Raw genomic sequence first — 105,902 nt, 5'->3', positions numbered from 1 at the left:
AGAAGGGTTAGAAGTTGCCCACGAGTTGTGAAAGGAAAACCGCAGAAATACCCAAGAAAATGCCAGTCAATTTCTTAACTGACTGGCATTACTCATTAGAGGGCTTTTTTCATTCTAGAACAATGACAGTTTATTCAACTTCCAGATTAAACGTCACCGGCCCATCATTGACCAGATGCACTTTCATGTCGGCGGCAAAAATACCGGTTTGCACATGTTCAAACTGGCTTTGGGCATATTCTACCAGCTGCTCATAAAGTGCTTTAGCCTCGGCAGGCGGCATAGCGGGGCCAAAGTCTGGACGTAAACCCTTGTGGGTCTGTGCCATCAAGGTAAATTGTGAAACCAGCAATAAACCACCGTCGGCCTGGGCAACGTTCCAGCCCATTTTACCCTGTTCATCATCAAAGAAGCGGTATTTCAATATCTTATCAATCAGCTTTTTGCCTTTTTCCAGATTGTCATCTTTACCTAAACCTAGAAAAACCAGAATTCCTTTTTCAATTTCCCCGGTGGTTTCACCCTCGACCACAACTTTAGCTTCTAAAACTCTTTGTAATAAGGCACGCATTTTACATATGGACTGATAACGATAGATGGAGGTGATTGTAGCAAGAATAAAATCTGGAGCAGTATTAGATGCCGTTTTTATGAGCTTTAAATATATGAAAATCAATTGATTAATTTTTATAAATTCATTAAAGCGATTGAATTAATAAAAATAATCTGTTTTATCTATTTATTGTGTTGGCGTATCTTAGCCCATGCAGGAAAGGTAATAAATTGAGAGATTTAGAAATGTTTAAGCGTTCATTACTGGTTGCAATGCTTGCAACGGTGACAGCTGCACAAGCTGCACCATTAACCAGAGATAACGGGGCACCAGTTGGCGACAACCAGAACTCGATCACTGCGGGTCCACAAGGTCCAGCTTTGCTGCAAGATGTGCAACTGGTTCAAAAACTGCAACGTTTTGGTCGTGAGCGTATTCCTGAACGTGTGGTTCACGCACGTGGTACAGGGGCTTATGGTGAATTCGTTACTACGAAAGATCTGTCTGATTTAACAATTGCTTCATTGTTCAAAGCGGGGACTAAAACTCCAGTTTTCCTACGTTTCTCTACCGTAATTCATGGTAAAGGTTCACCAGAAACTCTACGTGACCCACACGGTTTTGCATTGAAATTCTACACTCAAGAAGGTAACTGGGACTTGGTCGGTAACCAGACACCGGTATTCTTTATCCGTGATGCAATCAAGTTCCCGGACTTCATTCATGCCATGAAGCCAAGCCCAGTAACGAATGTCCAAGATGCTAACCGTGTGTTTGACTTCCTGTCGAGCCAGCCATGGGCAACCAACATGCTGACTTATGTTTACGGCAAGCAAGGTGTTCCAACCAGCTACCGCGAACAGGACGGTTTTGGGGTACATGCTTACAAACTGTATAACGACAAAGGCGAATACAAGTACGTGAAATTCAATTTCCGTTCTAAACAGGGCGTGAAGGGCTTAAACGTAAAAGAAGCGGCTGAACGGCAGGGTAAAGATTTCAACCACTTGACCAATGATCTGTATAACAACATCTATGCGGGTAATTTCCCGAAATGGGATCTATATATTCAGGTGATTGATCCTAAAGATCTAAACAGCTTTGATTTTGATCCGTTAGATCCAACCAAAATCTGGCCAACTGAGCTGGTACCAGAAACCAAAGTCGGTACTTTGACCCTGAACCGTATGCCGAAGAACTTCTTCAATGAGACTGAACAGTCTGCATTTGCGCCAGGTAACCTGGTTCCGGGCATCGAGCCATCAGAAGACCGTCTGCTACAAGGCCGTATCTTCTCTTACTCGGATACCCAAATGTACCGTTTAGGCGCGAATCACCAGCAAATTCCGGTGAACCGTCCAGTGGTGAATGTGAATAACAATAACCAAGATGGCTACATGAATATCTCTGAGCGTGAATCGGATGTGAACTATGAGCCAAGCCGTAAAGAGCCAAAAGCTGCCACTGAAAAAGCACGTGCGGTACAAACACCATTATCTGGTCATGTACAGCAAATTGGCGTGAAAGAGCAGAACTTCAAGCAGGCAGGTGAGCTGTACCGTTCATACACGGCCAAAGAGAAAGATGACCTGATCATGAACCTTGCTGCTGACTTAGGTGCAGTGAAAGATTCAGAAACCAAACACATCATGTTGTCTTATTTCTACAAGGCAGATACAGACTACGGTACACGTATGACCAAGGCGGTAAACGGTAATCTCGTGACTGTTAAAGCCAAAGCTGCAAAATTAAAAGACTAATCCCGATTGGTCTTGAGGAATTGGTGACTAGGGCATAGCGCATCACCTCCAAAAAGTCCTGTAATACTCCAAACCTTTCCTGCACCCTAGGGGGAGTTTTACAGGCACTCCGTTTTTCATCTCATCTCAGGATAATTCAGTTTTTCAGGACTTAAATTTCCCTTCGATTTCTGCTGGAGTTCATCATGAAAGTTATGTCATCTGTGTTTTTAGCCAGTATTCTCGCGATAGGTTCCGCATTCGCAAACGTGACTGTCGCGAAGGAGATCTCCCCCGCTAAAACTGTGAACCATGTTCAGATGAACTCACAACAGGAATTGGTCGACCTGTTCTTTGCTGCGGCTAAAATTGGCAATAGCGAAGTGATCAACGAATTTTTAAAACACGGCTTTCCGGTCGATGTACGCAATAAAGACGGTTATACGCCACTGATGATGGCAACGTATTATGGTCATCAGGAGATTGTCGCCAGCTTGCTTAAACATGGTGCCGACCGCTGTGCTCGAGACAATCGAGGCAATACGGCCTTGATGGGGGCTTTATTCAAGATGGAATTTGCCATTGCCAAGCAGTTGCGTCAGGTGGACTGTGATGTCCAGGCGCAAAAAACCGGACAAAAGACCACAGCCGAATTTGCCAAGGTCATTGGCCAGGAAAAACAGCTACAGAAACTGATTCAGGAACAGGAAAAAGCTCAGACCCACACCCAGAAATAAACCGGGTTATGCTTCTGATACTTTTGTCGCAAATACAGCCAGCTGTACGTAAATCCTGCATTATTGCATGACTTTTTATGCTTTAATGCAGAGATAAGCACAGCGATATTCCCTTAGTTATGGTTCCAATTATCCATTCTCTGTTAGATACTGACTTGTACAAATTCACCATGTTACAAGTGGTCTTACACAAGTTTCCGCAAACGCATAGTGTCTACCATTTCCGTTGTCGTAATCTGGAAGATACAGTCTATCCACTGACGGATATTCTGGATGATCTCAATCATCAACTGGACCTGCTATGTCAGCTCAAATTCAAAGAAGATGAACTGCAATATTTAAGAAGCTTACGTTTTATCAAAAGCGATTTTGTGGATTATCTGGAACTGTTCCAGCTCAAGCGCCGTTTCATCAAGGCCAGTATCGACAGTCAAGGCCGTCTGGATATTGTGGTGGAAGGCCCGATGGTTCAGGCGATGATGTTCGAGATCTTCGTACTGGCGATTGTCAATGAACTGTATTTCAGCCGCATTCGCACGCCTGAAGTATTGGCTGAAGGCGAACGCCGTTTAAAAGCCAAAATCGAGCTGTTAAAACAGTATGATGCTGCGCAAAATCCCAATGATCCACCATTCTTGGTGTCAGATTTTGGTACGCGTCGCCGTTACAGTTTCGATTGGCAAAAGCATGTGGTCGAAGAATTTCACACAGCCGCACCGCATGTGTTCCGTGGTACCAGTAATGTACTGTTAGCCAAAGAGTTGGGCATTACCCCGATTGGTACCATGGCGCATGAATTCCTGCAAGCTTTTCAGGCACTGGACGTACGTTTACGTAATTTCCAGAAATCTGCACTGGAAAGCTGGGTACAGGAATATCGTGGTGACCTGGGCATTGCCCTGACCGATGTGGTCGGTATGGATGCGTTCCTGCGCGACTTTGACCTGTACTTTGCCAAGCTGTTTGATGGCTTGCGTCATGACAGTGGCGATCCCTATGAATGGGGTGACAAGGCCTATGCACACTACAAAAAGCTGAAAATAGACAGCAAAACCAAGATGCTGACTTTTAGTGATGGCTTGAATCTGGAAAAAGCTTGGAAACTGCATCAATACTTTAAAGACCGCTTTCAGGTCAGTTTCGGGATTGGCACCAATTTGACCAATGATATGGGGCAAACCCCACTCAATATTGTGCTGAAACTGGTGGAATGTAACCGTCAGTCAGTGGCCAAAATCTCGGACAGCCCGGGCAAGACCATGACCGATAATGATACGTTCCTGGCCTATTTACGTCAGGTTTTTGAGATCCATGACCCTGCTTAAGTCAGTTTGAGCAATTCATGATTTTTAAGAACCGTGTCTATGCAGAGACGGTTTTTTTATGCAAGATTATTTAAGATCAGAGTTTAGCTAAATTCTTGCTAATCATCTGCAAAGAAAGCGCATAAGTCTAAAAACCAGCTGTGCTAAGATCAACAGGATTTGACCAATAATAGCCATGATAACGATGACCGCTGCAGCTTTTAATTTTGGCCTGCTGATTGAGGCAGAAGATTTAGTTCCCTATTTGGGCCATGAAAAACTTCGTATTGTCGACCTGAGCCGTGCCTCTGTGTATGAGCAGCTGCATATTCCGCATGCCTTGCATCTTCAGCCTAAACTTCTGGTGCGTCAGGATGAAACGGCAATGGGACTGTTGCCGGACGCGGAAGGCTTGCAGGCTCTCATTGATTATCTGAATATTTCTCCTGAACATCATGTGGTGGCTTATGATGATGAGGGCGGGGCATGGGCCGGACGTTTGCTCTGGAACCTGCATTGTCTGGGTTTTGAAAATACCAGCCTATTGAATGGCGGGATTCATGCTTGGCTCGGTGCCGGTTTGCCGACTTCTTCCAGTCAGGAGCAGTTTGCACCAGTGAAGGATGTATTGCAGGTCAATCTCCAGCATCAGGCGAATTTTCAGATTGGCTATGATGAACTGCGCCAACAGGTTGAAAATCAACAGGTTCAAATTTGGGATTGCCGTACGCAAGATGAATATACCGGTTTACGTCTAGCGGCTCGACGCGGCGGTCACATTCCGGGAGCACGTCATTTTGAATGGAGTACTGCCCTTAATCGCGAAAATCATTTAAAATTACAGCCTTTACCACGTACTCAGCAGCGTCTGGAACAACTGGGCTTTGATTTGAATCAACCCGTTGTGGTGTACTGCCAGTCCCATCACCGCTCAGGTTTGGCCTATATTCTGGGTCGTTTACTGGGCTGGAAAATTCGAGCCTATGATGGTGCGTGGAGTGAATGGGGCAACAGCCTCGATAGTCCAATCGCTACAGGGGAGCTGCCATCTTGAGCATCACGTCACGTTTAAAACAACAGTTTTTTATTAAAGCTCAACGATTAGTACCGCAACATCGCTTGTCTCGTGTGGTGGGTAAAATTGCCGCCAGCGAAAACCCGATTATCAAAACTGCTGCAATTACTGCCTTTAAGGCGCAGTATGGCATTGATATGTCGATTGCTGAGCAGGCCAATGCCCTGAAATTCAAGTCATTTAATGAATTTTTTACCCGCGCCCTAAAAGAAGGTATCCGTGCGGTTGATCCAGATGCTACGAGCATTGTTTCGCCTGCAGATGGTGCGATTTCCCAGCTGGGTAAAATTGAAAATGGCGATGTGTTTCAGGCCAAAAGCCAGAAATTTACCGTTGAAGCCCTGATTGCTGATCCACAACTGGCCGAGCCATTCAAAAATGGTGAATTCGCGACCGTATATTTGTCGCCACGTGATTATCATCGGGTGCATATGCCATTTGCTGGCACCCTGACTGAAACGCTATATGTTCCGGGCGAGCTGTTCTCGGTAAACCAGGTGACCGCAGAAAACATTCCGGGCCTGTTTGCACGCAATGAACGTATGGTTTGCCTGTTTGATACTGAAATTGGCCGTATGGCGGTGGTATTGGTCGGCGCGATGATTGTGGCGGGTATTGAAACCGTGGCAACCGGCAAAGTGAAGCCTTCAGGACGAATCGAACTTAATCAGCATGACCTGTTCCTGGAAAAAGGGGCAGAACTGGGTCGTTTCTACCTCGGTTCAACTGCAGTGATTTTATTTGAAGAAAATAAAATGCAGTGGGATGCTGCATTCAAGGCCAATTCTTTGGTGAATATGGGTGAAGCGCTGGGACATACTCTATAAGATACTTTTAACCTCTTGTTGCCTCCCCCTTTGAAAAAGGGGGATCGAGGGGGATTAAAATTTTTAATTTCCTTCTCTTGCACTTTAATTCAAAGCATTGCTTTGAATCTCGCTCAGGGAGGAGGCTAGGTGGAGGGGCTTTTAAAATAACCTCTGCCTTGCGAAGCCGTGCTTCTCATCTCCTAGAAGGTGAGGGAGCTTCCCCCTTTCTAAAGATGGATTTAATTTTTAGCTAATCCCCCCCAGCCTCCCTTTTAAAAGGGAGGAGCTAAAAAGCAATAAAAAAGCACCATCAGGCGCTTTTTTTTATTTCTAGAAATTTATCGTTTCACGACGATGGAATCGATACCGCTATTCTGCAAGGTTTGCTGCGCGATAATCGCGGCTTCTGCAGAATCGTAAGGGCCAGAAACCACGCGATACCAGACTTTACCATTTTCTATACTGCGTACCACATCGGCAGATAAACCATTGAGAATAATTTCGGCACGGCGGGCATCGGCCTGATCTGGATCATCAAAACTGCGGACTTGCAGAATATAACTGGCCGAAGCGGCAACAGGCGCTTCGCTGGCTTCTAAGCCAGGCTCAGTCGTCGTCGCTTCAGGTGTAGCCACTTCAGGTCGAGGTGCTTCTACAATCACTACCGTATCCTGATTTTTGTTTTCAGGGACGGCCTGTTCAGGAATTGGCGTCACTTGCTGTTGTGGTAACAGGTCATAAAAACGATAATCTTTGTTGGTGTCTTCTTCTTGGACAGATTCAGCACTTGTTTGAGTTTTCGGTTTAACCGGTTCCCATGGCTTCCAGAGCATCAGTGCCATCAAAAAACTTAACACGATTAAAATGATCACGAGTGTGCCGAGCCAGGTTGGAATAAGTGGCTTTTTAGGCTTATTCGGTCTTTCAGATACACCGCGTTGCGTTTTTCCAAACACTTGGGATTTTCCTCTTATTAATCGGGACATATAGAAAAGGCATAACAGCAGTTATGCCCCTACTATCACTTCATCCTATGTGATCAGGATACAAAAGTCATCCTCTAGATCACAAATCACACAGAATTTTAATTTATCTGTATCTTCAAGCACATAGCTAAAGTTACAAAATGTCTGCTCAGCAGATAAATGGCAATACGTGGCATGTTCTCAAGCTAAACTCTAAACATGCCAAGTTGTTTGCATGCTCACTTCGAGCATAGCTCTCGTCTTGCGAGCATGCAAAACAGTGTTTTGACTATTTACCTTCTTGCATCAATGTAAAAGCAGAGCTTTACATTTCTGCTTCGAGCCTAGCTCTCGCCTTGCGAGCATGCAAAACAGTGTTTTGCTTACATGCTCTCAGGAGCTGACACACCTAAAAGTTCTAAACCGTTACGCAGTACCTGACGCACGTTCACTGATAACAATAAGCGTGCTTGGGTCAATTCAGCATCATCACCGAGTACTTTATTGTCGTTGTACCAGCCGTGGAATAATGCTGCCAGCTCTTTCAGGTAGTTACCAATTTGATGCGGCTCATAGCTGTTTGCAGCACGGACCAGAATTTCTGGATAGGCCGCCAGCTTGGCCAGGATTTCAGTTTCAGCATCAAGCTCCAGCTTAGCCGCTAAATTACGTGCCGCTGTAGCATCAAAGTTAACATTGGTAGACGCTGCTTTTTCTAACATACGACAGATACGGGCGTGTGCATACTGGATGTAATACACGGCGTTGTCCTTGCTTTGTGACACAGCAAGATCCAGGTCAAAATCAATGTGCTGTTCAGACTTGCGCATCACGTAGTAAAAACGAGCGGCATCATTGCCGACTTCTTTACGCAAATCACGCAAGGTCACAAACTGGCCTGAACGGGATGACATTTGTACCATCTCGCCGCCACGCCAAAGACTTACGAACTGAACCAGAAGAACCGTTAATTTCTTCGAGTCATAGCCTAGCGCATCAATGGCCGCTTTTACACGTGCGATATAACCGTGGTGATCTGAACCCCAGATATCAATAATATCGGTATAGCCACGCTGTAACTTGTTCAGGTGGTAAGCGATGTCAGACGCGAAGTAAGTGGTCTGGCCATTACGGCGTTTCACCACACGGTCTTTTTCATCGCCGAATGCAGTGGATTTAAACCAGATGTTGCCATCCAGTTCATACAGGAAACCACGCTGATCTAAGGTCTGTAAGGCTTCTTCAATTTTGTCTGTCAATGATTCTTCGCTGAACCATTGATTGAAGGTTACACCAAACTCGCCCAGGTCATCTTTAATATCATCCAGAATCGCTTTAAGCGCGGCTTGCAAGAATACGCGGTAGCCTGTGCCAATTAACGCTTGTGAGTTAAAGATCAAACCATCGATGTGTTTTTCTTTATCGCCAGACAATACGACTTTATTACCATCTGCATCTAACTCAGCTGCAAACTGTACATCTTCAGGCACGTCTTTATACACGTCCGCCACAGGACGGACATAAGCATCGCCATCCTGGTCAATAATGCTTTGTGCGATTTCTTTTACGTAGTCGCCTTGGTAGGCATTTTTTGGGAATACCAGTTCCTGACCCGTTAACTCTAAGTAGCGCAGATAAGTCGAAGTCGCCAGAATGTCCATTTGACGGCCAGCATCATTGACATAGTATTCGCGGTCGACTTTGGCACCAGTCGCTTCAAGCAAGTTCGCAACCGTCATACCATAAGCGGCGCCACGACCATGACCTACGTGCAGGCTAGAGGTCGGGTTGGCAGACACGAATTCAACCTGAATGCGTTTATCCGCATTGACCTGGGTACGACCATAAGTCGCCTGTTGTGCCTGAATCTGATCGAGGACTGCAAAGCGCTGGTCGGCATTCAGGAAGAAGTTAATAAAACCAGGACCGGCAATTTCTGCCTTGCTGATATCCGCCACTTCAGGCAGGGCAGCAAGAATTTTTTCCGCTAAATCACGTGGCTTCATACCCGCAGCTTTCGACGCGATCATGGCAATATTCGACGCAAAGTCACCATGGCTTCGGTCTTTGGTACGCGTCAAATTACTTGTATTGTTCCAGTCAGATGGGAGTACGCCTTGTGCCTGTAAAGTGTGCACTGCATGATCGAGAGCTGCTTGTATTGCCGTATTCATAATCAGTCGAAAATAGAGATCGCAGAAAAACAGCAAATATAGCAAATTTCAGGCTGTTTAGGTAAAAGCATTTCTAGGGAATAAAAAGTAGAAGATCACTTCACCAGAAATTTTGGGCTAGAGAAAGGGGAAATAACCGGATTAATCGCATGAAAATAAAACCAGTTTAAGCTCAATGATTCAGATGAAAAAAAACAATGCTCCACCGTACAGAATTTGGCTTATATTAGTCATCTGAAAACAGTAAAAAGAGCATGTCGTGGCTGCATCACAACGTCCGACCATTATCGGTCATATTCCTAAACTTCCTGCAAAATGGGCATTGATTATTGTGCCTTTTATCCTGTCCTGCCTGATGAGTGGCATCATTTCCATGATCAATATGCTGCGCAATCTTGGCTGGATTGATGGATTTATGGCACTCTGGTTTCATAACTGGATGATTTCATGGGCGATTGCCTTTCCGATTGTGGTGACCTTATTGCCATTCGTACGCAAATTCACTGGGCTATTGGTAGATATGTCCGGACCTCAGCCACCCAAATGATCATTTTTTAAATCTTAAATTTGATCTGGCTGGAGTCAATTCTTGGATATTTTAAAAGTCGGGATGTATGGGACGAATAGCGTCATCTTTAAATTAAATGCTCTACCGCCGCCCGGATAATCCCAAGTACCAGACCGATACAGGCACCGACCACGACTCCATTGACCCGGATCATATGCAGGTCGCCGCCGACTTCATTTTCAATCTTGTCGATCATCTCGCTTGAATCCCATTCGTGAATGCGCTCGCTGATAAAACGAATCACTTTTTCACTATACTGGTCACTCAGGTCAACCGCGATTCCGCTGAGACGTTTATTCAGCAGCTCACGTACCGAGGCATTCGAGATAATATTTTCTCCGACCTGCTGGATGGCAATTCTAAGATTTTCCGCAATCCCCGAATCCGGTTTTTGCAAGTCAGCCTTGATCGCATCACATAAAATCACCACCGCACCGCTGATAAAATTCAGCACTTGTGGGCTATCCAGTAAGGCATCTTTGGTTTCATTCAGACGCTGGCTGGCTTCACTGTCATTATCCGCCAGCTGTAACATCCAGCTATGTCCCATGCTCTCAATTTTAAGTCGCCATGGATGATCTGGATCGGCCAGCATGGCTTCAACCCGCCCGATCACGGAATCAATACTGCGTTGCTGCACGTCAATCCCGATCCAGCTGGCGCCTTTGGCCAGTTTCCACACACCCATTTCCTTAAACAGGTTGCGGGTCAGCTCGCGGGTTTGTTCAGGATGTGAGGTCATCCAGGCATGTACCACATCCAGTCCGCGCTGTAGTACATCCTGATGGAAATCATTGTCCAGAACGGCATGCAGCATTTCGCTGGCCAGGGTATTGATCTGGGTATTTTTGACCCATTGCACGCTGTTGCTCTGGATAAATCCGGCAATCTGTTCCTGTCCCACAAATTCAAAGATTTTAGGCACCGTCTGTTGAATGACCTGAGTCACTTGGGCATTGTTTTGTGGATTGGCCAGCCAGCGTCCTGCAGCCAGACTCAGGTCGGTACTGTCCAGACTGCGCTGTACAATTTGCGGAGAAAGAAAATTTTCCTGCACAAAACGGCCCATCGACTCTGCAATACGGGCCTTGTTACGTGGAATGATTTCGGTATGGTCACGTAAAAACTTGGGAATAGGCAATCTGCCAAAAGGGTTACGAAACAGTACGGTAATCGCATACCAATCCGCCAGACCACCGACCACACCCGCTTCTGCCGAGAGCATCAGAATATGAATGAGCCAGACATATTCGGGTAGCAGTTTGGCTGCAACCATCAATGCCAACCAGATCAGTACGGCGACCACCAGGGCGATGGTCGCGAAACGTTTACTGCGTTGTAAGCTCGGGGAGATACGCTCTGTCTGCATAGATCATCCTGTCAGGAGGGATTGGCCGGTTGCGGTTGCAGCACTGCACCGGATGGACTTAAACCATATTTAGCCCCAAGTGACTGTAAAATCAAGCGGGCATCAAAGGCATCTTGAGGCGCCTGATTGGCCTTGAAGCATTCAATGGTATAAGCCACCTGGGCAGGATCCAGAGTCACGGTATAAGGACGGTCATAGAATGGGTCTGGCCAGAATCCCGGATATCGGCGGTAATACCCGTAAGGATAAAAGCTTGGCGCCGGATAGACGATGGCTTGCCGTGGAGGTTGCTGGGTGCGGTTACTTGGATCATTCAGTACCCTGAAGAATTGAAAACCATTTTGTACGGTAGTCTGTGCGGCTTTGAGCAGGGTAATTTCTTCAGCTGTGCCAAAGCTCATATTGGGACGGGCCTGAAAGCTGATACGGTAAGTGTTGCTATTGAGGGGAGTGGTACTGTAGCGACCTAACTGATCAAATGTTAAGGGCTTTGAGGGTGTGGTTGCACAGCCAGTCAGGCTGATGGCAGCAATCATACTCAATCCCAGTAGCATGTTTTTCATGTTCGATCTCCTGATGCAATGATCCAGTTCAGACAGCCGGTCTTAAAAAATCTTAAAAACTGCTATCGGGCTGGGTCAGGAAAGTAAGTTCTTCATTGGTCGATTCACGACCCAGAATCTGGTTTCGGTGCGGATAACGTCCAAAGCGGTCAATAATAACTTTATGCTTTTTCTCAAATTCCAGATTGGTCGGATTGCCCAGACGCTGAAACAGTTTTAAGGCGAATTCATGAATTAGTTTGGATTCGCTGTGCATAAATGGCATATACAGAAAGGCACGTTGTTCTGGACTGAGCTGTTGATCCAGGTTCAGGCTGATGGCTTCCTGAGCCAAGGCCAGTGCCAAACTGTCTTGGGCAAAAGCTTGGGGAGAATCACGGAATAAATTTCGTGAAAATTGATCTAGCACAATAATTTCGGCCAGCCGACCTTCTGCTGTTTTACGCCAGCCCCAAAGTTCAGCCCGGGCTGCCTGCTGATGGGTGCTCATGAACTGCTGTGCAATACTTTGGTCGAATTCATGACTTTGGCTAAACCATAATGGCTGGCTGTCCGCATGAAACCAGAAGTCTAAAATATCTTGATAATTCATAATATTTACAATTCATTAGCATCTATTTGTTAATAAAATCACAAATTTTCCATGTCTTATAGAGGAAGTTTGTGTTAAAAATTTGCCAAATTAAAAATCAATGGTTTGCCTGAAAACTAGGCAGCCTGTCATATGCCGGCACGAAATCACGTTATACTGATTAAACCGATGATTTTAATTTAATAATTTAGCCCCCTTAAGCGAGATTGTAATGAGTCAACCTGAATCGACTTCCCAAAATGTGTTACCGACCTGGGTCGAGTCGTCACTCATCAAAGGCATGTTGCGTGGTATCGAGCGTGAAAGCTTACGTATGCAAAGTGATGGTTTCCTGTCACAGGCAGCGCATCCTCGTGCCTTGGGTTCAGCCTTGACTCATCCACATATCACCACGGACTATTCTGAAGCATTGATGGAGTTTATTACTCCGCCACAGGACAGTATTAAAAAAGCGCTGGACTATCTCAGCGATATTCATGCGATTGTCCATCGTCATCTGGAAAATGATGAAAAGCTCTGGCCTTTGTCGATGCCGTGTATGCTGGACAGCCGCGATGACAGCATTCCGCTGGCACAGTATGGCAGCTCGAATATCGGCCTGTTTAAAACCTTGTATCGTCATGGTTTAGGCGTGCGTTATGGTCGCCGTATGCAGACGATTTCAGGCGTGCATTACAACCTGTCTTTCCCGGATCATCTGTTCGAGGCCTTACAACAGCAGGAACAGGACGAGGCGCTGCAAGCATTGAGCTTGCAGGATTATCGCAGTCATCGTTATATGGGCCTGATCCGCAACTTTATTCGTCTGACTCCACTGGTGATGTTCCTGGTGGGGGCCAGTCCGGCGGTTTGCCAGTGCTTTATGACTGGCCGTGATCATTTCTTGCTGCCATTGGTGAAAGGCACCTTGTATTCGCCTTATGCGACTGCGCTGCGTATGGGACGTTTTGGTTATCAAAACTCTGCGCAGAAACAGCTCGGTATTCACTACAATAATTTGCAGGACTATCTGGACGGGCTGCAAAAAGCCGTCAAAACGCCGTATAAACCGTTTAGTCGTCTGGGACTGGATGATGCCAATGGCCAGCCGATCCAGATCAATGATCATGTGCTGCAAATCGAAAATGAATATTACAGTCTGGTGCGTCCGAAACAGGTGCCGATCGCGGGTGAAACGCCGTCACAGGCACTGGAAAATCGTGGGATTGCCTATGTCGAGCTGCGCGCAGTCGATGTCAATCCATACAGCCCGATTGGCATTAATGAAGATACGGCCGGTTTCCTTGAAGTGGTAGCCTTGTACTGTTTATTGCAAGACAGTCCGGCGCTTCTTAGTGATGAACAGGATATTATTGAGCAGAATCAAGCCGAGGTCGTCAACCGTGGCCGTGCGCCAAATGCCGCAATTATGGAAAATGGCCAGTCTTATCCGATTGAAGACTGGTGTGCCATGCATTTGCAGCGTATGCATCCCTTGGCCAAGCTGTTAAATTCGGCCTATGACAGTACTCTATATACTGATGCTTTAAAAACCATGATGATCCGGGTCGATGAAGTCGATGCCACCTTGTCTGCTCTGGTGGTCGGGGATACACGTGAGCAGGGCGGTATGTGGCATTTTGGCCAACATCTGGCCCAACAGCACAGCAGTGTCTATGAAGAACATCAGCTCAGCCCGGAAACCCTGGCTTATTTTGAAGAAATGTCACAAAAGTCATTGCAGCAGCAACAGCAACTCGAGCAAGATAGCAGCGTCAGTTTTTCTGATTATTTAGCCCAATATCGATAAAAAAATAAGAGGATTCACCATGCAATGGGGTTATCGCTTCGTGAGTGGTATGTTGTTTCTGGCTGCTGTCATCGGCATGGCATTTGCCTTATATCTTGAGCATGTACAAGGTCTGGCGCCTTGTCCGCTCTGTGTGTTTCAGCGTGTCGGATTAATCGGACTCGGGATCATCTCACTAATCGCATGCCTGCATAATCCTGCATCCAATGTCATGAAGCGGCTGTATGCCTTGCTGGGTTCGCTCAGTATTTTGTGGTCTGTGGGCGTGGCTGCGCGTCATGTCTGGTTACAGAACCTGCCACCGGATCAGGTACCGAGCTGTGGTCCCGGTCTGGAATACTGGCTGGAAACCCTGCCAATGCAGTCCGTACTGCAGCAGGTCTTAAATGGTTCGGGGGAATGTGCTGCGATTGACTGGACTTTCTTGGGTCAGTCCTTGCCTGTCTGGTCTTTGATCTTCTTTAGTATTTTATTGCTGGTCAGTTTATGGCAATTGCTGCGTAAATATAAAACCGTAGCGGTTAAACGACTCAGAGATAAATATTAATTCCGCATTTAAAAAAAGTCCTCAATCGAGGGCTTTTTTATTTTGCTTAAGTTTAGGTCAGGGCAATGCCTTCCAGACTGTCCAGATCCATCACATATTCATGAATCTGATCAAAGGCTTCATCTTCTACACTTGGATAGAACCAGCGCGCCACCTGCTCGGCCACCAGCGGATGATACTGAATTTCAAAATGGTTCAGGCCATAGAAAATCGCCTTGTTTGCATCTGGGACTTTGAGCTGAAAGCGCGGATTGGGATGCTCGCCCAAAGCACTTTCAATACTGACCAGATAATCGCCAATCACATGCAAGGTCTTGTTCTTGCGGTTTTCAAACTCGATGGTGCCGGCGACCAGATAGGTATCGATATGAGATGGAATCGGGGCAGGTTTACGGTGATCGTCCATAAAGCCGATCCGAAGCGGATTATGCTCCCAGTCATCATCTCGGACGCTACCATGGCGTAAATCCAGAATACCGTTACTGCGAATATTGACCAGATGGCCAAGCAACCGGATCAATGGAAAATGTCCGAGTTTGTCCTGCAAGCTAAAACCAAAACGTTCCAGTACCGCACCATGATGCGGTGAACCCAGACAGACTAGATTTTCCACCATATTGACCCAGCTATAGACATTCTGCTTGCCATAAAACAGCGCACTACGAGAGACCAGACCACCCATGCTATGCCCGATCAGGTCAATACTGGTAATTCTCGGATTGCGAGCAATCAGATCCTGTAAGGTATTCGCCAGACTTCGACCATTGGCAGAAATCCGGCGTCCAGTATTGTAATTCAGATAGAGCATGGTATTGCGGTCACGCTGCGCCAGTAATTTTGCCCCAATGCCCTCATATTTGCGATTTGACCAGTCTAAATGGTTCATGCATAAGCCATGTACAAACAAAGTAATACGACCGCTTAGCTCACCTTTTTGCAGCGAGCCATAATGGTCATAGATCACCATCGGCAAGGCCAGAGGATTCTGATATTTCAGCAGATAATCCCCGATAATGCCATTTAAGACACTGACCAGGAAATGCAAGGAAGGTGTCAGCGGTTTATTATGCAGTTTAGGAAAGCGTTCAATAATCTGGCGCAAAGCAGGGGCAATCAGGGTATTGCCGTAATGAAACAGCATGTCATAAGACATTTGATAGAGCCGCACGATTGAAGGAATATTCTGAATTTTTTCTGAATTATTTTCACTTAAACCAAAAATACTCATTAAGATTTCGCGTTGAATACTCTTGATCAGCTCCTGAACCACATCGTTAAAGCGCATCGTCACCAGCTGCGCCAGACCTTCCAGTACATCGGCCTGACTCGGCGGGGTTCGGTCCCATCGACAATAGGTTTCATGTAACGGTGTCAAACTTGGCATCTGATCCTGTCCTTTCAATGAGCCGCATGTGGTGCCATCTTTCTTTTTAAAGAACTTCGCGGTATAAATTCTTTTTCTTGTTGAGTTTCCTGATTTTGAGGGTCTCAGCTTAAAATAACGAGAATGAGAGAAGATTTTGAGCTTTTTTGTCAGACAATTTAAGCAATTAACTGGTCTTATAACGTAGTGTACTTCACATTATTTAAATTAAATTTTGATGATTGATGGGTTTTTTGTTGGTAGTTCATGAATATCATTTATTTGCATGGTTTTAAGAGTAATTCGAACTCGATCAAGGGGAAATTGCTGCAACATTACTGTGCAAAGTATCCTGAAATTCAGGTACATTTACCCGATTTAAACATGTCACCGAACGCTGCCATTGCGTATGTTTCTGGCCTGATTGAATCGATGCATGATGTGGCGTTACTGGGCAGCAGTCTCGGCGGATTTTATGCGACACATCTGGTCGCACAGCATGCTGTGCCTGCTGTACTGATCAATCCGGCTATGCGACCATGGCAACTGTTTCGTGAACTATTTGATGAGCAACTGCCTTATCAGGTTCATCCGAAATGGTGTCTGGATGAAGCAGATCTGGTACAACTCCAGCAATTGGCCCTGCCTGTTGCACAAGATGCAGACAAAATACTGGTTCTGCTGCAACAAGGCGATGAAGTTTTGGATTATCGTGAAGCACATCGTTATTATAGTGTTGCGCATCCCCCTGCAATACTGATGACTGAAGCGCATGGCAGTCACGGGATGGATGATTTTGCGGAAAAAATTCCGTTCGTCTTACAGTTTTTATTGGACTGCATAAAAAAGGAAACCGAATAACGTGTCTCAATATACGGCTCAATCTCTTGAAGTTTTATCTGGTCTGGATCCGGTCCGTCGTCGTCCGGGCATGTATACCGATACTTCTCGTCCCAACCATTTGGCACAGGAAGTGATTGATAATGCTGTCGATGAGGCACTGGCAGGACATGCCAACAAGATTACCGTCACGGTCTATAAAGATGGTTCTTTATCAGTCGAAGACAATGGCCGTGGGATGCCGGTGGATATTCACCCTGAATACGGCCAGAGCGGTATTGAAATTATCATGACCAAACTGCATGCCGGCGGTAAGTTCAGCACCGATAACTACCAGTTTTCCGGTGGTTTGCATGGCGTCGGAATTTCAGTGGTCAATGCGCTTTCGACCCGGGTAGAGGTTGAAGTTCAGCGTCAGGGCAATCTGTATAAAATGGCCTTTGAAAATGGCGAACCGGTTGCACCGCTTGAAGTGCTGGCAGGTAAGGCACCGAAACGGGTATCAGGAACTACGGTACAATTCTGGCCTGAAGCCAAATATTTTGATTCGCCTAAATTTGCCTTAAAAGCGTTAAAACATAATCTCAAAGCCAAAGCTGTTTTGGCGGCGGGTTTACAGATCAATTATGTTGATCAGATCAATGATGAAAAGATTACCTGGCAGTTTGAAAATGGTCTGGTTGATTATTTGATGGACGAGCTGGAAGACCGTGAAATTATTCCGGCACCGGCGTTTGTTGCCACAGGCGATGCGGAACGTGCCAGCGCAGAATTTGCAATTTGCTGGAATGTCGAAGGGGGTGAAAGCGTCCAGGAATCTTATGTCAACCTGATTCCGACCGCACAAGGCGGAACGCATGTGAATGGTCTGCGTTCAGGCGTCACCGATGCGATGCGTGAATTCTGTGAACTGCGTAATTTGCTGCCGCGGAATATGAAACTCTCTGCCGAAGATGTCTGGGACGGCGTCAATTATATCCTGTCGCTGAAATTTCAGGAGCCGCAATTCTCAGGTCAGACTAAAGAACGTCTATCGAGCCGTGAAGCAGCTGGAATTGTGCAGAATATTGCCAAAGATGCCTTTGCATTATGGTTGAACCAGAATTCTGACATCGCCATGCAACTGGCAGAAATGGCCATTTCCAAAGCCGGTCGCCGTCTCAAAGCAGCGAAAAAAGTAGAACGTAAGAAAATTGTCGCGGGTCCAACCTTGCCGGGGAAACTGTCGGACTGTGTAGGCCATGATCTGGATCAGTCAGAACTGTTTATTGTGGAAGGGGATTCTGCGGGTGGTTCGGCCAAGCAGGCGCGTGATAAGAACTTCCAGGCGATTATGCCAATTCGTGGAAAAATCCTGAATACTTGGGAAGTCTCTTCTGACGAAGTTCTAGCATCGCAGGAAGTACACAATATTGCGATTGCCATTGGCGTTGATCCGGGTTCGGATGACTTGTCTGAACTGCGTTATGGCAAGGTCTGTATCCTGGCGGATGCCGACTCGGATGGTTTGCATATCGCGACTTTGCTGTGTGCCTTGTTTGTAAAGCATTTTCCTACACTGGTCGAGGAAGGGCATTTATTTGTAGCGATGCCGCCATTGTTCCGAATCGATGACAACAAAGATGTGCACTATGCTCTGGATGAAGACGAGCTGAATAGCATTCTGAAAAAATGTAAAACCAAGAATCCGCAAATTACCCGATTCAAGGGACTGGGTGAGATGAATGCCAGCCAGTTGCGTGAAACCACCCTTGATCCAAACACGCGGCGTCTGGTGCAACTAGATTTAGATGATGCTCATCATACTGCAAGTTTACTGGATAAATTGCTGGCAAAAAAACGTGCCAGTGACCGCAAAGACTGGTTAGAGCAAAAAGGTAATCTGGCAGATCTGGTGGTTTAAACTACCGATTTTAAGCAATCAAAAAATCCCGCCAGAGCGGGATTTTTTATGAATAAAGATTAGACATCGCATAAAGAACAGTTAACGCCGCGGCAATTATGTAAAACCGAGCTGCGTGCGCTATTTTTATTGGTACCGGGTCCTTCTACCAGAGGCCCTGCAAGTTTTTCTGCGCCTGAACCCGGACGCCATTTGCTTTTCATATTGATTTTTTGATGACCGGTGATCATCGGTTTAGCTAAAGTCTGCTGTTGGCAATAATTACATTCAATCGTATCGGTTGAGATACGGGCAATTGGAACCCGTTGTTCAAAAATTCCCTCGCAATGCTCACAGCGGAAATCATATAACGGCATTTCTGTACTCCTGTCGCATGAAGGCCTCAAATTAAAAAGACGGGTAGCCGAAGGCTTTAGGTTGGATGACTACCCGTTGTGAAGCTAAAACAACAATAAATTGTAAAACTAGCGTTTATGCCCCCAGAATTTGTCATCGTTCAGTGCACCCTGAGGAAGGATGTTCTGCTCGAAGATTGAAGTTGGCAGAGATACGGTACATGCACAATTTGGAATATCCACGATGCCACCGATACGGCCTTCAACTGGTGCGGCAGTCAGCAACATGTATGCCTGTGAGCCAGTAAAGCCAAAGTTTTCAAGGTATTTAATCGCTTTTAAACACGCCTGACGATACGCTACAGTGGCATCCAGATAATGGTTAACGCCATCTTCAACGCTGATGCCTTCAAAGGTCAGCCACTGGTCATAAGCCGGACGGACATTACTTGGCACAAAGATTGGAGAATCAATATTATATTTCTCCATACCACCTTTGATCAGGTCGAAGCCGACACGGGTAACACCGTCCATTTCGATCGCGCCACAGAAACCGATTTCACCGTCTCCTTGAGAGAAGTGCAGATCGCCCATCGAGAAACCGGCACCTTTTTGATAAACAGGGAAATAGATACGGCTACCTGCTGCCAGGTCTTTAATGTCCGTATTTCCGCCATGTTCACGTGGTGGAACAGTGCGCGCAGCTTCTGCTGCCATACGGTCGAATTCGGCACCTGTTACGCCACGCAAAACGGCAGTACGCGGATCAGGTGGGTTGGCTTGGCCTTTAGGCACCAGTAGTGCCTCACGACGGTTCCACTCTTTTAGCAGGTCATGTGAGGGTAAGGTTCCCATCAGGCCTGGGTGTTTGAGGCCGGCAATACGAACGCCCGGAATATGACGTGAAGTTGCAAATAAACCTTTTAAGTCCCAGATGGCTTTATCAGCTTCAGGGAAATAGTCAGCCAGGAAGCCACCACCATTTTCCTTGGCAAATACACCAGAGAAACCGACATCTGAAATTGGCTGGATGTCGAGCAGGTCAATTACCAGTAAGTCACCTGGTTCAGCACCTTCTACATAGAAAGGACCGGTTAATGGGTGGGCACGGGTCAGGTCGACATTTTTGACATCAGAAATGTCATCGGTATCTTTAATCTGCGCATCCAGGAAATCCAGACTTTCAATCAGGATTTCTTCACCCGGTTTTACCGAAGTCAGAAATGGCAAATCCGGATGCCAGCGGTTATGTCCAATTTCCGCCTGTTCTGCCAGCGGAACCCCCGGTTTAATTTTAATATGTTGCATGTTTTATCCCCTGTGTTGAGGTCGAATAAAGCTAGTTTTTGATGTTATTGCCCGTGTCATCCATGATGAACAGCGGATCTTCGATCACGCTTTCAACAGGAACTGACTGAACCTGGATCGTTTTGCCGTCATAATCAATGATGATCTGACTAGCTTCTGGATGCTGAATAAAAAATCTAGCGAGTTGTGGCTCAACCAAAACCCGAAAGCGGCGACTCAAGCCTCGTGCACCGAAGCGAACATCGTGTCCGGTAGACAGAAACTGGGTGGCAGCGGGTGTAAGTTCAACCGTACGGCTCTGCTTACGGAGTCGCTGATTCAGTTTCTCGATTTCCAGACTGACCAGTGTTGGCGCCAAATCAGCTTCAACCGCTTCATACTGCAGAATACGTTCAATACGATTCAAAAATTCAGGATCAAACTTCTTGTACAGAGCGCGTTCGGTAATCTGGCTGTCATCCAGTTTGGCCAGTCGGGCCAGTTTTTGAATAGGCTTTGGAAGCTTGGCCAGCTGTCTTAAGCGTGCCTGAGCATCTTTGGCGCCGACGTTACTGGTCATAAAGATCATGCAGTTTTTGAAATCCAATACTTTGGTACCCGCGGTCAGCTTTAAGGTTCCGGTTTCCAGAACGTTGAGCAGACCCCGAATGACTTCGGTACTGGCTTTTTCAATTTCATCAAACAGCACAATACCTGGCTTGGAAAAACTGCCCTGAATATGGGCTTCATCAAACAGGGTATTGCCTTCTTTAGAGCCGACATAGCCTGGAGGGGCACCTGTCAGTGCTGCAGCATAATGTTCCTGTGCCAGTGTGTTCATGTCGATCCGGCAGAATGCATCGGGCTTGCCATGGATTGCCTCAGCAATCAGCCGAACCGTTTCGGTTTTCCCCACACCCGTCGGTCCTAGCATCAATGTGACTGCCAGTGGCCGGGTAGGGGCATTAAAATCTGCCTTGACGGTTAAGAGCATGTTTTCAATTTCATCCAGTGCGGCACGCTGCCCAATGATATGACCACGGACATGCTGCATGACTTTTTCAGGATCAAAGCTAAAGCGAGAGGTACGTGCAATACGTTCTTTGCTCTGCATCTCATAACGCTGTTTGGCCAGGGTTTCCTGATTGGCACTGATGCGGTCGCTGGCAAATGTCATATCGAATACCTCCTCTCAGACCAAACTTAAGATGCTTCTTTTTCTAGGCCTTCATGTGGCAAATTGCCGATTGGGCATTCCGCAACACCGATGGTAGAGCGGGTAATTTTTTCCACGTTCTCTTGCGCTTTTTGAGCATCCAGAACCCAGGTTTTGTAGAAGTCGAATGGACAGTCCGCAACGCCTTTATCGCCGTCACCATTGTTATAGACACCGGTATAGCCGCGGTGCAGCAATTTAAATAAATGGTTTTGTGACTGGTCGTATTTACGTGCATCACGAATTTCATGCAGTGACAATTGTGCGTATTGGATGCCGTTTTCTTCCGTACCACATTCACCCAAGGTACGGCCGTCGAAGCCGACTACTGCTGAGTGACCGAAGTAAGTGTAAACGCCGTCAAAACCGGTACAGTTGGCAACAGCAACGTAAACGTTATTTGCCCATGCCATGCATTTCGCCATGTTGATCTGCTGATCTGCTGCCGGGTACATATAGCCTTGGCAACGCACCACCAGTTCAGCGCCTTTCATGGCACAGTCACGCCAGATTTCTGGATAGTTACCGTCATCACAGATGATCAGTGACATCTTGATGCCCTTCGGTCCTTCAGTCACATAGGTGGTATCACCTGGGCACCAGCCTTCAATCGGGCACCATGGGATAATCTTGCGGTATTTCTGAACGATTTCGCCCTTGTTATTAATCAGGATCAAAGTGTTATAAGGCACCTTGTTTGGATGTTCCTCATGTTGTTCACCGGTAATCGAGAACACGCCCCAGACGTTGGCTTCAATACAGGCTTGTGAGAAAATCGCGGTTTCATCGCCTGGAATGGTGGCAGCGGTTGCCATCATCTCGTCATGGTCGTACATAATGCCCATGGTGCTGTATTCGGGAAAAACAATCAGGTCCATACCCGGAATACCCTGTTTGATTCCTTTCAACATTTCAGCAATTTTTTTTGCGTTCTTAAGCACTTCCGCTTTAGTGTGCAAACGAGGAATTTTGTAGTTTACAACTGCCACACCTACTGTATCTGGGCTGCTTGAGATATCACCGTGACGCATTCAAATTTCTCCAACTCTTTTATCGATTCAACTTTATGATTCGAGTGTCGCGTGAAATGCGTTACAGCAAAATACGTTGAATTGCGTATATGGAGGGGGGAGACTGAAAAGAGTTTTTAAATGTGAATAATCAAATAAAATATTAAAATCAGCTGCCGATTAATTAAGTGAAATAGAAATTAAAAATCCCCCGACGAATCGGGGGAGGTGGAGAAAAATTACAGCCAGATTAAACAGACAGATATTTACTGATGGTGGTCTCATCAACATTTTCACGGACATTTTCATAAGCAAAGCGACCTTTGTCGATCACCAGGAAGCGATCGGCCATCGCCATGGTGAAACTCAGCACCTGTTCAGAGACCACAATGGTCAGGTCACGCTGGTCACGAATTTCTTTCAGAGTTCTGGCAATGTCCTTGATAATAGAGGGCTGAATCCCTTCCGTCGGTTCATCCAGCAGAAGTACTTTAGGATTAGTCGCTAAGGCACGGGCAATTGCTAATTGCTGTTGTTGCCCACCCGATAAGTTTCCACCTTTACGTTTGCGCATATCCCAAAGTACAGGAAACAGCTCATACAGGTCATCCGGTACTTTGCCGTGCGCAGAAGCCGGTAAACCGGTCTGGATATTTTCCAGTACGGACATGGTGGAGAAAATCATCCGGCCCTGCGGCACATAAGCCACACCATTTTCTACGCGCTGGTAAGGATCCAGTTTTTCCAGATTTTTGCCATCCAGCTTGATTTCACCTTTGGTATTTTTAATATCACCAATCAGGGTTTTGAACAGGGTGGTTTTACCCATGCCGTTACGGCCCATGATCGCTACAATTTCCTTCGGTTGGATCTTCAGTTCCAGGTCGTGAATCACCTGACTTTGTTTATATCCTGAACACAAAGCATTAATTTCTAATAATCCGCTCATGGTGGCCTCCTTAGTGTCCCAGATAAACTTCAATCACTTTTGGATCATTTTGCACATCGTCCATTTTGCCTGCTGCCAGAATTTTGCCCTGGTGCAGTACCGTGACTTTGTCAGCAATGGTTTTGACGAATTCCATGTCATGTTCAATCACCAGCACAGAACGTCCTTTGCTGATTTCCCGTAACAGTTGCGCCGTCTGCTCACGTTCCGAGACACTCATCCCTGCGACAGGTTCATCCAGCATGAGCAGCTCTGGGTCTTGCATCAATAACATGCCAATTTCCAGCCACTGCTTCTGGCCATGAGAGAGCAGACCAGCGGAGGTATCCAGCAGGTCAGTCAGGAAAATCTTGCCAGCAACTTCACGAATACGCTCATCGACATCTTTAGTGCGTCTGAAGAACAGCGCACCAAAGACATTACGGCCACGCGGGAAGGACATTTCCAGGTTGTCATAGACCGACAGATTTTCATAAATATTCGGGTTCTGGAATTTACGCCCAACCCCTTTACGGACAATGTCGAACTCTTTCAGTTTGGTCAGTTCAATATCATTGAACTTAATGGTGCCTGAAGTCGCTTTGGTCTTGCCGCAGATCAGATCCAGCACTGTGGTCTTGCCGGCTCCATTGGGGCCGATCACCACATGGACTTCGTTTTTATCCAGATAGAAGTTGAGATCACTGACTGCCTTGAAACCGTCGAAGGACACGGTGAGATCTTCAATGACCAGTACCGGTTTACTCATTTCTACGCCAACTTTGTTCATTTCACACCTCCTTCCACAATTGGATCGATCGTTTTATCCGGATCACTACTTGGCGGTGGCGAAGTGCTGTCGATCGGTTTCTTTTTCAGGAACAATGGACGGACATATTTTTCATACAGACCCGCTAAGCCATTAGGTAAGAACATGACCACACCGATGAACAATGCACCGAGGAAGTACAACCATACTTCAGGGAAGGCTTCAGAGAAGTAAGTTTTACCCAGATTCACCAGTACTGCACCATACACTGCACCAATCAGCGACAGACGACCACCGACTGCAGCCAGAATGACCATTTCAATCGAAGGTACGATGCCGATAATCGTTGGTGACATGAAGCCGACTTGCAGGGTAAACATCGCACCACCAATAGATGACACCACAGCTGCGAAACAGAAAATGAATACTTTGTACATGGCCACGTCATAGCCAGAGAAACGTACACGTTCTTCTTTGTCACGCATCGCAGAAAGTAGACGACCGAGTTTAGAACTAAGGACAAAACGGCTGATCATGATTACTGCAATGAGTAGCAGGGCATTGATGTAGTACAGGACATATTTGGCTTCATCGGTACGGATATCCCAGCCATGTAAGGTTTTCAGGTCTGTAATCCCGTTAATGCCGCCAGTGAAACCTTGTTGACCAATAATCAGAATGGTCAGGATCGCTACAATGGCTTGCATGATGATCGAGAAGTACACATCACCGACACGACGGGTAAACATCGCGAAACCGATGATGAAGGCAAGCAAGATTGGAATGATGATGATGGCAAACAAAGTAAACCCGAAGCTATGGAAAGGTTCCCAAAAGCCTGGCAAGCTGGTGATCTGGTTCCAGTCCATAAAGTCTGGAATTCCTGGCGTGGTTTGCGCTGCTGTAGATTGCATGTCTGAAGCTTCAAGTTTCAGGAACATGGCCATGCAGTAGCCACCAATGCCAAAGAAAATCCCTTGACCTAAACTTAAGATACCACCGTGTCCCCAGCACAGAACCAGGCCGATTGCGACAAAAGCAAAAGTCAGATATTTACCCATCAGATTCAGACGGAAAATATCCAGGAACATTGGCATGACCAGCAGGATCAGTACAGCAAGAATCACCAGACCAATCGCACCTTCTTTACCGCCTAAAAAGGCATTCATTAGATTTTTCATAATATCTCTCCTGAATCCCCTATTTACGTACTTTGATTGAGAAGAGACCCTGAGGACGCAGCATCAGGATAATAATGACTGTAGCCAGTGTCAGGACTTTAGCGACAGAACCAGAAAGGAAGAATTCCAGAATAGATTGTGCTTGCGCGATACTGAATGCGGAGGCAACGGTGCCAAGCAAGCTTGCAGCACCGCCGAAGACCACGACTAAGAAGGTATCAACGATATACAGCGAACCTGCTGTAGGACCAGTAGAACCGATGGTTGTGAAAGCTGCACCGGCAATACCTGCAAGCCCACAACCCAAGGCAAAGGTTAAGCTGTCAACACGTTTGGTATTGATCCCGACAGCACCACTCATAAAGCGGTTCTGGTTGGTTGCACGAAGTTGTAAACCCCAGCGTGAACGGTAAATCAGAAAGTAGACAAATGCAGTGACACAGAGGGTAACGCCCACCAGGAACAGACCATTGATAGGAATATCGATGGCTTCCGTCGGTTGATAAGAACCCATTAACCAGTCAGGTAAAGTCGGGCTGACTTCCTTAGGTCCGAAAATAGAACGGAACAACTGCTGCATGATGAGGCTCAAGCCCCATGTTGCAAGAAGTGTATCGAGTGGCCGTTGATAGAGCCGGCTGATCATGAGTCGTTCCACCATGTAACCGATAATGCCTGCTGTGAGGAAGGCTGCAATGATTGCAATCAGGAAATAGTAAGGTAGGAGTTGAGGGAAAAAACTTTCAGTCAGTGTGGAAATGAAAAATGTCGTATATGCACCAATGGTCAGAAACTCACCATGTGCCATGTTAATTACGCCCATTTGCCCAAAGATAATTGCAAGGCCGAGCGCCATCAATAACAGCACACAGAACACAGAGAGACCATTAAAGCCTTGCATGGCAAATATTGCACCGAATTCTGCAAATGATAGATCCATCGCATCATCCTCCAAGCTTTAAAAAATTGTGTGGAATAAAAAGATCAGGAGAATGGCTTCCCCTGATCATGTGGCTGTTAACTCAGTAACCTTTAGGGAATGGGTTTGGTTTGATTAGACCTTTAGACTCGTAAACAACCTTGAACTGACCATTTGGTTGCACTTGACCAATACGTGATTTGCTCCATAAATGGTGGTTCGGGTCAATTTTCACGTAGCCTTCAGGCGCAGTTTTCATTTCTAGGCCTTTAGATGCTGCAGTCACTTTCGCGACATCGAAGCTACCGGCTTTTTCAACTGCGGCTTTCCATAACCATGGACCTAGGTAAGCGGCTTGTGTTACGTCACCTACCACCGCTTTAGGGCCATATTTCGCTTTAAAGGCTTTTACGAATGCAGCATTATTGGGGTTATTTAGGCTTTGGAAATATTTCATTGAAGAGTAGAAGCCCTTCATGTTTTCGCCGCCAATCCCCAGCAATTCATCTTCAGTCACTGAAAGGGTAAGCAGTGTCTGTTTGTCGCCTGTTACGCCCGCAGCTTTCATTTGTTTGTAGAAGGATACGTTTGAGCCGCCCACGACTGCTGCAAAGATGGCATCTGGTTTACGCAGTTTGGTTTTGTTGATGAGAGAGCCGAATTGAGTGTGGCCCAGAGGATAGTATTCTTCACCAACCACTTTACCTTTCAGTACTTTTTCGATGTGGGTACGGGCAATTTTCATGGTGGTACGCGGCCAGATGTAGTCAGAACCAATCAGATAGAAGGTTTTGGCTTTTTTCTCTTTTGCCAGCCAGTTCAGTGCTTCAAGTACCTGTTGAGTTGCTTCCTGACCGGTGTAGATTACGTTTTTAGATTGTTCTAAGCCTTCATAGAAGGTTGGGTAATAAAGTAGAGAGTTGTTGCGTTCAATAATTGGCAATACGGCTTTACGAGAGGCTGAAGTCCAGCAGCCGAAAATTGCAGCAACACGGTCTTTTTCAGACAATTTACGTGCTTTTTCTGCAAAGGTTGGCCAGTCAGAAGCACCATCTTCCTGAATAATTTTGATTTGTCGACCGAGAACACCGCCCTGTTTATTGATCTGTTCAATGGCCAGACGTTCTGCCTGAATCGAACCGGTTTCAGAAATTGCCATGGTGCCGGTTGCTGAGTGCAACTGACCCACATACACAAACTTGTCATCGACTTTAAGTTTGGTGGTATTGACCTTTGCTGTTGCAGGAACGCTGGCATTGGTCAGTGCGGGCGCCAGCAGGAATGGAACAGCAAGTAAACCTGCCAGTAATCCAGATGTCTTTACTTTTGATTTCAAGCTCATGTCGGGTTCCCCTATAGAATTAGATATGCTGATGCGCTTAATCATTGGTTTGCGCTTGGTATGGAACTAAGCCTAAGGGGAGTTAAAAAATGAGCATATACGTCACTTTACGTATATAGCATTCAGTCGGATTATTTTTAGATACTGATAGGCTGGGCATAGTTATTGCTTTTAAGAGCAGATATTTAGCTTGATTTGATCTGTATGGACCCAACAGTGAATACCAGTCAGGCACCGCAGCGCGTCATTCATACCCGGCGTAAATACAATACCTGGGTGGTCGATGAAAGTATTGAGGATTATGCCCTGCGCTATGCGCCTAAATCCGTCCGGAAATGGTCACTATGGACAGTGACCAATACGGCGCTTGCGGCCGTCAGTTTCCTGGCAATGGAGGCACTTGGAGCCACCATGCTCTGGCAATACGGTTTCGGTAATGCTTTCTGGGCCCTGGTGGTTGTGGCGATTATCATTTTCCTGACCAGCTGGCCGATTGGTTATTATGCTGCCCGTTATAATGTCGATATTGATTTACTGACCCGTGGTGCCGGATTTGGCTATATTGGCTCCTCCATTACCTCGGTCATTTATGCCAGTTTCACCTTTATCTTTCTCGCCTTTGAAGCCGCCATCATGGCGCTGGCATTGGAGCTAGGCTTAGGGATACCCCTGAGTATTGGCTACCTGATTTCAGCACTGGTGATTTTGCCATTGGTGGTCAAAGGTATTGGCTTCATCAATAAGGTGCAGGCCATCACCCAACCACTCTGGTTATTTCTGCTTTTATTACCATGGTGCTTTGTGTTGGTGAAGCAACCTGATTTGATCAGCAATCTTGCATTGATTGAGGGCGCAAAAAGTCAGAGCGCTGCCTTTAATCTGTCTTTTTTTGGTGCATCCTGCACGGTGCTCTTTGCCTTGATCACCCAGATCGGAGAACAGGCGGATTATCTGCGGTTTTTACCCGATAAAAAACATATTCAGCGTAAATGGAATTGGGCTGTCTTTTTAGGTGGGCCGGCCTGGATTCTAGGTGGATTTATCAAGATATTCATGGGTATGCTGCTCATGGCACTGGCAATGCAGTATCTGGTTGCTGATTCTGAACTGAGTAACCCCAATTATCTGTACTGGATTGCTTACCAACAGGTGGTCAATCATCCCGGGATCGCTTTATTTCTGACGGTTTTATTTGTCTGCGTTGCCCAGATCAAGATTAATGTTACCAATGCCTATGCAGGGTCATTGGCCTGGTCGAACTTTTTTGCGCGTCTGACGCATAGCCATCCAGGGCGCGTAGTCTGGCTGGTATTCAATATCTTTATCGCTTTGCTGTTGATGGAACTTGGGGTAATTCATGCGGTGGAGCGTGTGCTTGGCTTATACAGTAATGTGGCCCTTGCTTGGATCGGTGCCATTGTTGCGGATCTGGTGATCTGTAAACCACTGGGATTGAGTCCAAAAGGAATTGAATTTCGACGGGCCTATCTATATGACATTAATCCGGTTGGAGTCGGTAGCCTGATCATTGCATCGGTCTTATCCATGTTGTGTTACTGGGGCGTTTTTGGAGAGATTGCCCGGTCCTTGGCCGGCTTTATCGCACTCGGTACGGCGATGTTATGTGTACCGCTAATTGCCTGGTTTACCAAAGGTAAATACTACTTGGCACGTCAAGAAAAGCCTGAACTGAATCTGGTCGAGACACAGACGTGCGTGGTGTGTGAGCATGATTATGAAACTGCAGACATGGCCAGTTGTCCAGCCTATAGCAGTCAGATCTGTTCTCTGTGCTGCACGCTTGAAGCACGTTGTCATGACCTGTGTAAGCCGCATGCACGCTGGTCTTCACAGCTCAGAGTTTTTGCGGCCTGGTTCCTGCCGAAATACTGGGTACAACATATTAATACCCGCTTGAGCCTGTATATCCTGCTGATTTTTGTCTTAGGTGTGGTGCTGGCAGTGAGCCTGAGCCTGATTTATTTACAGGAGTCTGCCAGCCTGGGCGCTTTGTCACAGCAGCAGGATGCGCTGACAATGCTGTTCGTCAAAATCTATGCCGTGCTGTTTTTACTACTTTGTGTGGCCGCCTGGTGGTTAGTGCTGAATGATGAAAGCCGACGTCAAGCACAGCTGGAAAGTAATACCCAGACTCAACTGCTGATGGATGAGATTGAAGCGCATAAGGTTACCGATCGCCAGTTGCAAGATGCCCGTATTCAGGCAGAAAAAGCCAATGAAGCCAAAAGCCGTTATGTGATTGGCATCAGCCATGAGTTACGAACACCGTTGAACAGTATTCTCGGTTATAGCCAGCTACTGCAGAAACAGGAAAAACTGTCTGAACAGGGCGAATCTGCCCTGGGCGTGATTAGCCGGAGCGGTCAGCATCTGACTTCTCTAATTGATGGTCTGCTGGATTTGGCACGGATTGAAACTGGCAAGATTTCTTTGGAAAATTCCAATATCGACCTGCCAAAATTTCTTAAACAGATCGTGCATATATTCGAGCCACAGTTTGCCCAAAAGCAGCTGAACTTTGATGTGGAGATCAGTAGCAAGATTCCACAGTATGTCCGTATTGATAAAAAACGTCTGGAACAGATACTGATTAATCTGTTGGGTAATGCTTTGAAATTTACCCTGGAGGGGGTAGTCAAATTTAAGGTCGATTACCGTTTTCAGACCGCTTATTTTGAAATTCAGGATACCGGTTGTGGGATTGCTGAGTCGGATGTTGAGCGGATCTTCCAGCCTTTTGAGCGTGGTCGTAATGTGGTACAGGGCAGCTTTGCTGGCACGGGTTTGGGGCTGCCAATCGTGAAGCTCTTAGTCGATATTCTCGGTGGCGAGCTGACCCTGAGCAGCCAGTTAAAACAGGGTTCAGTGTTTAAAATAAAACTGTATTTACCTTCTAAATCCCTGATCCATCCGATCGCGGATGTTGCCTCTAATACCGTGACCGGTTATACCGGAGAACGCCGTAAAATACTGGTGGTTGATAATGAAGCAACCGATCGTGGTCTAGTTTTAAATTTCCTGAAACCACTGGGTTTTATTTTAGAAGAGGCAGAATCAGGTTTAGCCTGTTTGCGCCAGGTACCAGAATTTAATCCTGATCTGATTCTGATGGATTTGAGCATGCCTTTACTGGGCGGCTGGGAAACGGCGAAATTGCTGCGCCAAAATAAAATGACCAATGTACCGATTATTATTATTTCTGCAGATGCCAATGAGCGGATGATCAATCCGGAAACCGATGTTCTCAACGAAGACTTTTTAGTAAAGCCGGTCGATCTCAATTTATTATTGAACAAAATTGGTGATAAATTGGGCTTAAGCTGGCTGCATCAGCATGAGCAGCAGCCAGAACAAGAACAGCCTTCTGACCAGAAAGGACAGATCTCCACGGTTGTGATTGAAAGCAGAAATGAGTTGAACCCATCCATTCCATTGTTGAACGTGGCAGAGGCGGTCCTTCAGCTGGAACAGCATTTAAGTATTGGTTTTATCCGGGGGGCAAAAGATGTCCTGCATGAATGTGGCCAGCACTTTGAACAATATAACGATATATGGCATCAGATTGAGCAGGATTTAAAACAATTTGATTTTAAAAGAGCAATTCAGCGACTTCATGAGCATGCAGATGTGCTGAAGTAGGGGTAAGGTGGACATGTTGGAAAGTATTTTGATTGTGGATGATATACCTGAAAATCTAAGTCTATTGCATGAGAGCCTGGATCAGGCTGGCTATCAGGTACTTGTAGCGACCAATGGATTTGATGCAATTGAAATTGCGCATCGCATTCAGCCTGACATGATCCTGCTTGATGGCAGTATGCCGGAGATGGATGGTTTTGAAACCTGCACTCAGCTTAAAGCCAGTCCAGTGACTGAACATATTCCAGTGATCTTTATGACCGGGCTGACAGAAACTGAACATATCCTCAAAGGCTTTCAGGTTGGTGGGGTAGACTATGTCACCAAGCCTTTAAATATTGATGAAGTTCGGGCACGAGTAAAAACCCATTTGTTACAGGCTCGTTTAATGCATCAGCAGCGACAAATGCTGGATGCAACCGGCAGTGCGATTCTATCGCTGAATCTGGAAGGTGAAATTATCTGGCAGACCCCAATCGTCAGTGAATTGCTGAAAAATCATCAGGTGGATGTACAGCATTTTCAGTCCAGTTTGAATCAGTGGCTACAGGACTTGCTCAAGCAGCCAGATCAAGCACACTTACTGCATGGTCAGTACGGTCATGGCCATCAGCAGTTACAGCTTAACCTGCTCACCAAACTGTATGCAGGGCATATCTCTAAACATGTATTGGTGCAGTTGAAAGAGCAGACCCAAATGCCGAGCGCAGAGGAAATCGCGCAGGCTTGTCCCAACCTGACACCGCGTGAAGCAGAAGTGATGCATTGGGTCACGATGGGGAAGACCAACCGGGATATTGCCGAGATCCTGCAACTCAGCCCACGGACGGTAAACAAGCATCTTGAGCATGTCTTTGAAAAGCTTTATGTAGAAACACGGACAGCTGCGGTGTTACATGTCATGTCGGCCTGTCAGAATCAGGCAGTGGCTTGATACTTTTGGCTATCAAGTTCCCTTTTCTGGAAAGAAAAGGAACTTAAAGTTTTTCTTTAAATCTCGATATTTTCATTCCAGAGAAAATAGCCGCCATACTGACTTGGTCTAAACTCACCATCAATTTCTTTCCCTTGCTCAGTTAGAAGATGTCTGCCATTTTCATTAAGTTTTAGAAAACCTTTTTCTGTCATCTTATCCAGGAAATCAGCTGTTTTGATTTTGTGCTTTGCAGCGAGTTTAGACGTGGTAAGTTTAGACAAAGTATTACTTTCTTCATCTATTTCAATTTCTTTAGAACTAGAGTCATTTTTAACTTCATCTAAGCTAATCCGGACTTCTTCGCTAATCCGAATAATACGCTGCGCTTCTTCATACGCATCTTTAAAAACTTCATCATCTTCATACTTACGAACTGAAATGCCCATTTCATTGTTATTGACCTGGCTAAATTCATATAAATTCAAACTCGAAATAATACATTCCGATTCATTGAGATAGCACTTTGCATGCAGGTTTTTGCAGAAACTCAAACGCACATAGTCCAGTTTTTGAATCCATTTGATTTCTTCAGGATGCAAATCACTTTTGCCATAGACAATGCGAACATCAATTTTTAGCCGGTCTTTGTCTTCTAATAATTCTTTGATGCGGTCATTGAGACGTAAATACGGACTGATTAAAATTAGACGTTCTTTGGCATTTTTAATGAGTTCTTCTAAGAAAAAATTAGTTGCACTGGTATTTAGAAATTTAGCCATATTTTCCCTGTAATATTTTGAATATTATGTTTGTTATAGGGCAATAAGATATCGCTGAATCAGCAATCACTCAACCTTTAAATACATGCCATCCGCCGAGACATTATGTCCAAAACCACAAGACATCGGATTGCTGCTATTCACCGCAATCTGTTGTCCAATTTGAGCGTTAAACTGAAATTTCAAATCAATTTTGCAATCTTCTACGCTGTAATTGGTCTGAGCTTTATTCAATGGCATCCGGGTTGAAAATTCTCCTATATTTGGTCCATAAATCAGACTGCGCAAACCCATATAGAGTCCATTAAACTCAATTTGGTAGGCATTCGAAGCCCGTTTAACTTCCATCGTATTCCACTGGCCAAAACCTGCATAGCGGACATATTTGCCTGCAAGATTCTTCGGTTTTTCTGGTGCAGGCAACTGTTTTAGATTGAACTGGCTGGCTTTAGCATTCGGAAAAACGGAAAACCAGGCGCGTGCCCATTGCGGCTTTCCAAGCTTGGCATAACTTAAGCCAACATTATTAAATGCCGTGGTGATATCACGCTCAGAAAAAGCTGTACCACCGTCTTCTACATTCATCGCACAAAAAGATGACCAGGCGGCTTGTTGTTTGAATTGCGCTATGGCCTTTTGATATTGTTTTTGGTCGTAGAATTTCTTGCCATTATTTGCATAGTTTTGGACTTGGCTACAGCCTGAATACAATTCTTTTTCAAACTCTGAATCAGCAAAAGTGAGCATACTTAAACTTAAAAGACCAATAGACAATAGAGATTGATACATAGCGTTATTCAGTATAATTTTGAACTGAATAAAACATAGCCACTCGTATAAGTAAATAGAACTTGTGCTTATTAAACTGGATAACAACAAAATATCGTGATGGCCAAATATTAAAAAGCTGAAGAGGAATATCCAGAAAGCAGTTCTGGAATAGCTTTAAACTAAGAATTAATCAAGCTTGATCCAGATTGAGTTGTAAGAGGACCAAATCACGCCAGTGCCCAAACTTCTGTCCGACTTGCGGCATATAGGCAGTTTGAACGAACCCCAGTTTTTCATGCAGATGAATCGATGAGGTGTTTTCAGAATCAATCGCCGCGACCATGATATGCAGTTTCTGTACTTGAGCCTGTTCAATTAAATACTGCAATAGTTTAGAACCCAAACCTTGCCCTGCATAATCCGGGTTTAAAAAAATAGAATGTTCTACCGTCTGTTGAAAGCCCTGAATACTACGAAACTGATCATAACAGGCATAGCCAGCGACGACTTGATTTTGAGTATCTTCAACCACAAAAACCGGGAAATTCTGATTTTTAAGCTGTTTAAACCAGATTTTGAAATAGTTCAAATCAAAGGCTGTTCTGTTCCAGGTCGCAGTACCATAGAGTACTTCCTGATTATAAATCTCGAGAATGGTTTCAAGATCATGTTCGGTCGCAGGTCGAATATCAAAATCAGGCATATTCTTGTTCTAGTAGAGGTGAGCTGAAATCACAGTTTAAAAAAAAGCAGAACCGGAGTTCTACTTTTGATCATACATCAATTAGAAATGATATTTCACAAGTGCGCTGACATTGTTTTCGTCTTGATTTTTAAGACCAAACTTGTTGTTCCACACTGAATGTTCAACACCGAGGTATAAACGGGTATCTGGAGAAATGTGTTTGCCCGCATTCCATTTCCACTGTGTAGTCCAGTTTAACTCGCTTGCTTGAGCGTCTTTTTCAGCAGTTGACCAATCAAGGAAGCCATCTACAAGAAAATCTTCAGCACCCAGTTTAAATGGCACACCATAGGTAAGCGTCATTTGATAATCGTCTTTATTGCCAAACACTTTTTCATTGTTTGCACGATAAAGATTTAAGCTTGCATATTGAAAGTATGGGATATCAAGGTCAAAGCCCACGCCATATAGGAAGTTATCAGCATTATCTGAACCTTCCCACGTTGTTGAAATAAGCACATCTTTCACTGGACCAAAGGCAAGTTTTTGGCCTGTAACTTCACTTAAGCTTAAACGTGGTGATAACTCAAAGTACGTACTTTTAACATCATCGCCACCGCGCAGACGATCCATAAAGAAGAATACATCTGCATATTTAACTTTTGCAGCATATTCAACAGTTAAAGTAGTTTGCTGATCGTCTACAACTTCATAGTTTTCACCATAAAGACCTGTAACGCTAAAGTCCTGCCAAGCTGGTTTTGCTTGAGCAAATGCTGCAGTTGAAGCCAATGCACAAAGTGCCGCAAGTTGTGTAAATTTCATTTAAATCTATCCCCCCGAGAAAGCAGAATAAGCATACAGATTAATAAGTAAAAATAAAGTTAAAAGTGATCGCTGACTTAAATATATTTCAGCCCCCATGAGTTGAATGAAGACGATCATCTTCCTCAGTTTTCATTGCCTTTCGCTGATACTTCTCTAAATTATTATTTTTTAAATAAAGTTGAATATGTAGTGCCTTAAAAGACTGAATGTATAACTAAAAATATAAAATCACTTCAATTTACGATGATTAACTTACAAAATCAGTAAAAAATAGGGGGGGATATACAGATTGTTTAGTAATTAATTTGGGCCTGAGGCTGAACAGCTTTGTTCTGTTTGTGTAATGAGGTTAGTTTGAAAATCTCAAATGACCGTCGTTTTATAAGCCTGTTCTCAGCCTCTTCAAGTGAGATTGAACGGTCTTATATTTCAATAAAAAATTATTTTGCAGGTTGTTATTTTAAAATGACGAAAGAGTATTTTTCCCGGTTATGCAAAAGCAACTAAATAATGATAAAGCAAATGATCTATTCAGGACTGTAAGGCTGACTAGGCGCTGATCTTATAAGATAAATTATTAGGTAAAAGTGAGCTAATTTCGATAAAAAATACTTTTAATTCCTCCTTTTTTAGGTTTCCTGGTCGAGTGTTATTTAAGCGATTTATCGGTCTGGCTAAAAAATTATTTCAAATTAAATCATGTGAAAGGTTGTGAAATTTCCGTTTGAAAAATCCTGTATTTTTGAGCTGAGTAAGCAGTTGTCACAATGGATTATTCTTTTGCTAAAAAACCAAAATATCACTTGCATATTTCCAAGATACAGCCGATATTCAAGATATAAGGACACGATTCTGCAGACTCAAAAATGTGTTCATTATTCAAAATGGAGGGTGTGATTCCAATCATTTGAAGAAGTGAAATGCGATGCGAAACAGCAAGCTACAAACGTGCCAAGATAAAAAATTTTGCACTCAAAAGTTACAAAGATTGAGGATGGTAATATATGAATATTGAACTTCGTACCGATAACCACATTCAGAATAGTGATCGTTTAATTACTTATGTACGGGAAGAATTAAATCAAGAATTCCAGCGCCACAGCGAACGTATTACCCATTTTTCAGTCCATCTCAGTGATGAAAATGGCGCCAAAGGCGGCGATGACGATATTCGTTGTATGATTGAAGCGCGTCCTGCAGGCTTGAAACCTGTCGTAGTCAATCATCGTGGCCATAATGTCGATACTGCGATCCATGGTGCAATTGACCGACTAAAACGTAGTCTGGAACATGTGATCGAGAAAAAAGACAATGTTCGTCCTGGTGCTCTCGAACTAGCAGACACAGATACTGCGGATATCGAAGACTAAGCCGAACCGATTTGAAAAAGCCCTGCGGGGCTTTTTTCGTATTAAACAAAAATATAGTTATGAGAAGCACAACAAATCCTGCTTTATTCGGCATAATAGTCGAAAACGAATCAAAGTGAGCTCCATCATGTTAACTGCGCAACAACAACTTTTTGTGCAAGCACTCGAAGAATTAAATCTGGACCAGGTCAAACAGCTGCTGGCAGATGGACTCAACCCGAATTTTATTGATCATGACAAAGGCCCGGTGATTTCGGTCTGGTCAGATGGCCTGTTTAAATGGTGGGAAGAAGTGTGTGAGCTGTATGAAGCCGGAACACCACTTTCAGAAGAGGAGAAACAGGCACGTTTGGCGGTACATTTACAGATTCTGGAAGAACTGATCCAGGCCAAAGTGAATCTGCATTTGTGGGATGCAGAAGAAATTTATGGTCCACTCTGGGATGCCGCAAGTGCCGCATGCGCGCCAGCTGTACAGCGTTTACTGGATGAAAAAGTCGATCCAAATAGCAAAGATGAAGATGGCATGACTATTTTATCTTCAATTAGTGATCTATTCTTTGATTGTGATTTTGATGAAATCAACTGGTCAGAAGCCTTGGATGAAGAAAAACAGACGCTAGAACTGCTTCGCAAGCATGGCGCAAAAATGACCAAAGAACTCAGTTAAATTTTAATAAAGAGCTCCAACATGACAACATTAAAAACCTTGGGTTTGATTGCACTGGCCGGTTGTAGTGCACAGCTTTTCGCAGCAGATTTTGAATTTGATCGACCAGGTGAGGGTCTCAGTACTGGAATTACTCCAGTCGGAAATGTCGCTTGGGAGCAAGGCTTGCCTACAGCGCGTTATAGCAAGTCGGGCGATCAGACCGCGACCACACTCAGTGCAGATATGTTGTTACGTACCGGACTCAGTGATGATCTGGAATTGCGTTTAGGTTGGGCTGGCCCGACCTGGACCCAAGTGAAATCCAATGGCCAGACCGAAGAAGATGATGGTCTGGGCGATGTTAGTATTGGTCTGAAAAAGGCCATTGATTTGGATGATGACAAACTCAGTATGGCTTTGCTGGCCGAAGCTATCATTGCAACAGGCAATGCCGGTTTCACTAATGAAGAAGATATTTACAGCTTGGGTTCTGTCGTGTCGTCTCAATATAATGACTTGGTCAGTACCGCATTGACCATGCGTTATGAATGGCAGGACAGCAACTGGGCAGTGTCTGCGATTCCTTCTCTAGGCTACCGTATTACTGATCGCTGGTCAGGTTATTCTGAACTGATTTACCGTAAAGCTGAAAGTGTCGATAATCAATACGCGCTCGGTACCGGGGTTATGTATGCCTTAAACGACCGTGTCCAATTGGATGCGAATGTCGGTGTAGATCTGGATGGTGCAGATCGAAGTTACTTCTCAGGCCTAGGTTTCTCTGTGCTGTTCTAAGTTATCCAACTCACAGATGATGAAATACTCGCAGTTCCCGACCTGGGGGAAAATGCTTGCCCTGGTTATTTTGGGAAGCACCTTGTTCAGCAGTCCTGCTCAGGCGGAAACTGCATTGTTGTCTGCCGAGCAGGCTTTTCCTGTGAGCGTGATCTCCACCAGTCAGCAGCAGGCTGAACTGAGTTGGCAGATTCCAGACAACTATTATCTGTATCAGCATAAAATTGAAGTCCGGCAGGGCAACCAACCGGTGTCGTTTGAGTTGCCACCCGCTGAAGATTTATATGATGATAACTATGGACATACCCAGGTTTATTATCAGCAGTTAAAGTTTCAAATTCCGACTCAGGCGGGGCAATCCTATCAGGTCAGCTGGCAGGGCTGTGCCAAAGACCGGATCTGTTATCCGCCACAAACCATTCAGTTCAAGACCGATTTGTCTGGTCTGGTGCAATTTGAAGCTACCGGATCAGGAACAAAGCGTTTACTTGATCTGAATACTTCATCACTGCAACACAATACCCTATTTAATGCAGCGGACTCCTCAGAATCTACAGCAAATGAAATCTCTGCATCAGCCCACACACAAACTGAACCCTATGCAGCACAAGACCAGAAATGGTCAGCCCAACTGCTTGAACGCTCTTTGGGCTATGGGCTTTTGCTGTTCTTTGGCTTAGGCATTTTACTGGCTTTTACACCGTGTTCCTTGCCGATGCTGCCGATTCTGACCTCGCTGATCGTACGTGACAGTAAAGGACTGAAAGCCTGGATGATTGCACTGACTTTTGTCAGCAGTATGGCCGCTGTCTATGCAGTACTTGGCCTAATTGCATCTTCGGCCGGCCTGAATTTTCAGCGCTGGTTGCAGCAACCGGGAACCCTGATCGCATTTAGCATCCTGTTTGTCCTGTTTGCCCTGAATCTGTTTGGCCTGTTTGAAATCAAACTGCCGCAACGTCTGGTTCATCGTCTGGATCGGGCACAGGCCATGCAGCAGGGAGGCAGTCTGGTCAGTGCCGGTGTCATGGGCATGATCTCGGCGCTTCTGGTGGGGCCATGCATGACCGCACCGCTGGCAGGCGCATTATTGTTTATTTCCCAGACGCAAAGTCAGTGGCAGGGAGCTTTACTGCTGTTTACTTTAGGTTTTGGGATGGGCACGCCTTTATTGCTGGCCAGTATTCTGGGTGCACGGATTCTGCCTAAAGCCGGGCATTGGATGAATCAGATCAAAGTGCTCTTTGCCTTTATCATGCTGGCGCTGGCGCTGTATTTTATTCGCCCACTGATTTCAGAAGCCGCTTTACAATGGTTATCCCTAGCTTTGGGTATGACCTTCGTGGCTTATGTGCTGTTCCGGATTTTCTGGCATCGTACCGGTTTGAGATGGCTATATATCCTGTGTCTGGTACTGGCCGTGCCCTATATCGCTTATAGCCAATATCAGCACAGTCAGCGTTTTTTTGTGGAGCAGGCGAGCACAGAAGCCAAGTGGCATGTGGCACGTAGTGCAGCAGAATTTCAGCAGATTTTGGACAGGGCACCACAAGGGCAAAAGATTATTATTGATGTCTACGCCGACTGGTGTGTTGCCTGTCAGCCGATCGAACATCGTATTTTAAAATCTGCAGCGGTACAGCAGGCGCTTGCGCCATATTTCCTGATCAAGCTGGATTTAAGCCAATATAATGTCTCTCATCAAGCGCTGTTAAACCAATGGGAAATTCTCGGGCCGCCGACGTATTTATTCTTGAATGCGCAGCAGCAGGAAATTAGGGGTTTACGTTTAACCGGTGCTTTTAGCGAGGCAGAATTGCTGGCACAGCTGCAAGCACTGGCTCAAAGTGAAAATCCATAATTTAGTTCTTAAAAAAAGCTGAACCCGTTTAAGAAACCTGCATCTGTACTGGCACCGGTTCAGCATAAGCTTTGACCAGATTACGCCCACCGGCTTTAGCCTGATAAAGCGCCTGATCAGCCTGACTCAATAACTGCTGCGGGCGTAATTCCGCGCTAGAAATGGCAATCCCGAAACTGGCGGTCACCGGAATCAGCTCATCCTCATCACTGAAAATCTGCAATTGCTGAATGGCGATGCGGCAGCGTTCAGCCACTTGTTCGGCTTTTTCCAGACTGGTATTTTTAAGCACCAAAATAAATTCTTCCCCGCCAAAACGGCCGACTACATCACTTTCGCGCAATTGCTGATTCAGCACGGCACTCACTTCGACTAAGGTTTCATCACCCTTATGATGGCCATAGTGATCATTAATTTTCTTGAAATGATCCAGATCCAATAGCACTAAAGCATAATTGGGAGTGGCTGCGGCATTCAGTTTATCCAGACATTGGTTGATACTACGGCGGTTAAACAGATTGGTGAGCGGATCAATCTGGCTCAGCTGTTTGATCAGCTGCTCGCGATGACGCCATTGACTGAGCAGAATCTCGAATAACACCATGCAGACGGCCAGAATTGGCAAAATGAAATATAGCATCGATAACAGCCAGAAACCATTATAAAAAAGCTTGTCATCGATATTAAAGAGCGGTGAATAAGGTAATTGATGACTGAAACTTAAATAGGCACATCCGCCTAGGAAAATTGACGCTGGAATCAGCATGCTATAAACCAGCGTGCGATGGAACAGCACCAGTCCCACCATAATTAAACAGACATAGGAGGTCGTGGCCACAGGGCTGATCACCCCGACGAGATAGGCGTCACGACACAACGAGATAACAAAAGTACCCACTGCCATATAAGGCAGATAACGTTCAATCAGCTGATTCCCCTGAAATTTATAACAGGGAAAAATCAGGAGAAATAGAATTACCAGAAAGCTGCTGTTCAGAGTAATTTGTGTATAGACCCGTTCTAGATGAACATATTGCCAATATTCGGGATTTAATAACACGAAAATATCCCAGCCGAGCCAGGTCAGATGTACTCCGCATCCCAAGGTCAGCATCAGGATGCATTTCTTCAGGATGCGCCAGTTCATCACGACTTCATCTTCGACCAGGTATTTCTTGATTCTGTGTCTTATCACTTTTTCTAATACAGGCGATATTCGCTTCATGGTCCCGGTCTGACTTTAATTGTTATGGCAGATTTTTTTTAAGACTTATTGGATATTTATAACTTTATTTACACAAGATAACATAAGTTTGAATGCTTGATAAACAACAATATTTAAAACATTTTTGTGATTTAGTTGATATCTGATCTGCTCAGTCTTTGCCGATAGCGCAAGTGATCCAGGCTATGTCAAAGGGTCTTAATCAAAATTAAAGAGGTTAAGAGGTATACAGTTTTGTTCTAAATTCAGGATGATGTGTTTTATTTGTACTAATTATTTCAATATAGTCAATCGTTAAAATGGCTGCATTGTTAGAAACAACCAAAGATAAAGAGCGAAACCATGAAAGTTTTACAGATTGATTCCAGTATTTTAGGAGATGCTTCTATTTCGCGTCAGTTGACTCAGGCTGTGGTGGAACAACTGCAGCAAAAATATGCTGAGGCCATTGAAGTTGAGTATCTGGATCTGGCTGCACAGCCTATTCCTCATCTTACCGCCGAAATTTTAATGGGCCAGAATGCAGAACAAACGGCATTGGGCGAGGAAATTTTAGATCAATATTTACAGGCTGATGTCGTGGTGATTGGTGCAGCGATGTATAACTTCGGTTTGCCATCAACCCTAAAAGCCTGGATTGACCGGATCTGTGTCGCGGGACGTACTTTTAAATATACCGAACAAGGTCCTGTGGGTTTGGCGGGCAATAAGAAAGTGTATATTGCCAGCAGCCGTGGTGGTGTCTATGGCGAGCAAAGCCCGGCTGATTTTCAGGAGGCTTTCCTGAAAACCGTGTTTAACTTTACCGGTGTGAATGATATCGAAGTGATTCGTGCTGAAGGAGTGAACATGGGCGAAGCGGTTAAAGCCCAAGCATTGCAAACTGCATTGCAGCAAGTTCAGGCCATTTAAAACCTAAAACCTTTTTTCAAAGGGTCAGCTACGGCTGACCTTTTTTATATGCTAAATCATGCTTAATCTCGGTCCAGACGATGGGCAAATTCTGCAAGATCGGTCAGCGCCTGTTTGGCTTCATCGAACCAGGCACTGAACATCTGGAAGTTGTGCCACATGCCGGTATAGAGTTTAAATTCGACCTCGACACCCGCCTGTTCCGCTTTTTCTTTAAAACGACTAGCATCATCCAGCAGAATTTCCTTGGAACCTACCTGAATATGAATCGGTGGCAAGCCGGCTAAATCGGCAAAAAAAGGAGAAACTTCCGGATCACCACGATCAATCGAACGCGGCACATAATATTCAATCCCGGTTTGAACCGTTTCCAGAGACAGCAGGGCATCATGCTTCTGGTTATAACGTAAAGATTCACTGGTCAACGTTAAATCCAGCAGTGGAGACAGCAGAATCAGACCGCTGACCTGTGGCAGACTTTCCTGCTGTATTTTGAGTGCCAGCGCCAAGGCCAGATTGGCACCGCAAGAATCGCCGGACAGAATAATATCTTTGGCCTGAACACCTTGATCCAGTAGCAGATTATAGACATCAAACAAGGCTTCCAACGCTTCTGGATAGGCAGATTCGGGTGATAGCGGATAATCGACATGCAGCACCTGCATCTGGGTTCGAGCCGCAATTTGAGTCATAAAGGCACGATGGGTATTTAAAGAACCTAAGTAAAATGCGCCGCCATGAATATGAAAAATCAGCTGGGTCGATTCCTGCTGCGGCTTAATTTCTTCCGCGCGCAGTCCGGCCAATCGAAGCGAGCGAATCTGTACCGTTTTATCCTGAGGGAAAAGTTTGCACATCTGTTCCAGAGCAATGCGCATTGAACTCGGTGGAAGACTGAATCTGCTCGGGGCACGAATGGCCGTTTTTAAAAAGCTTTCTGTAATTAATTGTTTCGTTAGCGGGCTTATCTTCATCTTCCTTCCATCTTTTTGTGCTTTTATTGATCGTGTAGATTATTTACCAACCATATTTACAAGGTTACACTAAATAGTCACACCTAAAAATTGAAAAATTGTTGTAACTTTTTAATACTACATGGGTCTATTTTCAGACTAAGGAAATGAAGAAAAATGAAAAAAATAGCGCTTACGTTAGGACTACTAGGCTTATCTGCACTGGCTAATGCCGCGGATCCTTTAAATGGCACGGTATGGAAAACCATTGATGATAAAACCAAGCAGCCTAAGGCCATTGTTAAATTCACTGAACAAAAGAACGGCACTTTGTCAGCTAGTATTCAGTCTGTGTTAACTCCAGGTGAAGAAAATGCCTGCAAAAAATGTGAAGGTCCATATCACAACAAATCTCTGAAAGGCTTGACCATTGTTAAAGGTTTGAAAAATGCTGGTGGTACGAGTTATGACAGCGGTTCGATCCTAGATCCGCAATCTGGTAAAACCTATAAGTTGAAAGGCCAGCTGGCAGACGGCGGCAAGAAACTTGAGCTACGTGGTTTTATCGGCGTAGCGGCATTGGGTCGTAACCAGACCTGGATTCGCGCCAACTAATTTATTTTAAGTAGATATACAAAAGCCTGACCAATGTCAGGCTTTTTTTATGAATACCATTTAGAGCAAGAGATTAGTGATTCAAGCCACGATAAGCTGTTTCATCAAAACCGGCAATAAATCCTGTGGAGGTTGCCAAGATTGGACGTTTGATTAAACTGGTATGGGTAGTTAATACATTAATTAATGCATCTTCACTCGACAGGGCGGTCTGTTGCTCTTCTTCACTGAGTTTACGCCAGGTAGTCCCTTTTTTATTCAGAACCACATCCTGCCCCAAGGCATCCAGCCAGGTTTTGACGGTTTCAGCATCGATGCCCTGTTTTTTATAATCATGAAATTCATAACTAAGACCTTGCTCAGTCAGCAGATCAAAGGCTTTCTTCATCGAACTACAATTTTTAATTCCGTAAATTTTTAACATAGCTGCCATCTAAAAAATTTAAATCATGAACTAGCTTAACCAAATTGGCAGCAGCAGACCATGCAAAAGCAAATGAAAAAAAGGAAAAAATTTTAAATAGCAGAAAAGTCATGTCATCAAAATGACATCAAGCAGCTTTAACATGAGCACTAAGAAAAAGAACAATCTAAATAATAAGAAAAATAGAAATTTGGGGATAATAGAAATAGAAAACCCGCATTTAATCATCCTGATCATGCGGGTCTCAATCCAACGTCCAATGTCACATCCATGCAAAACAAGCTAAATCTATAGTCTGTTTTATTTTCGTCCTACGGCGTCCTGTCCTTATGTTGTCGTCCTGACATGTCCTTGTGCCGTAGCGCTATAATGCTATGTTATTACATTGAGATAAACCCAAAAAATACGTCATGTCATGTAAGAGATAAGCCTTAATTGAGTGAACAGCTGTTCACTCAATTAAATAGAGAAGATTATAATTTATAGTCGATGATCACGGGGGCGTGGTCGCTAAACCATCGTTCTTTATAGACCCAAGCATTAACGGTGCGCTCTTTCCAGTCCGGAGAACAAGCATGATAATCAATCCGCCAACCAACATTCTTAGCACGCGCCTGTCCACGGTTTGACCACCAGGAATATAACTCGGCTTCTTTACGCACTTCACGGAAAGTATCAACATAACCGAGTTCATCGTAGATATGATCTAACCATGCACGTTCATGCGGTAAGCAACCCGAGGCTTTCTGGTTACCCGACCAGTTTTTAATATCAATACGTTTATGCACGATATTATAGTCACCGCAGACAATTACCGATTTATTTTCATCGCGCCACTGTTTCAGAATTTTTGCGTATTCTTCCAGAAAGTGATCTTTACGTGCTTGCGCTTCATCACCCGATGAACCGGAAGGCAGATACAGGGAACAGATCTGTACAGTTTGTTCTAGACCCAAGTCAAATTCAGCAGCAATAAAACGGCCTTGTGAATCGGCCAGTTCAAAACCCAGGCCATCGGTTAAAGACACAAAAGGCAGACGGCTATAAATGGCAGTACCGGCATAACCCGGACGCTCGGCAGGAAACAGGTGCGTGTACCAGCCTTCAGGCTTGAATTTATCGGTCCACTGCGCATGCGTGATCCGGCTTTCCTGCATGCAAATCACGTCGGCATCCGACTGTTCCATCCATTCCAATAGGCCTTTGGTGACAGATGAACGTAAGCCGTTGACATTAATTGAAACGACGCGAAGAATTTTTTGATCACCTGGATAGCTACTCTTTGGTATCATGCGCAAGTCTTACCTTAATTAATGGATTTAGGAGCACCTCATGTCAACGCCAGCTCAGTTTAACCCGCAAGCTTTTATCGAACTCGCATTATCACGCGGTGTGCTTAAATTTGGTGAGTTTACTTTAAAATCGGGACGTGTGAGTCCCTATTTTTTTAATGCGGGTCTGTTGAATGATGGTGAAGCCTTGACACTGCTGGCTTCTGGCTATGCTGCAAAACTGACTGAATGTGACCATGTTGAAGTGATCTTCGGCCCTGCCTATAAAGGCATTCCCTTTGTGGCAGCAACTGCTGTGGCTTTGTCACAAAATCATGGGGTAAGTGTGCCGTGGGGTTTTAATCGCAAAGAAGCCAAAGACCATGGTGAGGGTGGCGTATTGGTGGGTGCTTCTGTAGAAGGTAAAAAAGTCTGGATCATTGATGACGTAATTACCGCAGGAACGGCGATTCGTGAAGTCGTCACCATCCTGAAAAATGCCGGTGCCCAAATTGCCGGTGTACTCGTGGCGCTTGATCGTCAGGAAAAAGGTCAGGGTGATTTATCTGCGATTCAGGAAGTGCAGCAAGAGCTTGAGATTCCTGTACATGCCTTAGTTACCATGAAAGATTTAATGGACTATCTGGAAGCGAAAGGCGACCTAGAAGCTTTGGCGAAAATGGAAGATTACCGTGTTAAATATGGGATCTAAGCCTGGATTGGCATAGAAAAGGAAGCTTGAGCTTCCTTTTTTTGTAGATGTTCAATTTGCTAAACATTTGAAATTTATTATCTCTGTCTATTCTTGTAAGCATTGGCTTACATCAATTCCAGCACTTTGCGGCTGTTTTGAATAGTGGAAATTTCCTATGATAGCTTTAACAGGAACAGGAGGTTCCACACAAGAATAACAATAGATAAATACAAGGAAAGTAAGGTACGACAGGAGTTATACCAAGCGAACCCATACGGAAAGCCCCTGGCAGGATGCTAGGGGTTTTTCATTTTTATCTTTTATAAAGTCTAACTGAGCAGCAGTGATTCAGAAACATGATTCTTAAAAATTCACTTTTGATGAGCTAAACAGACAATCAGAAAACCTTTCACCAAAATTATGAATCTTCAGTGCTAAAAAAAGCACCTGAAGGTGCTTTTTCTTATTGCTGGGCTAAATTATAGCGCAACGATATTGATCGCATTTGGACCTTTTTGACCATCAACCACGCTAAAAGAAACGCGTTGACCTTCAAACAAAGTTTTGAAACCAGAACTGCTGATTTCTTTGAAATGAGCAAAAACGTCAGGACCTGATTCTTGTTGAATAAAACCAAAACCTTTAGTTTCGTTAAACCATTTTACTGTACCGGTAACTGTAGTAGACATAATATAACCTGTTAAATTTTAATAATTTTAGTCATGCAAATGACTATGGATAACTTGGAAAAACAACAAGAATTGAAATAAAGATCTGAAAAAACGGAGGATTATAAATAATACTGCGGCACTTAAAGAAGCTTAACTAAACAACGCTTTTTTCTAGTTAAAGACAGCATAGCCTAAATCAGAAAATATTCAAGTTTTTTATATTTATTATTTATTTTTCTTATAAAAGTGGCTCCATTCTTGTTTTTTAAAGAATTTCAAGCTGTTTACTTGAGCTTTATCGGTTGTATTTAAGCTTTAACCAAGCTAAACAATAAATACACGTTGTGTTTGTGTTACTTTATGTTAATCAAAATCGTTCAGTACCCAGCAAGATTTTACTAAGTCAGTGTATTTTATAACTTTGGGTAAATTAGTATTTGTAGTTTTAAGATAGTTATCGTCATTGTTTGTGTATAAAAATCCACCTATATTAAAATTCAATTGGAAAAATTAACTATAAGAATTTCTTGATTTTAATTTAAAACCAAATACGAGTGAGTCTCATGGATTACTGGAACAGTGTGTTACTTATATCCATCATCACCATGGTTGGACTGGCCATGATCATCCTGTTCGTCGGATGTAAAATGTGGAAGAACTTGGTGGTCACTTTACTGATTGCCACCTTGATTGGTTTTCTGATTGTATGTGCAATCAATTTTGTTTTTGGCGATCGTCTTCAATTTCTATGGGGTGCCCCTGAGACTGGTGATAGTAATTTTATGCTGGAAATGGGGCTGCTGAGCCTGTTAATTGGCGGTGTAAGTACCTTTATCATTATGTTAGGCACTTTGGTTGCTAAAAGTAACAGTGGAAATCAAGGCGATGAAGACTAGTTTTTCGCAAAATAACAAGTGTCTTAATGAGCGGGAAAGTACAGAAAAGCATTGCATGTACAGTTCATAGGCTTAAAAAATCTTTCTCAGTCAAATGTATAGTGCCATAGCGCTACGGGACATGAATGGCGTTTCACATCCCGTAGCTGCATAATTTTCTGTATCAAAAATTTAGAACATCATTCTTAGACCTGCACCATAGATCCAGCCTTTTTCTGAATCAGAACTTTGCTGCCAGGCTGTCTGTTGGTTGCCTTTACTATATTCATAACCCACTTCCAAATAAGGCATGAGCTTTTTGCTCAGTTCATAGCGTGTTTCCAGGCCCAAGGTGGCATGACTAAGGCCGGTTTTTTTCGCATTAGCTGCCTGATCATTCAGGATGACATCCAGTTCGACAAAGGGTTGCATAATCAGTTTCTGAGTCAGTAACAGGTCACGCTCTGTTTTCAGTTTTAATCCGACAAAGTCATCTTCACCAACATAGACATGAGCATCCGTTTCGAAAAAGTAGGGAGCCAGGCCATGTAGCCCAAATACTGCATCGAAGCGCTCGTTCTGCTGGTTTATAGAAGGCTCGGCTAAATTTTCCTGTCGATAGCGCACCCCGGTCTGCACATCCCAGAAATCAGAAATATTTCGGCTATACAACACTTTGGCATCATATTCGGCCTGACGGGATTCATGTTTGTCGGCTTCTAGCTTGAGGAAAATTTTATTTTCATCCGTGCCGACTCTGGCCTGGTTCTTGGACTTGAATGCTCCATTTCCCTCTGAACTATGCTGCCATTTCTGGTCCAGAATAATCTGGCTATAAATCTGTGCGCCATGTTCTTTACGATGATCATGTTCGCTGGCAGAACTGACTGAATTTTGTGGTGTGTTCAGCGCCTGCTGTTGATGCAATAACTTTGGTGGCGGTTGATGAGAAACGGCATTTGCTGTTTCAGTATGCTGTGCGTGGTCATCAGCCATGTTTTGCATGGCATGATATCCGCTATGATGCTGATGTTCATTATGACCCGTATGCTCGCTAGAAGCTGCCGCAAAAATACTCAGACTGCTTAGGGTAAGCGCACTGCTAAGCACTGACTTTACAAAAAGATTAGTGATGTGCATGGCTTTCTCCTTGGGCAGCTGCTGGCTTTGACGGCGTTTTTTGTGAAGAAGGGTGAGATGCTTGATCTTCGTCAACCTGTGCCACAATCAGCTTGTTCATCATGCCGGCACTCATGTGATAGAGCAGATGGCAGTGAATCGCCCATTCTCCCAGTTCATCTGCTGTGAGCAGGGTGGTCACCGTTTTCCCGGGCGGCACAATCACGGTGTGTTTATTTGGCATATTTGCAGCAGACTGACCATTTTCCAGCTGCATAAACATGCCATGCAAATGCATCGGATGGGCCATCATGCTGTCATTGATAAATTTCAGCCGGATCCGCTCGCCATATTTCACCTGAAGTGGCTCGGCATCACTGAATTTTTTACCATTCATGGTCCAGATATAGCGCTCCATAGTTCCACCCAGACGAATCACCAGTTCACGTTCTGCTGCGCGGGTATCAGGTTGCGGTGTCAGGGCTTTGAGGTCTTGATATTGCAAGGCTTTGTGCCCTGCAGGCGTAGACATATTGGCCCAGCCCTGAACAGGCTGATTGGTTCCGGACATGGCACTATGACTTGCATGCATGTCGTGCTGGGCATGCTGATCATGTTCACTTGTGACAGTCTGCGTGGTCTGACTGCTGTGTGCGTCATGCGACATGTCATGCTGTTCGCCATGTCCCATATCTTCCATGGTCAATAAGGCACGAGGGCGCGGTGTCGGTAATTGAACCGGGGCCGGGGTTTTGCTTGAATCAGTTGCCTGATGCAAACTGCCAATGGCAAAGCCTGAGCGGTCGATCGATTCCGCTTCAATCTGGTAATGCGCTGCAGTGGGTTCCACAATCACATCATAGGTTTCAGCAGTTCCAATCCGGAATTCATCTACAGCGACCGGCTGCACAGCTTGTCCATCGGCGCTGACCACGGTCATTTTCAGCTGGGGAATACGCACATCGAAAAACGACATGGCAGAAGCATTGATGAAACGCAGGCGGACTTTTTCATTGGGCTGGAACTGGCCACTCCAGTTTTGTTGCGGCGTTTTTCCATTGATCAGAAAGGTATAACCGGTAACATCAGATAGGTCGGTTTTCAGCATACGCATCTGGTTCCACATCTTGCGGTCTGACCAGGTGGCCTTGAGGCCGTCACGTTTTACCTGCTTAAATACATCGCCAACGGTTTCGCGCTGGTTCTGATAATATTCGGCCGATTTTTTTAAATTGTTCTGAATCTGCTGGCTGCCCTGTTCGTGAAAATCCGACAGCATCACCACATAATCCCGCTCGGTTTGTTCATGTGCAGGTAGCAATGTCTGGGCTTTGGGGCGAATCACCAAGGCGCCATAGAGGCCGTCCTGTTCCTGACCTTTGGAATGTGCGTGATACCAGTAGGTGCCGTTTTGACGAACCTTGAAGCGATAAGTAAAAGACTGTTTCGGTTTGATGCCCTGAAAACCGTTAAATCCGGGGACACCATCCATCAGCCCGGGCAGGAGCAGGCCATGCCAGTGCAGTGAGGTATCCTGATTGTTCAGGTTGTTTTGTACATGAATGACTGCATCATCACCTTCTTCGAATTCCAGCAAGGGTGCAGGGAATTTTCCGTTTACAGTGATACGCTTGACCGTCTTTCCGGTGAGATTGATCGGGCTTTCATCAATGACCAGATGATATTCTTTTACGGCTGCAAACAAGGCAGACGACGAGATGAGACCGAAGCCCAGACACAGGCTTTGACTGATTTTAAGCAACATAACTTAATCCTTAATGAATAAAAAAATTTAAAAATTCAGGATCAAGCTTTGGGTGGGCGCAGGATTTCTTGCCAGTAACCGACAAGGTGCTGGGCATGGTAAGCAGGGAGGAGGGTTTTTTCCGGATAACCGTGATCAGGCACGCTTAACTCGGGCGTTGTAATGGGCAGGCTGGTGACCAAGTTCTGGCAGGCCATAGTGCCACAATCCAGACAATCTGATGACTGCTGGGTGCTGTCACTGACACAGTCCGGCTGAATCAGTTCCTGATCTTGATGATGATCAGTCTTATGCAGCGAGTGAGAAGCAGAGGGTTTTGTCATTTCCAGACAATGAGGATTCGTTTTTTCAGACGGCATAACCAGATGCATGGTGTTTGCAGATGCGACAGACACACTGCTCCAGCCTATGGCAAAAACCACAAGCATCACCAACCAGATCTGTTTGACGAGCCGTATGAGCAAAAGTACACCCTGAAAAAATGCGCTGCATGTTTGAGCAATAAAAGCATAAACGCAGTAACTCAAATTAGCAAATTCTGGACAAGATTATTTTTTAGGTCACCTACATACTACTTTTTTCATAGGTTCAGGTTTCAGTTTCGCACTTTTCGCATTTTTTACAGTCTAGCAGCATCCCGAGTTTTTCTTTACGTCCTTGCTCGGTCATCACCCATGGGCGATTTTGCCATGGCGGGGTATGCCGCACATGCTGGCCATGTCCGCAGGCCAGCTCTGCAACCCAATGCTGTTCCTCATCCAGGTGAAAACCGATAATGGCCTGTTGCATGGCAAACCTCCTGTGGGCTCAATCTGTCTCAGTACCTATATAAAATAAGTCATGCAAAATCACCATAAACAAAAGAATCGACACAAGCTATACTCCTTGCCAAGTCATTTTTTGAAAAAGAGCAGAGACACATGCGCGTACTTGTTGTGATGGATCCCATTGAAAATGTAAACCTGAAGAAAGACTCGACCATGGCGATGCTATGGGCAGCAGCACGTCGCGGGCATGAACTCGGTTATGCATTGCAGCAAGATTTATATATCGACCAGGGCAAGGCCTTTGGTCTGATCGCGCCGTTACAGGTATTTGAAGACTACGATCATTATTGTGAACTCGGCGAAAAACGCAAAGAGTCGATCGCTGCTTATGACGTTGTCTTGATGCGTAAAGATCCGCCTTTTGATATGAACTTTGTCTATACCACTTATATTCTGGAACAGGCAGAGCGCGAAGGGGCATGGATTATCAATAAGCCACAAAGCCTGCGTGACTGTAATGAAAAACTGTTCGCAACCCAGTTCCCGCATCTGCAAGTTCCGACCTTGGTGACTTCGCAACAAAGCCTGATCCGTGAATTTCTCAAAGAACAGGTCGATGTGATTGTAAAACCGCTAGATGGTATGGGTGGCACCGGGATTTTCCGTCTGTATCAGGATGGCATCAACATCGGTTCAACCATTGAAATGCTGACCAATAATGGTACCCAGCCGATTATGGCGCAGCGTTATATTCCGGAAATTGTCGAAGGCGATAAACGCATCCTGATGATTAATGGCGAGCCAGTGCCATATTGTCTGGCCCGTATTCCACAAAATGGTGAAGTGCGCGGTAATCTGGCCGCGGGTGGCCTGGGCGAGGCGCGCCCACTGACTGAAACTGACAAAGCCATTGCAGCAAAAGTAGGGCCGTATCTCAGAGAGAAAGGTCTGGTCTTTGTGGGGCTGGATGTGATTGGAAATTATGTTACTGAAATTAATGTAACCAGTCCAACCTGTATCCGTGAAATTGATGCGCAGTTTGGCACCTCGATTGCGGATGATCTGTTTGCCGTGCTGGAAGCAGGTCAGGCCAATCAGGTTTAAAGGTAAAATCAGGTGAAAGAAGAGTCTGCTTGCAGGCTCTTTTTACCTTTTTTATTTCGGGTAACGCTTAAATAAATATGCCGTCATTACCATGCCCAGCATCGAAAGGCAGACGGTGATAATGGCAAGATTGGCCCAGTATTGAGTGGCAGATATCAGCGCAGCGCTCAGGGTCGGTATAAAAAACTGTGCGCAGGCTGAAATTTGTAAAACCAGACCCACACTGGCCGCTGCTGCATAGGCACGTGGTGCATAGTGCAGGGTAATCGCAAAAACAGTGGTTGGGATCATCCCGCCAATCAGTGAAAACAGCACGGCACTGACAACCTGCAATTCAAATGAGAGCCAGGAATTTGCAGCAAATACCAAGCAACTGCTGCAGAGCATTGCTACAAATCCGGTACTCAATAAGGTGTGCGGTCTATAACCCTGTTGCAGCAACATGCCTGCGCCAAAAGTACCGCCTAGGTTGGCCAGCACGACCATTGAAGCCAGCATCCCTGCGCGTTTTAAGTCTAGCCCCTGTTCGACATACAGCGTAGGCAGGAAGCCCGTGACAGTGATCCATTGACTGCTATAACAGGCAAAAATAATCGCCAGACAGATAATCGATGGGTGGGTCAGGGTAATTTTAACAATCTGCCAGAATGAGGTGTTTTCCGTAGCTGGCTGAGAAGAGTCTGGCTGTGTTACCAAGACAGGTTCAATATTTAAATATTGTTTAATCATGCCAGCAATGACAAGGCACAGGCAGCCCAAAATGGCCCAGATCATTTGCCAGTCCAGATATTCAAGCAGGAGAGGAATCGTCAATACGGCCAGACTGACACCGATGCCCATATAGGAACTCCAGAGTCCCATCTTGAAATTCAGTGTCTCAGCGCGGCTGGTACGTTTTAAAATTGCTGGCGCACACAAGGAAATGGTTAAAAACCCGATTCCTTCCATAAAGCGCAATACATATAAAGTGGCAGGCTGCGTAATCCAAAGCCCGGCAAAACTGCTCAGCCCTAAAATGATTAAGGCCATGATCAGGCAGCGCTTTAATCCCATTTTTTCCGAGAAGGCGCCAATGCATAGCGCAAACAGCATTCCGGCAGCCTGCACCAACGCTAATGAAAAACCAGCCTGGGTAAAACTCAGGTTTAAATCCTGCTGCAATACAGGAATCACGGCCGAAAGTTTGCCGACATGGATCGCAGCCAGATAACCGGCCAAGATAATCCATACATCATGACATGATATTTTTGACATTTATCCGAACTGAGTCCATTTAAAGCATCTGCTTGTACATCAAGCATCATTCATATATAGATATGAATAACATGAAAGTTTTATAAAATTGATAGGATTTAAGCCTAAGCTCATTAGTCGATGATAGGATATGGATTGACCGGGAGTGAGCTGTAAAGGGTTCTAAATAAAGCCCTGTCCGTGGCAAGGTTATTGATAATATAATGAGAAAATCATTTAAAATTGCTATGATATGTCACTTAAGTCGAAGGAAAAGTGCAGACCTTATAAATAAAACGAGTCTAAACTTGGAATTTGCATGAAAAAAACAATTAAAGCCTTGTTGAAATAAAGTAAATAAACTTTCATGGCCTGAGGTTTGTGATTACAATTGATTACTTAAATCAGATTTCCTGCTCCATTTTTTGAATTGAAGAATTAAACCGTGACCGAAGCTCAGCAAAAACAGCCTAAACATGTCATGATGATGGCCGCAGGTACAGGTGGACATGTGTTTCCAGCGTTAGCTGTTGCCAAAGATTTACAACAAAAAGGTATACAGGTTTCATGGTTGGCCACGCCCGTAGGCATGGAAAACCGCCTGTTAAAAAACCAGAATATTCCCATTTATCAGATCGATATTCAAGGTGTGCGTGGCAATGGTTTTGTGCGTAAAGCCTTGGCGCCTTTTAAAATTATGAAAGCCACCTTAAGTGCCATGAAATTCATGAAACAGCTTCAGGTCGATGCCGTGGCAGGCTTTGGTGGTTATGTGGCAGGCCCGGGTGGTTTGGCTGCGCGTATCTTAGGTATTCCGGTGCTGATCCATGAACAGAATGCAGTTGCCGGTTTTACCAATACCCAATTGTCGCGTGTGGCAAAGACGGTGTGCCAGGCTTTTCCAAATACCTTTCCGGCCCAAGATAAAGTCGTGACTACGGGTAATCCGGTACGACAGGAAATTAGCGAAATTTTAAATCCATCCTGGCGTTATCAGGAGCGTGACAAGGCAGGATTGCCCTTACGTATTCTGATCGTTGGTGGGTCTTTGGGGGCGCAAGCCTTAAATGAACGGGTTCCGGAAGCTTTAAAGCAACTCAATGTGCGATTAAGCGTCTATCATCAGTGTGGGCAAAACCATGCCGAGGCGACCCGGGCACGTTATGAAAATGCACCGGCCAGTCTACAAGTTGAAGTGCAGCCTTTTATTGAGGATATGGCCAAAGCCTATTCTGATGCCGATCTGGTGATTTGCCGTGCCGGGGCTTTGACCGTCACTGAAATTGCCACTGCCGGGGTGGCTGCGATTTTTGTGCCGCTTCCAAGCGCAGTGGATGATCACCAGACGGCCAATGCCGGTTTCCTGGCCAATATCAATGCGGCAAAGATTTGCCCGCAGGCCACGATGACCCCGGAAAGTTTAACAACATTATTAGAGCCGATGCTGAATCGCCAGCTGTTAATGGAAATGGCCGTGAAAGCACGCCGACAGGCTCAACCCGATGCGACTCAACATGTGGTCCGTTTAATTCAAGAATTGTAATCCGAGTAAACTATGTCTCCAACAACCCCAGCTGAACAAGCGAAAAAGTTAATCAAAGTGCCGGAAATGCGCCGTATCAAACACATTCATTTTGTGGGGATCGGTGGCGCAGGCATGTGTGGTATTGCGGAAGTGCTGAAAAACCAGGGCTATAAAGTTTCCGGTTCAGATATCAAGGCATCCAATACCACCGCACAGCTGGAAGCGAATGGCATTAAAGTCTATATCGGACATACTGCAAATAATATTAAGGGCGCCAACGTGATCGTGGTTTCTACCGCGATTGATAAAGAAAATCCGGAAATTAAAACCGCGATTGAAAACCGTATTCCTGTGGTTCGCCGTGCGGAAATGCTGGGTGAACTGATGCGTTACCGCCATGGTATTGCCGTTGCCGGCACGCATGGCAAGACCACCACCACTAGCCTGATCACCTGTATGCTGGCTGAAGAAAACATGGATCCAACCTATGTGATCGGTGGTTTGCTGAACCGTACCGGTATGAACGCAGCCTTGGGCGCCAGCCGTTATATCGTGGCCGAAGCCGATGAGTCAGATGCTTCTTTCCTGCACCTGGAACCGATGGCTGCCGTGGTGACCAATATTGATGCTGATCATATGGATACCTATGGCGGTAGCTTCGATGTCCTGAAAGATACTTTTATCCAGTTCCTGCAAAAACTGCCATTTTACGGCTTGGCTGTAGTCTGTGGTGATGATGCCAATATCCGTGAAATCATGCCGCGGATTGCACGTCCGTTACTGACTTATGGCTTCAATGAGGACAATGACATCCGCGCAGTAGATGTTGATCAGGATGGCATGCAAACCCACTTTACCGTATTGCGTAAAGAGCGTGAGCCATTGCGTGTAACGGTCAACCAGCCAGGTTTGCATAATGTGCTGAATGCCTTGGCCGCGATTGGTATAGCAACCGATGAAGGTGTGTCTGATGCTTCAATCTGCCGTGCACTGGAAGGTTTCAGTGGTGTGGGTCGTCGCTTTGAGGTTCAGGGTGAGTTTGCGATTGAGGGCGGTGACGTGAAACTGGTGGATGACTATGGTCATCATCCAAAAGAAGTCGAAGCGACGATTAAAGCTGCGCGTCAGAGTCATCCGGACCGTCGTCTGGTAATGATGTTCCAGCCACACCGTTATAGCCGTACCCGTGACTGTTTTGATGATTTTGTGGAAGTGCTTTCTACTGTAGACCAGTTATTGTTGCTGGATGTTTATCCTGCCGGTGAAAAACCGATTGTCGGGGCGGACAGCCGTACTTTGGCCCGCAGCATTCGCTTACGTGGTGAAGTCGAGCCGATTCTGGTTGATGCGACGGACGGCAACCTGAATCAGATCATGAGAAAAGTATTGCAAGCAAATGACTTGTTATTAACCCAGGGCGCAGGTAATGTTGGAGCAATCTCAGTCGAACTTGCACAAAATCACTTATATATAAAATAGTCATCTTGTGTGACTGAATTGAATTGACCAGATTGAAAAAAGTTTAAGGATATAAACGTGTCAAATGCTTCAAAATTCGGAAAAGTTGCCGTGTTGCTTGGTGGTAAATCTGCAGAGCGTGAGGTTTCTCTAGACAGTGGTACGGCGGTACTTGAGGCATTAGTGCGTTCAGGGGTCAATGCGGAAGCGTTTGATCCTCAGGAGCGTAGTGTCACAGAACTGGTAAATTATGATCGTGCTTTTATTGTATTGCATGGACGTGGCGGGGAAGATGGCCAGATCCAGGGCGCACTGGAATGGTTAAACGTGCCGTATACCGGTACCGGTGTACAAGGTTCTGCGATCGGCATGGACAAGGTCAAGACCAAGCAGGTCTGGCAGGGTTCGGAATTGCCGACAGCACCGTATCGCATTGTCACCAAAGACTCTGATGCGAACGACATTGTTAATGCTTTAGGCTTGCCTTTGATTATCAAGCCGGTACATGAAGGTTCCAGTATCGGCATGAGTAAGGTTGAGAAAATTGAAGATTTTGCAGAAGCAATTACCAAGGCAACTGAACATGATGCTGTGGTGATGGCAGAAAAATGGATTACCGGTCGTGAATATACCATTGTGGTTTTAAATGGTCAGGCGCTGCCGGTGATTCGTCTTGAACCGCCTCAAGATGTTGCCTTCTATGACTATGAAGCGAAATATCAGCGTAATGATGTGCAATATGGCATTCCATGTGGTTTAAGCGAAGCTGAAGAGCAACAGTTAAAAGCCTTGAGTTTGCGCGCATTCCAAGCAGTCGGTGCCAGTGGTTGGGGCCGGATTGATGCCATGCAGGATGAACAGGGCAACTTCTGGTTGCTTGAAGTCAATACCGTACCGGGCATGACCAGTCACTCACTGGTGCCAAAAGCGGCAGCTGCAGTCGGATACAGTTTTGATGAGCTGTGTGTCGCGATTCTGGAACAGACCTTGACTGGTTCGGCACACTAAATATGGCTCAACTTCCTGTTTCCATGCGCCGTAAACGTGCTGCGATTACTTCAATTCACGACAAGCCGCCGACACGCAAAGAAAAGCTGACCAATTTTGGTGGCTGGTTATTGTTGTGTATTGCGGTATTGGTGCTGGCCTTTGGAATATTGGGCTTATATAAAGTCATGACCAATAGTGACGTGGCAGAGCTGGGCGTGATAGGTACGCGCTCGGCTGCTGAACAGCGTCAGGTTATGCAATATGTGTCACCGATTGTGACCGAAAACTATTTTACTTCAGATCTGGAAGCGATCCGCGATCGTACTCTGGAATTATCCTGGGTGGATCGGGTCGTGGTGTCCCGAGCCTGGCCAAATGGCATTCGGGTGCGGGTGATGCCGCATCATGCAATTGCACGTTGGGGGACAGGGCGTTTATTGAGTGACAGTGGTGTTATTTTCACTGAAGTCATACCCAAGAATTATCAGGCATTACCGTTGCTACATGGGCCAGCGAGCCATGCAGAAACCATGATGCGTCGTTATAATGAAATTAATCAGTTATTTTTGCCACAAGGCATTCGTCTAAAAGAATTATATCTCACCGAGCGAATGACCTGGTTTATGCAGTTTGATTCGGGTTTAAGAATAATTGTGGATAAAGACCAGACTATGAGCAAATTACAACGCCTGAGCCATCTGTCTCAGAGCGATTTAAAGCCGGTCTGGTCTAAAATTTCGGCCATCGACCTGCGTTATCGCAATGGATTGTCGATACAGTGGAAAAATTCAATTCCGCCTAAAATTGTAAATGGACATTTTATTGTAACCATTGATGACACGGGCGTTGAGAATAAGGTAACAGTAAAGCCATAATGACCGGCTTTAAAAAATAGAGGCATTTAAAGCCATAAATCTAACAAACACGTAATGGTAGTAGTGAATAATGAGTGAAGCTGTTCCCTCGGTTGTGGCGATTGACATTGGGACACACAAAGTTTCAGTTTTGATTGGCAAGGTACACGCGCCAGACAATATCCAAGTGATTGGTATGGCCACCGCTCGTAACCGAGGCATGAGTAAAGGGAAAATTGTCAGTCTCGATAAAGTTATTACTGCAATTAAAAATGCCGTTCAAGAAGCAGAAGATATGGCGGAATGTCGTGTACATTCTGCCTGGGTCTCTATTCCAAGTGCCGAATTAAAAAGCTTTTATGCTTCAGGTCGCACCTCGATCGACAATAGCGAGCATGCGATTACCACCAGTGAAGTGGTGCGTGCACTGGAATTGGCCAAAGCCAGTCATTTGACTTCAGATCATTATCTGGTCAGTGCTGTGCCTCTGGGTTTTGAGCTGGACGACTCACCGGAATGGGTGTTAAACCCGATTCGGATGTCGGCACATAGCATGACCGGACACTATCATTTGATGATGCTGCCGATCAGTACCATGCAGAATATTGATCGCGCCCTGAAAGGTGCCAATATTGGTGTAGAAAAAATGGTGGTGTCGAGCTTGGCTACTGCTGAAGCCAGCCTGCTGAAAGACGAAAAAGAATATGGCGTATGCTTAGTAGATATCGGTGCCGGCACGACCAATGTTGCAGTGTATGTGGATGGTCGTTTGGCCTTAACCCATACCTTCCAACGTGGCGGTGAACATGTGACCCGTGATATTGCAGCAGTATTGCAAACCACGACCGAAGAAGCTGAACGTCTGAAATTATTGTATGGCTGTGTCGACCTGAAAGTGGTCAAGCCTGACCATATGATTCAGTTCCAAGGAATTGACGGGCCACAAACCATCAGCCGGATTGAACTGACTGAAATTATTATGGCTCGTTATGAAGAAATTCTGGGTCTGGTACGTGATGAGCTGGTGAAAAATGGTGCCATCCAGGGCTTGTATCATGGTGTGGTATTGACCGGTGATGCCAGTCATATCGAAGGGATGGTGAGTTTTGTTCGCCGTACCATGGGGGTCTCGGCGCATTTAGGTAATCCGCCGACTCAGGTGTATGCAGACGAACAACATCAGGCTGCTTTACGTCGCTCGCAATATAGTACGGTGGCTGGCTTGCTGATGTTTAGTCAGAGTGATACCCAGGACACGATTGTGGAACAGGATGATGTAGAGCGGTTGTCATTGGCTAAGCGGGTCAAAAGAGCCTTGTTTGGCTTTAATGACACCCTGAAATCAATCTTTTAAGTCGATTTTTATTGTGAATATTGTTGGGAAGATGTAGTTAATCGGGCTTGTACTTGACAAGTGAACGCATGAGCAGCATTCTTAAAAACAATTTTATTAAGATTAAGGCAGTATACGGGCTTAGTGACTGCCAATTATGAATTAGGAATTTTATAGGTCATGGCCTCATTTGAATTTTTCGAAGACGATCATAGCGATAGCAATGGTCAAGCCCGTTTCACTGTATTTGGTGTAGGTGGTGCGGGTGGTAATGCGGTACAACATATGTTGCAGTCCGATATCCAGGGCGTAAAATTTGTTTGTGCCAATACGGACAAACAGGCATTGGATCGCATGGAAGCCGAATTTAAAATTCAGCTGGGCGAGCAAAGTACCCGTGGTCTGGGTGCAGGTGCAAATCCGCAAGTCGGCCAGACCGCAGCAGAAGAAAGCCGTGAACTGATTCGCCAACAGCTTGAAGGGACCGATATGGTCTTTGTAACTGCGGGTATGGGCGGTGGTACCGGTACCGGTGCAGCGCCAGTGGTTGCTGAAATTGCGAAAGAAATGGGTATTCTGACCGTTGGTGTCGTGACCACGCCATTTAACTTTGAAGGCAAACGCCGTCTACAGTCTGCTGAAAAAGGGATTGAAGCGCTAGAGCAGCATGTAGACTCATTAATCATCATTCCAAACCAGCGTCTATTGAAAGTCTTCCGTGATATTTCAATGAAAGATGCCTATAAAAAAGCGGATGATGTATTGTTGAATGCAGTACGCAGTATTTTTGATTTGGTAGTCCGTCCTGGCCATATCAACCTTGACTTTGCTGACTTAAAAACAGCCATGAGCACTCGTGGTTATGCCATGATGGGTGTCGGTCTGGGTCGTGGTGAGAACCGTGCACGTCAGGCTGCTGAGCAGGCAATCCGTAGTCCATTACTCGACAACGTGACTATCATGAATGCCAAAGGCATTCTGATCAACGTGACTGGTGGCGATGACGTGACTTTCGGTGAAATTGAAGAAATTACTGATGTCGTGAACCAGATTGTCGATTTAGATGAGGGTCAAGTGTTCTACGGTACCGTTTTTGATCCGGATGCGCGTGATGAAATCAGCGTGACTGTGATTGCAACAGGTCTCACCCGTCATGCAGCGGATTCAGTTGAACCGACCAAACGTACTAATGTACAGGCAACTCGTCCAGCAGCAGCTGCACAGGCTGTGGTGGAAGATGATGATGTACCGGCAATTCAGCGTCAGCAGCATGAAACAGGTGCAGCAGCGAATCCAGCGGCGGCTTCAGTTTCTAGCCCGCGCCCAACGCCAATGAGCATTCAGGATTATCTTAAGAATCAACAGCGTAAATAACATGTAACATCATGTGTTTAGCTAGATTAGACAGGAAAGGTGGCTTTTAAGCCACCTTTTTGTTTTTTATCAATAGCCAAATATGCTAACGTATAGCGGTTTTATAGATGAACAGATGATAAAAGCATGTTGAAACAACGTACCCTGAAACGTGTCGTGAAAGCGAGCGGAATCGGTCTTCACAGTGGGCAAAAAGTCATGATTAACTTTGTGCCGCACCATGCCGATGGGGGAATTGTGTTTCGTCGTATTGACCTGAATCCGCCAGTCGACATTCCTGCCGATGCCATGCTGATTCAAGAAGCCTTCATGTGCTCGAACCTGGTTCAGGAAAATGCCAAAGTAGGCACCATTGAACATGTCATGAGTGCGATTGCTGGTCTAGGCATTGATAACCTGATTATTGAAGTGTCGGCCTCTGAAGTCCCGATTATGGATGGCAGTGCAGGTCCGTTTATTTACCTGCTCATGCAGGGCGGTTTGCAAGAGCTGGATGCCGCTAAAAAATTCGTCAAGATTATTAAACCGGTTGAAGCACTCATTGATGACAAACGTGCCATTTTTAGCCCACATGAGGGCTTTCAGCTGAATTTCACCATCGATTTTGATCATCCTGCCTTTAAAAAAGAACATCAGTCCGCCAGTATCGATTTTTCTACTGAAACCTTCGTTTATGAAGTCAGTGAAGCGCGTACCTTTGGGTTTATGAAAGATCTGGATTATCTCAAAGCCAATAATCTGGCGCTGGGTGCCAGCCTGGAAAATGCCATTGGTGTAGATGAAACCGGGGTCGTTAATGAAGAAGGTTTACGTTTCTCGGACGAATTTGTACGTCATAAAATTCTGGATGCCGTGGGTGATTTATACCTGCTCGGGCATCAGATTATTGCCAAATTTGATGGTTATAAATCTGGACATGCCTTGAATAATCAACTTTTACGCAATGTGAAAAGTGATCCAAGCTGCTATGAAATTGTAACATTTGATGACGAAGCCAATTGTCCAATCATGTATGTGAATGTGACATAAGTCATTGTGTTTGTGTCTTTATGTTTTTGTTATTGCTTTAATACTGTGATACACATCACATAATGTTTGCTTTTTAATTTATTACATTTGATTGCTATGTTACTTTTTATTGCTTGCCAAACGTAGTAAAGCTTGGCTAAGCTTAGGGTCGCTTATAAAGTCAGCAGCACTACGAAGTAATTCCTGTGTTTCTGCATTTAAGGCTCTTTCAGGTGTTGCTGAAACAGGTGATGTTTGCGAAGGATTCCGCAAGCAAACTTGAAGTTTAGTGAGATCTGTTAATTCATTTATTTGAGAGAGTTGTGAAATGTATTGCTTTTGAAGATAGGCCAATTGACTGATCATGGCCTGGTTTTCACCGGTAATCGTTAACACACCATTTTGATAGCAGACAACTTGCCAGCGTTCCGGTTGGGGCAATAGCGGTTGTACGAGTTTCGTAAGTTTCTGCCAGGCAGCGACTTGTGATGAGAGAAACGAAAAGTTTCCTGTTTTTATCTGTTTTCTTGTTTGTTGAAAAACGTTGACAGGTTCCGACATACATGATTCCTACATATTTATGTCTTAATCTTATGCGCTTCTTTTAGTGGATATCAAGGATAGAGATCTTCAAGGAACTCGATTAAAGCAGTTTAGAGAGGTTTTTTATGCATATGCGACGTATTTTGTTGGCATTTTCTTTATCAGTTTCAGCGGCTTCGGTTGCGTTCGCAGATTTAGTCAATCTAAATCAAGAAAATGGTTCAACAGATCGTATCGAGCAATTGACGCGTACTCTGGCACAGGGTGCATATACTCATCCAGATGATATCGATATTCCAGCACAGACTAAATTGAATGTTCAACTTCGTGAGAAACCAGTTGAACTGAACAATCGAACGCTTGCTCAGAAGTATGCCAATACTTCATCCAATAAAGCGGCAGCAAACAGTGCTTATTCTTGGCTAATTTCTCATCCTTTACCTAATTCTCGCGTAAGTTCAAATTACGGTGGTCGTACCATGAGTGGCCGTGCTGAAAATCATTCAGGCCTTGATCTTGCAGCGCCAAGTGGTACACCAATCTATGCAACAGGTCCAGGAATTGTGACCAAATCAGGTTGGGGCACAGGTTATGGTCAATACGTTGAAATCAATCATGGCAATGGCTATTTAACGCGCTATGCCCATGCTTCACGTCTTATTGCACGTGTGGGAGAGCAGGTGCAAGCAGGTGATCATATTGCCAACGTTGGCTGTACTGGTCGCTGTACCGGTCCACACTTACATTATGAAGTAGTAAAAGACGGTCAACGTAAAAACCCATCTACTTATTTGGCCATGTTACCTTAAGTATAGACCTGAATAACAAGAAGCATCTCTATACATAAAAACCTCCAATAAGCATTTTAAAGCGTTTAAACTGCAGGCTCTTCAAGTCAACTTGAAGGGCTTTTTGTTTTATCACTTTTAAGTCTCATATTATCACCAACTATTATAATGATTGTATAATAAATCGCCTTTATTGACTATTTTTTGTTATGTAGTGTAATTATACGTCACCCATCATTTAGTTCCTAAATAGTACTGCTAAATCGCATTCAGCTAAGGCCATACCTGCAGAGGTCTTAAATATGGTACATATAAGACATTAGATTAGGCTTTTAGGAACTGTAGATTATGGCGTTTTATGGCGATACAGACGCGCAAGAAACCCAAGAATGGCAAGATGCATTTGACTCTGTTTTGCAGCACATGGGCACTGAGCGTGCAGCATTTTTGTTAGAAAAACTTTATCAACGCGCAATTGCAAAGCATGTTCCTATTCAGCGTTTAAATACTCCCTACTTAAATACGATTTCTGTTGAAGAACAGCCTGCAATGCCAGGCGACCAGGACATGGAGCGCCGTATTCGCGCGCTGATCCGCTGGAATGCCTTGGCAATGGTATTACGCGCGAATAAAACCGGTGACGATCTCGGTGGTCACCTAGCGAGTTTTGCTTCTTCCGCAACCCTTTATGATGTGGGCTTTAACCACTTCTTCCGTGCCAACAGCGACAGCTTTGGCGGCGACATGATCTATTATCAAGGTCACTGTGCACCGGGTATTTACGCGCGTTCATTTTTAGAAGGCCGTTTGACTGAAGAGCATCTGAATAATTTCCGTCGTGAAGTGGGTGGTAAAGGTTTGCCATCTTATCCGCATCCTTATTTGATGCCGGACTACTGGCAGTTCCCGACCGTATCGATGGGTCTGGGTCCAATCATGTCAATTTATCAGGCACATATCCAAAAGTACCTGATGAACCGTGGCCTGATTAAAGAAGAAGATCGTAAGGTTTGGGCTTATCTGGGTGATGGTGAGATGGACGAGCCGGAAAGCTTGGGTGCAATTTCTCTGGCAGGTCGCGAAAAGCTCGACAACCTGATTTGGGTAGTGAACTGTAACTTGCAACGTCTGGATGGTCCGGTACGTGGTAATGGCAAGATCATTCAGGAACTTGAGTCATTATTCCGCGGCGCAGGCTGGCGTGTGATTAAAGTTGTGTGGGGCCGTCATTGGGATCCACTACTGGATAAAGATAAATCCGGTGCACTGAAAGCAGTGATGGAAGAAGCAGTTGATGGCGATTTCCAGCGTTACCAGGTAAAAGGTGGTGCTTACGCGCGTGAAAAGTTCTTCGGCAAATATCCAGAAGCAGCTGAGTTGGTTAAAGACTTAAGCGACGAAGATATTGATAATCTGAACCGCGGTGGTCACGACCCGTACAAAGTCTTTGCTGCTTATGCCGAAGCATGTACGGCCAAAGGTCAGCCGACCGTGATTCTGGCAAAAACCGTGAAAGGTTATGGTTTGTCGGAAGAAATCGAAGCAGTCAACAAAACTCATCAAATCAAGAAGATGCAAATCAATTCCTTGAAATATGTGCGTGATCGTTTCAACCTTCCTTTCACCGACGAACAGCTTGAAGAAGTACCGTTCTACCGTCCAAGCGAAAATTCCCCTGAATTGAAATATATGAAGGCACGTCGTGAAGCGCTAGGTGGTTACCTGCCTGCACGTCGTAAGGAAAGCGAACAGCTAGCGATTCCTGGACTTTCAGTATTTGATTCGGTCTTGGCCGGTTCAAATGGTAAAGAACAATCGACCACGATGGTGATGGTGCGTTTAATCTCTGCACTTCTTAAAGAGAAAGCGATTAAAGACCGTGTTGTGCCAATCGTGCCTGATGAAGCCCGTACTTTCGGTCTGGAAGGGATGTTCCGTCAGCTCGGTATTTATGCCGCGCATGGCCAGAAATATACCCCGGAAGACCAAGAACAGCTGATGCATTACCGTGAAGCCAAAGACGGTCACATGTTGCAGGAAGGGATTAACGAAGCCGGTGCGATGAGTGCATGGGCAGCATTGGCGACCAGTTATTCAACCAATAACCTGCCAATGATTCCGATGTACATGTACTACTCGATGTTTGGTTTCCAGCGTATCGGTGATATTGCATGGGCAGCCGGCGATGCACAGGCACAAGGTTTCTTGCTGGGTGCAACCGCAGGTCGTACTACACTGAACGGTGAAGGCTTGCAGCATCAGGATGGTCATTCACACATCTTGGCCAATACCATTCCAAACTGTGTCTCTTATGACCCATGTTTCGGTTATGAATTGGCAGTGATCGTGCATGACGGTTTACAGCGTATGTATGTGAACCAGGAACGTGTGTTCTATTACCTGACCGTGATGAACGAAAACTACGAGCATCCGGAAATGCCAAAAGGTGTTGAAGAAGGCATTAAGCGTGGTATGTACTTACTGGAAGAAGATGAAAAAGCCACTGTTCAGTTACTGGGCTCAGGTGTAATCCTGCGTGAAGTGATCAAGGCGGCGAAGATTCTGCGTGAAGAATATCAAATTCATTCAAATGTCTACAGCGTGACCAGCTTCAATGAACTGGCACGTGACGGTATGGCATGTGAAGAATACAACCGCTTGCATCCGCTGGCTGAAGACGTAAAAGAAGCATGGGTATCGAAACAGCTTCGCGGTACTGAAGGTATCGTCGTGTCTGCAACCGATCATATGCGTGCTTATAGCGAACAGATTCGTGCTTATCTTCCAGATGGCCGTCCATTCGTAGCATTGGGTACTGACGGTTATGGCCGTTCAGATACACGTGCCAACTTGCGTAGTTACTTCGGTGTTGATGCTGCCCATATTGTAGTAGCAACCCTGAAAAAACTGGCAGATGAAGGTGAAGTTGATGCGCGTCTGGTAAAAGATGCGATCTCGACTTTCGAGCTTGATACAGATCGTCCAGTGGCTTGGACACCTCAAGAAACCCCATCTGTACATGCTGTTGCTGACTACAAAGAGGAGAACTAAGCATGCAAATTACGACTCCTGATATTGGTGTAGATAAGGCAACAGTGGCCGAAATTCTGGTCAAAGTGGGTGATACGATCGCGATCGATGACAGCATTGTGTTACTTGAATCTGATAAAGCCTCTGTTGAAGTGCCTAGCACTTCAGCAGGCGTGGTAAAAAGCATTCTGGTGAGTCAGGGTGATGAAGTCGCTGAAGGCGCAGTACTGATTGAGCTACAAGCTGAAGACGGTAGCGCTGATGTGGTCGAGCCACAGCAAGCAGATGCCTCACAAAAAACCTCAGAAAATACTCCGACTTCATTACTGGATCAGGAAATCATGCAGGAACTGGCTTCACATCAGCCTAAAGCTTCTGCTGCTCCTGAGGCTCAAACAAGCTTACAAGTGGTTGATGTGCAAATCCCCGATATTGGCGTAGAAAAAGCCACTGTCGGTGAAATCTTGGTTTCTGTCGGTGATGAAATCGAGGTAGATCAAAGTATCGTAGTGGTGGAATCAGACAAGGCGACTGTTGAAGTGCCAAGTACGGTTTCAGGTACGGTGGAATCCATCCAGATTAAAGAAGGCGACACGATCAAAGAAGGTGTGGTCATTCTGAAAGTGAAAACGGCTGTTTCGGCAGCGTCAGCACAGACAGAAGCATCTCAAGCACCAGTTGCTCAAGCGGCCACCCAAGAGAAAGCAGTTGAAGCACCACAAACGCCAGCAGCACCTGCAGGTGATGTTGAAATTGCTGTGCCTGACTTGGGTGTAGACAAGGCGGCTGTGGCGGAAATTCTGGTTCAGGTCGGTGATACGGTTGAAAAAGATCAGAGCATCATCGTGGTAGAATCAGATAAAGCCACTGTTGAAGTGCCAAGCACTACAGCTGGCGTGATTAAAGCCATTCATGTTGAGCTGGGTCAAAATGTCTCTCAAGGCATTGCACTGGTGACAATTGAAGCTGAAGCTGAAGCGCAAGCAGCTGCTGCACCTGTCGTAGCCAAAGCAGAAGCACCGAAAGCAGCAGAAGCACCAAAAGCAGCCCCGGCACCTGCTGCATCTTCTACTCAAACAGTCACGACGTCGGATAATGCTGACAAGCTGACCAAAGAGCAGAATGCCGCTAATTCTAAAGTTTATGCCGGTCCTGCAGTGCGTAAACTGGCACGTGAACTGGGCGTTGTGCTGGCAGATGTCAAAGCATCTGGCCCACATGCGCGCGTCATGAAAGAAGACCTGAAAGCGTATGTCAAAACGCGTCTTACTACGCCACAGGCGGCTCCTGTAGCCGCTGCTGCTCAAGTCGCAGGTCTGCCAAAACTGCCAGACTTTAGCGCTTTTGGTGGTGTGGAAGAGAAAGCCTTGACGCGTTTGCAACAAGTGTCTATTCCACAGTTGTCGCTGAATAATTTCATTCCGCAAGTGACCCAGTTTGATGCAGCAGATATTACTGAACTCGAAGCATGGCGTAATGAACTGAAAGGCAACTTCAAGAAAGAAGGCCTGAGCCTGACCATTATGGCATTCATCATCAAAGCAGTTGCGCACTTGTTAAAAGAAGAGCGTGAATTTGCTGGTCACTTGGCCGATGATGGTAAGTCAGTCTTGCTACGTAACGAGATCCATATGGGTATCGCGGTCGCAACGCCAGATGGTTTGACCGTGCCTGTACTGCGTCATCCCGATCAGAAGTCCATTAAACAGATTGCCACTGAGCTGGGAACCCTGGGTCAAAAAGCGCGTGACAAGAAATTGTCACCGAAAGACCTGCAAGGTGCGAACTTTACCATCACCAGCCTGGGCTCAATTGGTGGTACAGCATTTACGCCATTGGTGAACTGGCCGCAAGTGGCGATTCTGGGTATTTCTCCTGCCACCATGCAACCAGTATGGAATGGTGAAGGCTTTGATCCACGCTTGATGCTGCCGCTTTCATTGTCCTACGATCACCGTGTGATCAATGGTGCAGATGCTGCTCGTTTCACCAACAAGCTGACCAAGCTGCTCAAAGATATCCGTACTTTATTGATCTAAAAAATCATGTATATGCCCTTTATTCTCTCTCTGGGAGAAATATAAAGAGGGTGTAAAGAGAAAACCCTGCTTCGGCAGGGTTTTTTGCTGCTGCATTGAAAAATAATCTATTTGATTCTATACTTGGCGCACTTCATTGGGGAGTAGCCGCCTTTTGCGCAAAGCAGAAGGGTGATGGTCAACATATTTGCTCAACCGAGCATGGTCATCATAGCAAAGAACCAAGTCAGCTTTTCCAAGCTTTCTTTTGTTGGCAAGACCTTTGATTTACCACTCTGCAGATTTTGGCTAGCAGGAGCGGTGAGTCATTGGTATTGGATGCTAGCCAGAGAAAAACCTCATGTATGAATTCCTACTGTCGACTGCAATCGTAGCGCTGGCTGAAATGGGTGATAAGACCCAACTGCTGGCATTGCTGCTTGCCGCACGTTTTCGCAAACCTGTTCCTATTTTAGTTGCCATTTTATTGGCGACGCTGATTAACCACGGCCTTTCTGCAGTATTGGGACAATGGGTAACCACAGTGATTGGGCCGGAAGTACTGCTGTGGATCGTTTCGATTGGCTTTATCGCGATGGCAGTCTGGATGCTGATTCCGGATGAACTGGGTGATGAAAATGCCAGTATCAATAAATGGCAAAAATTCGGGGTATTTGGTGCAACCTTCATTTTGTTTTTTCTGGCAGAAATTGGTGACAAAACCCAGATTGCCACAGTGGCACTGGCGGCACGTTTCGACAGCGTCTTCTGGGTGATGTTGGGTACTACGCTAGGCATGATGCTGGCCAATGCGCCTGCGGTATTTTTGGGTGATAAACTGGCGAACAAACTACCGATCAGCCTGATCCATAAAATTGGCGCGGCCATTTTCCTGGTCATAGGTGTCGCGACCCTGGTTCAATATTATTTCTTTTAAATTATAAAATAACAAATTGCATGAATCCTGAGCTAAAAACTCAGGATTTTTTATGCCTAAATCCTCTGAAAAGCTTGATAAAGCTCGTGATATGGTCGGTTTTATGGATTGTAAATTCTATTAAATCCTTATATGTTGTATGGGTATAAAACAGCAGTTTTAACTATAAATTGGGGAATTTACATGGTTTTTGAGCGCACCACATCGCAAGTCCTGTTTGATAATGGGACACATAAATGCATTAGTTTTACCAGTCTGGTCAAAGGTGAAGGCGTTCAGGCAAACCAGTTTTTGATTATTGATCATGAGCGCGCAGCGGTACTCGATCCGGGTGGTGATTTAACCTATGTGCCGCTGACCATGGAACTGAATAAATACACCCGCTTGACCCATCTGGACTATGTCATGGCTTCACATCAAGACCCGGACATTATCACTTCCATGCCGCGCTGGCTGGTATATACCGATGCCAAAGTGGTGGCATCCAAGCTGTGGGCACGTTTCTTGCCGCACTTAAACTCGGCCTTTATGAGCGACCGGATGAAAGGCAACTGGCTGGACCGTCTGGTGGAGCTTCCGGATCATGGTCAAATCATTCCACTGGGCCAATCTCATATTGTGGCGGTACCGGCGCATTTTCTGCATTCGGTAGGGAATTTCCAGTTTTATGATCCGATTGCCAAAATTTTATTTTCAGGTGATATGGGTGCGTCCATGGTTGAAGATGCCGCCAAGCCACTGGAAAACTTTGCCGCGCATATCCCAAAAATGAAAAGCTTCCATCAACGCTATATGTGCAATAACAAGGTGATTCGTCTCTGGGTGAAAATGGTACGCAGCATGGAAATCGAGATGATTGTGCCGCAGCATGGCACACCATTTATCGGCAAAGAGCAGATTACCCAGTTTCTGGACTGGATTGAAACGCTGGAATGCGGCACTGACCTGATGGATGAAACGGTTTTTACCTGTCCTGAATAGTTCACACAAAAAATAATTTTTTTCTTGTGTGGAAAAACAACATTTTTTATATTTCTTCTCCAAAAAACTTTTTTTTGATAATGAGAACTTATAAGAAATGTTGTCTCAAGTTCCAAAACCGGATGCGTGTTTAAGCTGCGGGGCGTGCTGCGCCTATTTCAGGGTTTCGTTTTATTGGGCTGAAGGAATTCATATGCCTGAGCACTATACCGAACCTGTGACAGCAGTCTATTCATGTATGGCTGGAACCAATCAAAAAAATCCACGCTGTATTGCACTTGATGGCACCATCGGCCAGCAGGTCAGCTGTGGTATGTATGAGCAGCGCAGTTCATCCTGCAAAGAAGTGCAGATTGCCGATGAGCAATGCAATAAGGCACGTATTGCACACAATATGTTGCCCTTTGTCCAGATTGAAACTGATGAAGCCGACAATGATGACAGTTTTGAATATGTCAGCTAAATCCATCCAAAGCAGAGCTTAGGCTCTGCTTTTCACTTCATTAAAATGATCGGGGTATATTTTAAAATAGGGAACTTCATGATCGGACGTATTATTGATACTGTTTTAGCACCCACATAGATCTGCGTGTACGAAGCTTGAATAAAAAAATAATTTTGCAATTGCAATGAAATTTAAGCCGATATTTGTTTATAATAGTGCACGGAAATTACCAGTGAGACTGTTATGTTGACCATCGTTCAAGACGCGTTAACCTTCGATGATGTCCTATTACTCCCTGCCTATTCTACTGTTCTTCCAAAAGATGTCTCCCTAAAGACACGTTTAACTCGTGGCATTAACCTGAATATTCCTCTTGTGTCTGCAGCAATGGATACGGTGACTGAGTCCCGTATGGCAATTGCAATGGCGCAAAATGGTGGTATCGGTATTTTGCACAAGAACATGGATATCGCGGTTCAGGCTGCAGAAGTGCGCCGTGTGAAAAAATTCGAAGCGGGTATGGTCAAAGACCCGATTACAGTCACTCCTGAAACCACAGTACGTGAACTGATTGCGTTGACTCAAGCCAACAATATCAGTGGTGTACCCGTTGTGAAAGATGGCAAAGTGGTGGGTATCGTGACCGGTCGTGATACACGCTTTGAAACCAATCTTGAGCAGCCAGTCAGCAATATCATGACTGGTCAGGATCGCCTGGTGACAGTTCGTGAAGGCGAATCGAAAGAAAATATCCAAGCTTTATTGCAACAGCACCGTATTGAAAAAGTATTGGTGGTCAACGATCAGCAAGAGCTGAAAGGCTTAATTACGGTAACCGATTTCCGTAAAGCTGAATTGTATCCAAATAGCTGTAAAGATGACCTGGGTCGTCTGCGTGTTGGTGCTGCTGTCGGTACTGGTGCAGAAACGCCAAGCCGCGTAGAAGCCTTGGTTGATGCAGGTGTGGACGTGATTGTAGTCGATACTGCACATGGCCATTCTGCAGGTGTGATCGAGCGTGTACGTTGGGTTAAGGCCAATTATCCACAAGTTCAGGTGATTGGCGGTAACATCGCGACAGGTGATGCTGCGCTGGCGTTACTTGATGCAGGTGCGGATGCCGTTAAAGTTGGTATTGGTCCTGGTTCAATCTGTACCACGCGTATTGTGGCGGGTATTGGTATGCCACAGATCTCTGCGATTGATTCTGTTGCCAATGCGCTGAAAGATCAGATTCCTTTGATCGCAGATGGCGGTATTCGTTTCTCTGGCGATATGGCCAAAGCGATTGGTGCGGGCGCAAGCACGATTATGGTTGGTTCATTGATGGCCGGTACTGAAGAAGCACCAGGCGAAGTTGAATTCTTCCAGGGCCGTTACTACAAGGCTTATCGCGGTATGGGTTCATTGGGTGCGATGGCTGGCGCAACAGGTTCTGCTGACCGTTACTTCCAGGACTCTAAGGCCGGTGCCGAGAAGCTGGTTCCTGAAGGTATTGAAGGTCGTGTACCGTACAAAGGCCCAATGGGTAATATCGTACATCAGATGATGGGCGGCCTACGTTCTTCAATGGGTTATACCGGTTCTGCGACGATTGAAGACCTGCGTCAGAATGCCAAGTTTGTGAAAATCACTTCTGCCGGTATGTCTGAGTCGCATGTACATGATGTGACCATTACCAAAGAAGCACCAAACTATCGCGTAGGTTAATTTCCTGTGATTTAAAATTTTAAAAAGCCGTCATGCAAATGACGGCTTTTTTATTTTGGTGTAAAGTGTGACTCAAGGAAAAAAATGGGTGATATCAATCATCCGCTAAGAAGTGAGATAAAGATGAGTTATTTTGGTACGGATGGTATTCGTGGAAAGTTTGGCGAATTGCCGATTACCCCTGAGTTTGCCCTGAAACTGGGATTTGCGGCTGGTAAAGTTTTAAAACGTCATAGTAAAAAATCCAAACCATTGGTGGTTCTGGGTAAAGATACCCGTTTGTCTGGTTATATCCTGGAAGCTGCCTTACAGGCAGGTTTAAATGCCGCTGGCGTTTATGTTCATCTTTTAGGTCCACTACCGACTCCAGCCATTGCTCATCTGACCCGTGCTTTGCATGCCAGCTTGGGTATTGTCATTTCCGCTTCGCATAACCCGTATTTTGACAACGGCATTAAGTTCTTCTCTGCGGAAGGCAAAAAACTGCCAGATGCCTTGCAAGACGAAATTAATCAGGAACTTGAAAAAGATTTTGTGATTGAAGATACGGCGAATCTGGGTAAAAGTATCCGGGTTAAAGATGCTAATGGTCGCTATATTGAATTCTGTAAATCGACGTTCCCGTATCATCTGGATCTGAATGAACTCACCATTGTGGTGGATTGTGCCAATGGTGCAGCCTATAACGTGGGACCTGCAGTGTTCCGTGAACTGGGCGCACGTGTAATTGCGATTCACAATGAGCCGAGCGGTTTAAATATTAATGAGGGCTGTGGTTCAACGCATCCGGAAAGCTTGCAACAAGCCGTGATTCAACATCAAGCGGATTTGGGTATTGCCTTTGATGGGGATGCTGACCGTGTGGTTCTCGTAGATAAAGCCGGTAATCTGATTGATGGCGACCATATTCTTTATATTCTTGCGACTCAAAGCTCGAAAAAACCTGCAGGTATTGTGGGTACCTTAATGAGCAATATGGCATTGGAACTGGCGCTGGAAAAAGCACAAGTGCCGTTATTACGTGCCAAAGTCGGCGACCGTTATGTATTGCAGGGCCTGGAAGAAAATGGTTGGACCATTGGTGGTGAGCCTTCAGGTCATATTCTGACTTTGGACAAGAGCACCACAGGCGATGCGATTATTGCCGCCTTGCAGGTATTAACGGTGATGGTTGAACAGAAAAAAGCCCTGCATGAACTTGTGGCTGACTTTAAACTGTTGCCAAATGTCCTGGTCAATGTACGTTTAAATGCCATGTTTGATCCTTATTCAGTGCCTGCACTGGCAGCTGAATTTGAAAAAGCCGAACAGCAGCTTAAAGGCCGTGGCCGTTTATTGATTCGTAAATCCGGCACAGAACCTGTCATTCGTGTGATGGTCGAAGGCGATGATCTGGCTGAAGTCACCACACTTGCAAACAGCCTGGCAGATGCTGTGCGTGCCAATGCAGCTTAACGGGAACATAGATAATGAGTGATCTGATCAAGGATCTGAGTGAACTACGCCTGAATTATGAAAAAGGCGAGTTACAGGAACAGCAAGTCAATCCGAATCCGCATATGCAGTTCTTGCAATGGTTTAACCATGCACTGGAAGCAAAATTGCACGAGCCCTATGCCATGTCGTTGGCAACAGCCAATGCACAAGGCCGTCCGCATGTGCGTACGGTATTGCTGCGTGGAGCGACTGACGCAGGGTATGATTTTTATACCAACTATGATAGTCAAAAAGGTCTGGATCTGGCTAAGAATCCTTATGCCGAACTGTTGTTCTACTGGCAGGATCAGGAACGTCAGATTCGTATTTCGGGTCGTGTAAAGAAAATATCGGAAGAAGAATCGACCGACTATTATCATAAACGTCCACGCGAAAGCCAGATTGCCGCGCATATCAGTACCCCGCAAAGTGGCATCGTGGCTAGTCGTGAGGAATTGCAGCAACGTTTTTGGGATTTGCATACCCAGGTTGCCAATCAGCAACAGCTGGACAAGCCGGTATTCTGGGGTGGTTATCGTCTCGAACCCGATTATTATGAATTCTGGCAGGGTCGTCCGAACCGTTTGCATGACCGTTTAAGTTATCGCCAAACCGATGCCGGCTGGACTTTAGAGCGCTTAATGCCATAACCATGCAAAAACTGGAAATCAAACAACGTCCATTGCTGACACGCCCTGAAAATTTACCGGGCGTCCCTGCATTTGTGGCCGAGATTCTGGCTCGTCGTGGGGTGGAATCCGAGCAGGAACTTGAGCTCAAGCTGAAGCATTTGCTGGCACCGACCATGAAGGGGTTGCCTGAAGCGATTCAACTGATCGATCAGGCGATTGATCGTGGCCAGAAAATCGTGATCGTCGGTGATTATGATGCCGATGGCGCGACCAGTACTGCACTCATGGTGCTGGCACTGCGCGATATGGGTGCCAATGTCGAATATCTGGTTCCTGACCGTTTTAAATATGGTTATGGACTGACACCCGCAATTGCAGATCTGGCCTTTGTCAGTTTCACACCTGATTTACTGATTACCGTGGACAATGGCATTTCCAGTCATGAAGGAGTCAAACAGGCACAAGATCATGGCATGCAGGTAATCATTACCGACCATCATCTGACGACCAAGCCGACACCAAAAGCCGAAGCCGTGGTCAATCCCAATCAGTTGGGTTGCGACTTTCCAAGCAAAGCACTAGCCGGGGTCGGGGTGGCTTTTTATGTATTGGCCAATCTGTCTACCCATCGCAAGAAACTTGGAAAATCCTCTACTGTAATTACCAATTATCTTGATCTGGTAGCGCTCGGCACCTATGCCGATGTCGCGAGCTTGGACTACAACAACCGGATTCTGGTCGATGCAGGTCTGAAACGGATCCAGCAAGGGCAGTGCCGTGCAGGGATCAGTGCGCTACTTGATATTGCAAAGCGTGATCCTGCTGGTCTGAAAGCTCAAGATTTGGGCTTTGTTTTAGGCCCACGGATTAACGCGGCTGGACGCATGGAAACCATGGATATCGGGATCGAATGTTTGCTGGCTCCTGATCTGACAACTGCTTATCCACTGGCTGAACAGCTGAATCAGCTCAATGTCGAACGCCGTCAGGTGGAAGGTAAAATCAAGCAGGAAGCCTTGCTTGAGCTGGATAAAATCCAGTGGGATGCCACTGAACTACCTGCTGCGTTGATCATGTTTGAACAGCATTGGCATCAGGGAGTGATCGGGATTGTAGCAGGGCGTTTAAAAGAGCAGTTCCATCGTCCGAGTATTGTTTTTGCCGCAGATCAGGATGGGATTCATATCAAAGGTTCGGCGCGTTCGATTGAAGGTATTCATATTCGTGATGCGATTGAACAGGTAGCAGAGCAATATCCTCATTTAGTCAGTCATTTTGGTGGCCATGCAGCAGCAGCCGGTTTAACCCTGAAAAAAGAAAATTTCGCCGAGTTTAAGCAGGTCTTTGAAGTACTGATTGGTGCGATGGATGAGGATTTATTCACTGCGACTTTATGGACGGATGGAGAGCTGCCAGCTTCTGCTTTTCACATTGAAACAGTCGATTTATTACAGAATTTAAGTCCATGGGGGCAAAAATTCCCCCAACCGATTTTTGATGGTGTGTTCAAAATCATGGACTATCGCTGGCTTAAAGATGTGCATCTTAAGTTACGTGTGGCGTTGGAGAATGGGCAGGTCGTGGATGCGATCGCTTTCAATGCAGCGGATAAATATGACTTTGACCCGATGAAAGATACACGATTGGTCTATGAGCTGGATAAAAATGTATTTAATGGCAATATCAGCTTGCAAATGCGGATTATCCATTTAGAACAATAGGCCATAAAAAACCGCTCGAGTGAGCGGTTTTTTTTGCTTTTAATCGGAGAGATTAGAAGCGGAAAGTACCGTTAATACCGAAAGAGTCAGCACCGTCAGTAGTTGTATAGTTCACGCCAGCTGCAATTGCAGGTGTAAAGAATTTTTGTGCGCGTAAACCAAATACTGTATCTGAATCATCTTCTGTAGAATCCGCGATTGATACACCCACACTTAAAGTTGGATCGATATAAAGATCAGCGCCTAAACGATAAGTTGTTTCATCACCGAAATAAGTTAAACCTTCAAAATTGGCAAAATGATTACCAATCTGAGTCACATATTTTGCACGTAAAGATAGTGCAGTATCATCACCTACAGTAACAGCATTTAGGAGGTTAGGGACAAAACCATAATTTGCTACCTGAACTGGATCAACGCTTTCATTAGCTGCACCAGCTGCTAATAGTAGGCCATTAACTGGTAAGTAACCAACTTCAAAAGCATAGCCAGTATTGTCTTCACCAGCAAAGTCAACCTGGTTAATAGTGCCGCTTACATAAAATTGAGTATTTGGAATATAAAACTCGCCACTTACACCAAATACATCAATATCCTCATCGCCATCACCGCTTGCATTTGCATAACCTAAGCCAATATTGCTTGCTTTATTTAGGAAAGCCGCTTCTGCAAGTGGAGAGTTCTTAACTTGAACAGTGTTTAAGTAATATTTTCCATTGATGAAAAATGTATCTAGATCCCCAACATTATCAATATCTGTATTTTCATACCCGACATTAAGTTCAGCTTGGTAAGCATGTGCAGTTCCCAGGCCAGCAAGAAGCGCTGTAGCAAGAGCAAGTTTCTTAAGCATTTAGATTTCTCTCTTTGTTATAAAAATATGACTGTTTGATGAACAGTTGTAACAAATTGTACAGTTTATATTCGCCCCGTCAATGTGCAAAAATACCTAAATGCTTGTTAAGAGTGCAATAAAAAAACCCATCCGAGGATGGGTTTTCTATGAATGACTAATTTTTGGTTTTAGATTAGAAGCGGTACTTCGCTGCTACACCAAAGGTATTGTAGTCATTGTTAAACTGTTCACCAAAGCCGACACGGCCTTCTAAGCTCACTTGCTGGTTAATGAACTTACGTGCATTGATACCAAATTCGCTCTTGTCGGTAATATCATTGTTGTGATAATCAGCACCGACACTCAAGGTTTTGTCGATGAAATAATCTGCTGCCAGATTGTATTCATCTAAATCACCAAACGCTGCACCTGCTTCCAGGTTGATGTCTTTACCGTTGCTAAGTGTAGTGACATATTTAGCACGCAATGTTGGATCTACGCCATCATCATTGTCGTTATCCCAACCTTTTACACCCGCCGCAATCAATAGACCTGGCGCTGGCAGATAACCGACTTCAGCTGCATAGGTGGTTAAATCATTTTCTACATCATCATTGTCTTGCAGATCATGGCCATTGACGTTACCGCTTAAGTAGAAGTCAGAATTCGGTACGAAGTACTCTGCACCTACGCCATAACGATGCGCTTCAGAATCACCAATTTCATTATATTGATATTGCGCACTCACGTTGCTAGCACGATCAAGGAATGCTGCTTCTGCTAATGGTGCATTACGTGTTTGAACTGGATTGAAGTAATATGTACCATCAACGCCGAAAGAACCGCTAGTTCCACCGTTGTCAGGATCAACCACTCCTGCTGATGCACCAATTTCTGCTTGGTAAGCATGTGCTGCTGTACCAGTCATTGCTATTGCTGAAAGTAGTGCCGAAGCAATCGCTAATTTTTTCATGGTTACTACCCCTCAAATCGTGAGTTAAAAACATTACACTTTTTGTTACAACTTTCAGTCTAGAGCAATTCCAAAGATCGTCAATCAAAGGAAAGTTACAGTAATGTGAATAGCGTAATCTTGTGTAATTTTTGCTGAACAAGTGACTGAATAATAAAATTAAATTTATAATGTAGTGTTTTATTAAAAGTGTGTAGATATTGTGGAATCTATTGAATTCGCTGATTTTTTATACAGACCAATAAGAAATCCTAAATTATAAAATCAATTGCAAAATTATATTTCGGTCATAAAACGGGGCTAAAAAGCCGATAAAAATTTCGGATAAAAAGACGCAAAAGAGTCTATGAGATGTTGAAAATTGGATGAGGGAAATACAGGTCTAAATGCTCAAGACATTCGAGCCTTAGACTGAATGGATCGTTAAAATAGCGGAAATAGACTGTGCTATAATATCGGGCTAAGAATTTTGTGCCTAATTTTGATTGAGAGTAATTCACGTGGAAATTAATCCGTATCTAAACCAATTAAAAGACTTAAACGAACGTGGTCAAACACTACGGGGGTATCTTTGACTACGATCTGAAAAAAGAGCGTTTAGAAGAAGTCCTGCGTGAATTAGAAGATCCAACCATCTGGAATGACCAGAGTCGTGCCCAAGCGATGGCCAAAGAGAAAGGCGAGCTTGAAAATGTATTAAATGTGCTGGATCGCTTAAGTACCCAGCTTGAAGATGCACAGGCTCTGCTTGATCTGGCGGTTGAAGCGGATGATGAAAGCTTGCTAGAAGATGTACAGGCTGAACTGAGCACGGCTGAAGAAGAACTGGCCAAGCTTGAATTCCGCCGTATGTTCAATAATCCGATGGATCCAAATCCTTGCTATCTGGAAATTCAAGCTGGTTCAGGCGGTACAGAAGCACAGGACTGGGCGTCTATGTTGCTACGTATGTATCTACGCTGGATTGAACGTCATGGCTTTAAAGCAGAAGTGATGGAAGAATCTGATGGGGATGTTGCCGGGATTAAATCTGCGACGATTCGTGTGGAAGGTGAGTACGCCTATGGCTGGTTACGTACCGAATCTGGTGTACACCGTTTAGTGCGTAAGTCCCCCTTTGACTCGGGCAACCGTCGTCATACCTCGTTCTCTGCCGTGTTTGTGTCACCGGAAGTTGATGACAATATCGAAATTGAAATCAATCCGTCCGATGTTCGTACCGATACTTATCGTGCATCAGGGGCGGGTGGTCAGCATATTAACAAAACAGATTCTGCCGTGCGTTTAACCCATGCACCGACCGGAATTGTGGTGGCCTGTCAGAACCAGCGTTCACAACATGCCAACCGTGACCACGCCTGGAAGCAGTTACGTGCCAAACTTTATGAGCTCGAGATGAGCAAACGTAACGAAGCGGCACAAGCACTGGAAGATTCCAAGTCTGACATTGGGTGGGGTAGTCAGATCCGTTCTTATGTCCTGGATGATTCACGTATTAAGGATTTGCGTACAGGTGTGGAAAATTCCAATACTGGCGCAGTTCTGGACGGTGATCTGGACAAATTTATCGAAGCAAGCCTGAAACAGGGCCTGTAAGAAATCGTTTAAAAGCTGGCGTAACAAAGCTTGTGCAGATTGTGATTATTATATCTAAAATTTTCGATATATAAATCGAAAAAATACGATATAATGGCCGCAGATGCTGAATAAAGTTTCGTTGCGCCACTGATTGTGATGTGCCTATGGACCTTGATCTAATTTTTAAAGCCTTAGCCAATCCGACCCGTCGACAAATTCTGGAGTGGTTAAAATCTCCGGAGCAATATCTGTCTGCGGAAGAGTGTGGTGGCTTTCAACGTGGGGTCTGTGCAGGTCAAATTGAACGTTTGGGCCAGGTTTCACAGTCCACCATGTCCAATCACCTGTCGGTATTACAGCAGGCTGGCCTGATTACTGCGACCAAGCATGGACAGTGGTCATATTTCTCCCGCAATGAAACTTTGATTCAGCAATTTATCGAACACCTACAACAACACCTTTAACAGGTGGGAGTAACGATGGCTGAATTAAATTCTCCTTTAACGCTCGGTGCGTTAGAGCTTAAAAACCGTGTCATCATGGCGCCGCTGACCCGTAGCCGCGCAACTGCTGATCGCGTTCCAACCCCCATGATGGTTGAATACTATGCGCAACGTGCAAGTGCTGGCCTGATCATTTCTGAAGCGACAGTGATTTCTGAAGAAGCCAATGGCTATCTAAATACCCCAGGATTGTTTACCGATGCTCAGGTCGAAGGCTGGAAAAAGGTCACTCAAGCGGTTCATGAGAAGGGCGGTCTGATTGTTGCCCAGCTTTGGCATGTTGGTCGTGTATCGCATCCGGATCTGTTAAATGGTGAAACACCAGTCTCTGCAAGTGCAGTACAACAGGCGGGTCATGTCAGCTTATTACGTCCAAAGCGTCCATACGTTACGCCACGCCCCTTGGAAGTTTCTGAAATTCACGCGATTACCGAGCAATACAAGCAAGCCGCGATTCGTGCCAAAGAAGCCGGTTTTGACGGTGTTGAATTACATGCTGCCAATGGTTATCTGATTGACCAGTTCCTGCAAAGCAAAACCAATCAGCGTGAGGATGAATACGGCGGTTCAGTCGAAAACCGTACACGTTTCCTGCTAGAGGCAACTGATGCACTGATTGAAGTATGGGGTGCGGATCGAGTAGGGGTACATTTTGCGCCGCGTGGTGATGACCATGACATGGGCGACAATGATCCACGTGAAACATTTGGCTATGCCATGGAGCACCTGGGCAAGCGCAAGATTGCCTTCTTCTTTACCCGTGAATATCTGGCTGAAGACAGTATTTCCGAATATATGAAAGAGCGTTCTGGTGGAGTGCCTTATATTGCCAATATGCAACTGAGTCGTGAAGATGCGATTGAGCTACTGGCAGCTGAAAAGGCAGATGCAGTCGCATTTGGTAAAGCCTATATTGCGAATCCTGATCTATACGAACGTCTGCTTCAGAATGCACCACTTAATGAGCTGAAAATGGAAAATATGATCGGCAGTCAGGTGGCTGAAGGTTATATTGATTATCCAACTTTGGCAGAAGTTAAAGTATTAAGCACCATAGAATAATTCGAAATAAGAGCCACATCGATTAACATGTTGATGTGGCTCTGCTATATTCTGCTCATTGAATCTTTGGACAGGGGCGCAATGTGGCCACTCCATTTTGGTATAACGCAGCCTTGGCGCTGGTTAAACCCTTATATCAATCGCGTATCCGTAAACGTGCGACCGATCCTGAACAATTACAACAAGAACTGACAGAACGTTTCGGCCCGTTTCAGCCACCCAAAAATCTGCATGCCATCTGGTTTCATGTGGTGTCGGTGGGTGAAACCAATGCTGCCCAACCGTTAATTGAACATTATTTAAAACTTGGCCATCCGGTGCTGGTCACCAATACCACCAAAACCGGTCAGGCACGCGCTAAATCACTTTTTTTAAAAGCGCCTTATCTCGATTTGTTTCAAGCCGTGTATTTGCCTGCTGACCAGAAAACTTTAATTCGTGAATTTTATCAAAAGTATCAGCCGAAACTTTTATTGCTGATGGAAACCGAGCTTTGGCCGAATCTGCTGGATCAGGCACCCCAGTTTAATGTGCCAACTGTATTGTTGAATGCGCGTCTGTCTGAAAAATCTGCCAAAGGCTATGCCAAGGTCAAAGGTTTGACCCGTGGCATGCTCAAGAATTTAACTGGTCTTTTGGCACAGGATACAGCCACCCAGCAACGTTATATCCAGTTGGGAATCGCAGCTGAAAAAACCCAAGTTTTGGGCAATATCAAATTTGATATTACTGCGCCCGAGCGCTTTATTCATCAGGCAGATCAATTGAAACAGGAGTGGCAGTTAGGGGGGCGAAAGATCGTCACGTTAGCTAGTACTCATGCTCCTGAAGAAAAAGAAATTCTGAGTGTTTTAAAAGCTGCTTTAGAAGCTGATCCATATTTGGTCTGTATTGTGGTACCGCGCCATCCGGAACGTTTTGATGAGGTGTTCCAAGCTGCACAGTCTTTGGGATTGAAAATCCAGCGTCGAAGTCTAGGGCAACATATTAAAGCAGATACCCAGGTTTATTTGGCCGATTCGATGGGTGAAATGTGGCTTTGGTATGCTTTGAGTCAGGCATGTTATGTGGGTGGTTCTTTAAATGAACCAGGTGGTGGACATAATATTTTGGAGCCGATTGCGCTGAATGTGCCGACTGTTTTAGGCAAAAACTATTTTAATTTTCAGACTATCGTGGATGAGTTCGTTCAGGCAGACGCAGTCGCAGTGGTGCAGGATGCCCAGCAGGCTGCAGAGGTATTACTGGAACTTTTGCAAGATCAGGTTAAGGCGGAAATCTTGAATGCGGCAGCGCAGCAAATTATGCAGTTAAATACGGGATCGCTTGCCAAGCATATTCAGGTGATTGATCAGTATCTCTAAGTGTGTGCTAGTCATATTCTCAATCTACCTTTCTGAGACAACTGGTCATTCGTAGAAGATTTCTACTTTTAAGGGATTAAAAGTAGCAAAAATCCTTTGCGGTACTGAAGGTACTTCCTGTACCTCAGTACCGCGGGCAACATCCATGTCGCCACACACGATTTCAAATTTGGCGATAATACCTAATTTGAATATTTTGCATGTTAATGTTTTGGTTTTATCTTCCTTATGAATATCGTCCTGCTTGACCCACGTCAAACCGAAACTGAACTTTGGTCCATTACCTCAACTCGGCAACTGGAACATTTACAGCAACATCTACAGATTCAGGTGGGAGATACGTTAAAAGTCGGAATTCGGGAAGGTCAGCGTTACCTGACGGAAATTGTCGAAATCTCTGAAAAAGCAGTGCGCTTGAAACCACTGCAAGAAGAAGCTGTTCCAGAAAAATTGCCAGTGACTTTAATTGTGGCTTTGCCACGTCCGAAAGTGCTGCGCCGTCTGATCATGGACAGTGTCACCTTGGGCGTTGAAAAAATCATTTTACTACATAGCTACCGTGTCGATAAAAGCTATTGGCAAACTCCATTTTTACAGCAGTTAAATCATTATATCGAATTGGGGCTAGAACAGGCAGGGGATACGGTTGCTCCAAAAATCGAGCTGTATAAACGTTTTAAACCCTTTGTTGAAGATATCTTGCCGGGTTTGATTAGTACAGATTGCCCGGCTTATGTGGCACATCCTTATGCAGAGCAGGCGATGCCATTTGCGATTGAGCATCCCTGTACGATTGTTATTGGTCCGGAAGGCGGATTTATTCCATATGAAGTCGATTTACTCATCAAAAACGGCTGTCAGGCAGTGAGTCTGGGCAACCGTATTATCCGTACAGAAACCGTGATTCCGTATGTTTTAGGTCGTCTGTTTAGCGCGGGCTGAGGCATCATCATTGCCTTCACCACGATAGACTTTGACTTCCTGTACCGGATACGGAATCGAAATATTATGCTCGGCAAAAGCCTGAATCACCCGTTCCTGCACCGCACTGATTGAAGTTCCGGTGCCTGTTTCAGTGGTATCGACCCACCAGAAAGCTTTTAGGGTAATGGAAAAGTCAGCCAACGCGGTGACATTGACACTAAAGCCAGGCTGGCTCAGGATGGTGGGGTCTTTATCTAAAATAGCGGTAATCAGGTCTTTGGCTTTCTGGATATCATCCTCATAGCCGATCCCCACCACGAATTCGCAGCGGCGACGGGTATAGGCGGTATTGACTGTGACCGCACTGGTGTAGACCGTGGCATTTGGAATCACGATACGGCGGCCATCTGGTGAGCGTAAAAAGGTCGCACGAATCTGGATATCTTCAACGGTACCTTCCATGCCATTCACGATAATATCGTCGCCAATCTTGAACGGTTCACTGAGAAGAATCAGCACACCAGAGAGCAGGTTCTGGAAAATATCCTTGAAGGCAAAACCGATCGCGACCGAACCAATTCCGAGGGCACTCATCAGCTGACCCGGGGTAAAGCCAGGAACCGCAATCACCAGTCCAATCAGAATACCAAAGAAAATAATAAAGGTACTGCCGACACGGTTGAGGACCAATACCAGATTCTGGCGGGTATAAGAACGGTTTTCCAAAGTTTTACGTACGAAAAACTTGAAGACTTTGGAGAGTAACCAGAAAATCGTAATCACGATCAGTGCGATACAGAAATAAGGCACACGCTCCCAGAAGCCCTCCATGATTTTGTCAATGGTGCTGTAGGCATCATTATACTTGGCGGTATGTTCAATCACGGTCTTGGTCGTTTTTTCAGTTGCCTGATGTAACAACTCCGTGGTGCCCTCAGTTACCTGGCTTAAGGTATTGTTTTGCTCTGCCACAAAAATTCCACAATTCAAATTTTGCCTATTTTGCCTGATGTTCAGCAAAAAATTAATAAGGGCTCGAAGTCACCATTGGATAATTTTAAAAATAACGGCGCTGTTGTTAAAAGTATTTGGTGGTTTTTTGCATCATTTCCGTGGGGGTAGGTGTTTGTTCTTCACCGCTCATATAACTGAATAAAGCGATAGATCCCAACAGGCTAAGCAGGGTCAGGATAATCATCAGCCAGGCCAGAATTTTTTCCCAGAGCAAGGTGATCCGTGCCGGACCATACTGATTACTGCCGCGATCGCCCGAACCAAAAACGATATAAAGCCATACAAAAATGTTTACTACCGGCAGTAAAAATAATAGCGCCCACCAGCCACTGCGGTTCATATCATGCAAACGGCGAACGGTCACCACTAAAGCGAAATACACATAGGCCAGAACCATGACCAGTACACCGATACTGGCCAAGCCTTGCAGTGAAATCAGCCAGTTGGGATCTAGAGAATGGGTAGAAATATTCACAATATCAATACTGAGACCCAGTGCAATACTGCCAAATAAAAAAATGAAATACAGAAATGCCGACCAGGCAATAAAGCTCAAGCGTCCGAAGCGGCCTTTCATCGACAGGGGATGATCCGATGCAGGCAGCGCAGGCGGGCTAAAGTAGGGAGATTCAGGCGATTTCATAAAGCGTATCCTGCTAAATCAGATGAAATAACCACAAGCGGTCAATTTTATTTTTAAGGGCTGTGCTACAGATCATACACATTTGCGCAGAAGATTCTGTACTGTAAGTTGTGGTTTATTTTGATTGAATTTGTATAAATAATCTACGACGAAAGCATGATTGCCGGATTTGAAATAAGCAGGCCATACTGCCATTATGCATAAAAAACAATCAACAACGCAGCATTAACCTCTCGTGATGAGATAGAACAAAATCAAGGAAGTGACCTATGCAAGAGATCTATCCAGTACCCGATGAATTTAAAAAAACAGCACGTACGCTCGAAGACCAGTACTTTGAACGTTATCAATATTCTATAGAACAGCCAGATAAATTTTGGGCAGAACAGGCGCAACGTCTGGACTGGATCAAGCCCTTCACCCAAGTCAAAAATACCAGCTTTAACAAAGACGATTTTAAAATCGAATGGTTTGCCGATGGTCAGCTCAATGTCAGTGCCAACTGTCTGGATCGGCACCTGAAAGAACATCCGTATAAACCGGCCATCATCTGGGAAGGGGATCATCCTTCGCGGCACAAGATTATTTCCTTTGCCGAGCTGCATGATGAAACCTGCCGTTTTGCCAATGTGCTGAAGAAAAATGGCATCCAGAAAGGCGACCGAGTCATGCTGTATATGCCGATGGTTTCTGAAGCTGCGATTGCTATGTTGGCCTGTGCCCGGATCGGGGCGGTACATTGCGTGGTATTTGGTGGTTTCTCGCCAGATTCTTTGGCCAGCCGGATTGAAGACTGTCAGGCGAAAATGGTGATTACTGCGGATTCCGGCATGCGCGGCGGTAAGGCCATTCCACTGAAAGCCAATGTCGATGAAGCACTGAAACTGGCGGGTACAGACTCGATTCAAAATGTAATGGTGGTACACCGCACCGGTAACCCAATTGAAATGCAGGACGGACGTGATCTGTGGTATCACACGGAAATTATGTCAGTGAATGACATCTGTCCACCCGAACCGATGAATGCCGAAGATCCGCTGTTTATCCTGTATACCTCAGGTTCCACCGGCAAGCCCAAGGGCGTGATGCATACCACTGGCGGTTATCTGACCTATGTGAATTGCACCTTCCGTGAAGCATTTGATATCAAGCAGGATGATGTATTCTGGTGTACCGCAGATGTGGGCTGGATCACCGGGCATTCCTATGTGCTGTATGGGCCGCTCTCGAATGGGACCACCACCGTGATGTTTGAAGGTGTGCCGCAATATCCAAGCTGGGCGCGTACTGGACATATTGTCGATAAGCATAACGTCACCATTCTCTACACTGCACCGACCGCGATCCGCGCCATGATGCGTGAGGGCGATGCTTTTGTGCGGGAAAGTGATCGCAGTAGCCTGAGAATTTTAGGATCAGTTGGTGAGCCGATTAATCCGGAAGCCTGGAACTGGTACTACACCGTGGTCGGTGAAAGCCGCTGTCCCGTCATCGATACCTGGTGGCAGACCGAAACTGGCGGTTTTATGATTACGCCATTGCCGGGTGCGACTGATTTAAAACCGGGCTCTGCGACACGACCTTTCTTCGGCGTACAGCCTGCCATTGTCGATGCCGATGGCAAGGAGCTGGAAGGAGAAGCTGAGGGCAATCTGGTGATTAAGGATTCCTGGCCGGGTCAGATGCGCACCATTTGGGGAGACCCGGAGCGCTTTATTGAAGCTTATTTCTCGACCTATCCAGGTACCTATTTTACCGGAGATGGGGCGCGTCGTGATAAAGATGGTTATTACTGGATTACCGGCCGGGTGGATGATGTCCTGAATGTATCCGGACACCGTTTAGGTACTGCAGAAATTGAAAGTGCACTGGTGGCGCATGAATCGGTAGCAGAGGCCGCTGTAGTCGGTATGCCGCATGATATTAAAGGTCAGGGAATTTGTGCCTTTGTGACCTTACAGGCTGATGTTGCCAGTTCAGATCAATTACGTGGAGAACTGGTCAGCTGGGTACGCAAGATTCTCGGGCCAGTGGCGACTCCCGATGCCTTGCACTGGGCACCGGCATTGCCGAAAACCCGTTCCGGCAAAATCATGCGCCGGATCCTGAGAAAGATTGCAGCCGATGAGCTGGACAGTCTCGGAGATACTTCGACCCTGGCTGAACCGCAAGTGGTGGATCATCTGATCGCAGAGGTACAGCGTAATAAAGCTTAAATTTAAACTTTTTAAATACCGGCATCCTGCCGGTATTTTTATATCGGGAATAAGCTCTGCATGCTTTCGGATATAGTGACAGGCTGCAATCTGCTAAGCTCGAGCCATGCTGAATATAGGTCCAAAAACAATGAATATACGACAATCATATCTCGATCAGTCGCCCTTAGAGATTGCCCGGGAACTGGCTGAAACTTTTGCCCAAACTGCAGCAGAGCGGGACAAACAGGGGGGTAATCCCAAAGCCGAGCGTGACCTGATTCGTCAGAGTGGCTTGCTTGACCTGTCCATTCCAAAACAGTACGGCGGTCAGGAGGCAGATTGGCAGACCATTTTTAAAACCATTCAAGTGATCGCCCGGGTCGACAGTTCATTGGCGCATGTCTACGGCTTTCACCATTTGCTGATTGCGACCGTGCAATTATTTTCCCAAGCGGAACAATATGGCCCGTGGTTTGAACAGACTGCCCAAAATAATCTGTTCTGGGGTAATACTCTAAATCCGCTGGACCGTCGTACCACAGCCATAAAAGTTTCAGAAAACGAATATATTTTCCATGGTGATAAAAGCTTCTGCTCGGGTTCGATCGATTCAGATATGTTGTTGTGTTCAGGCTATAATGAAGCCGGAAAATTGCTGATTGGTGTGATTCCTACCCAACGCGAAGGAGTAAGTTTTCTGGGGGACTGGAACAATATGGGCCAACGCCAGACCGACAGTGGTACCAGTCATTTTGAGCTGGTCAAAATTCATGAAAATGAATTGCTGTTAAATCCGGGTCCACTGAGTACGCCGTATTCCAGCCTGCGTCCTTTGATCGCCCAGCTGATTTTCGTACATCTGTTTTTGGGCGTGGCAGAAGGGGCATTTGAAATCGCCAGACAGGGTGTACAGACCCAAAAAGCCTGGTCCAAATCACTGACAGACGATGCGGTGAATGATCCTTTTATCCAGAAGCATTTCGCTGAGTTTTATGTACAACTGGAAGGGGTACGCTTACTGGCAGATAAAGCGGTTCAGGCTTTACAGGCAGCCTGGGAGCTTGGGAATGATTTAACAGCTGAGCAGCGCGGTGAAGTCTCAGTTGCCATTGCCACAGCCAAAATTGCCGCAACCAATACCTCTCTCTATATTACCCAGAATATTTTCCAGGTGATGGGTGCGCGGGCCACCACGGCCAAGCTCAATCTTGACCGTTTCTGGCGCAATGTCCGCACCCAGACCTTGCATGACCCGATCGATTATAAATATCAGGAAGTGGGGGAATGGGTGCTGACTGGAAAAGTGCCTGATCCGAGTTTTTATTCCTGATCTAAAAATAAAACAGCCTCTTTATCGGAGGCTGTTTTATTCGGGATGAAAAAGTTTGGTTTTAAATTTGCTTAAAAGCTTCAATCGCTCTTACACGAGAGGCTTTTAAATCCACAATCGGTTTTGGATAATCCAGTTCAAGATCCGGATTTTTGGCATAGGGTTCATGAATAGATTTAGCATCCAGATGCCCCAGTTCCGGCACCCAGCGGCGAATATAATCCCCATTCGGATCAAACTTCTGTGACTGGCTGACCGGGTTAAAAATCCGGAAATAGGGTACGGCATCCATGCCGGTCGAAGCACACCATTGCCAACCGCCATTGTTCGCCGCCAGATCACCATCAATCAGATACTGCATAAACCAGCGTTCTCCCAAGCGCCAGTCTATCAGCAGGTTTTTACACAGGAACATTGCAGTAATCATGCGTACCCGGTTATGCATCCAGCCAATGGCTCGCATTTGCCGCATGCCGGCATCGACAATTGGAATCCCGGTTTGTCCTTGTTGCCAGGCAGCCAAATCATCCGGTGCATTGCGCCACTGGATGTTATCGGTATTTTCCTTAAAAGGCCGATGCCTGGATACACGGGGAAAATCAAACAGGGTATGCAGATAAAACTCGCGCCAGAGCAGTTCATCCAGCCAGGTCTGCTGACCGATATCATCAATCTGGAAATAACTGTCCTTAAACAGGGTCTGCATACATTGACGGATCGAGAGAATACCGATATTCAGATACGGTGACAGGCGGCTGGTACCATCGACTGCAGGTAGCTCTCGCTCAGTTTTATAGTGAGCCATTTTATCCTCGATAAAATCATCGAGCAGCTCTAAGGCAGTATGATCCTGCGCAGGCCAGAGCTGGGCAGCATGATCGACTTCATAATTAGCCGCAAATTTTTGCAGATCAAAGCTGGTCAACTGGTCTGGTAATTCAACCGGATCTTGAGCCTGAATGTCAGGGTAACAGCCCGGTATATTCTGAATCAGTCGCTCATAGCACTTTTTCTTGAATGCGCTATAGATCTGATAGGGTTGATTGGACTGGTTACGGATACTGGTCAGTGGAAACAGGCTGCGATCATGATACAGCTCGACCCGGATCTGCTGCTGTTCCAGCATCTGCTGTACCTGTGCATCACGTTGCAGTTCATTCACGCCCACTTCAATATTGGCATGTAGCGTATCAATCTGAAGTTTTTGGCACAGGCTTCGCATTTCGGCCGGCAGGTCTTGCCATAAGGGAACATTTAAAATGATTAATGGAATATTCAGCTGCGCTAACTGCTGCTTTAAGATAATGAGTCGACGCAGATAAAAATCGATTTTAATCCGGGCATCCTGATGCAGCTTCCATTGTTCGGGAGAGAGCACCATCACTGCTATACAGCTGCCTTGCTGGGTGGCATGCCAGAGCGCGGCATGATCATGAATGCGGAGGTCTTGACGAAACCAGATCAGTTGCATTGTTAAAATTCTTGGAAAGTCGTTAGTGCAGAATTTTAAGGAATTGATGGTTTTAAACCTAGCCAGACAACAATTTTATCACATAAAAAAATCCCCCAAGCCGAGCCTTGAGGGAGGGAGTGAATCTGCTGAGATTTATTGGAATAATTATACGGGCTCAGCTTCTTCTTGCTGCACAGGCATTGCCTGTTGTGCTTCAAGCTCACGGACCAAAGGCAGCACCTTCTGGCCAAAATATTCAACCTCTTCAATAAAGTGCAGGAAGCCTGACAGAATCAGATCAACGCCAACTTTTTTCAGCTCGATAATCCGTTCAGCAATCTGCTGCGGTGTCCCGATCAGATTGGTGCGGAACCCGTCATTGTATTGCACCAGATCTTCAAAGGTGGATTTGGCCCAGTTGCCTTCACCTTCCTGACTTGCTGCGCCGGCTTCACGGGTCGCTTCACCAAAAGATTTCACTGCCTGCACATTGGCCTTGCTAATAATTTCCTGCAATACAGCCTGCGCTTCTTCTTCGGTATCCCGTGCAATCACAAAGGCATTTACGCCGATTTTCACCGAGTGATGATTTGCCTTGGCTTTTTCACGAATATCATCGATCTGTTTTTTCAGCTCTTCCGGGGTATTGCCATTGGTGAAGTACCAGTCAGATACGCGAGAAGCCATATCACGTGCTGCCCGGGAACTGCCGCCCTGAAAGATTTCAATATGCGGTTTTTGTAGCGGTTTTGGACTCAGGGTATAGTCTTTGAATTGATAATATTTACCTTCAAAATTAAAGTTATTCTGGCTCCAGACCCCTTTCAGGCTACGGATAAACTCTTCCGAACGGGCATAACGCTCGTCATGTTCTGGCCATTCTTCACCAATGGCATCAAACTCACCGCGGAACCAGCCACTGACCACATTGATCGCGATCCGGCCATTGCTCAGATGATCAATCGTCGCCAGTTGTTTTGCAGCCAGTGCCGGCTTCCATGGACCCGGCAGAATCGCGGCAATGACTTTCAGGCGTTCAGTTTTGGCCAGAATGCCATGACTGAAGCTGACCGATTCATGCTGGTTTTCTGCGTTATAGCCGGCAGTAAAACGGATCTGGGTCAGGGCATAATCAAAGCCTGCCTGTTCAGCGGTTTGTGCCAGACGCACGTTATAGTCATAGCTCCAGTCGGTGCGCTGCTCGATATTACTAACCACCAGGCCACCACTGACATTCGGCACCCAATAGGCAAATACGATATTTTTATCATTCGACATATTCATCACCCTCTGCAATGCTGTGTTCAAGCCACTTGAGTCTTTGGTGCTTTCTTGCTGTGCAAGCGCGATTCTGCGGCATCCAGGCTCGGCACGGCTGCTGAAGGCAGCACTTCTTCCTGTTCGATCTGCTTGTTAATGCCCAGATTTTGACTGGCTTGAATGGTTTTTTCTTTGATGACTTCAGCACGTTGTCCCTTGGCTGGTGCCCATTCAAGAATCGGCAAGGCACGCGCCACAGCCAGGGTAATCCGGTCGCGGAGCAATTCACTGTGAATGGTATATTCAGGGGTGAAATCGCGGTCGGTGGCATAGACCCCAATCGGTAAAGTCTGTGCCTGAAAGAAGCTGAATAAAGGACGCAGTTGATGTTCAAGCACCAGCGCATGACGGTCACTGCCACCAGAAGCTGCCAGTAATACCGGAACATCGACCAGCGCCGTTTGCTCAACAAAGTCAAAGAAATGCTTGAACAGGCCGGTAAATGAAGCGCGGTACACAGGAGTGCCAACAATCAGCGCATCTGCGGCTTCTACTGCTGCCAGATCATTCTGAACGCGTTGCGGCAACTGATTGCGATAAATCGCGCCGCCCAAGAGCGAACCAATTTCACTAAATTTAATGAAATGCACATTGATCGGTGTCGCTTCACCCAGCTCATCCAGAATGGCCTGAACCAAGGCTTCGGTTTTTGAGGGGTGATTTAAACCGCCAGATACGGCAACAATATTTAAGGGTTTTTGCGCATTAAAATTAGACATATTTAGAACCTGAAAATAGGGTTAATCTCGGAATGACCCTATTAATCCCGATTCAGCGAAGGGCTGTAAAATAACGAAAAGCTGAAAAGTTATCTGATTTTGCGATATACGACAAAGGCCTGATTTTTAAGGAAGGTTTTGTGGGTAAGTGAATGATATTTATATTTATATTGAATAAAGATAAGCTTTTTCAGTGAGGAATAAGTGATATATAAAAAAGTGATGAGAATTAAACAATTATTGCAATAGTGCAAAAATGGGCAATTTTGAAGAAAAACTGCATATTATTTTAAAAATTGTAGTGTCTTGCATATCCTTAACCGGGTTGTGTGGTTAGAATAGGGGCTACCGTGCCAAGATCTCTCTCACGTTGCCTATGAATATTTTAATCGTTGATGATCATCCACTATTTCGTCATGCCTTGATTCAAGCTGTACGTTATAGCCTGCCACAAGCCCAGATTCATGAAACTGCGGCAGTCAATGAATTTTATGAACGTCTAGAAAATGGCCCTGAGCCTGATCTTGTGCTGCTGGATTTAAACCTGCCGGGCGCTTCCGGCTTTTCTGCCCTCGTGCATGTCCGCGCACAATATCCGTCTTTACCGATTATTGTCGTGTCTGCACATGAAGAAGTCAGCATTATCCAGCGTGCGATCGCGCATGGTGCAATGGGCTATATTCCTAAATCTGCCCACCCAAGCCATATCGGTGAAGCGATTCGTGAAGTGCTGGAAGGTGAAATCTGGTTACCACCAAATCTGCCAGCCAATATGAATTTTGATCCGCGTGCTGCCGATGAAACGGCTTTGGCAGAACGGATCCAGTCTTTGACGCCGCAACAGTTCCGGGTATTGATGATGGTGGCTGAAGGTTTATTAAACAAGCAGATTGCTTATGAACTGGATGTGTCAGAAGCGACGATTAAAGCGCATGTGACGGCAATCTTCCGTAAACTCGGAGTACAAAACCGGACACAAGCGGTATTGGCCATTAATGCACTGAATATTGAAGACCGCAAAATGTAAGTTCTGCATAGCCGAATTGAAAAAGACCTCCTTGGAGGTCTTTTTTTATGGGTGAAATCTGAAAAATTGAGTGCAAAGGCCTGAGTCAGCTAGGCGATATAATCCTGCTTGCGGGTGAAATCATCACAAAACAATGGATTTAAGGCACATTGCAATTCGTCAATCTGCTCTTCAGTGACATAACCTTTCGATTTCAGATATTCCGCCACGCGATCATCACGCAAACTCAGGAAAGTCGCATCATATACACCCAGATCCACAAACAGTGCCGCAGTTTCCAGACTGTTAAAACGATCCAGATAAACTTCATTGTCATACATCAGGAAGACATGTTCGTCGCGCGTATTCGGATCGACATGTAAACGCTGCGCCAGCTCATGTGGGCAGGTTTTGATAAATAACAGATCAGACAGCTCATCAAACTGGCTGGTGTCCAGACAATCTTCTTCATTTTTGACTTTACCCAGCCAGGCCTTAAAGACCAGTACCGCGCCACCACGCAGCAACATGCTCCAGATCTGATGACGGGTTTTTGCTGGAAGGTCCTCTGTTTCAGCTTCTAAAGACTGAATCAGCTTGTCTTCCTGTTCAGCAATCTTTTCAAATAGTCCCAGACCTTGCGGCTTGTAGGCATAAGGTTCAAAGACATCAAAATGTAATTCGTCAAAGACTTGCAGTGCCAGGGGTACTGCACTCTGATACAGCGTTTCCAGTGCCTGATACTGGGCATCATTCAGCTTGCTGTATTTAAAGATCTGTGCCCAGTCAATGCTTGGCAATAAGGCGTTGGCGCCATATTGACGGTGAAACTGCTGGGTCTGATTCAGGCCATGGTTTTGATCTATGTTCATGTGAAGAACTCCGATATGCAGAAATAGATCAGCGACCAAAAAAATTAAGACTGCATGAGATGGCAACTGATCATTTCTTATTCCTCTATTTTTAGAGCCAAGTGCCGGGGATAAAAAATACGACTAAAGTTATAGTAGTGGAAAATTACTCTTTAATTTTTATTAAAAACAATAAGATAATTAATTGTAACTAAGTGTACACATGTATATTAATACATTCGTCAGTTTTTGCCATAGTGAATTAAAAAATGAGCATTTTGGTCAATTTATTCAGCTGTATTTTCGGCATATTTGCTGCTTTTAGCACATTAGAATAAATTTTATGCAAGCTAGGTAAGTTTATGTGGCAGTTGAGTATAAAAAATGCCCATCTCAAGGTTTGAAATGGGCATTGATCAGATCAGTATCTACTTAGGAGTCGGAAATTTTCAGTCCAGATAACCATGAACGTAATGAGGCCGGTTTCAGCGGTTTTTTCAGCAGAACAATGTTTAGCTCTTTTAGACGTTGCGGTAATTCCGGATCGGAGTCAGCGGTAATCAAGGCGACCGGAATATCCTTTGAACGATGTTCCAGAATGAAATCCAGACCAATCTTGTCTTGGTTGAGATGCTGATCCACCAGCCAAACCTGAATATTTTCCTGCTGAATCAGCATGGCTGCTTGCTCAGGTTCGGTGGCTTTAAATACCTGATAGCCCCATTTAGTCAATAAGGTCGACATGCCTTCCAGAATGGTTTCATCATTATCCAGACATAGAATCTTAAAGGCCTTGCTCTTTAAAGGTACGGCCTGAACCGGTGCTGCAACAACTTTAGGTGCCTCAATCACAGGCACTTCAATCATAAAGCAGGAGCCTTTGCCCAGCGCAGAAGATACATGCACCGGATAGTCCAGCATGCTGGTCATGCGTTGTACGATCGCCAAACCTAGACCCAGACCCTGTTCACCCCAAGGTGAGGTGTGACCGCAACGTTCAAATTCCTGAAACAGCTTGATGCGCTGTTCTTCGGCAATGCCGGGTCCGGTATCCCAAACGCCAATACGGATATGATTCGGTCTGCTGCTCGAACGTAATACACCGACCACCACTTTACCTCTGGCAGTATAACGCAACGCATTGCTGACAAAGTTCTGGATAATGCGGCGAATCCATTGTGGATCGGTATCAATCCAGAACTGTGCATCATGCACACTGAACTTGATACCACGTTGTGCAGCGATGGATTTGAACTGGAGTTCCAGATCGCTGAGCAGGTCATGCAGCGGATAAGCCTGACGTTTCGGCTGAATGGTGCCGCCTTCCAGTCGGGCAATATCCAGCAGGGCAGACAACATGCTTTCTGCACCATGCAAAGCACGATCCAGTTGTTGTAAGGTCTTGCGGTCTTCATCATTCTGCACGCTTTGTTCGAGTGCGGTACTGAACAGACGCGCAGCATGCATTGGTTGCAACAGGTCATGACTGGCGGCGGCAATGAAGCGGCTTTTCGACATATTGGCTTTATCCGCCTGTTCCCGCGCCAGTTGCTGCTCGGACAGGGCATCGGCCAGCTGCTGGGTACGGTCCTGAACCCGGGCTTCAAGTACGGCTTCATTTTCACGGAAGGCAGTAATATCGGCGAAAGTGGTAACGAACCCGCCGCCTTCGATCGGATTGCCGCGCATCTGAATGACGCGGCCATCTTTACGAATCCGTTCAAATTCATGGGCACTGCCGACCTGCATCCAGTGAATCCGTTTCCGTACATGTTCTTCAACCGAGCCCGGGCCACATTCACCACGTTCAGCGTTATAACGGATCAGGTCTGCGATTGGACAACCGACATAGACAATATCGGTCGGATAATCGAACAGTTTCAGATATTGATTGTTCCATGCGACCAGGCACATATTTTCATCAACTACGCTGACCCCTTGGGTCATGTGATCAATCATGGTCATGATCAGGTTCTGATTAAAGCGTTGCCATTGCGAGGCCTGATCGAGAATATTGGCGACCTGACCCAATGCCAAACCATTATTAACCATAGCTGTGGTCAACAGGGTACGTGCCGAGGCTGCCCCGATAGTCCCCGCCAGATACTGTTCGGTGAAACGCCACCACATGCCATTGGCACTGCTGTTTTCATTCAGCTCAACACTGTTTTGGGTGCAGAACTGCTGGAAAGCGCGTGTGGTTGGGCCTTCGCCGGTAATGCGTTTAGCTAGGGTAATCAGATCACCGACTTTTAAACGGGCGACATCCTGATGCGAATAGCTGACCTCGTTAGAAGGACTCTGCGAGGGTAGTGGCTTGGTTTCATAATAGAAGAAACTTTCGGCTTGAATCTGTTCGGCAATACTCGGACGGAAAATACGGGAAATCCAGATATACAGCAGGGTATTTAAGCCCAGTGCCCAAACTACGCCATGCGTCAGTGGATCAAAAGACTCAAAACCGATCAGGGCTTCCGGTCTTAACCAGTTCCAGCCAAAAGGCCCTTGATTCAGCAAGCTTTGGCTAAAGCTGCTATAGGCTTCTGGCAGGCTTCGCAAAATGGTTGGAAACAGCAGGGTATAAGCCCACAAGGCAAAACCGGTCAGGAGTCCAGCATAGACACCCTGTTTACTACCGCCACGCCAGTACAGGCCACCGATCAGGGCAGGGGCGAATTGTGCCACCGCACTAAATGCCAACAGACCAAAAACCGACAACTGGTCAATATCATTAAAGAAATTGAAGAACAGGAAGCCCATCAACATCACGCCCAGAATACAGACCCGGCGGGTAAATTTCAGCACCAGCGGCAAGCGTTTGTCATGCCGGGAAATCAGCTTTAAACGCCACAACGCCGGCATGATCAGGTCATTGCTGAGCATGATTGACAGTGCCACGGAAGACACCAGCAGCATCCCGGTAGAGGCAGAGAAACCACCCAGAAATGCCAATAAGGTCAACCAGTCCTGATTATAGCTAAGTGGTAAGGACAGGACCGCCACATCCGGAATGGCCAGATATTGCGGTGCAGCATGTAGCGCCCAGCTGGCAATTGGAATAATCGCCAAGGTAGTCAGAATCAAATAAACTGCAAACCAACGCCGCGCACCACGAATATGTTTTTCATCACGTAGCTCAACCACAGCTACATGGAACTGACGCGGCAGGCAGATAATGGCCAGTGCCGCGAGCAGGGTCTGAATCCAGAAACTTTGTGGCACGCCAAACAGTTGTACATCATGAAAAGTAGTGCTGATATCGCTACTGATCTGTGCCAGATTTTCTGGTGCTTCAAACATAAAGAAACAGGCAACTGCCAGCAGGGCGAAGAGTTTGACAAAAGACTCAAATGCCACGGCCAGCATCAGGCCGCCATGCTGTTCAGTATTGGCAATCTGCCGGGTACCAAACATCATCGCCAGTATTGCCAGAACCCCAGTCAGAAACAGTACGCCATTGGTCGTGCCGGTTACACCTGCGGAAGGTTCCAGAATGACGGCGGCACTTAAGGCAATCGCACGTAACTGCAAGGCCAGATAAGGCACAATCGCTACCACTGCCAGAATGGTTACCAGCGAGGCGAGGGGACCACTTTTACCATAGCGTGCTGCGACAAAGTCAGCGATCGAAGAAATGGCATGATGTTGTCTCACCCGTCCCAGACGGCGCCAGATGTCATAGCCGACAGCAACAAAGAGCAGCGGACCCAGATAGATCGGCAGGAAAATAATCCCTTCACGTACCGCAGCACCCGTGGCACCATAAAAGGTCCAAGAGGAACAGTACACCCCTAAAGTTAAACTGAACAATAACATGCGCCCACGGGTACTCAGCCGGCTGGCATGTTTTTCTCCGTAAAAAGCGCAGATAAAGAGTAATGCGATATAGAGGGCAAGTACCCCTATGATGAGCCAACTGTTCATATAGCCTGATGTGTGCTGAGCATGCCGCTATGATAGCGCATCATGAACGCTGCAGTTTAAATTGATCATTTTTTAACGACCAAAGTCTAAATTACAAGCACATACGAATCTTGTTAACTTGTGATAGTGATAATTCGAATTAAAAATAGTAGGCCCAAGGTTGGGCTACAGGAGTAGTAATTATGGATGAGGTACAAGTAGATCGTATTCTACAAAATCCAAAATTCAAGGAAATGGTCCGCAAGAAAAGTATGCTCAGCTGGACGTTGACCGGCATTATGCTATTTGTCTATGTGGGTTTCATGTTGCTGGTTGGTTACAACAAAGAATTTCTATTGTCTTCAATTTCAGGTGGTGTGACCACGTGGGGTATTCCACTTGGTCTAGGTATCATTGTCCTGTCGTTTATCTTGTGTGGTGTGTATTCCTACATTGCCAATAACAAACTTGATCAATTGACTGAAGAAGCAATCCGTGAAGTCGAAGCGATTGCGCATGAAAAAGGACACCACTAAGATGAAATGGAATTCTCTTATTGCCCTAGCGACCACGATAGTGGCTTCAGGCGTTGCATTCGCTGGTCCTGATCTGGGTGCAGCAGAACAGCAGGCGACCAACTGGCACGCGATTATCATGTTTGTGATTTTCGTAGGTGCTACGCTGTTTATTACCAAATGGGCAGCAAAACAAACCACCAATACCAAAGACTTCTATACTGCCGGTGGCGGTATTTCCGGTTTCCAGAATGGCCTGGCGATTGCCGGTGACTATATGTCAGCTGCATCGTTCCTGGGTATTTCCGCGATGGTATTCCTGTCCGGTTTTGATGGCTTGCTGTATTCACTGGGTTTCATGGTGGGCTGGCCGATTGTATTGTTCCTGGTGGCAGAACGTCTGCGTAACCTGGGTAAATACAACCTGTCAGACGTAGTGTCTTTCCGCTTGCAGGAAAAACCGGTACGTACCTTGGCTGCTTTAAGTTCACTAGTTGTGGTCGCGTTCTATCTGATTGCACAGATGGTGGGTGCAGGTCAGCTGATCAAACTTCTATTCGGTCTGAACTATAACATTGCAGTCGTGATCGTTGGCTTGTTGATGATGGCCTACGTGATGTTCGGCGGTATGTTGGCAACCACTTGGGTACAGATCATCAAGGCGGTGATGTTGCTGTCTGGTGCAACCTTTATGGCATTCATGGTTATGAAAGGTGTGGGCTTCAGCTTTACCAACATGTTTGAACAGGCGATTGGAGTCTACTCAAAAGTACATGACTTGAGCCTGACAGATGCGACCAAAATCATGGGTCCGGGTAGTCTGGCATCTAATCCGATTGATGCGATTTCTTTAGGTCTGGCATTGATGTTTGGTACCGCAGGTCTGCCACATATCCTGATGCGTTTCTTCACGGTAAAAGATGCCAAAGAAGCGCGTAAATCAGTCGTAGTTGCTACAGGTTTTATTGGTTATTTCTACCTATTAACCTTCATCATTGGTTTTGGTGCGATTCTCTATGTATCGAACAACCCGCAATTCCTTGATGTTGCGAAAATGGCAGTGACTGGCAAGCTGGAGCTGGTGGGTGGTAATAACATGGCGGCGGTTCACCTGTCTGATGCAGTCGGTGGTGACCTGTTCATGGGCTTTATTTCTGCAGTTGCATTTGCCACGATTCTTGCAGTGGTTGCAGGTTTGACCCTGTCAGGTGCTTCAGCAATTTCGCATGACTTGTATGCCAACGTGTTGAAGAAAGGCCAAACCACGCCTGAATCGGAACTACGTATGTCTAAGATTGCGACTTTAGGTCTTGCGATCTTCGCGATGATTCTCGGGATTCTGTTCGAGAAACAAAACGTAGCCTTCATGGTCGGTCTGGCATTCTCTGTTGCGGCATGTGCCAACTTCCCGGTACTGGTATTGTCTATGTTCTGGAAAGGCTTGACGACACGTGGTGCAGTGATTGGTGGTGTTGCAGGTCTGGTAACCGCAGTAACCTTGATTGTGCTGTCTAAAGCAGTATGGGTCGATACTTTGGGTATTTCTGATACGCCAGTGAACCCGTTCAATGGTCCTGCAATCTTCGCGATGCCATTATCATTCTTGTGCTGCTGGTTGTTCTCTGTGACGGATAATTCGGCACAGGCTCAGGCAGAACGCAAAGCCTTTGATGCGCAGTTTGTACGCTCACAAACCGGTATTGGTATCTCAGGCGCATCGGATCACTAAGATCTGCGCTACGCTAAAAAAGCCCCGTCAGGGGCTTTTTTTATGGAGATATCATCAAGTTTTTTCTTTAGGATAAATGCCGTATTGCATTGAGCTGGCTGGATTTGTGCAGTGTTATTTCAGTAATTTTCATACAAATCGTATATCTGCAAGTGGCTTTGAGCATGCTATGTTAAAAGCTGTTAACAATAACAATGTATTCCCTACATGAAGATAGTAACAAGAATAGCAACAAGAAGGGCATTATGAAGCAATCTCTGCAGCAGTTCTGGAACAGCTTTACCCATTTGCCTTCGGCATGGCTGTTGTGCCTGCAATTGCTGATCCTGATCTTGTCGGTATTGAGTTATGGAAGCATGTCTTATCGGGCGGGAACCTGGGTACTGGGTGTTCTGGTTTTGCTGGTGATTGCCAGAGTCATTCGCCAGACTCCGATGTTTACCATTTTAGGACTCAGCTTTGTCGCCGGTGCAATTCTCTTTTCCTCCCTGATTGTGCTGGGACTGCGTTATACCTGGATCCATGTCACCGCCCACCTGTTTGAAGCTGGTGCTTATTTTAGTGCAGCCTATGGCCTACTGCGTTATATGTTTCATGACCGTTATCTGACCAAGGATGAACTCTTTGCCGCTGGCGCAGTATTTACCTTGCTGGCCTGGGGCTTTGCCTTCCTCTACAGTATCTGTCAGCTGCTGGTGCCGTACAGCTTTTCAGACCCCGATCTGCAAGCCTATCAACCCTGGCTGGATCTGATTTTTCTTAGTTTCAGTGTGCAATCTGCAACAGGACTGTCTGATATCATGCCGGTCAGTCCGGTCGCACGGATGCTAGCCATTATCCAGATGTTTGTCGGGGTGATGTATCTGGCGCTGATTGTATCCCGCTTAATTGCCTTGCAATATATCGCACGTCTACCGCATAAAAAGAACGTGAAAAATAGAGAAAACCCGCCTGGGCAATAAGACTCATCCTTTTATTGTATTTGTTACAGTAACTTAACGGCTTTATTTTGTGTCACATCCTAAAATAGCAGGAGATCTAGCTCCCATAGACTGAATCTGTCTGATCATTTTGACCTTACCAATAATTATTTGACGCTGTTTGTCGATCCAATTTTTAAAAAATGGAGGATGTATGCCTTCCACAAAACCATCCTGTTTTGCCAATATCAATCCAAATGTTTTTATTAGTACTGTCGCCATTATTGCGATATTTTTAGCGTTGGTCGTATTTGCACCCGATGCTTTTTCAGTTTTCACCCAGCAACTGAACCAGTGGATTACTACGTCCTTTAGCTGGTTCTATGTATTGTCGGTGGCGATATTTCTCATCCTTCTGGTTTATATTGCCCTGTCGGATATGGGCAAAATCAAACTGGGACCCGACCATAGCCAGCCGAAATATAGCAGCGCCTCTTGGTTTGCGATGCTATTCACCGCAGGGATGGGGATTGGCCTGATGTTCTTTGGTGTGGCCGAACCGGTGATGCATTATGTCACGCCACCTGCCGGTGAACCTGAAACCGTACTGGCTGCACAACAATCTATGCGGGTCACCTTTTTCCACTGGGGCTTACATGCCTGGGCCATTTATACGCTTGTTGGCCTATCGTTAGCTTATTTTGCTTATCGGCATCAATTGCCTTTAAAAATCCGTTCGGCCTTGTATCCGCTGATTGGTCAAAAGATCTATGGACCGATTGGAGATGGCGTCGATACCTTTGCCACCATTGGTACGGTATTTGGTGTCGCTACTACGCTTGGTTTCGGGGTGACCCAAATCAATTCAGGTTTGAACTATTTGTTTGGCATTGAACAGGCACCCAGTACTCAGGTCATTTTGATTATTGTGGTCAGTGTCATGGCGGCGACTTCCGTATTTTTTGGATTAGACAAAGGAATTAAACGTTTATCTGAACTAAATTTGGTACTTGCACTGCTGTTGCTGATTTTTGTCTTTGTGGCAGGTCCGAGTATTTATCTGTTACAGACTACTATTCAGAATGCCGGCCAGTATGTTTCAAATCTGTTCAGTATGACCTTTAATCTGTATGCCTATCAGCCAAGTGGCTGGATTGGGGGCTGGACCATCATGTACTGGGCCTGGTGGATTTCCTGGTCGCCATTTGTCGGGATGTTTATTGCCCGGGTCTCGGAAGGCCGCAGTATTCGTGAATTTATCGTGGGTGTATTGCTGATTCCGACTGGATTTACCCTGATCTGGATGGGCTTTATGGGCAATGCCGCACTGTACAGCATTATGCATGAAGCCAATACTGGCTTATTAGAGGCAGTTCAGCGTGATTCATCAGTGGCCCTATTTGAGTTTCTGAACAATCTGCCTTTCAGCTCAGTGACCAGCATCATTGCAACTTTACTGGTCATGCTGTTCTTTGTGACTTCTGCCGATTCAGGGGCATTGGTGACTGATTATCTGACAGCGAAAAGTGATAATTCACCGACTTGGCAGCGTCTGTTCTGGACCGTACTCATGGCTTTATTAGCCATCATCCTTTTGCTGGCCGGTGGCTTAGAGGCCTTGCAATCGGCCACGATTATGAGCGCTTTGCCATTTACATTTATTATGCTGCTGATGTGTTGGGGATTAATCAAAGCCCTACATCTGGATGTCACCAAAATGCATGCACTGCAAGCCGCACGGATTACCCCGCGTGCGATCCAGAATCCACGCAGCTGGCAACAGCGCTTAGGCCTGATCATGCATTATCCGCATACTCAGGAAGAGGTGCAGCAGTATATTCACAATACGGTGAATAAGGCATTTCTCAGCTTTCAAAGTGAATTGAAACGGCGCCGATTACATGTAGCGATTAGCCCGCTAGAAGACGGTATACAGCTCCGTGTTGATCATCAGGATGAAATTAATTTTATCTATCAGGTCAATGCCACTCAGACTTTAAGTCCAAGCTTTATGGCTGAACTGGAGAATGCGGGAGTAGATTCCTATCAGGCAGAAGTCTTTTTAAGAGAAGGTGGGCAGGGTTATGATGTGATGGAGTGGACGCAAGAAGATCTATTGCAGGATATCATTGATCAATATGAACGTCATTTGCACTTCTTAAGTCTGGTACGTACGCCTGAGTAAACAGAGTCATAAAACAATAAAAAAGGACGCAATATGCGTCCTTTTTTGATTCAGAATCTAATCAGAAATTAGAAACGGAATTTGGCATTTACGCCGATCGTTTGAGTATCACGAACTTGAGCAGTTTGCGCAAGATTTGCTTCGTAGTTAGCATTTACATAAGATGCGCCAACTGCAACAGCAGGAGTAATGAAGTAGTTTACGTTCGCGCCCCAAGCTTTGTCTGGAGAACCAGCAAAGCTAGATTCCATATAAGAAGCACCAACGCTTAACTGTGGGTTAAGGAAAAGAGTTGTACCTAAGTTGTAGGCAGTATCTTCACCATAAACTAAACCGCTTTCAAAACCAATTGACATGTTAGTACCGTCGATTGCACCAACGTATTTAGTACGTGCAGTGATCGCATCTGTCTTATCAGCAATTGTTGCAGATTCAAGAGCAGCTTTAGCAACGCCGTTAGACACAATATTGAATGCATCTAAAGAAGCTTGGTCAGCAACGCTGGTATAACCAACAGCAACTAAGAAGTTAGGAGCAACTAAAGCACCAAGTTCTAATGCATAACGGTCGCCTTGATCGTCAGTTGCGTTAGCAGTTTTGCTATCAGCAATGGTATGGCTATAAGAAGCGCTTGCATAAACAGGCACAACTGAAGTTGGAACGTAAGCTTCACCTTTTACGCCGTAAGTATGATTTACAGTACGTGAACGTCCAGCTTCTTCTTGACCGTTTTCGCCATAGCTATACGCTAGAGCAACATTAGAAGCTTGGTTCAGGAAAGCAGCTTCAGCTAAAGGACCTTTAGAAGCGTCTACATCTTTGAAGTAGTAAGTACCTTGAACAGCGCCAGTGAAGTCTTTGTCATTTGCAGTGTTGTCGATGTACTCTGACTGACCTTGAACTTCGAATTGATATGCTTGAGCACCGGTCATCGCTAATAATACAGCAGTGGCTAAACCTAGTTTTTTCATGATATTTACCATTTTGTTACAAAAGATGTACAACATAAAACGTATTGTATTGTAACAATTTATTAAGTCAATCCAATTCGAAATCGCTATTTTTTTAAGCTAAATCATTGTATTAATTTTGTGTAAAATTCAAGTATTAGGCTCCGAAGCTATTTTATATAAAAACTCTTGTATAACAAAAATCTAGACTTTAAATATAGAATCGGGACTAAAGATTAAGGAGAAATTATGTTGTTATTTTAATCAATTAATACGATTAATTATAATACATTTATCTATTAAAACAATTAATAATAGGTGAGTTAATTCATAAATGTGTCAAGAAGTGCAAAATGTCTGGCGCATCAGGTCTTTGATTGGATTGCTTGATTTTAAAGCATCATCAGCTTGGATCTTAGAATAGGTGTCTGTTTTTTGAGCTAAATGGGCATGTTTTATAATCTTGACTGGAGCAATCGGCTTTACATTTTGAGGGGAATTTTACATAATATGAAAATCAAGTTAGAGTTCACACTTTTATAGTGATTTAGCCTGATTCTCCACAATTTTTTGTTTTATCGCCCAGCTTTCCCCAAGGTTGGGCTTTTTTTTGTCCAGCATTTTTTATTTCGGATCATTCCGTTTCTGAAAAAACCTTCAACTCAAAACAAGATGAGAAAAATAAATATTAGAATAATTTTAAGCACCAAAATAGTGCATATTGAAAAGTAAAAATAGAGGTCTAAAATTCAATAGCTAAAAAAAAGCCCGATTTTCATAGAAAATCGGGCTTTTTTCGCCAAAATTTGCGGGTAAACTAAAATATCTGCTGAGGAATAATTTAACTCGCCCTAATGCGGTGCATTATGCACCTATTTGTTGCAGGTGTAAATAGTGCAGAAAGCAAGTTTTTATATTTTTTAGCTGCTTAAATTCCCTTGCTTTTGTAAGACTTTATAGGGAATTGTGGTTATGAAACCCTGCATTAAAGTTTCAAATGAACTAACTTAAGTATCTGAAAATAATAGATGATAAAAATTCATTAAAAACATAAGTGAAGTAAGACTAAAGGCTTTAAGACCATCCTGTTTTATTTGTATAATAATCAATCTATTTAGCTTTGCTTGTCATATTGGGGCGTAATACAACAGCATGAATACCTTACGCTCTGAGTGGATCAGTAAACGTTTGGGTGGTGTTTCAAAAAGTATGCTGAAACAAAGCAGGTTGAATTTTGATAAAATAGAGAAATGCGAATAACTCTAGAAATCAAATGTCCAAC

The 105,902-nt window shown here is 45.4% G+C and carries 91 protein-coding genes and 1 riboswitch; of the genes, 50 read left to right on the top strand and 41 right to left on the bottom strand.

The genetic code is table 11. The annotated features are described in order from the left end of the window. Positions 1-130 precede the first annotated feature (130 nt). Complete coding sequence (gene dtd / locus NI469_RS01525) at positions 131-571, bottom strand: D-aminoacyl-tRNA deacylase (protein ID WP_005245638.1); 441 nt, start codon at positions 569-571, stop codon at positions 131-133. A 227-nt stretch (positions 572-798) separates the two neighbouring features. Between dtd and NI469_RS01520 the strand changes: the two genes are divergently transcribed. The 5 genes from NI469_RS01520 (at position 799) to asd (ending at position 6,235) form a co-directional block, all read left to right on the top strand. Continuing rightward, positions 799-2,313: a catalase gene (locus NI469_RS01520; RefSeq protein WP_253174269.1), complete on the top strand. Its 1,515-nt coding sequence runs from the start codon at positions 799-801 to the stop codon at positions 2,311-2,313. A gap of 185 nt (positions 2,314-2,498) precedes the next feature. Further along, positions 2,499-3,029: an ankyrin repeat domain-containing protein gene (locus NI469_RS01515; protein ID WP_253174268.1), complete on the top strand. Its 531-nt coding sequence runs from the start codon at positions 2,499-2,501 to the stop codon at positions 3,027-3,029. 119 nt (positions 3,030-3,148) lie between these two features. Then, complete coding sequence (pncB, locus tag NI469_RS01510) at positions 3,149-4,354, top strand: nicotinate phosphoribosyltransferase (RefSeq protein WP_253174266.1); 1,206 nt, start codon at positions 3,149-3,151, stop codon at positions 4,352-4,354. 184 nt (positions 4,355-4,538) lie between these two features. Then, the gene (locus tag NI469_RS01505) at positions 4,539-5,387 is read left to right on the top strand and encodes a sulfurtransferase (RefSeq protein WP_253112616.1); all 849 of its coding nucleotides are present in this window, start codon (positions 4,539-4,541) and stop codon (positions 5,385-5,387) included. Next, a complete protein-coding gene (gene asd, locus NI469_RS01500; RefSeq protein WP_253112614.1) occupies positions 5,384-6,235 on the top strand; it encodes an archaetidylserine decarboxylase in 852 nt (283 codons plus the stop codon). The genes NI469_RS01505 and asd overlap by 4 nt, the downstream gene beginning before the upstream one ends. Positions 6,236-6,555: 320 nt before the next feature. On the opposite strand, the gene NI469_RS01495 is transcribed toward asd, so the two are convergent. Together NI469_RS01495 and argS are read right to left on the bottom strand one after the other, a co-directional pair. Next, positions 6,556-7,173, bottom strand: a complete 618-nt coding sequence (locus tag NI469_RS01495) for an SPOR domain-containing protein (protein WP_253174264.1) — start codon at positions 7,171-7,173, stop codon at positions 6,556-6,558. A gap of 392 nt (positions 7,174-7,565) precedes the next feature. After that, the gene (gene argS, locus NI469_RS01490; protein ID WP_004281266.1) at positions 7,566-9,356 is read right to left on the bottom strand and encodes an arginine--tRNA ligase; all 1,791 of its coding nucleotides are present in this window, start codon (positions 9,354-9,356) and stop codon (positions 7,566-7,568) included. Between the two features lie 259 nt (positions 9,357-9,615). Here argS and NI469_RS01485 point away from each other — a divergent pair, with 259 nt between their 5' ends. Further along, positions 9,616-9,903 carry a DUF2798 domain-containing protein gene (locus NI469_RS01485; RefSeq protein ID WP_004647201.1) on the top strand — a complete coding sequence of 96 codons (288 nt, stop codon included), beginning with the start codon at positions 9,616-9,618 and terminating at the stop codon, positions 9,901-9,903. A gap of 88 nt (positions 9,904-9,991) precedes the next feature. Here NI469_RS01485 and NI469_RS01480 read toward each other — a convergent pair whose 3' ends face one another. The 3 genes from NI469_RS01480 to NI469_RS01470 are packed head-to-tail and all read right to left on the bottom strand — an operon-like array spanning position 9,992 to position 12,448. Further along, positions 9,992-11,293 carry a DUF445 domain-containing protein gene (locus tag NI469_RS01480; RefSeq protein ID WP_168730599.1) on the bottom strand — a complete coding sequence of 434 codons (1,302 nt, stop codon included), beginning with the start codon at positions 11,291-11,293 and terminating at the stop codon, positions 9,992-9,994. An 11-nt stretch (positions 11,294-11,304) separates the two neighbouring features. Continuing rightward, positions 11,305-11,856 carry a CC0125/CC1285 family lipoprotein gene (locus NI469_RS01475; protein ID WP_004647203.1) on the bottom strand — a complete coding sequence of 184 codons (552 nt, stop codon included), beginning with the start codon at positions 11,854-11,856 and terminating at the stop codon, positions 11,305-11,307. 52 nt (positions 11,857-11,908) lie between these two features. Continuing rightward, on the bottom strand, positions 11,909-12,448 hold the full coding sequence (locus tag NI469_RS01470) for a DUF924 family protein (RefSeq protein WP_219307976.1): 540 nt from the start codon (positions 12,446-12,448) through the stop codon (positions 11,909-11,911). A gap of 211 nt (positions 12,449-12,659) precedes the next feature. Here NI469_RS01470 and gshA point away from each other — a divergent pair, with 211 nt between their 5' ends. After that, positions 12,660-14,237 carry a glutamate--cysteine ligase gene (gshA, locus tag NI469_RS01465; protein ID WP_005245643.1) on the top strand — a complete coding sequence of 526 codons (1,578 nt, stop codon included), beginning with the start codon at positions 12,660-12,662 and terminating at the stop codon, positions 14,235-14,237. 19 nt (positions 14,238-14,256) lie between these two features. After that, positions 14,257-14,784 (top strand): disulfide bond formation protein B, encoded by a 528-nt coding sequence (locus NI469_RS01460; protein ID WP_004729102.1) that lies wholly within the window; start codon positions 14,257-14,259, stop codon positions 14,782-14,784. Positions 14,785-14,836: 52 nt separating this feature from the next. Here the strand turns inward: NI469_RS01460 and NI469_RS01455 are convergent, their stop codons facing one another. Continuing rightward, entirely contained in the window at positions 14,837-16,168 is a 1,332-nt protein-coding gene (locus NI469_RS01455; RefSeq protein ID WP_004729104.1) for a PGAP1-like alpha/beta domain-containing protein, read from the bottom strand. 246 nt (positions 16,169-16,414) lie between these two features. Between NI469_RS01455 and NI469_RS01450 the strand changes: the two genes are divergently transcribed. Both NI469_RS01450 and parE read left to right on the top strand, forming a co-directional pair. Next, on the top strand, positions 16,415-17,008 hold the full coding sequence (locus NI469_RS01450) for a YqiA/YcfP family alpha/beta fold hydrolase (RefSeq protein WP_253174263.1): 594 nt from the start codon (positions 16,415-16,417) through the stop codon (positions 17,006-17,008). A 1-nt stretch (position 17,009) separates the two neighbouring features. Continuing rightward, positions 17,010-18,890, top strand: a complete 1,881-nt coding sequence (gene parE / locus NI469_RS01445; protein WP_253174262.1) for a DNA topoisomerase IV subunit B — start codon at positions 17,010-17,012, stop codon at positions 18,888-18,890. A 59-nt stretch (positions 18,891-18,949) separates the two neighbouring features. On the opposite strand, the gene NI469_RS01440 is transcribed toward parE, so the two are convergent. The 9 genes from NI469_RS01440 to urtA all read right to left on the bottom strand — a co-directional run bounded on the left by NI469_RS01440 (position 18,950) and on the right by urtA (position 27,877). Continuing rightward, positions 18,950-19,246 carry an FmdB family zinc ribbon protein gene (locus NI469_RS01440; protein WP_044108806.1) on the bottom strand — a complete coding sequence of 99 codons (297 nt, stop codon included), beginning with the start codon at positions 19,244-19,246 and terminating at the stop codon, positions 18,950-18,952. 108 nt (positions 19,247-19,354) lie between these two features. Continuing rightward, positions 19,355-20,533 carry a formamidase gene (gene fmdA, locus NI469_RS01435; RefSeq protein WP_001163819.1) on the bottom strand — a complete coding sequence of 393 codons (1,179 nt, stop codon included), beginning with the start codon at positions 20,531-20,533 and terminating at the stop codon, positions 19,355-19,357. A 31-nt stretch (positions 20,534-20,564) separates the two neighbouring features. Beyond that, positions 20,565-21,689, bottom strand: a complete 1,125-nt coding sequence (locus NI469_RS01430; RefSeq protein WP_044108807.1) for an AAA family ATPase — start codon at positions 21,687-21,689, stop codon at positions 20,565-20,567. Positions 21,690-21,715: 26 nt separating this feature from the next. Next, entirely contained in the window at positions 21,716-22,759 is a 1,044-nt protein-coding gene (locus NI469_RS01425; protein WP_004777704.1) for an aliphatic amidase, read from the bottom strand. 229 nt (positions 22,760-22,988) lie between these two features. Then, positions 22,989-23,687 (bottom strand): urea ABC transporter ATP-binding subunit UrtE, encoded by a 699-nt coding sequence (gene urtE / locus NI469_RS01420; RefSeq protein WP_004756673.1) that lies wholly within the window; start codon positions 23,685-23,687, stop codon positions 22,989-22,991. A gap of 10 nt (positions 23,688-23,697) precedes the next feature. Continuing rightward, on the bottom strand, positions 23,698-24,456 hold the full coding sequence (urtD, locus tag NI469_RS01415; RefSeq protein ID WP_044108808.1) for an urea ABC transporter ATP-binding protein UrtD: 759 nt from the start codon (positions 24,454-24,456) through the stop codon (positions 23,698-23,700). Further along, positions 24,453-25,616: an urea ABC transporter permease subunit UrtC gene (gene urtC / locus NI469_RS01410; protein ID WP_004813838.1), complete on the bottom strand. Its 1,164-nt coding sequence runs from the start codon at positions 25,614-25,616 to the stop codon at positions 24,453-24,455. Before urtC ends, urtD begins: the two co-directional genes overlap by 4 nt. Positions 25,617-25,635: 19 nt before the next feature. After that, positions 25,636-26,556 carry an urea ABC transporter permease subunit UrtB gene (gene urtB / locus NI469_RS01405; RefSeq protein WP_000365952.1) on the bottom strand — a complete coding sequence of 307 codons (921 nt, stop codon included), beginning with the start codon at positions 26,554-26,556 and terminating at the stop codon, positions 25,636-25,638. Between the two features lie 82 nt (positions 26,557-26,638). Continuing rightward, positions 26,639-27,877 (bottom strand): urea ABC transporter substrate-binding protein, encoded by a 1,239-nt coding sequence (gene urtA, locus NI469_RS01400; protein ID WP_004813834.1) that lies wholly within the window; start codon positions 27,875-27,877, stop codon positions 26,639-26,641. 204 nt (positions 27,878-28,081) lie between these two features. Here urtA and NI469_RS01395 point away from each other — a divergent pair, with 204 nt between their 5' ends. Both NI469_RS01395 and NI469_RS01390 read left to right on the top strand, forming a co-directional pair. Next, positions 28,082-31,537 (top strand): hybrid sensor histidine kinase/response regulator, encoded by a 3,456-nt coding sequence (locus NI469_RS01395; RefSeq protein ID WP_044108821.1) that lies wholly within the window; start codon positions 28,082-28,084, stop codon positions 31,535-31,537. A gap of 13 nt (positions 31,538-31,550) precedes the next feature. Continuing rightward, complete coding sequence (locus tag NI469_RS01390) at positions 31,551-32,471, top strand: response regulator (protein ID WP_005220520.1); 921 nt, start codon at positions 31,551-31,553, stop codon at positions 32,469-32,471. A 56-nt stretch (positions 32,472-32,527) separates the two neighbouring features. Here NI469_RS01390 and NI469_RS01385 read toward each other — a convergent pair whose 3' ends face one another. The 4 genes from NI469_RS01385 to NI469_RS01370 all read right to left on the bottom strand — a co-directional run bounded on the left by NI469_RS01385 (position 32,528) and on the right by NI469_RS01370 (position 35,513). Next, positions 32,528-33,232 carry a phospholipase D family protein gene (locus NI469_RS01385; protein ID WP_129716220.1) on the bottom strand — a complete coding sequence of 235 codons (705 nt, stop codon included), beginning with the start codon at positions 33,230-33,232 and terminating at the stop codon, positions 32,528-32,530. Positions 33,233-33,298: 66 nt separating this feature from the next. Continuing rightward, positions 33,299-34,021: a hypothetical protein gene (locus NI469_RS01380; RefSeq protein ID WP_044108811.1), complete on the bottom strand. Its 723-nt coding sequence runs from the start codon at positions 34,019-34,021 to the stop codon at positions 33,299-33,301. Between the two features lie 172 nt (positions 34,022-34,193). Then, positions 34,194-34,706 carry a GNAT family N-acetyltransferase gene (locus NI469_RS01375; RefSeq protein WP_044108812.1) on the bottom strand — a complete coding sequence of 171 codons (513 nt, stop codon included), beginning with the start codon at positions 34,704-34,706 and terminating at the stop codon, positions 34,194-34,196. An 81-nt stretch (positions 34,707-34,787) separates the two neighbouring features. Then, a complete protein-coding gene (locus NI469_RS01370; protein WP_129716224.1) occupies positions 34,788-35,513 on the bottom strand; it encodes an outer membrane protein OmpK in 726 nt (241 codons plus the stop codon). A gap of 1,007 nt (positions 35,514-36,520) precedes the next feature. Here NI469_RS01370 and NI469_RS01365 point away from each other — a divergent pair. From NI469_RS01365 to dsbD, 4 genes are all read left to right on the top strand, one after another. Beyond that, positions 36,521-36,886 (top strand): HPF/RaiA family ribosome-associated protein, encoded by a 366-nt coding sequence (locus NI469_RS01365; protein WP_004647220.1) that lies wholly within the window; start codon positions 36,521-36,523, stop codon positions 36,884-36,886. Between the two features lie 127 nt (positions 36,887-37,013). Next, positions 37,014-37,556, top strand: coding sequence for a hypothetical protein (locus NI469_RS01360; protein ID WP_004647221.1), 543 nt, complete (start codon positions 37,014-37,016; stop codon positions 37,554-37,556). A 21-nt stretch (positions 37,557-37,577) separates the two neighbouring features. Further along, positions 37,578-38,333: a transporter gene (locus tag NI469_RS01355; protein ID WP_004729129.1), complete on the top strand. Its 756-nt coding sequence runs from the start codon at positions 37,578-37,580 to the stop codon at positions 38,331-38,333. 19 nt (positions 38,334-38,352) lie between these two features. Then, a complete protein-coding gene (gene dsbD / locus NI469_RS01350; RefSeq protein ID WP_004729130.1) occupies positions 38,353-40,194 on the top strand; it encodes a protein-disulfide reductase DsbD in 1,842 nt (613 codons plus the stop codon). A 28-nt stretch (positions 40,195-40,222) separates the two neighbouring features. Here the strand turns inward: dsbD and NI469_RS01345 are convergent, their stop codons facing one another. Then, positions 40,223-41,419 carry a GGDEF domain-containing protein gene (locus tag NI469_RS01345; RefSeq protein ID WP_004729133.1) on the bottom strand — a complete coding sequence of 399 codons (1,197 nt, stop codon included), beginning with the start codon at positions 41,417-41,419 and terminating at the stop codon, positions 40,223-40,225. A 342-nt stretch (positions 41,420-41,761) separates the two neighbouring features. On the opposite strand from NI469_RS01345, the gene NI469_RS01340 reads away from it, so the two are divergent. Then, on the top strand, positions 41,762-42,331 hold the full coding sequence (locus NI469_RS01340) for an FMN-dependent NADH-azoreductase (protein ID WP_004281290.1): 570 nt from the start codon (positions 41,762-41,764) through the stop codon (positions 42,329-42,331). Positions 42,332-42,393: 62 nt separating this feature from the next. Here NI469_RS01340 and NI469_RS01335 read toward each other — a convergent pair whose 3' ends face one another. Next, a complete protein-coding gene (locus NI469_RS01335) occupies positions 42,394-43,305 on the bottom strand; it encodes an alpha/beta hydrolase (protein ID WP_004729134.1) in 912 nt (303 codons plus the stop codon). 156 nt (positions 43,306-43,461) lie between these two features. Between NI469_RS01335 and NI469_RS01330 the strand changes: the two genes are divergently transcribed. Next, positions 43,462-43,899 (top strand): DUF2147 domain-containing protein, encoded by a 438-nt coding sequence (locus tag NI469_RS01330; RefSeq protein WP_004729136.1) that lies wholly within the window; start codon positions 43,462-43,464, stop codon positions 43,897-43,899. Between the two features lie 73 nt (positions 43,900-43,972). Here the strand turns inward: NI469_RS01330 and NI469_RS01325 are convergent, their stop codons facing one another. Both NI469_RS01325 and NI469_RS01320 read right to left on the bottom strand, forming a co-directional pair. Further along, positions 43,973-44,323 (bottom strand): Spx/MgsR family RNA polymerase-binding regulatory protein, encoded by a 351-nt coding sequence (locus NI469_RS01325; protein ID WP_044108818.1) that lies wholly within the window; start codon positions 44,321-44,323, stop codon positions 43,973-43,975. Between the two features lie 473 nt (positions 44,324-44,796). After that, positions 44,797-45,615: an exodeoxyribonuclease III gene (locus tag NI469_RS01320; protein WP_044108819.1), complete on the bottom strand. Its 819-nt coding sequence runs from the start codon at positions 45,613-45,615 to the stop codon at positions 44,797-44,799. Positions 45,616-45,655: 40 nt separating this feature from the next. Here NI469_RS01320 and pyrE point away from each other — a divergent pair, with 40 nt between their 5' ends. Further along, the gene (pyrE, locus tag NI469_RS01315) at positions 45,656-46,306 is read left to right on the top strand and encodes an orotate phosphoribosyltransferase (protein ID WP_044108820.1); all 651 of its coding nucleotides are present in this window, start codon (positions 45,656-45,658) and stop codon (positions 46,304-46,306) included. Positions 46,307-46,767: 461 nt separating this feature from the next. Here the strand turns inward: pyrE and NI469_RS01310 are convergent, their stop codons facing one another. Continuing rightward, positions 46,768-46,977 carry a cold-shock protein gene (locus tag NI469_RS01310; protein ID WP_004281299.1) on the bottom strand — a complete coding sequence of 70 codons (210 nt, stop codon included), beginning with the start codon at positions 46,975-46,977 and terminating at the stop codon, positions 46,768-46,770. Positions 46,978-47,522: 545 nt separating this feature from the next. Between NI469_RS01310 and NI469_RS01305 the strand changes: the two genes are divergently transcribed. Continuing rightward, positions 47,523-47,855 carry a hypothetical protein gene (locus NI469_RS01305; protein ID WP_004729144.1) on the top strand — a complete coding sequence of 111 codons (333 nt, stop codon included), beginning with the start codon at positions 47,523-47,525 and terminating at the stop codon, positions 47,853-47,855. Between the two features lie 171 nt (positions 47,856-48,026). Here the strand turns inward: NI469_RS01305 and NI469_RS01300 are convergent, their stop codons facing one another. The 4 genes from NI469_RS01300 to NI469_RS01285 all read right to left on the bottom strand — a co-directional run bounded on the left by NI469_RS01300 (position 48,027) and on the right by NI469_RS01285 (position 51,507). Further along, complete coding sequence (locus tag NI469_RS01300; protein ID WP_004729146.1) at positions 48,027-48,974, bottom strand: copper resistance protein B; 948 nt, start codon at positions 48,972-48,974, stop codon at positions 48,027-48,029. Beyond that, complete coding sequence (locus NI469_RS01295; protein WP_138742627.1) at positions 48,961-50,718, bottom strand: copper resistance system multicopper oxidase; 1,758 nt, start codon at positions 50,716-50,718, stop codon at positions 48,961-48,963. Before NI469_RS01295 ends, NI469_RS01300 begins: the two co-directional genes overlap by 14 nt. A gap of 41 nt (positions 50,719-50,759) precedes the next feature. Then, the gene (locus NI469_RS01290) at positions 50,760-51,182 is read right to left on the bottom strand and encodes a hypothetical protein (protein WP_171476901.1); all 423 of its coding nucleotides are present in this window, start codon (positions 51,180-51,182) and stop codon (positions 50,760-50,762) included. 124 nt (positions 51,183-51,306) lie between these two features. After that, positions 51,307-51,507, bottom strand: coding sequence for a DUF3565 domain-containing protein (locus NI469_RS01285; protein ID WP_004281307.1), 201 nt, complete (start codon positions 51,505-51,507; stop codon positions 51,307-51,309). A gap of 131 nt (positions 51,508-51,638) precedes the next feature. On the opposite strand from NI469_RS01285, the gene gshB reads away from it, so the two are divergent. After that, positions 51,639-52,589, top strand: a complete 951-nt coding sequence (gene gshB / locus NI469_RS01280; RefSeq protein WP_004729150.1) for a glutathione synthase — start codon at positions 51,639-51,641, stop codon at positions 52,587-52,589. A gap of 51 nt (positions 52,590-52,640) precedes the next feature. On the opposite strand, the gene NI469_RS01275 is transcribed toward gshB, so the two are convergent. Beyond that, entirely contained in the window at positions 52,641-53,843 is a 1,203-nt protein-coding gene (locus tag NI469_RS01275) for an MFS transporter (RefSeq protein ID WP_035340693.1), read from the bottom strand. Between the two features lie 424 nt (positions 53,844-54,267). Between NI469_RS01275 and murG the strand changes: the two genes are divergently transcribed. The 7 genes from murG (at position 54,268) to lpxC (ending at position 62,385) form a co-directional block, all read left to right on the top strand. After that, a complete protein-coding gene (murG, locus tag NI469_RS01270; RefSeq protein ID WP_004647235.1) occupies positions 54,268-55,365 on the top strand; it encodes an undecaprenyldiphospho-muramoylpentapeptide beta-N-acetylglucosaminyltransferase in 1,098 nt (365 codons plus the stop codon). Between the two features lie 12 nt (positions 55,366-55,377). Next, positions 55,378-56,826 carry a UDP-N-acetylmuramate--L-alanine ligase gene (gene murC / locus NI469_RS01265; RefSeq protein ID WP_004647236.1) on the top strand — a complete coding sequence of 483 codons (1,449 nt, stop codon included), beginning with the start codon at positions 55,378-55,380 and terminating at the stop codon, positions 56,824-56,826. Positions 56,827-56,883: 57 nt separating this feature from the next. Continuing rightward, positions 56,884-57,813 (top strand): D-alanine--D-alanine ligase, encoded by a 930-nt coding sequence (locus NI469_RS01260; RefSeq protein WP_004647237.1) that lies wholly within the window; start codon positions 56,884-56,886, stop codon positions 57,811-57,813. A 2-nt stretch (positions 57,814-57,815) separates the two neighbouring features. Beyond that, on the top strand, positions 57,816-58,670 hold the full coding sequence (locus NI469_RS01255; protein ID WP_004647238.1) for a cell division protein FtsQ/DivIB: 855 nt from the start codon (positions 57,816-57,818) through the stop codon (positions 58,668-58,670). Between the two features lie 70 nt (positions 58,671-58,740). Then, positions 58,741-60,003 carry a cell division protein FtsA gene (gene ftsA, locus NI469_RS01250; protein ID WP_004647239.1) on the top strand — a complete coding sequence of 421 codons (1,263 nt, stop codon included), beginning with the start codon at positions 58,741-58,743 and terminating at the stop codon, positions 60,001-60,003. Positions 60,004-60,162: 159 nt separating this feature from the next. After that, on the top strand, positions 60,163-61,356 hold the full coding sequence (gene ftsZ, locus NI469_RS01245; RefSeq protein ID WP_004647240.1) for a cell division protein FtsZ: 1,194 nt from the start codon (positions 60,163-60,165) through the stop codon (positions 61,354-61,356). Positions 61,357-61,482: 126 nt separating this feature from the next. Further along, entirely contained in the window at positions 61,483-62,385 is a 903-nt protein-coding gene (lpxC, locus tag NI469_RS01240; RefSeq protein ID WP_004647241.1) for a UDP-3-O-acyl-N-acetylglucosamine deacetylase, read from the top strand. Positions 62,386-62,484: 99 nt separating this feature from the next. On the opposite strand, the gene NI469_RS01235 is transcribed toward lpxC, so the two are convergent. Continuing rightward, positions 62,485-62,925: a DciA family protein gene (locus tag NI469_RS01235; protein WP_004647242.1), complete on the bottom strand. Its 441-nt coding sequence runs from the start codon at positions 62,923-62,925 to the stop codon at positions 62,485-62,487. A gap of 107 nt (positions 62,926-63,032) precedes the next feature. Between NI469_RS01235 and NI469_RS01230 the strand changes: the two genes are divergently transcribed. The 10 genes from NI469_RS01230 to recJ all read left to right on the top strand — a co-directional run bounded on the left by NI469_RS01230 (position 63,033) and on the right by recJ (position 76,645). After that, positions 63,033-63,716, top strand: coding sequence for a M23 family metallopeptidase (locus NI469_RS01230; protein ID WP_004281322.1), 684 nt, complete (start codon positions 63,033-63,035; stop codon positions 63,714-63,716). A gap of 327 nt (positions 63,717-64,043) precedes the next feature. Beyond that, positions 64,044-66,746: a pyruvate dehydrogenase (acetyl-transferring), homodimeric type gene (gene aceE / locus NI469_RS01225; protein WP_005261554.1), complete on the top strand. Its 2,703-nt coding sequence runs from the start codon at positions 64,044-64,046 to the stop codon at positions 66,744-66,746. A 2-nt stretch (positions 66,747-66,748) separates the two neighbouring features. Then, positions 66,749-68,764 (top strand): 2-oxo acid dehydrogenase subunit E2, encoded by a 2,016-nt coding sequence (locus NI469_RS01220; protein WP_121979731.1) that lies wholly within the window; start codon positions 66,749-66,751, stop codon positions 68,762-68,764. Between the two features lie 126 nt (positions 68,765-68,890). Then, positions 68,891-69,032, top strand: a riboswitch (yybP-ykoY riboswitch). A gap of 72 nt (positions 69,033-69,104) precedes the next feature. Next, complete coding sequence (locus NI469_RS01215) at positions 69,105-69,680, top strand: TMEM165/GDT1 family protein (protein ID WP_004281327.1); 576 nt, start codon at positions 69,105-69,107, stop codon at positions 69,678-69,680. Positions 69,681-69,863: 183 nt separating this feature from the next. Next, positions 69,864-70,661 (top strand): oxygen-binding di-iron domain-containing protein, encoded by a 798-nt coding sequence (locus NI469_RS01210; RefSeq protein WP_005250340.1) that lies wholly within the window; start codon positions 69,864-69,866, stop codon positions 70,659-70,661. A 97-nt stretch (positions 70,662-70,758) separates the two neighbouring features. Then, positions 70,759-71,124, top strand: coding sequence for a YkgJ family cysteine cluster protein (locus NI469_RS01205; RefSeq protein WP_080591854.1), 366 nt, complete (start codon positions 70,759-70,761; stop codon positions 71,122-71,124). Between the two features lie 225 nt (positions 71,125-71,349). After that, positions 71,350-72,816 (top strand): IMP dehydrogenase, encoded by a 1,467-nt coding sequence (gene guaB / locus NI469_RS01200; protein ID WP_004281332.1) that lies wholly within the window; start codon positions 71,350-71,352, stop codon positions 72,814-72,816. 123 nt (positions 72,817-72,939) lie between these two features. After that, positions 72,940-74,271, top strand: coding sequence for a phosphoglucosamine mutase (glmM, locus tag NI469_RS01195; protein WP_034439062.1), 1,332 nt, complete (start codon positions 72,940-72,942; stop codon positions 74,269-74,271). A gap of 14 nt (positions 74,272-74,285) precedes the next feature. After that, complete coding sequence (pdxH, locus tag NI469_RS01190) at positions 74,286-74,942, top strand: pyridoxamine 5'-phosphate oxidase (RefSeq protein ID WP_005245734.1); 657 nt, start codon at positions 74,286-74,288, stop codon at positions 74,940-74,942. A gap of 2 nt (positions 74,943-74,944) precedes the next feature. Next, positions 74,945-76,645 (top strand): single-stranded-DNA-specific exonuclease RecJ, encoded by a 1,701-nt coding sequence (gene recJ, locus NI469_RS01185; RefSeq protein WP_005261557.1) that lies wholly within the window; start codon positions 74,945-74,947, stop codon positions 76,643-76,645. A 52-nt stretch (positions 76,646-76,697) separates the two neighbouring features. On the opposite strand, the gene NI469_RS01180 is transcribed toward recJ, so the two are convergent. Continuing rightward, entirely contained in the window at positions 76,698-77,498 is an 801-nt protein-coding gene (locus NI469_RS01180; RefSeq protein WP_004647251.1) for a putative porin, read from the bottom strand. Between the two features lie 175 nt (positions 77,499-77,673). Then, positions 77,674-78,453 carry a putative porin gene (locus NI469_RS01175; protein WP_005108142.1) on the bottom strand — a complete coding sequence of 260 codons (780 nt, stop codon included), beginning with the start codon at positions 78,451-78,453 and terminating at the stop codon, positions 77,674-77,676. Positions 78,454-78,953: 500 nt separating this feature from the next. On the opposite strand from NI469_RS01175, the gene prfB reads away from it, so the two are divergent. From prfB to NI469_RS01150, 5 genes are all read left to right on the top strand, one after another. Continuing rightward, a protein-coding gene (gene prfB / locus NI469_RS01170) for a peptide chain release factor 2 (RefSeq protein ID WP_101627160.1) occupies positions 78,954-80,049 on the top strand; the annotation gives its coding sequence in 2 pieces (ribosomal slippage) (positions 78,954-79,025 and positions 79,027-80,049; 1,095 coding nt in all). Between the two features lie 146 nt (positions 80,050-80,195). Continuing rightward, the gene (locus tag NI469_RS01165; protein ID WP_121979733.1) at positions 80,196-80,495 is read left to right on the top strand and encodes an ArsR/SmtB family transcription factor; all 300 of its coding nucleotides are present in this window, start codon (positions 80,196-80,198) and stop codon (positions 80,493-80,495) included. 15 nt (positions 80,496-80,510) lie between these two features. Beyond that, positions 80,511-81,596: an alkene reductase gene (locus NI469_RS01160; protein WP_121979734.1), complete on the top strand. Its 1,086-nt coding sequence runs from the start codon at positions 80,511-80,513 to the stop codon at positions 81,594-81,596. An 83-nt stretch (positions 81,597-81,679) separates the two neighbouring features. Beyond that, positions 81,680-82,960: a 3-deoxy-D-manno-octulosonic acid transferase gene (locus NI469_RS01155; RefSeq protein WP_121979735.1), complete on the top strand. Its 1,281-nt coding sequence runs from the start codon at positions 81,680-81,682 to the stop codon at positions 82,958-82,960. A 228-nt stretch (positions 82,961-83,188) separates the two neighbouring features. Then, the gene (locus tag NI469_RS01150; RefSeq protein ID WP_004647257.1) at positions 83,189-83,902 is read left to right on the top strand and encodes a 16S rRNA (uracil(1498)-N(3))-methyltransferase; all 714 of its coding nucleotides are present in this window, start codon (positions 83,189-83,191) and stop codon (positions 83,900-83,902) included. Here the strand turns inward: NI469_RS01150 and NI469_RS01145 are convergent. Continuing rightward, positions 83,876-84,856 (bottom strand): mechanosensitive ion channel family protein, encoded by a 981-nt coding sequence (locus tag NI469_RS01145; protein WP_004729187.1) that lies wholly within the window; start codon positions 84,854-84,856, stop codon positions 83,876-83,878. The two genes, NI469_RS01150 and NI469_RS01145, sit on opposite strands and share 27 nt — an antisense overlap. Before the next feature lie 106 nt (positions 84,857-84,962). Then, a complete protein-coding gene (locus NI469_RS01140) occupies positions 84,963-85,541 on the bottom strand; it encodes a DUF805 domain-containing protein (protein ID WP_005108134.1) in 579 nt (192 codons plus the stop codon). Between the two features lie 269 nt (positions 85,542-85,810). Between NI469_RS01140 and acs the strand changes: the two genes are divergently transcribed. Together acs and NI469_RS01130 are read left to right on the top strand one after the other, a co-directional pair. Next, the gene (gene acs / locus NI469_RS01135; protein ID WP_253174261.1) at positions 85,811-87,757 is read left to right on the top strand and encodes an acetate--CoA ligase; all 1,947 of its coding nucleotides are present in this window, start codon (positions 85,811-85,813) and stop codon (positions 87,755-87,757) included. 130 nt (positions 87,758-87,887) lie between these two features. Then, complete coding sequence (locus tag NI469_RS01130; RefSeq protein WP_121980014.1) at positions 87,888-89,069, top strand: acyl-CoA dehydrogenase family protein; 1,182 nt, start codon at positions 87,888-87,890, stop codon at positions 89,067-89,069. Between the two features lie 61 nt (positions 89,070-89,130). On the opposite strand, the gene NI469_RS01125 is transcribed toward NI469_RS01130, so the two are convergent. The 3 genes from NI469_RS01125 to msuE all read right to left on the bottom strand — a co-directional run bounded on the left by NI469_RS01125 (position 89,131) and on the right by msuE (position 92,561). Beyond that, positions 89,131-90,540: a cryptochrome/photolyase family protein gene (locus tag NI469_RS01125; RefSeq protein ID WP_121980015.1), complete on the bottom strand. Its 1,410-nt coding sequence runs from the start codon at positions 90,538-90,540 to the stop codon at positions 89,131-89,133. Positions 90,541-90,687: 147 nt separating this feature from the next. Further along, entirely contained in the window at positions 90,688-91,800 is a 1,113-nt protein-coding gene (sfnG, locus tag NI469_RS01120) for a dimethylsulfone monooxygenase SfnG (protein ID WP_121980016.1), read from the bottom strand. 26 nt (positions 91,801-91,826) lie between these two features. Continuing rightward, positions 91,827-92,561, bottom strand: a complete 735-nt coding sequence (msuE, locus tag NI469_RS01115) for an FMN reductase (protein WP_004647265.1) — start codon at positions 92,559-92,561, stop codon at positions 91,827-91,829. A gap of 376 nt (positions 92,562-92,937) precedes the next feature. Between msuE and NI469_RS01110 the strand changes: the two genes are divergently transcribed. Beyond that, entirely contained in the window at positions 92,938-93,588 is a 651-nt protein-coding gene (locus NI469_RS01110; RefSeq protein ID WP_004281370.1) for a response regulator, read from the top strand. 89 nt (positions 93,589-93,677) lie between these two features. Here NI469_RS01110 and NI469_RS01105 read toward each other — a convergent pair whose 3' ends face one another. Then, positions 93,678-94,439, bottom strand: coding sequence for a hypothetical protein (locus tag NI469_RS01105; protein WP_004647267.1), 762 nt, complete (start codon positions 94,437-94,439; stop codon positions 93,678-93,680). Positions 94,440-94,850: 411 nt separating this feature from the next. Then, on the bottom strand, positions 94,851-98,342 hold the full coding sequence (locus NI469_RS01100; RefSeq protein ID WP_004729193.1) for a hybrid sensor histidine kinase/response regulator: 3,492 nt from the start codon (positions 98,340-98,342) through the stop codon (positions 94,851-94,853). A 182-nt stretch (positions 98,343-98,524) separates the two neighbouring features. On the opposite strand from NI469_RS01100, the gene NI469_RS01095 reads away from it, so the two are divergent. The 4 genes from NI469_RS01095 to NI469_RS01080 all read left to right on the top strand — a co-directional run bounded on the left by NI469_RS01095 (position 98,525) and on the right by NI469_RS01080 (position 103,670). Then, entirely contained in the window at positions 98,525-98,857 is a 333-nt protein-coding gene (locus NI469_RS01095) for a DUF485 domain-containing protein (protein ID WP_004281374.1), read from the top strand. Between the two features lies 1 nt (position 98,858). Next, on the top strand, positions 98,859-100,565 hold the full coding sequence (locus NI469_RS01090) for a cation acetate symporter (RefSeq protein ID WP_004729195.1): 1,707 nt from the start codon (positions 98,859-98,861) through the stop codon (positions 100,563-100,565). Between the two features lie 245 nt (positions 100,566-100,810). Then, the gene (locus tag NI469_RS01085) at positions 100,811-101,527 is read left to right on the top strand and encodes an ion channel (protein WP_004729196.1); all 717 of its coding nucleotides are present in this window, start codon (positions 100,811-100,813) and stop codon (positions 101,525-101,527) included. A gap of 172 nt (positions 101,528-101,699) precedes the next feature. Further along, positions 101,700-103,670 carry a BCCT family transporter gene (locus NI469_RS01080; RefSeq protein ID WP_004729199.1) on the top strand — a complete coding sequence of 657 codons (1,971 nt, stop codon included), beginning with the start codon at positions 101,700-101,702 and terminating at the stop codon, positions 103,668-103,670. Positions 103,671-103,738: 68 nt separating this feature from the next. On the opposite strand, the gene omp33-36 is transcribed toward NI469_RS01080, so the two are convergent. Beyond that, a complete protein-coding gene (gene omp33-36, locus NI469_RS01075; RefSeq protein WP_257220113.1) occupies positions 103,739-104,653 on the bottom strand; it encodes a porin Omp33-36 in 915 nt (304 codons plus the stop codon). Positions 104,654-105,902: the final 1,249 nt, after the last annotated feature.

Origin of the sequence: Acinetobacter lwoffii, from assembly GCF_024129735.1 — a bacterium.
Taxonomy (GTDB): domain Bacteria; phylum Pseudomonadota; class Gammaproteobacteria; order Pseudomonadales; family Moraxellaceae; genus Acinetobacter; species Acinetobacter lwoffii_H.
Note: the sequence above shows the minus strand (reverse complement) of the source record. Positions and strands in the feature narration are given on the sequence as shown.

Bases quoted from the DNA above. Each gene is read 5' to 3' on its own strand.
- NI469_RS01505 (WP_253112616.1), top strand. From the start codon at position 4,539: ATGACCGCTGCAGCTTTTAATTTTGGCCTGCTGATTGAGGCAGAAGAT.
- NI469_RS01385 (WP_129716220.1), bottom strand. From the start codon at position 33,232: ATGGCTAAATTTCTAAATACCAGTGCAACTAATTTTTTCTTAGAAGAA.
- NI469_RS01150 (WP_004647257.1), top strand. From the start codon at position 83,189: ATGAATATCGTCCTGCTTGACCCACGTCAAACCGAAACTGAACTTTGG.
- urtD (WP_044108808.1), bottom strand. From the start codon at position 24,456: ATGAACAAAGTTGGCGTAGAAATGAGTAAACCGGTACTGGTCATTGAA.
- NI469_RS01365 (WP_004647220.1), top strand. From the start codon at position 36,521: ATGAATATTGAACTTCGTACCGATAACCACATTCAGAATAGTGATCGT.
- NI469_RS01080 (WP_004729199.1), top strand. From the start codon at position 101,700: ATGCCTTCCACAAAACCATCCTGTTTTGCCAATATCAATCCAAATGTT.
- NI469_RS01205 (WP_080591854.1), top strand. From the start codon at position 70,759: ATGTTGTCTCAAGTTCCAAAACCGGATGCGTGTTTAAGCTGCGGGGCG.
- NI469_RS01300 (WP_004729146.1), bottom strand. From the start codon at position 48,974: ATGCACATCACTAATCTTTTTGTAAAGTCAGTGCTTAGCAGTGCGCTT.
- recJ (WP_005261557.1), top strand. From the start codon at position 74,945: ATGCAAAAACTGGAAATCAAACAACGTCCATTGCTGACACGCCCTGAA.
- gshB (WP_004729150.1), top strand. From the start codon at position 51,639: ATGCGCGTACTTGTTGTGATGGATCCCATTGAAAATGTAAACCTGAAG.
- gshA (WP_005245643.1), top strand. From the start codon at position 12,660: ATGAGTCAACCTGAATCGACTTCCCAAAATGTGTTACCGACCTGGGTC.
- NI469_RS01210 (WP_005250340.1), top strand. From the start codon at position 69,864: ATGGTTTTTGAGCGCACCACATCGCAAGTCCTGTTTGATAATGGGACA.
- NI469_RS01340 (WP_004281290.1), top strand. From the start codon at position 41,762: ATGAAAGTTTTACAGATTGATTCCAGTATTTTAGGAGATGCTTCTATT.
- NI469_RS01110 (WP_004281370.1), top strand. From the start codon at position 92,938: ATGAATATTTTAATCGTTGATGATCATCCACTATTTCGTCATGCCTTG.
- ftsA (WP_004647239.1), top strand. From the start codon at position 58,741: ATGAGTGAAGCTGTTCCCTCGGTTGTGGCGATTGACATTGGGACACAC.
- omp33-36 (WP_257220113.1), bottom strand. From the start codon at position 104,653: ATGGTAAATATCATGAAAAAACTAGGTTTAGCCACTGCTGTATTATTA.
- NI469_RS01140 (WP_005108134.1), bottom strand. From the start codon at position 85,541: ATGAAATCGCCTGAATCTCCCTACTTTAGCCCGCCTGCGCTGCCTGCA.
- NI469_RS01235 (WP_004647242.1), bottom strand. From the start codon at position 62,925: ATGTCGGAACCTGTCAACGTTTTTCAACAAACAAGAAAACAGATAAAA.
- NI469_RS01295 (WP_138742627.1), bottom strand. From the start codon at position 50,718: ATGTTGCTTAAAATCAGTCAAAGCCTGTGTCTGGGCTTCGGTCTCATC.
- NI469_RS01175 (WP_005108142.1), bottom strand. From the start codon at position 78,453: ATGAAAAAATTAGCGATTGCTTCGGCACTACTTTCAGCAATAGCAATG.
- NI469_RS01160 (WP_121979734.1), top strand. From the start codon at position 80,511: ATGGCTGAATTAAATTCTCCTTTAACGCTCGGTGCGTTAGAGCTTAAA.
- NI469_RS01275 (WP_035340693.1), bottom strand. From the start codon at position 53,843: ATGTCAAAAATATCATGTCATGATGTATGGATTATCTTGGCCGGTTAT.
- NI469_RS01480 (WP_168730599.1), bottom strand. From the start codon at position 11,293: ATGCAGACAGAGCGTATCTCCCCGAGCTTACAACGCAGTAAACGTTTC.
- NI469_RS01380 (WP_044108811.1), bottom strand. From the start codon at position 34,021: ATGTATCAATCTCTATTGTCTATTGGTCTTTTAAGTTTAAGTATGCTC.
- lpxC (WP_004647241.1), top strand. From the start codon at position 61,483: ATGTTGAAACAACGTACCCTGAAACGTGTCGTGAAAGCGAGCGGAATC.
- NI469_RS01390 (WP_005220520.1), top strand. From the start codon at position 31,551: ATGTTGGAAAGTATTTTGATTGTGGATGATATACCTGAAAATCTAAGT.
- pyrE (WP_044108820.1), top strand. From the start codon at position 45,656: ATGTCAACGCCAGCTCAGTTTAACCCGCAAGCTTTTATCGAACTCGCA.
- pncB (WP_253174266.1), top strand. From the start codon at position 3,149: ATGGTTCCAATTATCCATTCTCTGTTAGATACTGACTTGTACAAATTC.
- NI469_RS01180 (WP_004647251.1), bottom strand. From the start codon at position 77,498: ATGCTTAAGAAACTTGCTCTTGCTACAGCGCTTCTTGCTGGCCTGGGA.
- NI469_RS01325 (WP_044108818.1), bottom strand. From the start codon at position 44,323: ATGTTAAAAATTTACGGAATTAAAAATTGTAGTTCGATGAAGAAAGCC.
- aceE (WP_005261554.1), top strand. From the start codon at position 64,044: ATGGCGTTTTATGGCGATACAGACGCGCAAGAAACCCAAGAATGGCAA.
- NI469_RS01455 (WP_004729104.1), bottom strand. From the start codon at position 16,168: ATGCCAAGTTTGACACCGTTACATGAAACCTATTGTCGATGGGACCGA.
- dtd (WP_005245638.1), bottom strand. From the start codon at position 571: ATGCGTGCCTTATTACAAAGAGTTTTAGAAGCTAAAGTTGTGGTCGAG.
- NI469_RS01215 (WP_004281327.1), top strand. From the start codon at position 69,105: ATGTATGAATTCCTACTGTCGACTGCAATCGTAGCGCTGGCTGAAATG.
- NI469_RS01425 (WP_004777704.1), bottom strand. From the start codon at position 22,759: ATGCGTCACGGTGATATCTCAAGCAGCCCAGATACAGTAGGTGTGGCA.
- NI469_RS01165 (WP_121979733.1), top strand. From the start codon at position 80,196: ATGGACCTTGATCTAATTTTTAAAGCCTTAGCCAATCCGACCCGTCGA.
- NI469_RS01470 (WP_219307976.1), bottom strand. From the start codon at position 12,448: ATGAATTATCAAGATATTTTAGACTTCTGGTTTCATGCGGACAGCCAG.
- NI469_RS01305 (WP_004729144.1), top strand. From the start codon at position 47,523: ATGGATTACTGGAACAGTGTGTTACTTATATCCATCATCACCATGGTT.
- NI469_RS01360 (WP_004647221.1), top strand. From the start codon at position 37,014: ATGTTAACTGCGCAACAACAACTTTTTGTGCAAGCACTCGAAGAATTA.
- NI469_RS01090 (WP_004729195.1), top strand. From the start codon at position 98,859: ATGAAATGGAATTCTCTTATTGCCCTAGCGACCACGATAGTGGCTTCA.
- msuE (WP_004647265.1), bottom strand. From the start codon at position 92,561: ATGTCTAATTTTAATGCGCAAAAACCCTTAAATATTGTTGCCGTATCT.
- NI469_RS01395 (WP_044108821.1), top strand. From the start codon at position 28,082: ATGGACCCAACAGTGAATACCAGTCAGGCACCGCAGCGCGTCATTCAT.
- NI469_RS01370 (WP_129716224.1), bottom strand. From the start codon at position 35,513: ATGAAATTTACACAACTTGCGGCACTTTGTGCATTGGCTTCAACTGCA.
- NI469_RS01450 (WP_253174263.1), top strand. From the start codon at position 16,415: ATGAATATCATTTATTTGCATGGTTTTAAGAGTAATTCGAACTCGATC.
- NI469_RS01130 (WP_121980014.1), top strand. From the start codon at position 87,888: ATGAATATACGACAATCATATCTCGATCAGTCGCCCTTAGAGATTGCC.
- NI469_RS01310 (WP_004281299.1), bottom strand. From the start codon at position 46,977: ATGTCTACTACAGTTACCGGTACAGTAAAATGGTTTAACGAAACTAAA.
- pdxH (WP_005245734.1), top strand. From the start codon at position 74,286: ATGAGTGATCTGATCAAGGATCTGAGTGAACTACGCCTGAATTATGAA.
- NI469_RS01475 (WP_004647203.1), bottom strand. From the start codon at position 11,856: ATGAAAAACATGCTACTGGGATTGAGTATGATTGCTGCCATCAGCCTG.
- dsbD (WP_004729130.1), top strand. From the start codon at position 38,353: ATGAAATACTCGCAGTTCCCGACCTGGGGGAAAATGCTTGCCCTGGTT.
- NI469_RS01320 (WP_044108819.1), bottom strand. From the start codon at position 45,615: ATGATACCAAAGAGTAGCTATCCAGGTGATCAAAAAATTCTTCGCGTC.
- guaB (WP_004281332.1), top strand. From the start codon at position 71,350: ATGTTGACCATCGTTCAAGACGCGTTAACCTTCGATGATGTCCTATTA.
- NI469_RS01440 (WP_044108806.1), bottom strand. From the start codon at position 19,246: ATGCCGTTATATGATTTCCGCTGTGAGCATTGCGAGGGAATTTTTGAA.
- glmM (WP_034439062.1), top strand. From the start codon at position 72,940: ATGAGTTATTTTGGTACGGATGGTATTCGTGGAAAGTTTGGCGAATTG.
- NI469_RS01285 (WP_004281307.1), bottom strand. From the start codon at position 51,507: ATGCAACAGGCCATTATCGGTTTTCACCTGGATGAGGAACAGCATTGG.
- NI469_RS01345 (WP_004729133.1), bottom strand. From the start codon at position 41,419: ATGAAGCGAATATCGCCTGTATTAGAAAAAGTGATAAGACACAGAATC.
- NI469_RS01460 (WP_004729102.1), top strand. From the start codon at position 14,257: ATGCAATGGGGTTATCGCTTCGTGAGTGGTATGTTGTTTCTGGCTGCT.
- NI469_RS01515 (WP_253174268.1), top strand. From the start codon at position 2,499: ATGAAAGTTATGTCATCTGTGTTTTTAGCCAGTATTCTCGCGATAGGT.
- fmdA (WP_001163819.1), bottom strand. From the start codon at position 20,533: ATGCAACATATTAAAATTAAACCGGGGGTTCCGCTGGCAGAACAGGCG.
- ftsZ (WP_004647240.1), top strand. From the start codon at position 60,163: ATGGCCTCATTTGAATTTTTCGAAGACGATCATAGCGATAGCAATGGT.
- NI469_RS01255 (WP_004647238.1), top strand. From the start codon at position 57,816: ATGGCTCAACTTCCTGTTTCCATGCGCCGTAAACGTGCTGCGATTACT.
- NI469_RS01330 (WP_004729136.1), top strand. From the start codon at position 43,462: ATGAAAAAAATAGCGCTTACGTTAGGACTACTAGGCTTATCTGCACTG.
- sfnG (WP_121980016.1), bottom strand. From the start codon at position 91,800: ATGTCGAATGATAAAAATATCGTATTTGCCTATTGGGTGCCGAATGTC.
- murC (WP_004647236.1), top strand. From the start codon at position 55,378: ATGTCTCCAACAACCCCAGCTGAACAAGCGAAAAAGTTAATCAAAGTG.
- NI469_RS01430 (WP_044108807.1), bottom strand. From the start codon at position 21,689: ATGACATTTGCCAGCGACCGCATCAGTGCCAATCAGGAAACCCTGGCC.
- NI469_RS01085 (WP_004729196.1), top strand. From the start codon at position 100,811: ATGAAGCAATCTCTGCAGCAGTTCTGGAACAGCTTTACCCATTTGCCT.
- NI469_RS01230 (WP_004281322.1), top strand. From the start codon at position 63,033: ATGCATATGCGACGTATTTTGTTGGCATTTTCTTTATCAGTTTCAGCG.
- acs (WP_253174261.1), top strand. From the start codon at position 85,811: ATGCAAGAGATCTATCCAGTACCCGATGAATTTAAAAAAACAGCACGT.
- urtE (WP_004756673.1), bottom strand. From the start codon at position 23,687: ATGAGCGGATTATTAGAAATTAATGCTTTGTGTTCAGGATATAAACAA.
- NI469_RS01375 (WP_044108812.1), bottom strand. From the start codon at position 34,706: ATGCCTGATTTTGATATTCGACCTGCGACCGAACATGATCTTGAAACC.
- NI469_RS01100 (WP_004729193.1), bottom strand. From the start codon at position 98,342: ATGAACAGTTGGCTCATCATAGGGGTACTTGCCCTCTATATCGCATTA.
- urtC (WP_004813838.1), bottom strand. From the start codon at position 25,616: ATGAAAAATCTAATGAATGCCTTTTTAGGCGGTAAAGAAGGTGCGATT.
- argS (WP_004281266.1), bottom strand. From the start codon at position 9,356: ATGAATACGGCAATACAAGCAGCTCTCGATCATGCAGTGCACACTTTA.
- NI469_RS01355 (WP_004729129.1), top strand. From the start codon at position 37,578: ATGACAACATTAAAAACCTTGGGTTTGATTGCACTGGCCGGTTGTAGT.
- NI469_RS01335 (WP_004729134.1), bottom strand. From the start codon at position 43,305: ATGAAGATAAGCCCGCTAACGAAACAATTAATTACAGAAAGCTTTTTA.
- NI469_RS01220 (WP_121979731.1), top strand. From the start codon at position 66,749: ATGCAAATTACGACTCCTGATATTGGTGTAGATAAGGCAACAGTGGCC.
- NI469_RS01125 (WP_121980015.1), bottom strand. From the start codon at position 90,540: ATGCAACTGATCTGGTTTCGTCAAGACCTCCGCATTCATGATCATGCC.
- urtA (WP_004813834.1), bottom strand. From the start codon at position 27,877: ATGAGCTTGAAATCAAAAGTAAAGACATCTGGATTACTGGCAGGTTTA.
- urtB (WP_000365952.1), bottom strand. From the start codon at position 26,556: ATGGATCTATCATTTGCAGAATTCGGTGCAATATTTGCCATGCAAGGC.
- NI469_RS01095 (WP_004281374.1), top strand. From the start codon at position 98,525: ATGGATGAGGTACAAGTAGATCGTATTCTACAAAATCCAAAATTCAAG.
- NI469_RS01105 (WP_004647267.1), bottom strand. From the start codon at position 94,439: ATGAACATAGATCAAAACCATGGCCTGAATCAGACCCAGCAGTTTCAC.
- NI469_RS01520 (WP_253174269.1), top strand. From the start codon at position 799: ATGTTTAAGCGTTCATTACTGGTTGCAATGCTTGCAACGGTGACAGCT.